Raw genomic sequence first — 115,343 nt, 5'->3', positions numbered from 1 at the left:
CCTCTGTTATAAATATGAAAATTAAGTCAATAAGACATATGGCTTATGCGTCGTGGGGCAGGTGGTCGAAGCGATATCCGTAAACTAAATTCACAATAACCCCCTCAGAGGAACCTTAAGCGGGGCTAACATCTTGAACGACAAAAATAAAATGTGGCATGGGAACGGAAACGTCTTCTGGAGGGTGGTAAATGAAAAGAAAACTTCTTTTGATCTGCGCAGGCACCTTACTGACTGTGACAACGGCCCATCAGGCGCTGGCCGTTACCAGCAGCGGCACCATCGGTGCGACGCTGACGCTGACAAACGGCTGTCTGATAAACGGCTCGCCCGCGCAAAGCGGTATTAACTTCGGTACGCTCGATTTCGGTACCCATCCGGCAACCTTTTCCACGCTTACGACGCAGCTGAGCGGCGCCAGCGGCGGAAACACCTTCACTATTCAATGTACGACCGCCAGCTATACGGTCGCGATCACCGGTAATACCCACTCCACCGCACCTGGAACCGTGGTCGGCTCGCCCGGTACGCCAGAGCGCTATCTGGTGAATACGGCAAACGCGGCTCAGGGTGTGGCTTATAGCCTGTACAGCGACAGCGGGTTTAATACCGTGATTGCGAATAATGCCGCGCTGCCGATCGCCTCAACCGCCGGAGGCGTGGATAGTTACACCCTCTACGGGCGTATTACCGGCGGTGGTAACAGCGTAACGGTCGTCCCGGGAACCTACACCGACACGATTAACGTCAGCGTCACCTATTAGTCCCGAACCGCCATGAAGGCCACTTTCACAGGTCTGCGCAAACGCGCAGAGGGACACGTGCAGCCTTTTTTCGCGCTGATCGTCGGCTTGCTCATGACGCCCGCGGCGGACGCGGTGACGTCCCAGTCGTTTAAGGTCAGCGCCACGATTGTACCGGGATGCGCGGTGGCCACCGGTAGCGGGGGGCTTCTCGGTACGCTGGATTTTGGCACCCATAACGGCGTCGAGAGCGCGCCGGTCAGCACCAGCTTTGTGCCAAACGAGGCGTTGTCTATCGCCTGTACGCCGGGCGTGGCGCTGAGCATGAGCATTAATGGCGGTCAAAATTATTCATCCGTCCGCCGGATGAAGCGGTCTGGTGGAACGGAACTGGTGCCATACCGGCTCTACAGCAGCAGCTCGCTGGCCGCGAACAGCGAAATTGGTGTTAACCAGGCAATACCGGTGACCTATACCAACAGCAACAACATCGCGCTGCCGCTTTTTGGCGTGGCGCTACTGACCGGTTTTAGTCCGGCGGGAACCTATTCCGATCAGCTCACCGTGACCTTGTCATGGTAATAAAGGGAGAGTGTTGATGAAGCCATTTATCAGACCGGTTTGTCTGGCGGGCGCGTTGGGCATGGCTGCGGCCTCCGGCCAGGCGCAGGCGGCGGCCACCATCCTGCTCTGGCCGATCGATCCGTGGCTTGCTGCGGACGCCAACGCCACGGAGCTGTGGATCCAGAACCAGGGAAACAGCGCCACGACGATGCAGGTCCGCATCGTGCGCTGGAAGCAGGAGGACGGCCACGAGCGCTACACTGCGCAGCAGGACGTGGTCGCCAGCCCGCCCATCGTCACGATTGGCACGGGCAGCAAGCAGCTTATTCGCCTTATCAAACAGGCTTCGGTTCCCGCAGGGGTCGAACAGGCCTATCGCATTATCGTCGATGAAATCCCCCAGCCAGATGCCAAAGCCGAGCCCGCCATCGGCCTCAAACTGCAGATGCGTTACTCCATCCCTCTGTTCGTGTATGGACAGGGGATCCCGACCCTCAAAGAGGGCGCGCATCACGCGCTGGCGGAGACCCAAAACCTGAGCTGGCGGGTGACGCAGGCGGGGGGACAGCCTGCGCTGGAGGTCCGAAATCGGGGTAATGTCCACGTCAGGCTGAGCCAGGTCGCGCTGGAGCAGGGGGGGCAGAAACGCACGGTCGCGGAGGGATTACTGGGTTACGTCCTTCCGGGCAGCACCCGCAGCTGGCCGGTACCCGCTGGCGTTCGTCAGCCGGAGCGGATGAGCGCGCAGATTAATGCCAGGGACGAACAATGGCAGTCGCCGCCCGTAAACTGAAGCCAGCGATGATGATCCTGCTATGCGTCAGCTCCGCGACCCTGGCCGAGCCCGGTGACGACAGTTTACCGCCGCCTCCTCAGGCGCAGGCGATAAATGATGAAGCGGTTTTCCAGCTTTCCCTCGTGGTCAACCACTACGATACCGGCCTGGTGGTGCCCGTGACGCAGCGTAAAGGCGCTTTCTTTATCTCGAGTGCCGATTTGCTGCGCGCGGGGCTACCCCCGGCGCATGTTCCCACCGGAGAGGTGAATCTCACTTCGCTTGCTCAGGTTCGGGTGGAATACGACAGCGCCGCGCAGCGCCTGCTGCTGACCGTTCCCCGCGACTGGGTGACGGCCCGCGTGACCCCATTCAGCGCGCAAACGGCGCAGGCCAAACCGCACTACGGGCGCGGGGCGCTGCTGAATTACGATCTCTACACCAACCACACGGAACATATCGGCGGTCAGGCGTCGCTCTGGCACGAGTTCCGCTACTTCAACGAGAACGGCTCGTTTTCGTCGACCGGCTACGCGCGGGAAAATTTCAGCGGTAACGGCGGCCAGCCGGAGGGGTACGTCCGCTATGACACGACCCTGCTGTTCACGAATGAAGATGACGCGATGAGCTGGAGCGTCGGGGATGTGATCAGCGATGCCCTGAGCTGGAGCTCCAGCGTGCGGATGGGGGGGATAAGCGTCGGGCGGGATTTCTCCCTGCGCCCTGACCTGGTGACATGGCCGCTGCCCGAGTTCGCGGGGGAAGCCGCGGTACCCACCTCGGTCGATCTCTTTATCAACGGCTATCGCTCCGGTTCAACCCAGCTTCAGCCGGGCCCCTTCACCCTGACGAATCTGCCCTATATCAACGGCGCCGGAGATGCGGTGCTGGTCACGACGGATGCGCTGGGGCGCCAGGTAAGCACCACGCTGCCGTTTTACGTCACTAGCGACTTGCTTAAGCAAGGGCTGAGCGACGGCGCAGTGACGCTCGGCAGCCTGCGGCGTAATTACGGTATCAAGAATTTTGACTACGGTTCGGCAGCAGGCAGCGGCTCGTACCGCTACGGGATGACGGACTGGCTTACGCTGGAGGGCCACGCGGAAGGGGCGCAGGAGCTGGCGCTGGGCGGAGCGGGAACGGTGATAAAACTCGGCCAGTTTGGCGTGGTAAATACCTCTTACTCGCAGAGCCGCATGCGCGGGGATACGGGCGGGCAAATCAACTGGGGTTACCAGTACAGCACCAGCGAGTTTAGCGTCGCCACCCAGCACACGCGTCGCGCCCGCGGCTTTGGCAACCTGGCCCTCTACGACCAGCCGACGGTGTATGACGAAAACGATAAGCCCATCGCCAGCTTCAGCCGTAATACGGACCAGTATTCGTTAACCTTCAATCTGGGACAGTACGGCAACATCGGTGCGGCCTGGATCGGCGTGGAGAGCTTTGACAGCCAAAAAACCGAGCTGCTGAATCTCTCATGGAGCCGTAATCTGTGGGGGGCGAGCAGTATTTACCTGGCCGGCAGCCGGGACCAGCAGCGGGGAGACTGGACGGTCGCGCTGTCGCTCCAGGTGCCGCTCGGGGCGCGCGACAGCGCTGCCGTCACCGTTGAAAACACCCCGGATGCCGGCAGTACCCAGCGCATCAACTATAACCACGCCATGCCGTCTGACGGCGGCTTTAGCTGGAACATGGCCTGGGCCAACCAGTCCAGATCCAGCGATTATCAGCAGGGCACGCTGGGCTGGCGCAACAACAACGTTGAGCTGCAGGGCGGCGCCTATGGCGAACGGAACATGATGACCTGGTGGGGCGAGGCGATGGGTTCCGTTGTGCTGATGGACGGCGAGCTGTTTGCGGCGAATAAGATTAACGATGCGTTTGTGGTTATCAGTACCGACGGCCATCCGGATGTGCCCGTCAGCTATGAGAACCAGCCCGTCGGGAAAACGAACCGCAACGGTTACCTGCTGGTCAGCGGGGTGTCGGCCTATTACCCGGCAAGCTACCGGATTGATACCCTGAATCTGCCGGCGGATACCCAGCTGAAAGAGACCGAACGGCGCATTGCGATCCGCCGCCATAGCGGTTACCTGGTTGATTTCCCGATGGAGCAGGAGCGGGTCGCCAGCGTCATCCTGCACGATGCGCGCGGGCAGGCGATTCCGGTGGGCAGCCAGGTGCGCAGGACCTCGCGCAGCAATGCGGTGGTGGGCTATGACGGCATCGCCTGGCTGGAAAATCTCAGCGATGTGAACCCGCTTGAGGTAATAACGCCTGACGGGAAACGCTGCACGACCACCCTGACCGTGGGGGCAAACCCGGAGCACAAGCTGGAAACCTACGGTCCGCTGGTTTGTCGGGGGAAACCATGAGACGCCTGCTATTCGTGCTTCTGCTGCTGGTGACCAGCGGCAGTTGGGCTGACTGTCGGGTCAGTACGGTCAATGCCGCATTTGGTAGTGTGACCTCATTCGCGCTGAGTGGGTCTGGCGAAGTGGCAACCACCGGTACGCTGGTCGTGGCCTGCGATGCGCTGCTGAACTTGCTGACCGGGGACACCATCACGCTGAATTTTCTTTCAGCAACCGTTTCGGCGAATGGTCGGGCGACCATGAAGCGTACCGACAACGCGACCATCACGGACGTGATCCCAACCCGTCTCTGCGGCCAGTCGGGCTGCGCTAACAACAGCGAAGTGCAAACCAGTAAAACCTATACCTGGGACAGCAGTACCTTGTTAAACCTGATTGGCGGCAAACAATACAATATCCCGCTCTATTTCCGGACGGTGCCGGGGCAAAATGTGTCCGCTGGCCCTTACCAGGTGACGCTTAACTTCGATATCACCTATAGCGTCTGCTCGGTGGGCGTGCTCAACGCGTGTTTGTCGGGTCTGCAAACCGGAACGAAAGGGACCAGCATCACGTTGGATATGACCGTCACCAACGACTGCAGCGCGATGACCACCCCAGATGTGAACTTCAGCAGCGCGCCGCTGGTACAAAGTTTCCCCACCGTCTCACAGGCGATTGCCGTGACCTGTACCAAAGGAAGTTCGTATACCATCGGCATTAATAACGGTGCCAACGCGCTGAACAACGTGCGGCGTATGGTGAGCGGCAGCAACGCCATGAGCTACGACATCTATAAGGAAGCCACCGGTAACCGCTGGGGCAGCAGCGGCAGCGAGCGCTGGTCCAGCGCGGCATCGTCGCAGGTCAGTACCGACGGCTTACTGCGCACCTACAACTACACCGCGAAAGTCCTTACCAATCAGACCACGCCACCCGCCGGAACCTACACCGACACGCTGATTGTCGACGTGGCGTTTTAACCCCCGCGCTTTTCCCTTTCTCAAATGTAAAGTTCCTGTGGGCAGTGCCGATAACACCGTTAATAAATCTATGAGAAGGTGTTGTATGTTGAACCGTATCCGCGTTGTCACAATGCTCATGATGGTGCTGGTCATTTTCGCACTTCTTCAGCTCATCTCCGGCGGGCTTTTTTTCTCGTCATTAAAACAGAACCAGGACAGCTTTGCGGCCTCGAACGATCTCCGCCTGCAGCAGAGTGAGCTCACGTCGACGTGGGATCTGATGCTGCAAACGCGTATCAACCTGAGCCGCTCGTCCGCGCGCATGATGATGGATCCCAACAATCAGCAGAGCAGCGCGAAAACCGATCTGTTGAAAAATGCCCGTGCCACCCTCGCTGACGCCGCGAAACACTACGACGCCTTCAAAAAGATTACGCCGCAGCCTGCCATGGAGCAGGTGAGCCAGAATATTGATGAAAAATACAACGCCTACCATGCCGGTCTGGCAGAGCTGATTCAGTTCCTGGAGAGCGGCAACATGGACGCCTATTTCGCGCAGCCGACGCAAGGGATGCAAAACGCCCTCGGCGCGGCGCTGGGGGAATACGCGAAGGTCAGCGGCGACCTGTATCACTCGGCCTTTACGGAAAGCCAGAATGACTACCGCTTTGCGAAATGGCAGATGGCGGCGTTGGCGCTGGCGCTGGTCATTGTGCTGGTCGCGGTCTGGTACGGCATTCGCCATATCCTGCTGAACCCTCTTGGGCGCGTCATTGCCCACATTCGTGACATTGCCGGCGGTGACCTGACCAAAACGCTGACCGTTTCCGGGCGCAATGAGATCACCGAACTGGCAAACAGCGTTGACCATATGCAGCGTTCGTTAATCGAAACCGTCGCCAACGTGCGTAACGGGTCGGAGGCTATCTATACCGGCACCAGCGAAATTGCGATGGGGAATAACGATCTCTCATCCCGCACCGAACAGCAGGCATCCGCCCTGGAGGAGACGGCCGCCAGCATGGAGCAGCTTACCGCGACCGTGAAGCAGAACGCCGATAACGCCCGCCAGGCGTCTCAGCTGGCAGAAAGCGCCTCCGAAACGGCGCAGCGCGGCGGTCGCGTGGTGGATGGCGTGGTGAAAACCATGCACGAAATCGCCGACAGCTCGAAGAAAATTGCCGACATCATCAGCGTCATCGACGGTATTGCCTTCCAGACCAACATTCTGGCGCTGAACGCCGCCGTGGAAGCGGCGCGTGCGGGCGAACAGGGACGCGGGTTTGCCGTGGTGGCCGGGGAAGTGCGCAACCTGGCCAGCCGCAGCGCCAACGCGGCAAAAGAGATCAAGTCGCTGATTGAAGATTCCGTCTCCCGCGTGGATACCGGCTCCGTGCTGGTGGAAAGCGCCGGGGAGACCATGAATGACATCGTGAATGCCGTCACCCGCGTGACGGACATCATGGGTGAAATCGCCTCTGCGTCTGATGAGCAGAGTCGTGGTATCGACCAGGTTGCCCTGGCGGTATCGGAAATGGATCGCGTGACACAGCAAAACGCCGCGCTGGTGCAGGAGTCCGCTGCGGCGGCCGCTGCCCTGGAAGACCAGGCAAGCCGTCTGAAGATGGCCGTCTCGGCGTTTCGTCTCGCTTCACTCGCTGTAAACACGGTCACCCCGCAGGCGACGTATCGCGCGCCAGCAGCTGAATCGGCTGTAAACCGTACGCGCACCGCGACGACCGGACAAGATGAAAACTGGGAAACATTTTGACTGACAATTAAACCGCGGCTGCTTGCCGCTTGATGGGAGCGTGGATGTTAAATCGTATTCGTATCTCGACCACACTGTTTTTGATTCTGATCCTTTGCGGTGTGTTGCAGGTTGGCAGTAACGGGTTGTCTTTTTGGGCGTTTCGCGATGGCTATCAGAATTTGCAGGAAGTTGAGGCGAGTAATCAGCAGCGCTCCGCACTGGCACAAACGCGTGCCGTGCTGTTGCAGGCAAGCACTGCGCTGAACAAGGCGGGAACCTTAACTGCGCTGAGTTATCCGCCGGATGACATTAAAGCGCTGATGGCGACCGCGCGCGACAGCCTGAAACAGGCTGACGCTCAGTTTAAAGCCTTTACCGCGCAGGCCGCCGACAGCGAGAAAGAGAAAGCGCTGAAGGCCGCCATGAAGACGAACTTTGAGCAGTGGTACAGCGATCTGGACCACCAGGCGACGTGGCTTGAGAACAACCAGCTTTCGGACTTTATGACCGCACCGGTTCAGGCGTCTCAGGCGGCGTTTGATGGCAGTTTTAACGCGTGGCAGCAGGATATTAACCAGTCTGTCCAGCGTGCCGGTGAACAGAGCCGTAGCAGCTATCACATGTCGGGCGTCATCTTTGCCGTGGTCGTGATTCTGGCAGGGTTGCTGACCGGCGGGGCACTGCTCTGGTCACGCAGGATGATCGTGCAGCCGCTGGCGATTATCCGCAGCCACTTCGACAGTATTGCGAAAGGGGACCTGGCGCGTCCGGTGGCGGTGTTCGGCAAAAACGAAATTTCGGCGATCTTTGCCAGCCTGAAGGCGATGCAGGGATCGCTGCGGGAAACGGTGAGCGACGTGCGGCAGGGCAGCTATGCCATGCACACGGGGATCTCAGAGATTGCGGCGGGTAACAACGATCTCTCGTCCCGCACTGAGCAGCAGGCGGCCTCGCTGGCGCAGACGGCGGCCAGCATGGAGCAGCTGACCGCGACGGTAGGCCAGAACGCCGATAACGCGCGCCAGGCGTCGGACCTGTCAAAACAGGCGGCAATGACGGCGAAGAAAGGCGGCGACCAGGCGTCCCATGTCGCCAGCACCATGCAGGAGATTGCCACCAGTTCGCAGAAAATTGGTGACATCATCAGCGTGATTGACGGTATCGCGTTCCAGACCAACATTTTGGCGCTGAATGCCGCTGTGGAAGCGGCGCGCGCCGGTGAGCAAGGGCGCGGGTTTGCGGTGGTGGCGGGGGAAGTACGTAACCTGGCGAGCCGCAGCGCCAACGCGGCGAAAGAGATTAAGGTGCTGATCGAAGAGTCGGTCTCGCGCGTTCAGCAGGGCTCAACGCTGGTGGATACGGCGGCGAAAACCATGCATGAGATCGTCACCTCCGTCACCCGGGTGAACGACATCATGGGCGAGATTGCCTCGGCGTCGGACGAACAGCGTCGCGGCATTGAGCAGGTTGCCCAGGCCGTCAGCCAGATGGATCAGGTGACGCAACAGAACGCCTCGTTAGTTGAGGAAGCAGCAGCGGCAACCGATCAGCTGGCCAGCCAGGCAGATCGTCTGACCGGACTGGTCGCGGTATTTAATGTCAAAGAGCACGTTGAAGCAGTAGCAGAAGTCGGGCGGTCGCAGGCCGTGCCAGTTGTATCCTGAATGTAATTAAGAAGGCGCTATGACATCACCAATGCCCCCTGGGCAAACGTCATTATTGTTGCAGATGACACAGCGCCTCGCGCTGTCCGACGCGCATTTTCGTCGGATATGTCAGTTAATCTACCAGCGTGCGGGGATCGTGCTTGCGGATCATAAGCGGGACATGGTCTACAACCGTCTGGTGCGGCGCTTGCGTACGCTGGGGCTGGATGATTTTGGCCGCTATCTGAGCATGCTCGAGGCGAACCAGAACAGCGCAGAGTGGCAGGCTTTTATTAACTCGTTAACCACTAACCTGACGGCGTTTTTCCGTGAAGCTCACCACTTCCCGGTCCTGGCCGAGCACGCCCGCCGTCGCACCGGGGAATATCGCGTATGGAGTGCGGCCGCCTCGACGGGTGAAGAGCCGTACTCGCTGGCGATCACCCTTGCTGACACCTTGGGCATGACGCCCGGGCGCTGGAAAGTCTACGCCAGCGATATCGATACCGAGGTGCTGGAGAAGGCGCGTAACGGCGTGTATCGCCAGGATGAACTGAAAACGCTGTCGCCGCAGCAGCTGCAGCGTTATTTCATGCGCGGCACGGGCCCGCATGAAGGCCTGGTACGCGTACGCCAGGAGCTGGCGAACTGCGTCGAATTCGCGCCCGTCAACCTGCTGGATAAGCAGTACAACGTGCCGGGGCCGTTCGACGCTATTTTTTGCCGTAACGTCATGATCTATTTTGATAAAACGACGCAACAGGACATTCTGCGTCGGTTTGTTCCGTTGCTCAAGCCTGACGGTTTACTGTTTGCCGGGCACTCGGAAAACTTCAGCAACCTCGCGCGTGAGTTTAGCCTGCGTGGGCAAACGGTATATGCGCTGAGTAAGGAAAAAGCATGAGTAAAATCAGGGTGTTGTCTGTCGATGATTCAGCGCTGATGCGTCAGATCATGACTGAAATTATCAATAGCCACAGCGACATGGAGATGGTGGCCACTGCGCCCGATCCTCTGGTAGCGCGGGATTTAATTAAAAAATATAACCCCGACGTGCTAACGCTGGATGTCGAGATGCCGCGCATGGATGGCATAGATTTCCTCGAAAAATTAATGCGTCTTCGGCCCATGCCGGTGGTAATGGTCTCCTCCCTGACCGGAAAAGGATCGGAAATCACCCTGCGCGCGCTGGAGCTGGGGGCGGTGGATTTTGTCACCAAACCGCAGCTCGGCATTCGCGAAGGGATGCTGGCCTACAGCGAAATGATCGCCGAGAAGATCCGCACCGCGTCGCGTGCGAAGCTAGCCGCCCACACGCCGATGGCCGCGCCTGCGACCCTGAAGGCCGGTCCCTTACTCAGCTCGGAAAAACTGCTGGTGATTGGGGCGTCAACCGGAGGAACAGAGGCAATTCGTCATGTACTCCAGCCATTGCCGCTTTCAAGTCCGGGTATTCTGATCACTCAGCATATGCCGCCAGGCTTTACCCGTTCGTTCGCCGAACGCCTGAACAAGCTGTGCCAGATCAGCGTGAAAGAGGCGGAAGACGGCGAGCGCGTGCTCCCGGGGCATGCCTATATCGCCCCTGGCGACAAGCATATGGAGCTGACGCGCAGCGGCGCTAACTATCAAATCAAAATTCATGACGGACCGCCGGTCAACCGGCACCGTCCGTCGGTGGATGTGCTGTTTCATTCGGTGGCGAAACATGCGGGGCGCAACGCCGTTGGGGTGATCCTGACGGGGATGGGCAACGACGGTGCCGCCGGAATGCTTGCAATGCACCAGGCTGGCGCCTGGACGATTGCGCAGAATGAAGCAAGTTGTGTGGTGTTCGGCATGCCGCGCGAGGCCATCAATATGGGTGGCGTGAGCGAAGTGGTCGATCTTAGCCAGGTAAGCCAGCAGATGCTGGCGAAAATCAGTGCCGGACAGGCAATACGTATTTGACTCAGGAGTATTATTTTATGGCGGATAAAGAGCTTAAGTTTTTGGTTGTGGATGACTTTTCCACCATGCGTCGCATCGTGCGCAACCTGCTGAAAGAGCTGGGCTTCAACAACGTTGAAGAAGCAGAGGACGGCGTTGATGCGCTGAACAAACTGCAGGCTGGCGGGTTTGGTTTTGTTATCTCCGACTGGAACATGCCTAACATGGACGGTCTGGAACTGCTGAAAACCATTCGTGCCGATGCGGGAATGGCGTCTATGCCGGTTCTGATGGTCACTGCAGAAGCGAAAAAAGAGAACATCATTGCCGCTGCGCAGGCGGGCGCAAGCGGCTATGTGGTGAAGCCATTCACCGCGGCAACCCTGGAAGAGAAGCTCGGTAAGATCTTCGAGAAACTCGGCATGTGAGGTGATGGAAATGTTGCAACCTGCTATGAAACCCGTTGAAGAACACTCGCCGAGCGATATCATCGTCCGCATCGGCAGCCTGACGCGCATGCTGCGCGACAGCCTGCGTGAGCTGGGTCTGGATCAGGCGATTGCCGAAGCAGCGGAAGCCATTCCTGATGCCCGCGATCGTCTGGACTACGTTGTGCAGATGACCGCTCAGGCCGCGGAACGTGCGCTGAACAGCGTTGAAGCGTCACAGCCGCACCAGGATGCGATGGAAAAGGGAGCGAAAGCGCTGAGCAAACGGTGGGACGAGTGGTTTGAGAACCCTATCGAGCTGGCGGATGCCCGCGAGCTGGTGACGGATACCCGTCAGTACCTGGGTGATGTGCCGGGCCACACCAGCTTCACCAACGCCCAGCTGCTGGACATCATGATGGCGCAGGATTTCCAGGACCTGACCGGTCAGGTGATCAAGCGCATGATGGATGTTATCCAGGAGATTGAGCGCCAGCTGCTGATGGTTCTGCTGGAAAACATTCCGGAACCGGCAGCCCGTCCAAAACGCGAGAATGAAAGCCTGCTCAATGGTCCTCAGCTCGACGCCAGCAAAGCGGGCGTTGTGGCAAGCCAGGATCAGGTAGACGACCTGCTGGACAGCCTCGGCTTCTGATTGCTTTGGTTACCCTCAGGTTGCAGCGCCAACCTGAGGGTATATCGCTTAGCGAAGATCCATCTTCACCGTCACGTTGCCTTCAAAACGCCCCGGCTTCGGGGGGGCGTCCGTGGTGCTGACCGGCACGGCCTGAATTTTGATGACGCCATTTCCCTGCTCATCCATCATCACCGGAAACGCGTAAGTACCATCCAGCGCAACGTTCTGACTGTTTTCGTCATATACGCGCACCCCAAGATCGTCTCTTTCCAGAAGCTTAGCGATGTACGGTGTACTGCTATCTACCACGCCCTGATCGGCTGTGAGCGTGAGCTTTATCCGGTCCATGTTTCCCACGGCGTTATCATCGCAGTGGTAGGCAATATCGACGTTTTTGAGGGTATAACCCTTTGGTGGCTGCCCCTTGCTGACGAATTGCTTGCTGACAATGCTGCCGAACTCAACCTCAATGGTGCTGCCCGCGTTGATGGTGCAGCTTAGCGGCGCTGATAGCGTACCGCTAAACCAGATATCAGAGACCTGTTCTGCCTGTGTGGGATCGCAGCTTGCTCCGCTACCTATGTAGAGGCAGGCATAGTTTTGGGCGATGATCGTCGGCGGGATCACCTCTTCACCCAGGATAGGTTTTTTAACATGCAGCAATACCGCAACGACGTTCCAGCGGAATTTTCGCTTTACTGTCGCTGAGCCAGCAGGGCGGGTCTCGCTGCTGCAGACGCTGGCTTCCCCCTCAGTCCTGGCGCCCGTATTGGCCATAATGCTGTGCATATTCCCCCTGGACGTCGGGTATTCATCGATATTCACTGGCGTCAAAAAATTGCCGTCCGGGGAGTTTATGGCATCGGTGTAGCCGGTGATATCAGCATCAATCTTATCGGTTAAATAGCCATAGCCATGTGTTCCTGGGTTAAGCGGACTGCCAGCGAATGTGGTTTCATAAACGGTACTCGACGAAAACAGATTTCCTGGGCAGGTACAATTGGCCACCAGGTCTGCGCCAGCACCGACCAGATGATCGGGAATGTCATAGTCATGATTGGCAACGTTATCACTGGACGTAAACTCGTGATCGAACGAGGTGGTGTAGGTTTGTGGCGCGTCAAAGCAGCTATGAAGCAGCGTCATAGACCCGCTGCACGGGCTGGTAAAGACCAGGCACAGCAACGTGACAAGTGAGGCCACAGAGGCCTCTTTACTGAGTGTATTTATCATGTCCTTATTCCTGCTGACAAAGCGCGCTAACCGAGCGAATACCGTTAGGGCTTTCATTTTGTTGGGTTGACGGTTGCGTAATGCTGGCGCTGCAGCGTTGCTCCGTGCTGTTGCCCCATTTCACGGTGAGCTTTGCGGTTTCTCCCGTTCCCGCCAGATAGACGGTGCCGGTATCATCGACAATGCCGCTCAGGACCGGGGTGTCGCTGGTCGCAATGGCACCGAACGGGACAAGCTGACCGTTCTGACGCTTCAGGGTGATCAACATCCGATAGCCAGTATGCGCATCAAACCTGGCCATTACCGCTGCGTTGCGTGAAGGGATAACCGTGACTGACGTATCGCTGCTGTCCACGTTTTCCGGCAGGCTCGCCGTATCAATACGAATGTTGTTTTCCTGGTACGGAGTGAGTGATGGAATGACGGCGTTACCCTGCCAGTCGGTCTGAATACCTCGCTGGTTCTGGAAACGAACGCCGGAAGCGTCGTTGGCGCTCACGATAGCAAACTGGCTGCCTAAAGGTTGCGACAGCGTGACGCCCTGAGGATGGGCAACAATACCGCCGCTAATCCCGTAGGTCAGCTGTTGAGAGTTATCAGTGGATGCGTAATACCCGGCAGTCAGGTTGGCGTATTGCGAACGGTAGCTGCCATAGACGCTGCTGGTATCTTCCCCACCGTGGTTGGAATGGCTCTGCTGCAGCGAGTAGCTCAGACGCTCGTCGTCAAGCAGCGTGCCGCTGAGACCCACGTTTTGCCGCGTATAGCCATTTTTAGTATTGCTGATGTTATAGCTACTCCAGGCACGAGGCAGCCATCTGGCGAGAGGAATGCTGAATCCGAAAGAGATCATCCTGTCGGACTCTTCACCGTTGGTTTTACTGTAGGTATAGGCCATGTGGTAACTCGTACCGGCAACAACGGTATTGAATCCGACCGACAGGCTGCGCTCCTTTTTTGAGGTGCCCCAGTAATCCTGCTGATAACCGTTAAGATACAGGCTCACCCCGGCAAGGGTTTGGCTGACGCTCGCCTGAATGCGGTTGCGTTTAGTGTAATGAAACAGCAGATCGTCTTCGTGTCCGTCACGCTTTTGGTTGGCGTCGGCAAAGCTGTAGTATCCCCGGCTGGAGTATCGATAGCTGCCGAGACTGAAGTTGGTATTGGTCGAATCCAGTTTACCGGTATAAAGCAAACGCCATGACTGGCCGGTATGCTGGCTGTCATCGTCCAGGCGGGTGTCGGCCATGGTCACGTCAGCCGACAGTGAGCCCAACGGACCCAGCGCCAGGCCGACGCCGGTATTGGCGGCGTTATAGTCTTTTGAGAGCGTCAGCCCGCCAAACCACGTGAGAAGGTTGTTTAAACCATAAATCATGCTTCCCTGGAGAAAATCGGGTTCCTTTTGGTCGCTCCCGCTGTCAGCACGATAACGGCCTGCCGTGAGTTCGTACTTCATGCGTCCAGGCCGCAGCATGACTGCGATGCTGGAGTAGGGTTGCGTAAAATGATGCTCGGAGCCGTCGGCCTCTTTCACCGTGACGTCCAGATCCCCACTGTTAGTCGTGGAGTAGAGGTCATTGATCTCAAATGCGCCGGGCGCGACATTTTGCTGGTAGATGAGATAGCCATTCTGGCGCACTGAGACTTCCGCATTTGAGCTGGCGATGCCGCGTATGACCGGGGCATAGCCGCGCTGACTATAGGGCAGCATCTCTTCATCCGATGCAAGGTTAACGCCACGGTACAGTAAGCTATCAAACACCTCGCCCCGGGTGCTGCTTTCTCCGGCAGTGAACTGAGCCTTGAGGGTGTCAATGTCATGTTGCAGGAAGGTATTAATGGCTTCCCACTGATTTTCATTGTCAGAATTGCTCCACGTCGAATAGTTGCGCACTCGCCAGCCACCCAGGTTGGCGCCGGTGCGCAAATTCAGATACTGGCTGGTGGTACTGCTGTCGCCGCTGTCCTTATTTTTTGATCCTGAAAACGCGTAGTCACTGAACAACACAGGGACCCCGTCGTCCCAACGCGAAGGATCGATGTAATCACGACCGGTGCCACTTAACGCGGCCTGAGGAATGCTCAACCTTAAGGTCATGGTAGAGAACTCAAGCTGCGCAGAGGCCTGCGGGATATAGCTGCCGAGCTCTTTTGGCAACGTCTCCCTGGCGGGTAATGCAAGCAGCGCGGGATTACGATCGATAGCGATCCCCCATGCGCGCAGCATATCCGGCGTGAGCTGTGGCAGCAATGTCCCGTCCGGGGCGCTGACATAGGTGATATTTAAGTCCTTCAGGTGTTGATTGTTCACCTGAACACGTGAGGAATAGGTGCCGGGTAGCTGGGCATTTGGCTTTGAAAAGAGTGAAAGGTCAATATCCTGCTGGGTCAGCATGTCTCCTTCAAGCGATGAAGGGGAGAACCGATATTCGCGAGCCTGCACCGAGGTGCTCGTCATGAGTAAAACGCCCCCAAGGCAGTGGAGAACCGAATTCGGTCTAAAGAGTCGCCCGTATGACAAATAATTACGTCCTGTAATCATTGCAATCTTTAATCCTGCGCCAGGGTGGAAGTGTATTTTTCGGAAGCGTTGCCGTAATCGGTGATGCATCGCCAGGTGACGCTTGTGCCCTGAGCGGTGTCAGGGAGGGGAATAGCAACGCTGGATTTAGGGCCAACCATGTCGGCCTTCTCCACTTTGGTCGCCCCCAGCGAAAGTGAATCAAAGATGCTGTAGAACGCCCCTGCGTTGGTGACGGTGAGCTGCTGACCATGGCGAGCGAAGCGCAGATTTTTGCAGGACTCAGATGGGGTACCGCTAAGCCCACGAGGGCGCCAGAACAGTTTCAGGCGTGTTTTATAAATTAACCGCAGGACGTTTTTGTCATCCTCATCCGTAGCCGTGGCGGGAACGGTTCGCACGTTCATATAAAATAGAGACTCTTTATCGCCCGCTAAGGTTGTCCCGTTCCAGGTAATGCGCAGGCTTTGCTCTTTTTGCGGATCGAGTCGGAAAAGGGGCGGTGTCACGATAAATGGCCCGCGCGTTTTGCCATCACCGGTATCCGTCCATGACTGTATTAACCATGGAAGTTCGTTATCCTTATTCTGTAAGGGCAGGGCAACTTCCTTTTTCGCGGCATCGTAGATTATGCGTGTGCGGCCTATCTGCACGCCTGTTGCGTGACAAAGGGTGCTCGCAATAACAGGAATACATAATAAGACTTTGTGTGAAATGCGCATGGTGAAACCTTTAATAAAGGAGGTTGATGAGAGTGATAATAGTCCGAGTCCGGACGCGGACTATTATCCGAGCATGACTCCTTAAACGTCATGACGCCTAAATATATATATTCTGAATATCAGAATGGCGTTTATTAACGGTAAAGAATGTTTACCGTCATATCTGCATCTGCCGGACCGGCTGTAACATCCGCTGCGTACGATTTATAGCGGGCGTTAAAATTAGCCAGAATCGTGTCTGAGGATTTTGTTGCCAGCTCGATATAAACCTGGCCTTCAGCGCCGTCCATGGTAATGAGTTGGTCATCTTTACCCGCCGGGCTAACAGCCACGCCGATGCCGGTGGCTGCGGCGTCGCCCGTGGTGGTGATTTTACTGACATCCAGCAGGTTATTCGTTTGGGTCAGGGTTGTTGGACCGTTAAAGGTCAGCTGTACAGCCGGAAGTCCATCGCTCTTTAAAGGACAGTTTGCCAGCGTAATGCTGAAGGGCATAAGGGTCGTTTCCGTCCCAACCTCAGTGAACAATGATTTGGGATAAGTGCCCAATGGGATAGTGCTGTCTGTGCCATTGTCGCCCTGAATTGTACAGCTAGGTTCAATAATTTCACCCGTGAAGTGAATTGTTCCGGCATTCATTTCAGCAGCGAAACCATTCATTGATAGGGTGGCGAGCGCTAAGCCCGCAATAATATTTTTTCTGAAGTCCATCTAAAATCTTCCTTAATGTGGTAATCATATTTGGCATGCTGGATTTTCCTCTCGGAAACAGAATTATGCCGCGAGGAAGTATAGCGCTTAATTTTTATCAGGTAAGATGTCCCTGGACTAATGTTATATTAGTGTACGACACGTAAAGTTGTTTTTGGAGCTATAAAAATAAGGTTTCAATTACTATGGTTTATAGAGTTCACATATTTATATCATTCTTGTAAAACAAGACGGTTAAAACTACGCTTGTTGTTAATTTTTCGCATCCATTATATTTATATTCACCTTTCAATATACTTTTGCTTAATTCAGTTTGTATTATAAAAAATGTCAAAAAGATCTGGACACGATCGTTTCGAGCGTTATTTGTACCATCAACGCCTTCTGGACGCGTAGACGACGCACTTAAACTGGTTAAAAAGACCCGGTTATAGGGCTTTTTCCATCCATTGACAGGAGTGGGGGCTGGCATGATACCCCTGACGTAATGGGCTGAGCATGCACTGTGGCAGAAGAGAACGACGACAAAACGGAAGCCCCCACACCCCACCGACTAGAAAAGGCGCGTGAGGAAGGGCAAATCCCCCGATCCCGAGAATTGACCTCCCTGCTGATCCTTATCGTGGGGGTGTGCATTATCTGGTGGGGCGGGGAGTCGCTCGCCCGCAAGCTGGCGGGGATGCTCTCAACCGGCTTACGTTTTGACCACAGCATGGTCAACGATCCGAATCTGATCCTCAGCCAGATTATTCAGCTTATTAAAGGGGCCATGGCCGCGCTGTTGCCCCTGATTACCGGGGTCGTGCTGGTCGCGCTGGTTTCCCCGGTGATGCTTGGCGGTCTGGTCTTTAGCGCCAAATCGCTGCAGCCGAAATTTTCCAAACTGAACCCGCTGCCGGGCATTGCGAAAATGTTCTCTGCGCAGACCGGGGCCGAGCTGCTCAAAGCCGTTCTCAAATCGGTGCTGATGGGCAGTTCCGCAGGGTTTTACCTCTGGTACCACTGGCCGGAAATGATGCGTCTTATCAGCGAGTCGCCGCTAACCGCGATGAGCAACGCCCTGAATCTGGTCGGGCTCTGTGCGCTGCTGGTGGTGCTCAGCATTATTCCGATGGTGGGTTTTGACGTGATCTTCCAGCTTTATACCCACTTCAAAAAACTGCGGATGTCGCGGCAGGATATTCGTGACGAATATAAGCAGATGGAAGGTGACCCGCACGTGAAAGGGCGCATCCGCCAGATGCAGCGTGCCGCCGCCCGTCGCCGCATGATGGACGATGTGCCGAAGGCCGACGTCATCGTCACCAACCCGACACACTATTCCGTTGCGCTGCGCTACGACGAAAACAAAATGAGCGCGCCGAAAGTCGTGGCGAAAGGGGCGGGACTGATCGCGCTGCGCATCCGCGAAATTGGCACCGAACACCGCGTGCCGATCCTCGAAGCCCCTCCGCTGGCGCGTGCTCTTTACCGCCATGCGGAAATTGGACAACAGATCCCGGGACAACTCTACGCCGCCGTGGCGGAAGTGCTGGCCTGGGTATGGCAGTTGAAGCGCTGGCGTCTCGCCGGCGGTCAACGGCCTGCGAAACCTGAGAACCTTCCGGTGCCTGCCGCGCTGGATTTTATGAACGAGAAGGACACTGATGGCTAATCTGGTGGCAATGTTGCGCCTGCCCGGCAACCTGAAATCGACCCAATGGCAGATCCTTGCCGGGCCGATTCTGATCCTGCTAATTCTGTCGATGATGGTACTGCCGCTCCCGGCGTTCATCCTCGATCTGCTTTTCACTTTCAATATCGCGCTGTCCATTATGGTGCTGCTGGTGGCGATGTTCACCCAGCGTACCCTGGAGTTCGCCGCGTTCCCGACCATTCTGCTGTTTACCACCTTGCTCAGACTGGCGCTGAACGTGGCGTCCACGCGTATCATCCTGATGGAAGGTCACACCGGTGCGGCAGCGGCGGGTAAAGTAGTGGAAGCGTTTGGCCACTTCCTGGTGGGCGGCAATTTCGCTATCGGTATCGTGGTGTTCGTTATCCTCGTTATCATCAACTTTATGGTTATCACCAAAGGTGCAGGGCGTATCGCGGAAGTCGGCGCGCGTTTTGTGCTGGACGGGATGCCGGGCAAGCAGATGGCGATCGACGCCGACCTGAACGCCGGGCTCATTGCCGAAGATGAAGCCAAAAAGCGTCGTTCGGAAGTGACGCAGGAGGCAGACTTCTACGGCTCCATGGACGGTGCGAGTAAGTTTGTGCGCGGTGACGCCATCGCGGGCATTCTGATCATGGTGATTAACGTGGTCGGCGGCCTGCTGGTGGGGGTATTGCAGCACGGGATGGACATGGGCCACGCGGCGGAAAGCTATACGCTGCTGACCATCGGTGACGGTCTGGTCGCGCAGATCCCGGCGCTGGTTATCTCCACGGCGGCGGGCGTGATTGTGACCCGCGTGAGTACCGATCAGGACGTTGGCGAGCAGATGGTGGGCCAGCTGTTCAGCAACCCGCGCGTGATGCTGCTGGCCGCTGCGGTTCTCGGCTTGCTTGGGCTGGTGCCGGGGATGCCAAACCTCGTCTTCCTGCTGTTTACGGCGGCTCTGCTGGGGCTTGCCTGGTGGATGCGCGGCCGTGAAATCAAACCGGCTGCTGAGCCTGTTCCGGTCAAAATGCCGGAGAACAACCAGGCCGTCGAAGCGACCTGGAACGACGTTCAGCTGGAAGATTCCCTGGGAATGGAGGTCGGGTATCGCCTGATCCCGATGGTCGATTTCCAGCAGGATGGCGAGCTGCTTGGCCGAATCCGCAGTATCCGTAAGAAATTCGCGCAGGACATGGGCTTTCTGCCGCCGGTTGTGCACATCCGGGACAACATGGACCTGCCGCCCGCGCGCTATCGCATCCTGATGAAAGGTGTCGAAATTGGCAGCGGTGATGCCTATCCGGGCCGCTGGCTGGCGATTAACCCGGGCACCGCCGCAGGCACGCTGCCGGGCGAGCAAACCATCGATCCGGCCTTTGGCCTGGCCGCTATCTGGATTGAAAGCGCGCTGAAAGAGCAGGCGCAAATCCAGGGGTACACGGTTGTTGAAGCCAGTACCGTGGTGGCGACCCATCTTAACCACCTGATTGGGCAATTCTCGGCGGAGCTGTTTGGCCGCCAGGAAGCGCAGCAGCTGCTGGACCGCGTCACGCAGGAGATGCCTAAGCTGACGGAAGATCTGGTTCCGGGCGTGGTGACGCTGACGACGCTGCACAAGGTGCTGCAAAACCTGCTCGAAGAAAAGGTGCCGATCCGCGATATGCGCACCATTCTGGAAACGCTGGCAGAGCATGCGCCAATCCAGAGCGATCCGCACGAGCTGACGGCGGTGGTGCGCGTGGCGCTGGGGCGTGCGATCACCCAGCAGTGGTTCCCGGGAACCGGAGAAGTGCAGGTTATTGGCCTCGATACGCCGCTTGAACGTCTTCTGCTTCAGGCCCTGCAGGGCGGGGGCGGCCTGGAGCCGGGGCTGGCGGATCGTCTGCTGGCACAAACGCAGGAGGCGCTGGCGCGTCAGGAGATGCTGGGCGCGCCGCCGGTGCTGCTGGTGAACCATGCGCTGCGTCCGCTGCTGTCGCGCTTCCTGCGTCGTAGCCTGAATCAGCTGGTCGTGCTGTCGAATCTGGAGCTGTCGGATAACCGCCATATCCGCATGACGGCGACGATTGGAGGAAAATAATGCGTAAATGGCTATGGATTTTGCTCTTCCCGCTGGCGGCGCAGGCTGCCGGGGAGGGGACCTGGCAGGCGAGCAGCATGGGTGTGACCCTCAGCAACCGGGGCGTGGCGATGTCCTCTAACCCGCTGGCGCCTTCTGACGCGGTATCCGGCCTGATGGGCCTTGTAGTCTGGAACTACCGGCTGATTGGCCCAACGCCTGCCGGGCTGCGGGTGCGCCTCTGTTCTCAGACGCGCTGCACGGAAATCGACGGAGAAAGCGGTACGACGCAGGCGTTCAACGGCGTACCGGCCATTGAACCTTTGCGTTTTATCTGGGAAGTGCCGGGCGGGGGACGTTTGATCCCGGCGCTGAAGGTGCAGAGTAATTCCGTCATCGTGAACTACCGCTGACGGTCGGATTATAAGAAATCCAAAAAACAAAACCCGGCGATTGCCGGGTTTTTGTATTACATACGTTCTACGGTTTCGATACCCAGGGTATCCAGACCCAGCTTCAGGGTCTTCGCCGTAAGCTGGGCCAGCTTCAGGCGGCTGTTGCGGACCGATTCATTTTCCGCAGACAGAATAGGGCAGTGCTCGTAGAAGCCAGAGAACAGACCCGCCAGATCGTACAGGTAAGCACACATCACGTGCGGCGTACCGTCACGCGCGACAACCGTCAGCGTCTCTTCAAACTGCAGCAGGCGCGCCGCCAGCTGCGCTTCGCGATCTTCCGTGATGGTCACTGTCGCATTCGCCAGTACGCTTTCATCAATGTTCGCCTTACGGAACACCGAGAGCACGCGGGTGTAGGCATACTGCATATATGGCGCGGTGTTGCCTTCAAACGCCAGCATGTTATCCCAGTCGAAGATATAGTCGGTGGTACGGTTCTTGGAGAGATCCGCGTATTTCACCGCACCGATACCCACGGCGTTGGCCAGTTTTTCCAGCTCGTCGGCCGGCATGTCCGGGTTCTTCTCGGCCACCAGGCGGCGGGCGCGTTCCAGCGCTTCGTCCAGCAGGTCGGACAGCTTCACGGTACCGCCAGCACGGGTTTTGAACGGCTTACCGTCTTTACCCAGCATCATGCCGAACATGTGGTGTTCCAGCGGAACGCAATCCGGCACGTAACCGGCTTTACGCACGATGGTCCACGCCTGCATCAGGTGCTGGTGCTGACGGGAGTCGATGTAGTACAGCACGCGGTCGGCGTGCAGCGTCTCGTAACGGTATTTCGCACAGGCGATATCGGTGGTGGTGTAGAGGTAGCCGCCATCCTTTTTCTGGATAATCACGCCCATCGGTTCACCTTCCTTGTTTTTGTACTCATCAAGGAACACAACCGTTGCGCCTTCGCTCTCAACCGCCAGGTTTTTGGCTTTCAGGTCGGCCACAATGCCCGGCAGCATTGGGTTATAGAGGCTTTCACCCATTACGTCGTCACGGGTCAGGGTGACGTTCAGGCGGTTATAGGTAAGCTGGTTCTGAGACATGGTGATGTCAACCAGCTTGCGCCACATCTCGAGGAAGTATTTGTCGCCGCCCTGCAGTTTTACCACATAGCTGCGCGCGCGCTCGGCAAAGGCTTCGTCTTCGTCGTAGTGCTTTTTGGCTTCGCGGTAGAACCCTTCCAGGTCCGCCAGCGCCATTTCACCCGCGTTTTCCTGCTGCTGTTTTTCCAGGTAGGCAATCAGCATGCCGAACTGCGTACCCCAGTCGCCCACGTGGTTCGCCCGAATCACCTTGTGACCGAGGAACTCGAGCGTGCGCACTGCGGCATCACCGATGATGGTGGAGCGCAGGTGGCCAACGTGCATCTCTTTCGCCACGTTCGGGGCAGAATAGTCGATCACGACGGTCTGCGCCTCCGGCTGGGAAACACCCAGACGGTCAGACTTCAGCGCCGCGTCAACGTGGCTTGCCAGGAATGCAGGCTCAAGGAAGATATTGATAAAGCCCGGACCGGCGATTTCGGTTTTGCTGGCAATGCCGGAAAGATCCAGATGCGTCAGTACCTGCTCAGCGAGCTGTCGCGGCGGCATGCCCAGTTTTTTAGCCACTGCCATCACGCCATTAGCCTGATAGTCGCCAAACTGTACTTTTGCTGACTGACGAACCTGCGGTTCGCAATCCGCAGGCGCGCCTGCGGCAATCAGTGCCTGACTGACTTTTTCGGAGAGAAGAGCCTGAATATTCACCTGGATACCTTACGTTTTTGATGCGGGCCTACAACCGCCCGCGCCAGTTAAAGAATTTAGGGCGGGAGTATACTGCAAATGCCTTCTGGCGTCAGCATCGCGGGGCCCGAAGATTGCTCAGAATCCAGGCGGTGAAAGTGTGCATAATCATGCAGTCACAAAAAGCCGGATTCTGCGGTTGGTCAAAACAGGGCAACAGAGTAAATTAGCGGCTTTGCGACATGAAAAGAGAGTGACTTATGGCGAACTGGCTATCCATTGACGAACTGCATGATATTTCCGCAGATTTACCGCGCTTCACCCAGGCGTTCACAGAACTTGCCACCCGTCTCGGTCTGGATATCGCACCGCTTGAGGCCGATCACATCTCTTTGCGCTGTCATCAGAATGCCACCGCCGAGCGCTGGCGTCGCGGGTTTGAACAGTGCGGTGAGTTGCTCTCCGAGAACATCATTAATGGTCGCCCCATTTGCCTGTTTAAACTGCATGAACCGGTGAACGTGGCGCACTGGCAATTCACCGTGGTTGAACTGCCGTGGCCGGGCGAGAAACGCTATCCGCACGAAGGCTGGGAACATATCGAAATTGTCCTGCCGGGTGATCCTGGAACACTCAACGCGCGCGCGCTGGCCCTGCTTTCTGACGAAGGCTTGAGCAAGCCGGGAATTTTTGTGAAGACAAGTTCACCCAAAGGCGAGCGCGAGCGGCTACCTAACCCGACGCTGGCCGTCACCGACGGACAGGTTACGGTGAAGTTTCATCCGTGGACCATTGAGCAAATCGTTGCCAGTGAAGCGTAAGAAGTTGTGAGTTCACGCCGGGACTGAAAAGGGACGGGATGTCATGATGGTTCGTTTAGTGGGATTTCAGGAGGATTAAATGGCGCTGCTGGAGATTTGTTGTTACAGCGTGGAGTGTGCCGTAACCGCGCAAAAGCACGGGGCTGACCGCATTGAACTGTGCGCGGCCCCCAAAGAGGGCGGGCTGACGCCGTCTTACGGCGTGTTGAGGTCTGCCCGCCAGGCCGTCGCCATTCCCGTTCACCCGATTATTCGTCCGCGCGGCGGTGATTTTTGTTACACGGCGGGCGAGTTCAGTGCCATGCTTGATGATATCGCACTCGTTCGGGACCTGGGGTTTCCAGGGCTGGTGACCGGCCTGCTGGATGAGGACGGCGATATTGATATACCGCGCATGCGTCAGATTATGAGCGCCGCGCAGGGGCTGGCCGTTACTTTTCATCGCGCATTTGATATGTGTAAAGATCCGCTTCAGGCCTTTGAAACGCTTGGAGAACTTGGCGTGGCGCGCATCCTGACATCGGGTCAGCAGGCGTCAGCGGAAAAAGGACTGCAATTAATTACGGAACTAAAAGCACATTCCGGTGTTCCAATAATAATGGCGGGTGCGGGAGTCCGCGCCGGCAATCTGGAACGGTTTTTAAACGCCGGGGTAGAAGAGCTGCACAGCTCCGCGGGTAAATGGATACCTTCGCCCATGCGTTATCGCAATACAGGGTTGTCAATGTCGACGGACGCTGAAGCGGATGAGTATTCACGCTACGGCGTAGAGGGAGAGTCGGTTGCGGAAATGAAGTCGCTGATTGAGCGCCATCACGTGTAGCAACGTACCGATTTTTACCGCGCATCATGTCGCCCAATATGATGCTTGCTTGTACCAGGCCCCTGCAATTTCAACAGGGGCCTTTTTTTCTCCTGCGCCCGGTGGCGCTTCGCTTACCGGGCCTACAAAATCGGGAGTAGGCCGGGTAAGGCGTAGCCGCCACCCGGCTAAAGGGCTACGGCTTGGTCGCAATCAACACCGCACGCATCGGGGCCGGATAGCCTTCGATGGTTTTGCTGTGGTCGGCCGGGTCGAGGAACTGCTCCAGTGATTCGGTGATCATCCAGTCGGTGCGGCGCTGTTCCTCGAGAGAGGTCACGCTGACATCGGCAATCCGCACATCCACAAACCCGCACTTCTCCAGCCAGTTCTTCAGCGCCAGCGCGGAAGGGATGAAGTATACGTTGCGCATCTGCGCGTAGCGATCGCCAGGCACCAGAACGGCATGTTCATCGCCTTCAATCACCAGCGTTTCCAGCACCAGCTCGCCGCCGCTGACCAGCTGATCCTTCAATTGCCACAGGTGTTCAAGTGGGGAACGGCGGTGATACAGCACGCCCATGGAGAAGACGGTATCAAACGCTTTCAGGGCAGGGAGTTGTTCGATGCCCAGCGGCAGCAGGTGCGCGCGCTGGTCGTTACCCAGCAGCTTGCGCACCGCTTCAAACTGGCACAGGAACAGCTGCATCGGGTCAATACCGACCGCCAGATGCGCGCCCGCGCCAATCATGCGCCACATGTGGTAACCGCTGCCGCAGCCCACGTCCAGAATGGTACGCCCGGTCAGATCGGAAAGGTGGGGCAGAACGCGATCCCATTTCCAGTCAGAGCGCCATTCGGTATTGATGTTCACGCCGTAAAGTGAAAACGGCCCTTTGCGCCACGGCATCAGGTTCCGCATTAGCGTTTCGATGCGGTTGATCTGCCCGGCCGGAAGCGGCTCTTCGCTCTCGGCGGTTACGCTGTGGAGCAGGTCGAGGCGATACGGGGTCAGTTCCGGTAAAAATTCCACCGCATTTGACCACTGCTTTAACAGGCCGTGCTGCTGGTCGCGCTGCCAGGCGGCAATCTGCGCGGGCAAGGTTTCCAGCCAGTGGGAAAGCTGGTTTTTGGCAATCAGCTGATAGAAGTTGCTGAATTCGATCATGCTGATTCTCCCGCTTTCAGCGCCACCAGAGAGCCAAAGTTAAAGCACTGGAACCACAGTTCGCTGTGTTCAAACCCGGCTTTGCTCAGACGCGCTTTGTGGGTTTCTACGGAATCCGTCAGCATCACGTTTTCAAGCATGCTGCGCTTCTGGCTGATCTCCAGTTCGCTGTAGCCGTTTGCCCGTTTGAAATCGTGGTGCATGTTGAACAGCAGTTCGCCAACCTCGGCATCTTCGAAGCTGAATTTCTCTGAGAGCACCAGCGCGCCGCCAGGGTTCAGCCCTTTATAAATTTTGTCCAGCAGCAGCTGGCGGTCTTCAGGCACCAGGAACTGAAGAGTGAAATTCAGCACCACCATCGAGGCGTTATTGATCTCAATATTGCGGATATCACCTTCCACCACGTCCACCGGGACAGGGGCTTTATACGCATCAATATGGCGACGGCAGCGCTCAACCATGGCCGGGGAGTTATCGACGGCAATGATCCGGCAGCCTTCGTGGTGAACGTTACGACGAACCGACAGCGTTGCCGCGCCGAGCGAGCAGCCCAGGTCATAGACCTGCGTGCCGGGTTGAACGAAGCGCTCAGCCAGCATGCCGATCATAGAGATAATATTGGAATAACCGGGAACAGAGCGCTGGATCATATCCGGGAAGACTTCGGCTACCCGTTCATCGAAGGTCCAGTCGCCCAGGCTGGCGATAGGCGCGGAAAAAAGCGTGTCGCGATCTGACATAACGTAAAAATCCGGGAAAAATAAAGTGGCGTATTGTGCGCTAATGGAGGGAGAAAACCAACTCCCACGGCATATACCACAGGTTAGCCAGCACCATCAGCAAAAGCGAACACCAGGTCGCACTCATGCCGGAACGACGCCAGCGGATTAAGCGGTGGTGAAAACCGTAATAGTGCATCAGGCGGCCAGCAATAAGAAGCAGGCCACAGATGTGCACCATCCAGGTTTCTGCGCCATTCATCTCCATAAAAAGCAGCAGGATTAAGGCTGCGGGGATGTATTCGACCGCGTTGCCATGAATGCGGATAGCGCTTTGTAGCTCTGAAAATCCGCCGTCACCGTAAGAGACACGGTACAGCGTTCTCAGGCGCACAACATCAAAAGAAAACTTAATCAGCAGTAATGCACCTAACACCGCATACAGCGCGCTGACCATACAAACTCCCTGTTTTTGGCAGATGGCACTTCACTATGATAGGGGGTGATATCAGAAAAGAGAAGATTGTTGTGGGATAGCAGGGGCGCTGCCCACGGACGGCACCGCAGCCTGCAAGGCCTGCCACAGAGCATCGACCAGTTCGGGCGCCTGAGCGATATCCGGCGTGTGCAAAAAGAGGTACGGCGTGGTGGTGTGTTCCCACTTCGCTAACGTTTGCAGCCAGACGGCGAACATCGCCTGATTTTGCTGCATGTTATCGCTGCCGATAAACCTGACCATTGGGTTATGTGCGGTAACAATGGCGTGAACCGGCACTTTCGGTTTTTTACGCTGCGCTTCAACGATGGCTTCGCTATGGGGGACAGCGCTGTGCACCGGGCGGCTGTCGAGAATCACCCGGTTTACGGAACGCTCAAGCAGGCCGCGGTTGAGCGCTTTTTCTGCTTCGCCTTTCGCAAAGAAGTCCTGGTGTCTTACTTCTACGCCGTAGGTGAATTCACGGGGCAGGGCATCCAGGAATTGCCAGAGCGCAGGTAAATCGCGCGGGCCAAACGTGGCGGGTAGCTGGATCCAGTACTGACCGATGCGGTTCGCCAGCGGCGACATGCGCGCGAAAAATTCTTCGGTCAAATCGCCGCAGTTGCGCAGCGCGGCCTGGTGCGAAATGGTGGCCGGAAACTTGAAGCAGAAGCGGAAGTCGTCGGTCGTTTGTTCCCGCCAGCGCGCAACAATCTCGGCTTTGGGGAGCGCATACAGGGTGGTGTTGCCCTCGACGCAGTTGAAGTGCCGGGCATACTCCTCAAGGCTGGTGATGCCAAGGCGCACCCATTTCGGGTGCGACCACTGGGGCAGGCCGACATACATCATAGCGCGCTGATAATCTCATCCGTGCTGCGCACGCGGCCGATGCGCGGGAAGATATGGGTCATGCTGCCCTGATGCTGTTCCGCGGAGGCTGCGCTGCAGGCATCTTCGGCGATCACCAGATTAAAGCCCAGCTCCCACGCGTTGCGGGCGGTAGACTCCACGCCGATATTGGTGGAAATGCCGCACAGAATAATGGTGTCGATGCCCCGACGGCGGAGCTGCAGCTCGAGATCGGTGCCGTAGAAAGCGCCCCACTGGCGTTTGGTCACTTCAATATCGCTGTCGCGTTTGCCGAGTGAGACCGGGTACGTCCACCAGTTTTCCGGCAGGGCGCGTGCAGGAGCCTGAGCGTCAACGGGCTGCTTTAACGCTTCGGCGTAATCTGCGGACCAGCCCACGCGCACCATGACAACAGGCGCACCGCTGGCACGACATGTTTCCGCCAGGCGAGCGGCGCGGCTGACCACATCATCTGCGGTATGCGGGCCACCGGCGAAGGGCAGAATGCCTTCCTGTAAATCAATCACGACAAGTGCGGTTTTACTGGCATCAAGTGTTAACATCGTTACTCCCGTTAAATGAATCACTTCCAGACACCATACGACGTGATGGCCTGTTCCTGGGCGGATAATTTTGTTAATTTTTGTGAGAATGCGCAATAAGAGCTCAGCAAACGACCGCCTGGCCGTGGTTCGCTCTTATCGTCCGGCGGAATTTCCAGTATAATAGCCGCCTTTTTTCATCCAGTTGTGACATACAGAAAGCTGCGACATAGTAGCCTGCATACCAGGCGACATTTAGCCTGCGGCTAATTAAGGGATATCTCATGCGTACAGAATATTGCGGGCAGCTGCGTCAGTCCCACGTCGGGCAGCAGGTAACCCTGTGTGGTTGGGTCAATCGTCGTCGTGATCTTGGTAGCCTTATCTTCATTGATATGCGCGACCGCGAAGGTATCGTTCAGGTGTTCTTCGACCCGGATCGCGCAGATGCGTTGAAGCTGGCCTCTGAGCTGCGTAATGAGTTCTGCATTCAGGTTACCGGCACCGTGCGTGCGCGTGACGAGAAAAACGTCAACGCCGACATGGCGACGGGTGCCATCGAAGTGCTGGCGTCCGATCTGGTGATTATCAACCGTGCAGAAGCGCTGCCGCTGGACTCCAACCACGTCAACACTGAAGAAGCGCGTCTGAAATACCGCTACCTGGATCTGCGTCGCCCGGAAATGGCTCAGCGCCTGAAAACCCGTGCGAAAATCACCAGCCTGGTGCGTCGCTTTATGGATGACCACGGTTTCCTCGATATCGAAACCCCGATGCTGACCAAAGCCACGCCGGAAGGTGCGCGCGATTACCTGGTCCCATCCCGCGTTCATAAAGGTAAATTCTACGCGCTGCCGCAGTCTCCACAGCTCTTCAAACAGCTGCTGATGATGTCCGGCTTCGATCGCTACTATCAAATTGTAAAATGCTTCCGCGACGAAGACCTGCGCGCTGACCGCCAGCCAGAATTTACCCAGATCGATGTGGAAACCTCCTTCATGACCGCCGAGCAGGTGCGTGAAGTGATGGAAGCCCTGGTGCGTAGCCTGTGGAACGACGTGAAGGGCGTTGAGCTGGGCGATTTCCCCATCATGACCTTCGCTGAAGCCGAGCGTCGCTACGGCTCCGACAAACCAGACCTGCGTAACCCGATGGAGCTGGTGGACGTGGCAGACCTGGTGAAAGCCGTTGAGTTTGCCGTATTCTCTGGCCCGGCTAACGATCCTAAAGGCCGCGTAGCAGCGCTGCGTGTACCGGGCGGTGCGGCACTGAGCCGCAAGCAGATTGACGACTACGGCAACTTCATCAAGATCTACGGCGCGAAAGGTCTGGCCTATATTAAAGTGACCGAGCGTGCGAAAGGTCTGGAAGGCATCACCAGTCCGGTAGCGAAATTCCTGAACGCAGACATTGTGGAAGCGATCCTTGAGCGCACCGGCGCGCAGGACGGCGACATGATCTTCTTCGGCGCAGACAACAAGAAAGTCGTGGCGGATGCGATGGGCGCGCTGCGTCTGAAGCTCGGCAAAGACCTGAACCTGACCGACGAGAACAAATGGGCGCCGCTGTGGGTTATCGACTTCCCAATGTTTGAAGACGACGGTGAAGGCGGTCTGACCGCAATGCACCACCCGTTCACCTCGCCGAAAGACATGACGGCAGCAGAGCTGAAAGCGGCGCCGGAAGACGCGGTCGCGAACGCTTACGATATGGTTATCAACGGCTACGAAGTGGGCGGCGGTTCCGTGCGTATTCACAGCGGTGAAATGCAGCAGACCGTGTTCGGTATCCTGGGTATCAACGAGCAGGAGCAGCGCGAGAAGTTCGGCTTCCTGCTGGACGCCCTGAAATACGGCACGCCGCCGCACGCGGGTCTGGCCTTCGGTCTTGACCGTCTGACCATGCTGCTGACCGGCACCGATAACATTCGTGATGTTATTGCCTTCCCGAAAACCACTGCCGCAGCGTGTCTGATGACCGAAGCGCCAAGCTTTGCCAACCCGGCCTCTCTGGCCGAGCTGGGCATTGAAGTGGTGAAGAAGGAAGAGAAAAACTGATATGGCATATAAGCTTCCCGTTTCTGTTCTGGTGGTCATTTATGCAGAAGACACGAAGCGGGTGCTGATGTTGCAGCGGCGCGATGATCCTGATTTCTGGCAGTCGGTAACAGGCAGTCTGGAAGAGGGGGAAACCGCGCCGCAGGCCGCCGCGCGCGAAGTAAAGGAAGAGGTCGCCATTGACGTTGCCCGCGAGCAACTGACCCTGAAGGACTGTCAGCGCACGGTGGAGTTTGAAATTTTTAGCCATTTACGTCATCGCTACGCGCCGGGTACCGAGCGCAATACGGAGTCGTGGTTCTGTCTCGCGCTCCCCCATGAACGGGAGATCGTGTTTACCGAACACCTGACCTACCGCTGGGTGAATGCGGCGGACGCCGCCGCACTGACCAAGTCGTGGAGCAACCGGCAGGCGATTGAAGAATTTGTAATTAACGCAGCCTGAGAAGGCGCGATTTTTGGAGAACTTTTTATGGCAGGTCATAGTAAGTGGGCCAACACCAAACACCGCAAAGCGGCACAGGATGCCAAGCGCGGTAAGATCTTTACCAAAATCATTCGCGAGCTGGTGACGGCAGCGCGTCTGGGCGGCGGCGACCCGGCTTCTAACCCGCGTCTGCGCGCGGCGGTGGATAAAGCGTTGTCTAACAACATGACGCGTGACACCCTGAACCGTGCAATCGCACGCGGCGTGGGCGGTGATGAAGACGCGAACATGGAAACCATCATTTATGAAGGTTACGGCCCTGGCGGTACTGCGGTGATGGTTGAGTGTCTGTCTGACAACCGTAACCGTACCGTTGCGGAAGTGCGCCACGCGTTCACCAAAACCGGTGGCAACCTGGGCACTGACGGTTCCGTTGCTTACCTGTTCAGCAAAAAAGGCGTCATCTCCTTCGAGAAAGGCGACGAAGATGCGATCATGGAAGCGGCGCTGGAAGCCGGTGCGGAAGACGTTGTGACCTTCGATGACGGTGCTATCGACGTTTACACCGCGTGGGAAGAGATGGGTGCCGTGCGCGACGCGCTGGAAGCGGCTGGCCTGAAAGCGGACAACGCTGAAGTGTCCATGATCCCGTCCACCAAAGCGGATATGGATGCGGAAACGGCACCGAAACTGCTGCGTCTGATCGATATGCTCGAAGACTGCGACGACGTGCAGGAAGTGTATCACAACGGTGAAATCTCTGATGAGGTTGCAGCGACTCTCTAATGAGAGCGTATAAATCCGTTACGGGAGACGCGTGATGTCGATTATTCTCGGGATTGACCCAGGCTCACGCGTCACCGGTTATGGCGTTATCCGTCAGGTGGGACGCCAGTTAACCTACCTGGGCAGCGGCTGTATTCGCACCAAAGTTGACGATCTGCCGTCGCGCCTGAAGCTCATTTATGCGGGCGTGTCGGAAATCATCACCCAGTTTCAGCCTGACTATTTCGCCATCGAGCAGGTCTTTATGGCGAAAAACGCCGATTCAGCGCTTAAGCTCGGGCAGGCGCGCGGCGTTGCCATCGTTGCTGCCGTGAACCAGGATTTGCCGGTATTCGAATACGCGGCGCGTCAGGTCAAGCAGACGGTGGTGGGCATTGGTAGCGCGGAGAAAAGCCAGGTGCAGCATATGGTGCGTACCCTGCTGAAGCTTCCTGCGAACCCGCAGGCCGACGCCGCCGATGCGCTGGCGATTGCGATTACCCACTGTCACGTCAGCCAGAACGCGATGCAAATGAGCGAGTCGCGGCTTAATCTGGCGCGAGGCAGGTTACGATAATGAGAAATCAGGCTGGATAAACATCCAGCCTTTTTTTATTATGTCGGCAGTTAATTTCTCCCAGAACGCAGGAGCGTCACGTGATAGGCAGACTCAGAGGCATCATCATTGAAAAACAACCCCCGTTAGTGCTGCTGGAAGTGGGTGGCGTGGGCTATGAAGTCCATATGCCGATGACCTGCTTCTACGAGCTGCCGGACGCGGGCAAAGAGGCGATTGTCTTTACTCAGTTTGTGGTGCGTGAAGATGCCCAGCTGCTGTACGGCTTCAATAACAAACAGGAACGCACCCTGTTCCGCGAGCTGATTAAAACCAACGGCGTCGGTCCGAAGCTGGCGCTGGCGATTTTATCCGGCATGTCAGCGCCACAGTTTGTGAATGCCGTTGAGCGCGAAGATCCTGCGGCGCTGATTAAGCTTCCGGGCATCGGCAAGAAAACCGCCGAGCGCCTGATTGTGGAGATGAAAGACCGCTTTAAAGGCCTGCATGGCGATCTGTTCACGCCGGCTGCCGATTTGGTACTGACCTCTCCTGGCGGCCCTGCGACGGATGATGACGCCGAGCAGGAAGCGGTTGCCGCGCTGGTGGCGCTGGGCTATAAACCTCAGGAGGCCAGCCGTATGGTGAGCAAAATTGCCAAACCGGACGCCAGCAGTGAAACCCTGATTCGTGAAGCGCTGCGCGCTGCATTGTGAGGTAAAGGATGATTGAAGCAGACCGCCTGGTGTCGGCAGGCACTATTCAGGCAGAAGACGTGGTGGATCGTGCGATCCGCCCTAAGCTGCTTGATGAGTATATCGGCCAGCCGCAGGTTCGTTCCCAGATGGAGATTTTCATCCAGGCGGCAAAGCTGCGCGGCGATGCGCTCGATCACCTGCTGATTTTTGGCCCTCCGGGTTTAGGGAAAACTACGCTGGCGAATATCGTTGCCAATGAAATGGGCGTCAACCTGCGCACCACCTCCGGCCCTGTGCTGGAGAAGGCGGGCGATCTCGCTGCGATGCTGACCAACCTCGAACCGCATGACGTGCTGTTTATCGATGAGATCCACCGCCTGTCACCGGTGGTGGAGGAAGTGCTCTATCCAGCGATGGAAGATTACCAGCTGGATATCATGATCGGTGAAGGCCCGGCCGCGCGCTCCATCAAAATCGATCTGCCGCCGTTTACCCTGATTGGCGCCACCACCCGCGCCGGGTCGTTGACCTCTCCGCTGCGCGACCGTTTTGGCATCGTGCAGCGTCTGGAGTTTTACCAGGTGGCGGACCTCCAGCACATCGTTGGCCGTAGCGCCCGCTATATGGGGCTGGAAATGAGCGAAGAGGGCGCGTTTGAAGTGGCGAAGCGTTCCCGCGGTACGCCGCGTATCGCCAACCGTCTGCTGCGTCGCGTGCGTGACTTTGCCGAAGTGAAGCACGATGGCTCGATTTCCGCCGAGATTGCCGCTCAGGCGCTGGATATGCTGAACGTCGATGCCGAAGGCTTTGACTATATGGACCGTAAACTGCTGCTGGCGGTGCTGGATAAGTTCTTTGGCGGCCCGGTCGGGCTGGATAACCTGGCGGCGGCAATCGGAGAAGAGCGGGAGACGATAGAAGATGTGCTGGAGCCGTATCTGATCCAGCAGGGCTTCCTGCAGCGCACCCCACGTGGACGTATGGCAACGGTACGGGCGTGGAATCATTTCGGCATTACGCCACCGGCAATGCCGTAAATAATGCAGGGGTGGCGGCTACGCCTTACCCGGCCTACAATTTGACCTTTGTAGCCCCGGTAAGCGAAGCGCCACCGGGGACATACCCGCTACTGTGCGGTCTTCTTCATCATACTGAAGATAAACATCACCGCTGCGCTCAGCACCACGGACGGCCCCGCAGGCGTATCGTAGAACGCCGAGAAGGTTAACCCCCCCGTTACCGCAACCATCCCGACGATAACCGCCACACCGGCCATCTGCTCAGGCGTACGGGCGAAACGACGCGCGGTTGCCGCAGGGATAATCAGCAGTGACGTGATAATCAGCGCACCGACGAACTTCATCGCCACGCCGATGGTTAACGCCGTCACCAGCATCAGCAGCAGTTTTACGCGCTGCAGCTTCACGCCGTCGACAAACGCCAGATCGGGACTGACGGTCATGGCCAGTAAATTACGCCACTGCCAGAGCAGAATGGCGAGCACCACCACCACCCCAATGGCGATAGCGATGAGATCCTCCGGCGTCACGGCCAGCAGGTCACCGAAGAGGTAGGCCATCAGATCCACGCGGATGTTCGACATCAGGCTGACCACCACCAGGCCCAGAGAAAGGGCACTGTGCGCCATAATGCCAAGCAGCGTATCAATCGCGAGGTGAGGGCGCTTTTCCAGCCAGACCAGACCGGCGGCCAGCAGCAGCGTGACCACAATCACCGCGTAGAAGGGGTTTACATCCAGCAGCAGACCAAAGGCAACGCCCAGCAAAGACGCATGCGCCAGGGTATCACCAAAATAGGACATTCTGCGCCAGACGACAAACGAGCCGAGCGGGCCCGCGGCGCAGGCAAGCATAATCCCGGCCAGCCAGCCGGGCAGTAACAGTTCAATCATGAGTGTCCATTTCCCCGACGCAGTACGATTCGTCCCTGTAAATCATGGCGATGATTATGATGATGGCGGTAAATGCCCAGCTGTTCAGCGCCGCGAGGGCCGAACATGGAGATAAATTCCGGGTGCATTGACACTACTTCAGGCGTACCGGAGCAGCAGATGTGATGGTTGAGGCACAGCACTTCGTCGGTTTTTGCCATCACCAGATGGAGATCGTGAGACACCATCAGCACGGCGCAATCAAGCTCCCGACGGAGCTGGTCGATCAAATCATAAAGCGCAACCTGACCATTCACGTCCACACCCTGAGTTGGCTCATCCAGAACCAGCAGCTGTGGGCTGCTCAGCAGCGCGCGGGCAAGTAACACTCGCTGCGTTTCACCGCCGGACAGTTTTTGCAGCGGCGCATCGACAAGATGGCCCGCCTGCACGCGTTTCAGTGCCGGGAGAATATCGGCCTTCCGCGTGCCGGGACGCAGACGCAGAAAACGGCTGACCGTCAGCGGCAGCGTGGCGTCGAGGTGAAGTTTTTGCGGCACATAGCCAATACGCAATTTTTCCTCGCGCTTGATCACGCCTTCATCGGGTGCGACCAGACCCAGCACCACGCGCACCAGGGTGGATTTGCCTGCGCCATTGGGGCCGAGCAGCGTCAGAATTTTGCCGGGCTTCAGATCGAGCGACACGTCAGAGAGGACGCGGCGCTGGCCGAATGAGACCGAAATATTTTCAAGAGAAACCAATGTCGTCATGTCATTTTAAGCTTGAAGAAGTCAACGAATGTTATAATATCACATTCCACGCATTCACTACGATGATTAGTCGCATTATGTTACATAAAAATACGCTTCTTTTCGCAGCATTATCCGCTGCCCTTTGGGGGACAACCGCACAAGATGTTAACGCTGCGGTTGTCGCTTCGCTTAAACCACTCGGATTCATCGCGTCGGCCATTGCCGACGGGGTAACGGAAACTCAGGTTCTGCTCCCTGATGGTGCATCCGAGCATGACTATTCCCTGCGCCCTTCAGATGTAAAACGCTTACAAAACGCGGACTTAGTCGTCTGGATTGGCCCGGAAATGGAAGCGTTCATGCAGAAGTCAGCAAAACAGGTTGCTGGCGAAAAACAGGTCGCGATTGCCGAACTCTCCGGCGTGAAACCGTTGCTCATGAAAGGGGCGGATGACGATGACGACGAACACGATCATCATGCCGCAGACGGTGAAAAAGGTGATGGAGATCACCATCACGGCGAGTACAACATGCATCTTTGGTTATCCCCAGAGATAGCGCGGCTTTCAGCGGTTGCAATCCATGACAAATTAGTGGAACTTATGCCGCAAAGTCGAGCCAAACTAGACGCCAACCTGAAGGATTTTGAGGCACAATTAGCCGCAACCGATAAGCAGGTAGGTAATGAGCTCGCACCGTTGAAAGGTAAAGGGTATTTCGTTTTTCATGACGCCTACGGCTATTACGAAAAACATTACGGTTTGACCCCGCTGGGTCACTTCACCGTCAACCCTGAAATTCAGCCTGGTGCGCAGCGTTTACATGAAATCAGAACACAGTTGGTTGAGCAAAAAGCGACATGCGTTTTTGCTGAGCCACAGTTCAGGCCAGCGGTCGTAGAAGCCGTGGCCAGGGGAACGTCCGTGCGCATGGGAACCCTTGACCCGCTAGGTACGAATATCCAGTTGAGCAAAGTGAGCTATTCACAGTTCCTCAGCCAACTGGCGAATCAGTATGCGAGCTGCCTGAAAGGAGATTAACGAGGAAGTGAATACGTGCAACAGATAGCCCGCTCTGTCGCCCTGGCATTTAACAATCTGCCTCGACCCCACCGCGTTATGCTGGGGTCGCTTACAGTACTCACCTTAGCGGTCGCCGTCTGGCGGCCCTATGTTTACCACCCGAGTTCTGCCCCTATCATCAAAACCATTGAGCTCGAAAAGAGCGAAATCCGTTCTTTGCTGCCTGAAGCCAGTGAGCCTATCGACCAGGCGGCTCAGGAAGATGAAGCCATCCCGCAGGATGAACTGGACGATAAAACCGAGAACGAAGCAGGTATTCACGAATATGTTGTGTCTACCGGGGACACGCTGAGCAGCGTGCTGAACCAGTACGGCATCGACATGGGCAATATCACCCAGCTGGCGGCTGCGGATAAAGATCTTCGTAACCTGAAAATCGGACAACAGCTCTCCTGGACATTAACGGCGGATGGCGATCTCCAGCGTCTGACCTGGGAAATGTCCCGCCGCGAAACCCGTACCTACGATCGCACTGCAAACGGTTTCAAAATGACCAGCGAAATGCAGAAGGGCGACTGGGTTAACAGCGTTCTGAAAGGCACCGTGGGCGCGAGCTTTGTCTCCAGCGCGCGCGATGCAGGCTTGACCAGCGCTGAAATCAGCTCGGTGATCAAAGCCATGCAGTGGCAGATGGATTTTCGCAAGCTGAAGAAGGGCGATGAGTTCTCCGTCCTGATGTCCCGCGAAATGCTGGACGGCAAGCGCGAGCAAAGCCAGCTGCTGGGCGTACGTCTGCGCTCCGAGGGCAAAGATTACTACGCGATTCGTGCCGAAGACGGTAAGTTCTATGACCGCAGCGGTACGGGCCTTGCGAAAGGTTTCCTGCGCTTCCCGACGGCAAAACAGTTCCGCGTCTCCTCCAACTTTAACCCGCGTCGTCTGAACCCGGTAACCGGGCGCGTCGCGCCGCACCGTGGCGTTGACTTCGCCATGCCGCAGGGCACGCCGGTACTGGCGGTAGGGGATGGCGAAGTGGTGGTAGCCAAGCGTAGCGGTGCCGCCGGATATTATGTCGCGGTACGTCATGGTCGTACTTATACGACCCGCTACATGCACCTGCGTAAGCTGCTGGTCAAACCGGGCCAGAAGGTGAAGCGTGGTGACCGTATCGCGATCTCCGGCAATACCGGACGATCTACCGGCCCGCACCTGCACTATGAAGTGTGGATCAACCAGCAAGCAGTGAACCCGCTAACGGCGAAACTGCCGCGCACCGAAGGCCTGACAGGTAAAGATCGTACTGATTATCTGGCGCAGGTTAAAGAGGTGGTGCCGCAGCTGAGCCTAAACTAAGCTCTCTGTTTTTGTTAAAAAAGCCGGCGCACACTGAAGCCGGCTTTTTCTTTTGTGCGTGGACGACTGCCTCGCTACACTATCTGCATAAAATTTTGCGTCATCAGACCCTGGATCCAGCATGGAAACCCAAAAAAACAATATTGAATACATTCCTGAGTTTGAAAAATCCTTCCGCCATCCGCGCAACTGGGGCGCCTGGCTTGGTGTTTACGCCTTTGCGGGGATGGCGATGCTGCCAGCTTCCGTCCGCGACCCTGTTCTGGGTAAGATTGGCCGCCTGGCCGGGCGTTTAGGCAAGAGCGCCCGCCGTCGCGCGCAGATCAACCTCTACTACTGTTTTCCTGAGAAAAGCGACGCCGAGCGCGAGGCAATCATTGATGATATGTATACCACCGCGCCGCAGGCAATGGCGATGATGGCGGAGCTGGCGCTGAAAGGGCCGGATAAAATCGTCGATCGCGTTGACTGGAAAGGGCTGGACATCATCGAGGAGATGCGCCGCAATGACGAGAAGGTCATTTTCCTCGTCCCCCACGGCTGGGGCGTTGATATTCCGGCGATGCTGATGGCGTCTCAGGGGCAGAAAATGGCGGCGATGTTCCATAACCAGGGAAATAAAATCTACGATTTTGTCTGGAACACGGTGCGTCGTCGTTTTGGCGGACGTTTGCATGCGCGTAACGATGGCATTAAGCCCTTCATTCAGTCGGTACGTCAGGGGTACTGGGGCTACTATCTGCCGGATCAGGACCACGGCCCGGAGCACAGCGAGTTTGTTGATTTCTTTGCGACCTATAAAGCGACGCTCCCCGCGATTGGTCGCCTGATGAAAGTCTGTCGTGCCCGCGTGATCCCGTTGTTCCCGGTCTATGACGGCAAAACGCATCGTCTGAGTATTGAGGTCCGTCCGCCGATGGACGATCTGCTCACCGCGGACGACCACACCATCGCGCGTCGAATGAACGAAGAGGTGGAGATACTGGTGGGCCCGCATGCCGAACAGTACACGTGGATTCTGAAGCTGCTAAAAACGCGCAAACCGGGTGAAACAGAGCCCTATAAACGCAAAGAGCTTTATCCGCGGAAATAAAAAAAGCCCTCTCCAGATGGAGAGGGCTTTTTAACACAGGCGTTATTACTCGACGGTCATAACGCGCGTGGTGTTGGTTGAGCCGATGGTGCTCATCACGTCACCCTGGGTCACAATGACGATATCACCGGACACCAGATAGCCTTTGTCGCGCAGCAGGTTAACGGCATCGTGTGCCGCAGCTACGCCGTCATTGGTGCTGTCGAAGTGAACCGGCGTCACGCCGCGGTACAGCGCCGTCAGGTTCAGGGTACGCTCGTGACGGGACATGGCGAAGATCGGCAGACCAGAGCTGATACGAGAGGTCATCAGCGCGGTGCGGCCAGATTCGGTCATGGTGATGATCGCGGTAACGCCCTTAAGATGGTTTGCCGCGTACATCGCAGACATCGCAATCGCTTCTTCCACGTTGTCAAACTGCACGTCCAGACGGTGTTTAGAGACGTTGATGCTTGGGATCTTTTCAGCGCCCAGGCAGACGCGCGCCATGGCGGCCACCGTTTCTGCCGGATACTGGCCTGCAGCGGTTTCCGCAGAGAGCATCACCGCATCGGTACCGTCCAGCACGGCGTTAGCCACGTCCATGACTTCCGCACGGGTTGGCATTGGGTTGGTGATCATGGATTCCATCATCTGAGTGGCGGTGATCACCGCGCGGTTCAGCTGACGTGCGCGACGAATCAGCGCTTTCTGGATACCTACCAGCTCAGGGTCGCCGATTTCCACGCCCAGGTCGCCACGCGCAACCATCACCACGTCTGACGCGAGGATCACATCGTCCATGGCATCCTGATCGCAAACGGCTTCCGCGCGTTCAACTTTAGCGACGATTTTAGCATCACAGCCTGCATCACGCGCCAGGCGACGCGCATAGTTCAGATCTTCGCCGCAGCGTGGGAAGGAGACGGCCAGGTAGTCAACGCCGATCAGCGCGGCAGTCACAATGTCCGCTTTGTCTTTGTCGGTAAGCGCTTCTGCAGAGAGACCGCCACCCAGTTTGTTAATGCCTTTATTGTTGGAGAGTGGGCCGCCGACGGTGACTTCGGTGAACACTTTCATGCCCTGAACTTCCAGCACCTTCAGCTGTACGCGACCGTCGTCGAGCAGGAGGATATCGCCAGGTACCACGTCAGCCGGCAGGCCTTTATAGTCGATACCGACTTTCTCTTTATCGCCTTCGCCTTTGCCCAGGTTGGCATCCAGCAGGAATTTGTCGCCGATGTTGAGGAAAACTTTACCCTCTTTAAAGGTCGATACGCGGATTTTTGGACCCTGCAAATCGCCGAGAATAGCCACGTGGCGGCCCAGTTTTGCTGCGATTTCACGCACTTTATCGGCACGTAATTTATGGTCTTCTGGCGTACCGTGAGAGAAGTTCATGCGCACCACGTTGGCACCAGCGGCGATAATTTTCTCAAGATTATTATCGCGATCGGTGGCCGGGCCTAAGGTGGTTACGATCTTGGTTCTGCGAAGCCTTCTGGACATGTAATACTCCGTTGACTGAAACAACTTTGGTGTTGCGTGAACATTGAATCGGTCTTCATCTGCTGCAAGGCAGCGGAGAGTGGACCGAATGCCGTAAATCGTTACATCGTAATTATTGGTTACGTCTTCGTTATCAACTATCAGGGAACATCGCTCTTTATAAGCAATTCTTTATCAAAACGCGATTCCTTCAGCGCTTCCTTGACCCGCTTCAAGTTATCCCGGAATTTTGCGCCCCGACGCAAGGTAAAACCGGTCGCCAGCACGTCAATCACGGTAAGCTGCGCCAGTCGGGAAACCATCGGCATATAAATGTCGGTGTCTTCCGGCACGTCGAGGGTGATCGCCAGCGTCGCCTCACGCGCCAGCGGCGTACCTGCCGTGGTGAGGGCAATCACCATGGCATCGTTTTCACGGGCCAGCTGTGCCAGCTCGACCTGACTCTTGGTGCGGCCGGTGTGCGAAATCAGTACCACGACGTCATCTTCACTGCAATTCATACAGCTCATGCGTTGCAGCACAATGTCATCGGAATAAATAACCGGGACGTTAAAGCGGAAAAATTTGTTCATGGCGTCATGCGCCACGGCCGCCGACGACCCGAGACCAAAGAACGCAATCCGCTTGGCCTGGGTGAGTAAATCCACCGCGCGATTCACGGAACTCATGTCCAGAGACTGGCGGACGTGGTCGAGCGAAGCCATAGCCGATTCAAAAATTTTCGCGGTATAGGCATCAACGCTGTCGTCTTCATCCACATTACGATTAACATAAGGGGTGCCGTTAGCCAGACTTTGTGCCAGATGCAGTTTAAAATCAGGAAAGCCGCGCGTTTCCAGGCTGCGACAAAAGCGATTGACCGTCGGTTCGCTAACACCCGCTTCCTGCGCCAGAGCGGCGATGCTTGAATGAATCGCCTGAGCGGGGGAGGCGAGAATGACCTCGGCCACTTTTCGCTCGGATTTGCTAAGGTGTTCCAGTTGAAACTGGATTTTTTCCAGCATGTTCATGTTAACAGGACGCTCATGGGTGTAAACGATTTCATAAATTGATGAAATCGTGATTCGATTTAGCCGATATTACCCTTGTGGCTTCCATATAGGGTAATAATCGACAAGATAATGTTGTTGTTTTTTTTCATTACTTGATCGATGTCGGGTTTTGCCGTGACCCTGTTGCGCAAAGAAACAACGGTTGTTGCGTCATTAGGCCACCGTAATCCTCCAGAGGGGGAAAAATCGCGGTATCGCACGCGACGATAAGCGCTAATGGTTTCGGGAATGACGTAAAAGCAGTACAGTGCATTGTAATAAAATTACAACGATACCTGGCAGAAGTACCAGGTGATCCAACTGAGGAGAATGACATGGCGGTAACGCAAACAGCCCAGGCATGTGACCTGGTCATTTTCGGCGCGAAAGGCGATCTTGCACGCCGAAAATTGCTGCCTTCCCTGTATCAACTGGAGAAAGCGGGCCAAATTCATCCGGATACCCGTATCCTGGGTGTAGGGCGCGCCGACTGGGACAAGGACGCTTATACCAAAGTCGTCCGCGAGGCGCTCGAAACTTTCATGAAAGAAAAAATTGATGAAAGTTTGTGGGATACCCTGAGTGGACGTCTCGATTTCTGCAACCTGGACGTTAATGACGTCAGCGCGTTTACCCGCTTAGGCGCGATGCTGGATCAGAAAAACCGTGTCACCATTAACTATTTCGCCATGCCGCCAAGCACCTTCGGCGCCATCTGTAAAGGTCTGGGCGAAGCCAAACTGAACGCCAAACCGGCGCGCGTCGTGATGGAGAAGCCGCTGGGGACGTCGCTGGCAACCTCGCGTGAAATCAACGACCAGGTGGGTGAGTTCTTTGAAGAGTGCCAGGTCTACCGTATCGACCACTATCTCGGTAAAGAGACGGTACTGAACCTGCTGGCGCTGCGTTTTGCTAACTCCCTGTTCGTGAATAACTGGGACAACCGCACTATCGACCACGTGGAAATCACCGTGGCGGAAGAGGTGGGGATTGAAGGGCGCTGGGGTTACTTTGACCAGGCCGGCCAGATGCGCGACATGATCCAGAACCACCTGCTGCAGATTCTGTGCATGATTGCCATGTCTCCACCGTCTGACCTGACGGCTGACAGCATCCGCGATGCAAAAGTGAAAGTGCTGAAGTCACTGCGCCGCATTGACCGCTCCAACGTGCGTGAGAAGACCGTTCGCGGCCAGTACACCGCCGGGTTTGCGCAAGGCAAAAAAGTGCCTGGCTACCTGGAAGAAGAGGGCGCGAACAAGTCCAGCAACACCGAGACGTTCGTGGCCATCCGCGTGGATATCGACGACTGGCGCTGGGCGGGTGTTCCGTTCTACCTGCGCACCGGTAAACGTCTGCCGGCCAAATGTTCCGAAGTGGTTGTTTACTTCAAAAACCCGGAACTGAACCTGTTCAAAGAGTCCTGGCAGGAACTGCCGCAGAACAAACTCACCATTCGTCTGCAGCCGGACGAGGGCGTGGATATCCAGATCCTGAACAAAGTGCCGGGCCTGGATCATAAACACAACCTGCAGACCACCAAGCTGGATCTGAGCTACTCCGAAACCTTCAACCAGACGCACCTGGCCGATGCTTACGAGCGTCTGCTGCTGGAAACCATGCGCGGTATCCAGGCGCTGTTCGTGCGCCGCGATGAGGTGGAAGAAGCGTGGAAATGGGTCGACTCCATCACCGAGGCCTGGGCTGCCGATCAGGATGCGCCAAAACCGTATCAGGCAGGGACCTGGGGACCGGTTGCGTCGGTGGCGATGATCACCCGCGATGGCCGCTCCTGGAACGAGTTTGAGTAAGATAATCCTCTAGCCCGAAAGTGTTATTTTACCGGTAACATGATCTAACACAGCTAGTGGCACAATTTTCAACTTTTAAGCTCCGTGTGGATTCACCCGCGGAGCTTTTTTTATTACACTGCCGGAAGTGATTTTGCCCCTGAGCTCCGGACAGCAAGCGTTTCAGCGTTGTTAACAACTGCCAGCGACTTTGTAAACTCCCGAGCCCGGACAGATAAATTAGAGGAGCTTTTATGAATCCGACATTGTTACGCGTAACACAGCGCATTATTGAGCGCTCGAAAGAGACCCGCTCGGCCTACCTCGCCCGGATTGAACAGGCAAAGAGCAACACCGTACATCGCTCGCAGCTGGCCTGCGGGAACCTGGCGCACGGCTTCGCCGCCTGCCAGCCCGATGATAAAGCGTCGCTGAAAAGCATGTTGCGTAACAATATCGCCATCATTACCTCCTACAACGATATGCTTTCCGCGCACCAGCCTTATGAGGTTTATCCCGATATCATCCGTAAAGCGCTGCACAGCGTGAATGCCGTGGGCCAGGTGGCGGGAGGCGTACCTGCCATGTGCGACGGCGTGACGCAGGGGCAGGACGGCATGGAGCTGTCCCTGCTGAGCCGCGAAGTGATTGCCATGTCCGCAGCGGTTGGCCTGTCACACAACATGTTTGATGGCGCGCTGTATCTCGGCGTGTGCGACAAGATTGTCCCGGGCCTGGTAATGGCGGCGCTGTCGTTTGGCCATCTGCCTGCGATCTTCGTGCCGTCAGGTCCAATGGCGAGCGGTCTGCCGAACAAAGAAAAAGTGCGTATCCGCCAGCTGTACGCGGAAGGGAAAGCAGACCGTCAGGCGCTGCTGGAGGCGGAAGCCGCGTCCTACCATGCGCCGGGGACCTGTACGTTTTACGGTACGGCTAACACCAACCAGATGGTGGTGGAATTTATGGGTATGCAGCTTCCGGGTTCGTCTTTCATCCAGCCGGATGCGCCGCTGCGCAAGGCGCTGACCGAGGCCGCAGCCCGTCAGGTTACGCGTTTGACCGGCAACGGCAACGAATGGATGCCGATGGGCAAAATGGTCGACGAAAAGGTCATCGTCAACGGAATCGTCGCGCTGCTGGCAACGGGGGGGTCAACCAACCACACCATGCACCTGGTGGCCATGGCGCGTGCGGCGGGCATTCTGATCAACTGGGATGACTTCTCCGAGATCTCTTTAGTGGTGCCGCTGATGGCACGCCTGTACCCGAACGGTCCGGCGGATATTAACCACTTCCAGGCCGCAGGCGGCGTACCGCTGCTGATGCGCGAGCTGCTGAAAGGCGGACTGCTGCATGAAGATGTCAACACCGTGGCGGGCTTTGGCCTTCAGCGCTACACCCAGGAGCCGTGGCTGAACAACGGCGAGCTGGACTGGCGCGAAGGGGCGAGCGCCTCTCTTGATGCGCAGGTGATTGCCACCATCGACAAACCGTTCTCACCTCACGGCGGCACCAAAGTCCTGAGCGGCAACCTCGGTCGCGCGGTAATGAAAACCTCTGCCGTACCGGAAGAGAACCAGATTATCGAAGCGCCAGCGGTGGTGTTTGAAAGCCAGCACGACGTGTTACCCGCCTTTGACGCCGGTCTGCTCGACAAAGACTGCGTGGTGGTGGTGCGTCACCAGGGGCCTAAAGCTAACGGGATGCCAGAATTACATAAACTTATGCCACCACTTGGTGTATTATTGGACCGCCGTTTCAAAATTGCGTTAGTCACCGATGGACGCCTCTCCGGGGCATCCGGTAAAGTGCCTTCAGCCATCCACGTAACGCCGGAAGCCTACGACGGCGGTTTACTGGCGAAAGTGCGCGACGGTGACATGATCCGCGTGAATGGTCAGACAGGCGAGTTAACCCTGCTGGTCGATGACGCCGAGCTGGCGGCACGTCAGCCCCATATTCCAGACCTGAGCGCATCGCGCGTGGGGACCGGACGCGAAATGTTCAGCGCGCTGCGTGAGAAACTCTCCGGTGCGGAGCAGGGCGCAACCTGTATTACGTTTTAAGACGACTTGATTTTAACGATCTGGCGAGAGAAAACTCTGATGAAAAACTGGAAAACAAGTGCAGAAGCAATCCTGACCACTGGCCCTGTCGTGCCGGTTATCGTGGTAAACAAGCTGGAGCACGCTGTACCGATGGCGAAAGCGCTGGTTGCGGGCGGCGTTCGCGTTCTGGAAGTCACCCTGCGTACCGCCTGCGCGATGGACGCTATTCGCGCTATCGCCAAAGAAGTGCCGGACGCCATCATCGGTGCGGGTACCGTGACGAACGCAAAACAGCTGGCGGAAGTGACCGACGCGGGCGCGCAGTTCGCCATCAGCCCTGGCCTGACCGAGTCGCTGCTGAAAGCCGCCACTGAAGGTACCATTCCGCTGATCCCGGGCATCAGCACCGTTTCTGAACTGATGCTGGGCATGGACTACGGTCTGAAAGAGTTTAAATTCTTCCCGGCTGAAGCGAACGGCGGCACCAAAGCGCTGCAGGCGATTGCGGGTCCATTCTCTCAGGTACGTTTCTGCCCGACGGGCGGTATCTCGCCTGCCAACTACCGTGACTACCTGGCGCTGAAAAGCGTGTTGTGCATCGGTGGTTCATGGCTGGTTCCGGCGGATGCGCTGGAAGCGGGCGACTGGGATCGCATCACCAAACTGGCTCGTGAAGCGGTTGAAGGCGCGAAGCAGTAAGCTATTCGCCGCATGAAAAACGGGCCTTACGGCCCGTTTTTTTATCCTGTAACCTTAACGCTCGTAGCGGCTGCTTTCGCTCTTGCCACGGCATCGTCAACATTATCCCCGGTGGCTAATGCCACGCCAAGACGGCGGGTTCCGTCGATCTCCGGCTTGCCGAACAAACGTACCTGCAATCCTGCACCCACCGCCCCGTCGACGTTATCAAACGTAACGTTCTGGCTGGTTAACTGCGGCAGGATCACCGCCGAGGCGGCCGGGCCATACTGACGAACACCGCCGACGGGCAGGCCGAGGAACGCGCGCACGTGCAGGGCGAACTCGGAGAGATCCTGCGAAATCAGCGTCACCATGCCGGTGTCATGCGGGCGAGGGGAGACTTCGCTGAAAATCACCTCATCACCGCACACAAACAGCTCCACGCCGAACAGGCCATAGCCGCCCAGCGCCAGGACGGTTTCACGGGCGATCTCCTGAGCACGCTCCAGCGCCAGGGCGCTCATCTGCTGCGGCTGCCAGGATTCGCGGTAATCGCCATCTTCCTGACGGTGGCCAATCGGGTCGCAGAAATGGACGCCGTCAACGGCGCTGACGGTCAGCAGGGTGATTTCGAAATCAAACTTCACGACGCCTTCGACGATGACGCGACCGGCGCCGGCGCGGCCACCCTGCTGGGCATAATCCCACGCGTTATCCAGGGTGCTGCTGTCGCGAATAAAGCTCTGTCCTTTTCCGGAGGAGCTCATCACCGGCTTAACGATGCACGGGTAGCCAATCTCCTCAACGGCCTGCAGGAACGCGGCCTTATCGCCAGCAAAACGGTAGCTCGAGGTGGGCAATCCCAGCTCTTCCGCCGCCAGGCGACGAATGCCTTCGCGGTTCATGGTGAGCTTTGCGGCTTTCGCGCAGGGCACCACGCGCTGGCCTTCCTGTTCCAGAGCGATAAGCGTATCGGTGGCAATGGCTTCAATTTCCGGTACGACAAAATCGGGTTTCTCGCGCGTGATCAGTTCGCGAAGGGCATCGCCATCCAGCATGTTAATCACATAAGAACGATGGGCGACGTGCATGGCGGGTGCGTCAGCGTAACGGTCTACGGCAATGACTTCCACACCTAAACGCTGGCACTCAATGGCGACCTCTTTCCCCAGCTCGCCCGATCCCAGCAGCATCACTCGCGTCGCCGCAGGTCGCAGCGCAGTTCCTAAACGAATCATAACAATCCCCCTAAAAAAGTTGCGCGCAGTATAAACGAAAACGTTTGCGTCTGTCTTGTGCAGGGCTAAACGAGGGGGCAGAAATTTGCGCTTCTTTAGCCCGACCAGACGTTTCCTGACGCCCGCTCGCTTACGCTGTGGTACATGTTCACCGTTAAGTGAGGGAAACCATGTCTGGCTGGTTAAATCAACTGCAATCCCTGTTAGGACAGAAAACATCGTCTGGCGAACGGGACCTCAGCAAACTGCTGGTACCCGGGGCGCTCGGCGGGCTGGCAGGCCTGCTGGTGGCGAATAAATCCTCACGCAAGCTGCTGGCAAAGTATGGTACAGGCGCGCTGCTGGCCGGCGGCGGCGCCATCGCGGGCACCGTGCTGTGGAATAAATACAAGGACAGAGTGCGGACCGCGCACAGCGATGAACCGCATTATGGCGAGCACACCTCGCCGCTGGATCTGCGTACCGAACGGCTCATTCTTGCGCTGGTTTTTGCCGCGAAAAGTGACGGGCATATTGACGATAAAGAACGAACGGCGATCGAGCAGCAGCTGCGCGAAGCCGGTGTCGAAGAGAGGGGAAGAGCGCTGGTGGCGCAGGCGATAGAACAGCCGCTCGAGCCGCAGCGTCTTGCGCAAAGTGTGAAAAATGAAGAAGAGGCGCTGGAGCTCTATTTCCTCAGCTGTGCCGCCATCGATATCGATCATTTTATGGAGCGTAGCTACCTTAACGCCCTGGGCGATGCGTTAAAGATCCCTCAGGACGTGCGCGCCGGCATTGAGCGGGATATCCGGGAGCAAAAACAGGCGTTACAGGGATAACCGTCGCCGTCGCGACGCTGTTTCGCTTGCATCATGCGTGGGTTTTGCCAACCTTATAGGGTGTAAAACTTAAAAGAATGATGACATGCCACCGAAAGCCCGACGTATACCTTATGCGATCACCACGCATGGCGATACGCGTATAGACAACTATTACTGGCTACGGGACGATTCGCGCTCCCGGCCAGAGGTGCTCGACTACCTGCACGAGGAAAATGACTATGGCCGCAAGGTCATGTCCAGCCAGCAGACGCTTCAGGACCAGCTGCTGAATGAAATGGTGCAGCGTATTCCTCAACGCGATATCTCCGCGCCCTGGACCAAAAACGGCTATCGCTATCGCCATATCTACGAGCCCGGCAATGAGTATCCCATCTACCAGCGTCAGTCGGTGTTAAGCGCCGAATGGGATGAGTGGGATATTCTGCTGGATGCCAACCAGCGCGCCGCCCACAGCGAGTTTTATACCCTGGGCGGCATGTCCATTTCGCCGGATAACGCGGTAATGGCGCTGGCGGAGGATTATCTCTCCCGTCGCCAGTACGGCCTGCGGTTTCGCAATCTGGACACCGGCAACTGGTATCCGGAAATGCTGGAAAACGTCTCCCCGGATTTTGTCTGGGCGAATGATTCCGAGACGGTTTACTACGTCAAAAAGCACGCGTCGACGCTGCTGCCTTACCAGGTGTGGCGACACACAGTGGGAACGGACTCCGCTGACGACGAGCTGGTTTATGAAGAGAAAGACGAAACGTTTTATGTCAGCCTGCATAAAACCTCCTCACGCCACTATGTGATTATCTTCCTTGCCAGCGCGACGACGTCGGAAGTTCTGCTGCTGGATGCCGAACTGCCGGACGCCCAGCCGCTCTGTTTCCTGCCGCGCCGCAAGGATCACGAGTACAGCCTGGATCACTTCCAGCACAGTTTTTATTTGCGCTCCAATCGCGAGGGCAAAAACTTTGGTCTCTATAAAACCAAAGTGCGCGATGAGCGCAAATGGGAGGTGCTTATCCCCGCGCGGGATCAGGTGATGCTCGAAGGATTCACCCTGTTTACCGACTGGCTGGTGGTGGAAGAGCGTCAGCGCGGGCTGACCAGTATCCGGCAAATCAACCGTAAAACCCGGGAAGTGGTGGGGATTGCGTTCGACGACCCGGCCTATGTGACGTGGATTGGTTTCAACCCTGAACCCGAATCGTCGCGGTTGCGCTACGGCTATTCATCTATGACCACACCGGACACCCTGTTTGAGCTGGATATGGATACCGGGCAGCGTCAGGTGATTAAACAGACCGAGGTAAAAGGGTTTGAGTCCGAAAACTACCGCAGCGAGCACCTGTGGGTTACCGCGCGTGATGGCGTCGAGGTGCCGGTCTCTCTCGTTTACCATCGGGCGCATTTCCAGAAAGGCAAAAATCCGATCCTGGTGTACGGCTACGGCTCGTATGGCTCAAGCATGGACGCCGATTTCAGCAGCAGCCGATTAAGCCTGCTCGATCGCGGTTTTGTTTTCGCCATCGCCCATATTCGCGGCGGTGGTGAACTAGGACAGCACTGGTATGAGGACGGTAAATTCCTGAAAAAGAAAAACACCTTTAATGACTACCTCGACGTCTGCGATGCGCTGATTGAGCAGGGCTACGGGGATCCGCAGCTTTGCTTTGGGATGGGCGGCAGCGCGGGCGGAATGCTGATGGGGGCGGTGATTAACCAGCGTCCCGACCGCTTTAAGGGGATTGTCGCGCAGGTTCCGTTTGTCGATGTGGTCACGACCATGCTCGACGAATCCATTCCGCTTACCACCGGAGAGTTTGAGGAGTGGGGGAATCCGCAGGACGAGACATACTACCGCTATATGAAAGCGTACAGCCCGTACGATAACGTGGAGGCGAAAGCCTACCCGCACATGCTGGTCACCACCGGTTTGCATGACTCTCAGGTGCAGTACTGGGAGCCGGCAAAATGGGTGGCAAAGCTGCGGGAGCTGAAAACCGACGACAATCTGCTGCTGCTGTGTACCGATATGGATTCCGGACACGGGGGGAAATCGGGTCGATTTAAATCGTACGAAGGTGTTGCCCTGGAATATGCCTTCCTGATAGGCCTGGCGCAGGACACGCTGCCAGGCCGTGCGGAGCGTTAAGCGTCGCCCAGATAATGTTTTAGGGTTAAGCGCAATTCCGGGCTCATTCTGTCGAGGTTGTTGTATAGCCAGCGCAAATAGCCCGGGTCTTTATCCGCCACCTCGGACACCGGTTTACCGCGATATTTTCCAAAGGTAAATGTGGTCAGCAGCGCGGGACGGCCGGTGATTGTCGCCATATCATCCGGCGTCCAGCCAGAGATATTCATAATATCAATCAGTAACGCGGCGGTGATATAGCAGTCATACAGGGCGCGGTGATGGTGAAGCCCCTCGGGGGTACGGACGTTGAGCTTACGGGATTTATACAGCGCCATATTACTGTATTTAATCCCCGGCCACAGCCGACGCGCCAGCTTCATGGTACAAATCCACTCGCCCGGCATCTCAGGCAACACCCGGCGGTCAAAACTGGCGTTATGCGCGACGTACCATGGGCTACCGTAGTAATGCGGAATGATCTCTTCGATCCACGGCTTATCTGCCACCATCGATTCGGTAATGCGATGGATAGCCATCGCCTGAGGGCTGATGGGGCGATCGGGACGCACCAGATGGCTCATTGGGTTGACGATCTTTCCGTCAACGACATCGACAGAGGCCACTTCTACAATTCCGCCCTGAAGATCGCAAGTTTCGGTATCGATGACGCGCAGCATTGAAAACTCCTGAGCTTAAAACGCCTAGCCTAAAGGAATGATATCGCCTTGCCAACCCTCACGGCCGAGCGTACCGGTCACCAGAAGCTCGCCCGTATCCGCGCGTACGATCAGCTGGCCTTTTTCATCCCACAGCGCGCTACCGCCGCAGGCGTTTGCCATCAGCACCGCAATCGCATATTTATGCGCGAAGCGCTGCAGGGTACTGATGGACTGCCGCCAGCGGTTATCCCTTACTGACTGGCAGCTGGTAACAAGCGTTGCTCGGGGATCGAGATTGGGGGAATCGGCATGCGCATCAATGATGGTAAGGTGTTTATCCCCCGGCATCAGGCTGGCTCCGTGGCCTTGCGGGTAGCGTAAGATGCGGTGGCGAGCGGGCGTAAACAGCGCGAGGCCCTTTTGGCGCTGTCCATTCCGCTCCAGGGGGATCCCGGCAATAACGGTAATCCGGTAAAAATGTGCCGCGTTAAGCAGCGGTTCCAGCTGCGCGTCATCGGGTGGGGGAGGTAGCGTCGGTGCGGCTGAGCCCGTTAATGAGAGTTCAGGGAAGACCAGTAAATCACACCGTTGCCGTGCTGCTTCGGCGATGAAGCGCAGGTGGTGCGTAACATGGTCATCTACAGTCTGATGCAGCCCGCCATACTGGGCTGCCGCTATATTCCAATGTGACATCGTGACTTCCTTATACACTGAGTCGCAGAGATTTAAGAATACACCTAAATTAATCAGGGTTTTCTTATCCTGCCAGATTCCGCGTAAGGAAGTGTAACGACTCGTTAAGCTTATTTAACTTTTGGCTCGTACGGTAAACGGGAAAGGTTAACCGAGGCGAGACGGTGGGCAATTAATCTTTCGCGAAACCAGTCGCGCAGATGGGCGGGTTGTTCCCGTTCAACAACTTCAGCCACGATGGGCATGTTGTAACGCTCTTTAAACGCGACGCCAGCGGCAGCGAGATCGACATTCACTTTATCCATTTCGTCCTGCGGAAGGGCGGCCAGATTGATCTTCATTACCATCTCCTTTTTATGCGGCGGCAACGTTACCGCGAATGCACGATGATGACAAGCGGAGGCAGGATGATCCTCGACTCGTTTATTATACAGCGTTATTCTTTAGCATACAGACATAACAAAAAGGAATGATTGTGATGGGTTTCTCCGCCTCCCGCGCGGTATGCGCACTGGTTTTTGTGGCCTCGACAATGATGACGCCCTCCGTGATGGCACATGCACATCTTAAACAGCAGACCCCGCCAGCAGACAGCGTGGTGACCGCACCGCAGGCGCTAACGCTGAATTTTTCGGAAGGTATCGAACCTGGTTTTAGCGGCGTGGTGGTAACGGATGCGCAAAAGCAGGTCATCAAAACGGGAACCGCTACGCGAGACGAAAAGAATAAGGCTCAGCTCACCGTTCCGCTGGAACAAACGCTGGCGTCCGGAACTTACCAGGTGGACTGGCATGTGGTCTCCGTAGACGGCCATAAAACCAAAGGCAGCTATCATTTTAGCGTGAAATAGCATGCTGGCGCTGTGTTATATCGGGGTACGCTTTATCCATTTTGGGGCGCTGATGCTGGTTTTTGGCAATGCGCTTTACAGCGTCTGGTTTGCGCCTTCTTCTCTCCACCGTCTGATGTCCCGGCGATTCCAGTCGCAGCAGAAAGTGGCGGCCTTAGTGGGCCTGGCGGCAGCACTTCTGATGTATATGCTGCAGGGCGGATTAATGGGTGACGGCTGGGGAGATGTGTTTGCTCCGCAGATCTGGTTCAGCGTGATGGGGACCCGGTTTGGTGGCGTCTGGCTGTGGCAAATGATCCTCGCGGCGATGATGGTCGGTGCGGCATGGCTTGCGCCGCTGAAAGGTTCGCGGCTGCTGCTGCTCGCAATGGGCCAGCTTATCCTGCTGGCTGGGGTAGGGCACGCGGCGATGAACGACGATCCGATGGGGGCGTTGCAGCGTCTTAATTATGCTTTTCACCTGATCTGTGCCGCAACCTGGCTTGGTGGATTATTGCCTCTGCTGTTCTGCATGCGTCTGGCGAAAGGGCGGTGGCAGAATGCCGCTATCTTTACCATGATGCGCTTCTCGCGCGTGGGGCATTACGCCGTCGCGGGAGTCCTGCTCACCGGCGTGATAAATACGCTCATGATACTGGGCGTCCATATTCCCTGGCAGGCTGGCTACGTGCGGTTTTTGTTGTTCAAATGTGCGCTGGTGGCGTTGATGGTGGTAATTGCGCTGGCAAATCGGTATTTTCTGGTGCCACGGTTTCGTCCGGAGACTGGGCGAGCACAACAGATTTTTATCAGGATGACACAGGCAGAAGTGGTGCTGGGAGCGCTGGTACTGGCAACGGTCAGTCTGTTCGCCACCTGGGAACCCTTCTGACAAGGTTAAATATCATATGAAAAAGACAGTACTTTCTCTCCTGTTACTGGCCTGCACGGGGAGTGCGCTTGCCGCGCCGCAGGTTATCACCGTCAGCCGTTTTGAAGTGGGTAAGGACAAATGGGCGTTCAATCGCGAAGAGGTGATGCTGACCTGCCGACCGGGTCATGCGCTTTACGCGATCAACCCGAGCACGCTGGTGCAATACCCGTTAAATGATACCGCCGAGCAGCAGGTGGCCAGCGGCAAGAGCAGCGGCCAGCCGATTAGCGTGATTCAGATCGATGACCCTGCCCATCCGGGGCAGAAAATGAGCCTGGCACCGTTTATCGAGCGTGCCGACAAGCTCTGCTAACGTTCAGGTTTCCAATAAAAAACCGCAGATGCTTGCGAAAGCACTGCGGTTTTTCAGTTTTAATGATGCTCAGACGCTTTTTTTCAGGCCACTTTTGCTGTGGACTGGAAAACCTGGCGTCGTCATCTATTCTTAAAAGGCAAGGCGACTTAGCCTGCATTAATGCCAACTTTTAGCGCACGGCTCTCTCCCAAGAGCCATTTCCCTGGACCGAATACAGGAATCGTATTCGGTCTCTTTTTATCTGTATGTTTTTCAAAGCATTGTTCGGTGATGACTCGAAATCACCCGAAACTTTCTCGAACTTTCCATATCCTGTCTAAACCATAACATACTCAGGACCGCGTGCGTCCAGGGTTTTTTGGGATCTTTGTTAAAATTTTGTGGCCGAGGGTACGCCTTCTATGAGCAAGAGGGCAACCCGTAAGTTAAATAATGAACGCGCTGAATTTATCTTTGTGGCGGACAATGTACTCCGGGAAGTTTTCAACCGTCAGCTCTTGCTTGATTAACGTCCTGTCGCGTCCCCAGATATCTTCCGCATTTTTAATTACCTTCATGATGTGTTCCGGGTTGTTAAACTCAGGAAGATCGTATTCAGTATGGGAAATGGTAGACATTTTTTCGGAGATGCGCTCAGGTGTCATCACCCATGAGAAATGCCAGCCACCGTTTTCGATGATGCTGTTGTTAACCTTGAACCAGTTCCATTTTAGCCACGACCAGTTTTTGACGCTTCGGGTGCGTTTAAGATTCCTGAATGATTCAGGTTCACCGCCAAAGAAATTAACGAGATTTTTATATTGGGTCGCTCTCGGTAATTTACATTTTCTTGGCGTGTTGTCAGTATTAAAAACCTGCAGGTTAAACTGATAATTGTAGAAATTCTGATAAATAGTGGTGCAGAGTTTTTTGGGATTTATTGATGCGACCACCTGAGGTGAAAATATCTCGTCCACATCGGAAATTAAAATTAAATCATCATCGTTGGCCTGCGTTAAACCCTGCATGATGGCATTCCTCTGCGCGGCTTCATTTGCCCACGCATCTACCACCATTCCCTCTGGCAGTCCCGGAATCACCTCCCGAGCAGGATGTGATCCTTCCGCAGCTTTCGTAATCGGTTCTTTGTCATGAACAACGTAGATAATTTTATCTTTAAATTGACTATATTTATTTACGTCAAAGTGCAGCTGTCTCTTTTTACCGGTAAAGGTATGCGTTGACTCAACGATAACGAAGCGATCGACTACGTCCGCTAGCGTGTTAAGCCTGATTTCGAGAAGCATATCTTCATCGTAATATAAGAAGCAGTCATAAATCATTACCGAAGTCCCTCATTTTTGCGCCTACATTGCGCTTTTCCCAACGCATTCGTCAGTTTCATTTTGCACAATGCTAACTGAGCGCCCTCGCCCTGTGCAATAGTGTACTGCTTTATCATTCCTCTTTTAAACAGAATGGATCCACTATGCAGTGAGCGAAAACGCCAGCAAGGCTTAAAAGTGGGACTTAACGGACGCCTCTATTTCATCGAGCAGCGCAAAGCGACGGCGGTATTCGGCTCGTTTTTTACTGGCAATCTCTTCCAGGGATTTACGCTCCATCTGAAGCGGCAGCTGCCAGCAGTAGGCCGAGAGCTTTTTGCCGTCCAGCGATCCCCAAAACTCATCGTAGCTGGCATGGAAATGGCGGCCTTTGCTCAGGCGATATCGCAACGCGCGGAAAACATGTCCCTCATCGCTGACGGCAAAAATAGCACGGACAGATGATTGCGCGGCAAGCTGGAAGAGGACTTCCATCAACACCCGTTTAGGGAACAGGCCGTGGCAGGCGCGGGTGGCTTGTTTAATGACGTCTCGCGATACGCAGCGACGGGGTCCCTGAAGCCCGCCGATGACCATGACCTGCTGGCCATTGCTGCGTGCGACGCTGAAGGTCAGGCTGGCCAGCAGCGTATCCTCGTTGTCGTGTAGCCACAAGGTGCTTTCGCCTTCGCGTTCGGCTTTCCCCGCAGAGGAAGCATTGACCGTATAGGTTACACCGTCTTTAGCATGGAACTGCGCAACGGTTTGCTCCTGCGGGCTGGTCAGAGCCTGAGCGAGACCGCTCTCTTTCAGGCTATCAATCCAGTAATAATGGCTAACGATTGCGTCGGCGCGATCGTTAGCCGTCAGGCCACGCATCAGATACTGCCGGTGGGTCTTGCTGGGTAACGTGATCTGTGAGGCAAGGAGCCTGTCGAAATCGTCGCGCCCGGAAAGGGCTTCCAGCATGCGATGGGTAGAGGACCAGAACAGAAGCGATCGGAAAAGGAACTTCAGGCGATATTCGCGCTTGCGCCAGATTGGCCCCGGCACGCGTTTGCCGTTCACCAGCTCGGAAATAATATTTGTGCGATGCGGATAAAAAACATCGTTATGCAGGTGCGTATTAGACACGTGAAGACCCCTCTTTTTTTCTACCCTTATTGTAAGGAGCCATGAAAAAGGGATTAATAGCGCGAGGATCTTTATTTCTGTTTGGTTTACCGTTTGTTTGACTTCGTGATGTCCGCGCCTGTCAGTTGGCTTTTCCACGGCGGCTATACTGTTAAAAGGAGGTCCTATGTATCAGCGAATTGAAGGTGGAATGTGGCGTCACGTCTGGGTTGTCAGCGATATACATGGGTGTTACCAGAGGCTTATGGATGAGCTTAAACGCCGTCACTTTAACCCGTATGAGGATTTGCTTATATCCGTTGGGGATATGATCGATCGTGGTCCTGACAGCGTGAAATGCCTGCAGCTCATTCATGAAAAATGGTTTCGTGCCGTGCGGGGTAACCATGAGCAAATGGCTCTCGACAGTCTGGATAATAACGATTTTTCTCTCTGGACGATAAATGGCGGAATGTGGTTTGCGCATCTTGAACGCGACCAGCAGCAGCTTGCGCGGGAGTTGCTTAACGACTGTCGCCATTTACCGCACATTATTGAAATTCCCTGTGCTAACGGTCTGAATGTAATAGCCCATGCCGATTATCCAGCAGCCGAATACCTTTGGCAAAAACCGGTTAGCGCTCATCGCGTTTTATGGGACCGCGATCGGTTGATGGGATTCATGGTAGGCAAAGGGCAGGGCATCAGCGGCGCGGATCATTTCTGGTTTGGACATACGCCCGTCGACAGAAGGTATGATTTTGATAATCTGCACTACATAGATACGGGGGCGGTTTTTGACGGTTACTTTACGCTGGCGCAGCTGCAGTAATAAATAACCCGCCTTCGGGCGGGTTCTCTTTAGGTCAGGCAAGACGCATGACCCAGGCATCGGTTTTACTATCGTAATGCTCACGGTAAAGGACAGAATGTTCGCCATCAAGTATTGCCGGGACGCTGGTGTCTGCGTCCCATGCATCAAGCTGCATGCACAAATCCGGGTCGGATTTGCAGGGAATACTTAACGTTCGATCGCCTTGCGCTTCGCCGCGCAGCTCTGCGTCGTCGATCTCAAAAGCGCCAATACGCACGCTGGTTTTCGTCATAGTGCTCTCCGGGTCGGTTGTCAAAATCTGGTATGACCAGTGCGATCACCCATTTTTGATCGTAGACAAGGAGAGCAAAATCGCCAGTAAAAAAATGCGCTTTTTTCAGTCCGTGCGATCGTTACCGGTAAAGAGTCGGCCGTCCCGAACCAGCTCGCGCGGATAGCTGTTTTTCAGCCTTGAGCCGACCTTTTTTGCCAGTCCCAGCGGGTATCCCTGATACGTCACTATCATTTCATCACCTGATGGCGTGCTGTCCGGATAGACATCGCGACCACGGTACCACTCTTCGGCTTCCTGATGCGTCAGAGCAAAGGTATTCTCCCGTCCGGCAAGGGCGATAACGGCCTCATGCTGCCAGCGATAGCCTTTATTATGGGCTTCCGCCAGGCGGATCCCGATTCGCGAAAAACGGACCTTTCCGATGAGCGGCTCGATCTCAGCCGGGAAGAGCCATATCTCTTTATCACGCATCCAGAGACGCAGGCTCTCATCCCAGACCAGCCCAACCTTTTTGGCCGCGGCTTCAAGCTGTGCTGCATCGCGACCTTTAAGGGGAGCAAATGGGAAGTTGCCGACCTTGAATTTAGGTGCGGGCAGGGGAGCAACCGCCTGCGTTTTTCGCAGACGGGCCACAAAGAACCCTTCGCAGTCGTAAATTTGCGGGAATACGTGGAGGAAACCCTCGGGGGTTACCGCGTCTTGCGCCGAGGCAAATAGATCGTTAAGCGGCAGGAATTCGACTGCGTCCGGGTAGTTCGCTTTCAGCCACAGACAGACGTCTTCGTTTTCATCGCGGTTTAGGGTGCACGTTGAATAGACCAGCGTGCCGCCGGGGCGCAAAGCGTGAAATGCGCTCTCGATCAGCTCTCGCTGCGTGGCGGCGATCTCAAGGTTGCTTTCCACGGACCAGTTTTTTAACGCATCGGGATCTTTACGCACCACCCCTTCACCGGAGCAGGGGGCATCCAGCAGAATGGCATCAAAGGCTTCCGGTAGGGCGGCGCCAAACACGCGTCCGTCGAAGTGCGTCAGTGCGACGTTATGAATGCCGCAGCGGCTGATGTTGGCATGTAACACCTTCACGCGGCTGGCGGAAAACTCGTTGGCAAGGATTGCTCCCTGGTTACCCATCCGGGCGGCAATTTGCGTGGTTTTCGAGCCGGGCGCCGCGGCAACATCCATCACGCGCTCAGGCGTATTGCCATCGGCAAACAGGGCGGCAACCGGGAGCATTGAGCTCGCTTCCTGAATATAGAACAGGCCGCTCAGATGTTCAGCGGTACTGCCCAGCGGCACGGCGTCTTCATCATCGCGTTCGATCCAGAACCCCTCAGCACACCACGGGACTGGCGTAAGCTGCCAGCCGTACGGCGCGACCAGCGTCAGAAAATCTTCGACGCTGATTTTCAGCGTATTGACGCGAATACTCCGGCGCAGCGGGCGCTGGCAGGCGGCAATAAAATCGTCTAAAGACAGGTGAGAAGGAAGCGCCTCGCGCATCTGCGCCAGGAATTGTTCAGGAAGAAATACGGAGTTTTGAGCCACGGGCACACCACAGGGAAAAGTTCAGGTGCGCAGTGTAACATAAAGGCTCCGGTGCGTTGACACCGGAGCCTCTCGGATTAACGCGGCAGGGCGGTTCCCCATTCGCGCCACTCTTTCGGTTCGCTTTCGAGCAGCAGGAAGTGTTTACCCGGCTGCGCTTTTGGCGCCAGCGGCGTGCCCGGCGGCGTGGCAAACGCGATACCGCCGCGAATGAACTGGTTGAAGGTGCCGGTTTTCACCACGCCACCCGTCAGGCCGAAGTCCAGCGAATAGCCGGATGCCAGCCAGAATACCGAGTTATTACGAACCAGATGCTGGTAGCGTTCGCTGATGCGTAACGCCACCATCACGCGGTCGGAGAGCGTACCGAGCGTCAGGCCCGTGACCGTACCCACCTCAATGCCGCGGAACAGGACCGGCGTGCCGATGTTCAGCGAGCCCGCTTCCGGCACTTCCACCACGATACTCAGGCCGCCAAGGTAGCGCGAGTCGGTGATCGTGGCCTCCTGCAGCTCGAAATCACGACGGGCATTGCCCTGGCCTGGCTCAACGTTGATGTACGGCTGCAAAATGGTGTCGAGATGCTCAACGCCCGCGGCCGAGATCTGCGGTGTAACCACCGAGAAGCGCGAACCCATGCGGGCGAAGGTCTGCATATATTCCGGGTAAAGCACGGCGGTAGCCTGCACCTCGTTACGCGAGGTAATCAGCGTCAGCTTCTGGATCTGCCCGATATCAATGCCCAGGTAGCGGATTGGCATACCTTCCGCCAGCTTACCGGCATCAAACGCGTGCAGGGTAATCTGTCCTCCCACGGCACGTGCGGCGGTTTCGGACGGGAAGAGAATACGCTTATCGCCTTTACGCAGATTCGCCCCCGCGCCGCTGAGGTTATCGAAGCTAATCGCCCCGCGCAGCGCGCGTGAGAGCGGGGAGGCCTGTACGGTCAGCCCGTTACCGTTAAGCTGAACTTTCGCGCCGCCTTCGGCCCAGAAGACGCTGTTTGGCGTAAGCAGCTTGCGATACTCCGGCTTGATATGCAGTTCGATATCGAACGCGTCCGCACGCGGGCGAACGGTGATCACTTCCCCAACTTCAAACTTGCGATAAAGCACGACGGATCCCGCCTGTACGTCCGGCAGCGTCTCGGCGCTCAGCGTCAGCGTGGTGGTAGGCAGATCGCTCAGGCTGTTTTCAATCGCTTTCTCCAGGTTGGCATATAGCGGATAGCTGTCGCGCACGGGGCCTTTATCACCGGGCAAAATACGGATACCGCCGTTAACCCATTCGCTGGCGCTGGCGCCGAGAAACTCCACGCCGTCCAGACCCACCTTCACGTCGACGCGACTGTTCACCACGAATTTACTGTCGCCATGCACCAGGTCGCTGTACTGCGGATCGATGGCGACCGAGAACGTCACGCCATCCGCGGAGAGCGTACGCTCCAGCACCTGTCCGACCTGCACACCGTGTAAAATTAACGGCTGTCCGGCTTCGATACCGTAGCTTTCTGGCGCCTTCAGCCTGACGGTTACCACGCCCGGTTTTTGCAGCAGGGCTTTATCCGCCGGAGCAATCACAAAGCTATTGCTGGGTTGTCCTTCACCGGGGATCAGCTCAAACGTATTGCCGGTCAACAGCGTGCTGAGGCTGGCATCGTTCAGAGAAAGCTTTGGACTGCGCATTTCGATGCGCGTTTTCTCGCGCAGGAGATCGACCACGCTCGGATCGACCGTCATTTCGCCGGTGACCGATCCGCCCGGGTTGAGCGTCATTTTGGTGAGCTGGCCGACCTGCAGACCCTGATACATCAGCGGCGTTGAACCCGCTTTTAGTCCTTTAGCATCGGGCAGGGCGAGTTTGACGATCACGCCGCGCTGGCTGTGCGCCAGATCGGCGTACAATCCGAACGTGTCATCAGCGGTGGCAGGGCTTGAGTTTTCAGGGGAATCAAAGGCAATGGCGCCATTCACCAGCGCGGCCAGACTCTCCAGCTTCACTTTTGCACCGCTCAGGCTGAGGTCTGCATCCACGCCGGACACGTTCCAGAAGCGGCTGCCTTTTTTCACCAGATTGGTAAAACGACGCTCGATCAGCACGTCTATGGTGACGCCCTGTTTATTCGGGTTGATCGCGTAATCGTACACGCGGCCAACCGGGATTTTACGGAAATAGACCAACGAACCGCTGTTCAGAGAGCCGAGATCCGGGGCCTGGAGATGGATCATCAAATCGCCGTTATTAAGACGATACTTTGGCTGGGTATCCAGGGCGACAAAATGATCCTGCGGCTCGCCTTTGCCCGGCATCATGCCAATATAGTTACCGCCCACGAGCGCATCCAGCCCGGACACGCCGGCCAGAGAGGCTTTCGGCGTCACCAGCCAGAACTGCGTTTCGCTGCGCAGGGCATCCTGCATGTCAGATTTAATACTGACCCGCACCTGAATCTTGTTCAGCCCTTTTCCCAGGGAGATGTCCTGAACCGTACCCACTTCAACCCCCTGGAAGCGAACGGGCGTTCGCCCGGCGACGATGCCGTCGGCGGTCTGGAAATCAATGGTGACGGTACTCCCGCGATCTTCATAGCTCGTCCAGATAAGCCAGCCTGCAATCATCAGGGCGATGACGGGCAGCAACCAGAATGGCGAAATGCGGCGTTTTGTTTTAATTCTCGCTTCAGTCGGCGAAGCGGGGGTTTCCTGACTCATGTGCATCCCAAAGTAAGCGGCTATCCAGCCATTCCACAGCAAGAATAGTCAATATCACCGCAGAGCCGAAATAAAAAGCCGCGGGTCCCATTGTAAAAGCAAGTAGCTGATCGCGATTGATGAGCGACATCATCAGCGAAATCACAAACAGATCTAACATTGACCAGCGGCCAATCCAGGTAACGAATCGCAGAAGCAGAATACGGGTACGTAAGCCTTGTTCACACTTCAAATGAATGCTGATAAGCAGGGTAATCATCACCACCACTTTGGTAAAGGGAACCAGAATACTGGCGATAAAGACGATGGCCGCCACCCCGACGTTGCTGTGCGCAAGGGAGATAATTCCCGAAAGAATAGTATCCTCCTGACGCCCGCCGTTCACGTAAATAATGGAAATAGGCAGCATGTTGGCCGGAATCAGAAACACCAGAGAGGCGATGAGCGCGGCCCAGCATTTTTGCAGGCTATTGTTGCGCCGCAGCCTTAATGGAATATGGCATCTTGGGCAGCGGCCACGCGCGTCGGGCAACCCGGTATAGTGGCATCCCAGACAGACGCGAAGATTGTCATCAGGACGCGTGGCGGGACGCTGAGGGTAAAATCGCTCCCAGAGCTGTTCAACGTTCAGGTGGATCAGCGTCAGGATGCTCAGCAATACCAGGCAAATGAAAGCAAAGAGTCCGATGCCGGGCTGCAAAAAGGCATAGTCTTGTACCTTTATTGACGCAACGCCTACGCCCACCAGATAAATATCCAGCATCACCCACTCTTTGAGCTTATCAAGCATCAGCAGCACCGGGCGAAGGTTCATGCCAAGAATATTGCCAAACCAAAGATAGGCAATAGCGGCGACCAGCACCAGCGGCGCGCCAACGGTGCAGAACAGCACCATGGCAGCGGTGATGGGATCGCCCTGACGGGTCATCTGCCAGATCCCCTGCAGCACGTTGGCGTCAATACGCACGCCAAGCAGGTAGAGTTTCAGCAGCGGTTCGCTCCAGGCGAAGGGCATCAGCAGCAGCATGGTGACGGCCATGGCGGCGAGGCGGGTTAACGACCAGTCGCGACCGTCACGAATTTTGGCATCGCAGCGGGGACAAAAGGCACTTTGGTGCGATTTTATCTTCGGCAACATAAAAAGCGTATCGCACTGGGGGCAACGCTGATAATGTGCACGTGGCAAAGCTTCGCTTACCGTATGGACAGTTATCTTTCTTGTCGGCGTAATTTTGGTTGTTTTTAAGGCCATCAGCTGCGCACAAATAAGTATTGTTGAAAGTTATAATAACTCATGAACGGATTCATCTTGAGCATGAGCGCATTTAATGCTTATTTTAATAGGCTATGCGGTAAATTTGTAAGACAACTAAGTGATTGAATAATGAACAAAACAGAATTCTACGCGGATCTGAACCGCGATTTTAAGGCATTGATGGCGGGTGAGACCAGCTTCTTAGCCACTCTGGCAAATACTAGCGCATTGCTGTTTGAACGTCTCTCTGACGTGAACTGGGCCGGCTTTTACCTTCTGGAAGGTGAAACGCTGGTGCTCGGCCCGTTCCAGGGCAAACTGGCCTGCGTGCGTATTCCGGTAGGGCGCGGCGTATGCGGTACGGCGGTGGCCGAGAATCAGGTCCAGCGCGTTGAAGATGTTCATGCGTTTGACGGGCACATTGCCTGTGATGCCGCCAGTAACTCTGAAATCGTTCTGCCGCTGGTGGTCAAAAATCAGATTATTGGCGTTCTGGATATCGACAGTACGGTCTTCAGTCGCTTTACAACCGAGGACGAACAGGGGCTGCGCGAGCTGGTGGCGAATCTGGAAAACGTACTCGCTGCAACCGATTATCAAAAATTCTTTGCGAGCGTCGCAGGATAATCAACGGATAACGTAGCATTTACTGATAGCGTCATTATAATGACGCCTGTTCATGCCTGCGCTTGTTGGCAACGTCCGTTGTAATCAGGAAATTTCATGGAAAATCAACCTAAGTTGAATAGCAGTAAAGAAGTTATCGCATTTCTGGCCGAGCGTTTCCCGCAGTGCTTCAGCGCGGAAGGTGAAGCTCGTCCCCTGAAAGTCGGTATTTTTCAGGATCTGGTGGCACGCGTTGAGGGGGAAATGAACCTCAGCAAAACTCAGCTGCGTTCCGCCTTACGTCTTTATACTTCGAGCTGGCGTTACCTGTACGGTATCAAAGCTGGCGCGACCCGCGTGGATCTCGACGGCAACCCGTGTGGTGAGCTGGACGAGCAGCATGTTGAGCACGCGCGCAAGCAGCTTGAAGAAGCCAAAGCACGCGTTCAGGCACAACGTGCAGAACAGCAGGCGAAAAAACGCGAAGCCGCAGCGGCAAACGGCCAGGAAGAAGCGCCTCGTCGTGAGCGTAAACCACGCCCTGCGCCGCGCCGTCACGATAATAACGATCGCAAACCGCGTGCAGACAAACCAGCAGCAAAAGCCCCGCGAGCCCCTCGTGAAGAGCCGCGCCATACCCCAGTTTCTGACATCAACGCCCTGAGCGTAGGTCAGGCGCTGAAGGTAAAAGCGGGTAACAATGCTATGGACGCCACCGTACTGGAAATCACCAAAGATGGCGTTCGTGTACAGCTGACTTCTGGTATGTCAATGATTGTACGCGCAGAACACTTGTTGTTCTGAAACGGAGGCCAAGCCTGGCATGAACACTTTTTTTAAGCTCACCGCGCTGGCGGGCCTGTTTGCCATAACAGGTCACGCTTTTGCAGTGGACGATATCACGCGTGTTGATCAAATTCCGGTACTCAAGGAAGAGACGCAGCATGCGACGGTGAGCGAGCGCGTGACCTCACGTTTTACCCGCTCGCACTATCGTCAGTTCGATCTCGATCAGGCCTTTTCGGCCAAAATCTTTGACCGCTATCTGAACTTGCTGGATTACAGCCATAACGTTTTGCTCGCCAGCGATGTCGAGCAGTTCGCTAAGCGCAAATCCGAGGTGGGTGATGAGTTGCGTTCAGGCAAGCTGGATCTGTTTTACGATCTCTACAACCTGTCGCAAAAGCGCCGTTTTGAACGCTATCAGTACGCGCTGAAAGTGCTGGAACGTCCGATGGACTTCACCGGCACTGACACCTTTAACCTGGATCGCAGTAAAGCACCCTGGCCGAAAGATGAAGCCGAGTTGAATGCGCTGTGGGACGGTAAAGTTAAATACGACGAACTGAGCCTCAAGCTGACCGGCAAAGACGAAAAAGAGATCCGTGACACGCTGACGCGTCGTTACAAATTCGCCATTCGTCGTCTGGCGCAGACCAACAGTGAGGATGTCTTCTCGCTGGCCATGACGGCCTTTGCTCACGAAATCGATCCGCACACCAACTACCTCTCTCCACGCAACACCGAACAGTTCAATACCGAGATGAGCCTGTCTCTGGAAGGTATCGGCGCGGTGCTGCAGATGGACGATGATTACACGGTGATCAATTCGATGGTCGCGGGTGGCCCTGCATCCAAAAGCAAAGCGATTAGCGTTGGCGATCGTATTGTGGGTGTAGGACAAACTGGCCAGAACATGGTCGACGTGATCGGCTGGCGTCTCGATGACGTGGTTGCGCTGATCAAAGGTCCGAAAGGCAGCAAGGTTCGTCTGGAAATTCTACCTGCCGGTAAAGGCACTAAAACCCGTATCGTTACCCTGACCCGCGAGCGTATCCGTCTGGAAGACCGCGCGGTGAAAATGTCGGTGAAAACCGTGGGTAAAGAGAAGGTCGGTGTCCTGGATATTCCTGGCTTCTACGTAGGGCTGACTGACGATGTGAAAGTTCAGCTGCAGAAGCTTGAGAAGCAGAACGTCAGCAGCATTATCATCGACCTGCGCAGTAACGGCGGCGGGGCGCTGACGGAAGCGGTTTCACTCTCTGGTTTGTTCATTCCATCGGGTCCTGTGGTTCAGGTGCGGGATAACAACGGCAAAGTGCGTGAAGATGCCGACAACGACGGGGTGGTCTACTATAAAGGCCCGCTGGTGGTCCTGGTTGACCGCTTCAGTGCTTCCGCGTCTGAAATCTTTGCCGCTGCAATGCAGGACTATGGCCGCGCGCTGATCGTCGGTGAGCCAACCTTCGGGAAAGGCACCGTACAGCAGTATCGCTCTCTGAATCGCATTTACGATCAAATGCTGCGCCCGGAATGGCCTGCACTGGGCTCGGTTCAGTACACCATTCAGAAATTCTACCGCGTGAACGGCGGCAGTACGCAGCGTAAGGGCGTAACGCCGGACATCATCATGCCGACAGGCACGGAAGAGACGGAAACCGGCGAGAAGTTTGAAGATAACGCGTTGCCGTGGGACAGCATCAATGCCGCGACCTACGTGAAAGCGGGTGATATGACGCAATTTGGTCCTGAACTGCTGAAAGCGCATAACGACCGCATCGCGAAAGATCCGGAGTTCCAGTACATCATGAAGGACATTGCCCGGTTCAATGCTCTGAAGGATAAGCGGAATATTGTTTCTCTGAACTACGCTCAGCGTGAGAAAGAGAACAACGAAGACGATGCAACCCGCCTGGCGCGTATCAACGATCGCTTCAAGCGTGAAGGTAAGCCTCTGCTCAAGAAACTGGACGATCTGCCAAAAGATTACCAGGAGCCGGATCCGTATCTGGACGAGACGGTGCATATCGCTCTCGACCTGGCGAATCAGGAAAAAGAGAAACCTGCCGTACAGCCCGCTCCGGCAAAATAATCTCCCAACAGGCACAAGAAATTGTGCCTGTTTCTTTTTGTTCTTCATCCTTCCGTCAGCCAGATTTCCAATTGTGTAAAGTTGTGTCTTTCTGGTGACTTACGCCCGCCGGATGCTTGAAAATAGCCGCAATACCCATACGATGTGGGTAATCGCATAGTGCGTTTTGTTAAACTGAGGTAAAAAGAAAATTATGATGCGAATCGCGCTCTTCCTGCTCACCAACCTGGCGGTCATGGTGGTTTTCGGGCTCGTGCTAAGCCTGACAGGAATTCAGTCGAGCAGCGTTCAGGGTCTGTTGATTATGGCGCTGCTGTTTGGTTTTGGTGGCTCGTTCATCTCCCTGCTGATGTCGAAGTGGATGGCACTGAAATCGGTGGGGGGTGAGGTTATTGAACAGCCTCGTAACGATATGGAACAGTGGCTGATGAATACGGTGGCTCAGCAATCCCGCCAGGCCGGGATCGCCATGCCGCAGGTGGCGATTTATCATGCCCCGGACATCAACGCTTTCGCCACGGGCGCCCGTCGCGATGCGTCACTGGTTGCCGTCAGCACCGGGTTGCTGCAGAACATGAGCCGTGACGAAGCCGAAGCGGTTATTGCCCATGAAATCAGCCATATCGCCAACGGTGACATGGTGACCATGACCCTGATTCAGGGTGTGGTGAACACCTTCGTGATCTTCATCTCCCGTATTCTGGCGCAGATTGCGGCAGGCTTTATGGGCGGCAACCGCGACGAAGGTGAAGAGAGCAACGGCAACCCGCTGATCTACTTTGCCGTTTCGATGGTTCTGGAACTGGTATTCGGTATTCTGGCCAGCATCATCACCATGTGGTTCTCCCGCCACCGTGAATTCCACGCGGATGCTGGCTCGGCGAAACTGGTTGGTCGTGAGAAGATGATTGCCGCGCTGCAGCGTCTGAAAACCAGCTACGAGCCGCAGGAAGCGAACAGCATGATGGCCTTCTGCATTAACGGTAAATCCAAATCGCTGAGCGAGCTGTTTATGTCTCACCCGCCGCTGGATAAACGTATCGAAGCGCTGCGCAGTGGGGAATACCTGAAGTAACGCAAAGAACCTTAGTAAGCCGGGCAGGAGAACACTCCGCCCGGCTTTTTTTATGCCTGAGCTTTGGGCTGGGTCACCCGCAGGCCGCTGACGACCGCCGCGAGGGAGGCAAGGGCTCCCGCGGTGAGAAGCGCAACATGGTTGCCGTTTTGTCCGGCGAGGTTAAACATCAGGGCAACCAGTGCAGCACCGGTGCTTTGACCCAGAAGGCGCGCGGTCCCCAGCATGCCGCTGGCACCTCCGCTGCGATGACGCGGCGCGGAGGTGATGATGGTGTGGTTGTTAGGGGACTGGAACAGGCCAAAACCTGCGCCGCACAGAATCATGCGCCAGATGATGTCCAGATCGGTTGGCGATGACGGTAGCAGAGCCAACGCAAATAGGCCTGTCGCCATCACCGCCAGCCCCAACGCTCCCAATAAACCGGCATGGACGCGTTCAATCAGATAGCCTGCCAACGGCGCCATTACCATTGTTGCCAGCGGCCAGGGGGTTAACAGCAGGCCAGTCTCCACTTCTGAACGGCCTATCACGCTCTGCAGAAAGAAGGGCAGAGAAACCAGGGCCAGCATCTGTGCGCAAAATGAGCAGACTGACGTGCACATGGAGAGGGAAAAGAGGGGAATACGCAGCAGATCGACCGGCAGTAAAGGCACCGGGAGAGTGAGCTGGCGGCGAACAAAGAAAAAGCCGATCGCCAGCAGGGCGATAATCTCCGCGCCGGTAAGCATCAGAGACTGCCCCTGTGCAAAGCCACTCAGCGCCGTAATCAGCAGGCCAAAAGTCAGGGCATTCATCACCGCACTCGCAACGTCGAAGCGCGGCATAGTGCTTTTGGGTCCGTTAGCGGGGAGAAAGCGCAGGGCGAAGAATATAGCGACGATACCGAGCGGCACGTTAATGGCGAACAGCCATTGCCATGACGCAACGGAAAGGATCGCTGCTGCAATGGTGGGTCCCGCGGCGGAAGAGACGGCGACAATAAACGAGTTTATCCCCATGCCGCGCCCCAGATGACGCTGCGGATAAATTAAGCGGATCAACGCCGTATTTACGCTCATCAGTGCCGCGCCGCCAAAACCCTGCGCAATGCGGGCGAGCGTCAGGGTATGCAGTGAATCTGAAAGGGCGCATAACAATGACGTGAAGGTGAAAACCACCAGACCGCACTGATACACGCGACGGTAACCGAACATATCGCCCAGGAAAGAGAACGAGAGCAGGGAAACCACAATCGCTATCTGATAGGCGTTAACAATCCATATTGAACTGGCGGGAGAGGCGTGCAGATCGCTGGCGATGGTTGGCAGAGCAACGTTCGCGATTGCGCCGTCAAGGACGGCCATTGAGATGCCGATAATGATGGTCGCTATAGCGCCATACCGCTGGGGTAACGGCAGGCCATCGGAAAGGGTCTTTTCCATTAGGATTTAAAAAGCTCAGCGTGAAATTATTCTCAGGGTAACTATTTTAGCATTGTTACAGCCGCGATATGTCGCAGATTTGTAACGAAGTAAACGCGGATTGATTGCAGGTGACATGACGGGAACTTATAATAAAAACCGGTTCTGATTTTTATAAAACACTCTCTATGAGGTGGTAAATGGCTATTGCGGATTTGGATAAACAGCCAGATTCTGTTTCTTCCGTGCTGAAGGTGTTTGGCATCTTACAGGCGCTGGGAGAAGAGCGTGAAATAGGTATTACAGAGTTGTCGCAGCGCGTGATGATGTCAAAAAGCACCGTTTATCGCTTTTTACAAACCATGAAGTCGCTGGGCTACGTTGCCCAGGAAGGCGAATCTGAAAAATACTCTCTGACGCTGAAGTTGTTTGAGCTGGGTGCCCGCGCGCTACAAAATGTTGACCTGATCCGCAGCGCCGATATTCAGATGCGTGAAATCTCCCGACTGACCAAAGAGACCATCCATCTCGGTGCACTGGATGAGGACAGCATTGTTTACATCCATAAAATCGACTCCATGTACAATCTGCGCATGTATTCGCGCATTGGTCGTCGCAACCCCCTCTACAGTACCGCTATTGGTAAGGTCTTGCTGGCGTGGCGCGATCGTGAGGAAGTGAAGCAGATCCTCGAAGGCGTGGAATACAAGCAAAGTACTGCACGAACCATTATCAGCACTGACGCGCTGCTAACGGTGCTCGACCACGTTCGCGAGCAAGGGTATGGCGAAGATAACGAAGAGCAGGAAGAGGGGCTGCGCTGTATCGGCGTTCCGGTGTTTGACCGCTTTGGCGTCGTGATTGCGGGTTTAAGTATCTCCTTCCCAACCTTGCGCTTCTCCGAAGAGCGTCTGCATGAGTATGTGGCTATTCTGCACACTGCCGCACGCAAGATTTCTGAACAGATGGGCTATCACGACTACCCGTTCTAATCTCTGCTTGCATAAAAAACGCCGCAACAGATGCGGCGTTTTTGTCAGTGTCATTTACCCGGCTGATTAGCCATTATCAATCACGACGGATGTTTTACGCAGTACGGGGCAGTTCGTTAAACCAACAAATCCGCTGTCAGAATGCAGGTATTGCGCACTGCTCAATCCTTGTGCGGTTACATATTTACACTTAATGCCTAACCCAGCTGCGTTCTCGGTGCTTCCCACAAGCACACCATAACCCGTCAGCAGAAGGCCAATCCAGAGGATAGCCAGTGCAATAATTGTTCGAATGATTAAGCGCATCATTACCTCTTTTATCGTTGTTATCATAATGCTAGCGTAAACGGTTTACGCGATGAGACAAGTGCAGGATTCTGAAAAAGCGCGATGGAGGCACAGTTAGTCCTTGTTTAAGATAAGCGTGATAACCTCATTGCATCAGGTCTTTAGACGGAGTGTGGAGTGAAAAAAATACGCTGGGTAATTCTGATTATCGTGCTGATAGCGTGCGTGGTGTTATGGACGCAGACGATCAATGTGATGTGCGATCAGGATGTACAGTTTTTTAGCGGCGTTTGCGCAATCAATAAGTTTATTCCGTGGTAACACGCATTTTTTCTCAAGGTGATTTCCTTCCTTCGCGCCAGTGGTAAAATAGACGTTTTTATTGAGGTGGTGAAATGGGTGAGTTACTGAATTCAGGGCTGCTGAATATAGCATCCCTGATGATTTCTTTGGTTATTTTGCTTGTGGGACTGGTCATCTGGTTTTTCGTGAACCGCGCCAGTTCCCGTACTAACGAGCAGATCGAACTGCTGGAAGCGCTGCTCGATCAGCAAAAACGTCAGAATGCATTGCTACGCCGTTTGTGTGAGGCTAACGAACCGGAAGAGAAAGACGCGCCGAAAAACGCGGTCGCTGAAGATAACAAAGACGAAGAAGACTTTATCCGCCTGGTGGCTGAGCGTTAATCTTTTTGTCCTGGGAGGTGGCTGTGGTCTGGAAAAATCCCTGGTATGACCCCTCCCTGAAACATCACACCCCGAACGGTTTTCGTAATACCGCTCCTGTCGGACATCAACCGGGCGACCTTGACCGTTGGCGTAAAGCGCGTAAAGAGGCCGGTTTACCGAAGCCGCCCGCGCTGGGTTATGAAGACTTTATGCACCGGTGGTGGCAACCGGTTGAGCTTACGCAACCTCATGAAGATGGGGTGTGGTGGCTCGGACACGCGAGCGTGTTGCTGCAGCTGGACGGTAATATTCTCCTTACCGATCCGGTGTTTTCACGGCGCGCTTCTCCGCTCCCTTTCCTGGGTCCACAGCGTAGAACGCCTCCCGCGCTGTCAGTCGAACAACTTCATCAGCTTGATGCGGTCGTCATCTCCCATAATCATTACGATCATCTTGATGATGCGACCATTCGCCGTATCCTCAAACGCTTTCCCGACGTCAGTTTTTTTGTTCCGCTGGGGCTTGCCGACTGGTTTCGCCGTCGGGGAGCAAAACGCGTGGTTGAGCTCGACTGGTGGCAGAGCTTCACCTGGCAGGGGATGACGCTGACCGCCGTACCGGCACAGCACTGGAGTATGCGCACGCCATGGAACCGCAATCGCTCATTGTGGTGCGGCTGGGTTATGGAGGGGCGACATCATCGTTTCTGGTTCAGCGGCGATACGGGGTATTCGCCCGAGCTGCTGTTGATACCTGAACGTCTGGGCCATATTGATGCTGCTGCGTTACCGATTGGTGCCTACGCCCCGCGATGGTTCATGGCTGTCCATCATATGGATCCGCAATCTGCGGTGGCATTGTGGCAGCAGTTGGGCTGTCCTCTGGCGTTTCCCATTCACTGGGGCGTGTTTGAACTGGCAGATGAAGCCCTGGATGAACCTGTGCGGGAGTTAACTGATGCGCTAGATAATTTAGCACCAGTTAATCATTCTTTCAGGATACTGAAAATTGGTGAATATTTATCCTTATAAACGAAGCGATAAAATCGTGCATATATTCTGTATGTAAACCCGTGCAGGAATGTTTTATTTTAATCGAAACGTTTTGCTTGCCTTCTTTTGATGCAGAGTCATAAAAATTTCATTATTTTGGTGCATAACACTGTTTATTAACTGGTGCATTTTAATACAGTTGGAGGTGGGTTATTAACGGTGTTTTTTCTCTGAAACATTTTGCTCGCGTTACAATGATTTAAGCATAAGTTTTCACAAATTGTTCTAACTCAATCAAGACGTAAGATTTCTTTAGCCGGTTGCTGGACGCTTCGTAATGAATGAGCTATGTTAAAAAAGTCTTAGATTACAGCGGTTGTGAAGGTAACGCTGGGTCTTTGTTACGCAGCAGAGCTGTCTGTACGTGATGCGCATAATTGTGCAAAACCTGACAGGCACTGTTCGAATTTGTGCGGCGGATCGAGACATGTTTAAAAATGGCTTGCCATATTAAACATAGTGTGTGATAACACGTTTTGGGTCAAACGAGGTACAGTTCTGTTTATGTGTGGCATTTTCAGTAAAGAAGTCCTGAGTAAACACGTTGTCGTTGAATACCGCTTCTCTGCCGAACCTTATATTAGTGCCTCATGCAGTAATGTCTCAGTTTTATCTCAGTTAATGCCTGCGGGCTAAGAAAACACTCTAAGGAATTTTGCAAAATGGCAAAGATTAAAGGTCAAGTTAAGTGGTTCAACGAGTCTAAAGGTTTTGGTTTCATTACTCCTGCTGACGGCAGCAAAGATGTGTTCGTACACTTCTCTGCAATCCAGGGTAACGGCTTCAAAACTCTGGCTGAAGGCCAGAACGTTGAGTTCGAAATTCAGGACGGCCAGAAAGGCCCAGCTGCAGTTAACGTAACTGCTATCTGATCGAACCGCTGCTGACTGAAGCGCTTAGCACTTCAATCTCAGACATAAAGCCTCGCATAACGCGGGGCTTTTTTATGCCCCTTATCTTTCAAAATATTACGATCTGCGGCCTTGTTAGTAACTTGTTGCAAAGCTGCGAGGTTAGTAGCACTGTTTTGCCTCCCTAAACCCCTCTTTTCCCGTTAAATCAGGGCGTTGTTTAACAGCCCTGGGGTTCAGGTGAAGAAGAAATTGATAGCAGCAACTGGAAATTTCACGCCGGCGCGTTTTGTGCTGCTCTGTTTAGCTATTTTTTGTAGTCTGGCTTTTTTGCTGGGCCGCGTTGCCTGGCTACAAATCATCAAGCCTGACAATCTGGTAAAGCAGGAAGATATGCGCTCCCTCCGCCAGCTGGCGATTGATGCGCCGCGCGGCATGATAATGGATCGCGAAGGTCGACCCCTGGCCGTGAGCGTGCCTGTCCGGGCCGTATGGGCCGATCCTAAAACGGTGCTGGCAAAAGGGGGCGTTGGCGTTGACGAACGCTGGCAGGCGCTGGCAAATGCGCTGCATCTCTCCCTGGGTACTCTCTCGGCGCGAATCAACGCTAACCCGCAGGGCCGTTTTATTTATCTTGCCCGTCAGGTCGATCCTGCACAGGCAAAGTGGATCGATAAACTGAATCTGCCCGGCATCAACTTACGTGATGAGTCCCGCCGCTTTTATCCTGCAGGCCATGTGGCAGCGAATCTTATTGGCTTCACCAATATTGACGGGCAGGGCATTGAAGGCGTGGAAAAGAGCTTCAACGCGCAGCTGACCGGCAAAGCGGGAGTGCGGCAGGTAAGGGAAGACCGCTACGGACGCGTGGTTGAAAACCTGACGGAAGTGGCGCCCGCACCGGCGCATAACATTCAGTTAAGTATCGACGAGCGTCTGCAAACCATCACCGAAGATGCGCTCGATAATGCCGTGGCCTGGAACAAGGCCGAGTCAGGGGCATCGGTCTTAATTAATATCCCAACCGGGGAAATCCTCGCCATGGCGAGCTATCCGGATTTCAACCCCAATAACCGGGAAGGTGCGACGATAAACGATTTTCGCAACCGGGCGATCAGCGATACGTTCGAGCCCGGTTCGACCGTCAAGCCGCTGGTGCTGATGACGGCCCTGCAGCAGGGGCTGGTACAGCCGGACAGCGTCATTGACACCCACCCGTATACCCTTGACGGGCATCGTATCCGGGATGTGGGCTACTATCCTGAACTGACGATGACCGGGATCCTCCAGAAATCGAGCGACACCGGCGTGTCCCGACTGTCCCTGGCAATGCCTGTGCAGCATCTTATTGATACCTATCGAAACTTTGGATTTGGCACCAATACGGGGCTTGGCTTAACGGGCGAGAGCGCGGGGCTGTTGCCAAATCGTAAATACTGGAGCCAGCTCGATCGCGCGACCTTTGCCTTCGGCTACGGGCTGATGGTGACGCCGCTTCAGCTGGCGCACGTCTACGCCACGATTGGCGGCTTCGGTCTTGAACGCCCCCTTTCCATCACTCGTATCGATCCCCCGGTCATCGGGCACCGCGTCATGCCGGAAGAGATTGCGCACGAGGTGGAGCACATGATGGAGAGCGTTGCGCTGCCCGGCGGTGGGGGCGTTAAGGCCGCCGTTCGTGACTACCGGGTGGCGGTGAAAACCGGTACGGCGAAGAAAATTGACGATAGCGGGAAGTACGTCGATAAATACGTCGCCTATACTGCCGGCGTTGCGCCTGCCAGCGATCCGCGCTTTGCCCTGGTGGTGGTCATTAACGATCCGAAGAATGGCGCCTACTACGGCGGTGCCGTTTCCGCGCCTGTCTTCAGCGAGATTATGGGCAACGTGCTGCGTCTGGAGAATGTGAAACCTGACGGCTTACCGGCGGGCTCCGATCACCTTATCGTTATGCGTTAACCGGGCGTTTATAACCAGGGCGAATAGCGGTACACTTCGCCCTTTGAATATGCTCCGGAGTCACCATGTCCTTCACCTGTCCCCTTTGCCACGCCCCCCTGACGCACTCAGATAAAAGTTATACCTGTCCGCAGGGGCACCAGTTTGATATGGCAAAAGAAGGCTACGTGAATCTTCTGCCGGTGCAGCATAAGCGCTCCCGCGATCCCGGCGACAGTGCAGAGATGATGCAGGCGCGTCGCGCGTTTCTGGATGCCGGGCACTATCTGCGGCTGCGGGAGACCGTCGCGCAGCGGCTGAATGACATTCTGCCGGTTTCTGCCACCGCCATGCTTGATATCGGCTGCGGGGAAGGGTACTACACCGCACGGTTTGCCGGGATTGCCGGTGAGAAGGGCGCGCAGACATTCGGTCTGGACGTGTCGAAAGTGGCCATTCGCGCGGCTGCAAAGCGTTACGCGGACGTGACGTTCTGCGTGGCATCCAGCCACCGTCTGCCGTTTGACGATGCCAGCATGGACGCCGTTATCCGCATTTACGCGCCCTGCAAGGCGGAAGAGCTGGCTCGCGTGGTGAAGCCGGGTGGATGGGTCGTCACCGTGACGCCGGGCCCGCGTCATCTGATGGAGCTGAAAGGGCTGATCTACGACGAAGTGCGTCTCCATGCCCCTCATTCTGAACAGCTGGCCGGTTTTAGCCTGAAGCAGGAGCAAAGCGTGGCGTATGAAATGACGCTGAAAGGGGAAGAGGCCACCGCGCTGCTGCAGATGACGCCGTTCGCGTGGCGGGCAAAACCGGAAGTATGGGAAGCGCTAGCTGCACGCTCAACATTTCGCTGCCAGACGGATTTCAGCATCCACGTCTGGCAGCGCGAAGATTAACCGGCGAAGTGTGCCCAGAGGATCTGGGCGCCAATGCCAATCAGCACAATTCCCCCCAGGATCTCGGCGCGTTTACCCAGCAGCGGGCCGATAAACCGTCCGACCATCATGCCCAGCGTGGACATAATCAGCGTTGCACAGCCAATGGCCAGCGCGGTGGCGATAATATTAACCTGCAGGAAAGCCAGACCGACACCGACGGCCATCGCATCAAGGCTGGTGGCAATGGCCGTGGTGACCAGCAGCCAGAACCCGTGGCGATGCTGAGGCTCCTCGTCTTCTTCATCGCCGCCGCGAAAACCTTCAATCACCATTCGACCACCGAGAAAGACCAGCAATACGAAGGCAATCCAGTGGTTCCACTCCAGCACGAACTGGCTGGCGAGCATGCCAAGACCCCAGCCGATAAGCGGCGTCAGCGTTTCGATAGCACCGAAAATCAGGCCGGTACGCAAGGCTTCTGAGAACTTAGGTTTGTGTAGCGTGGCGCCTTTTCCGATGGAAGCCGCAAATGCGTCCATGGACATGCCAAAAGCGAGGAGGATCGTAGCAGAGATATTCATAACAGCGTCCAGACCGGGGATATCCATATGACACATCACTGCCCCCAGTAAACAGCAGTTGATGTATCTATGGTCTCGCCTGATCGCGCCGCACATAAGATGTGCTGTCAGCGATCCGTACGTGCCACGTTTTTCAACGAGTATGTTGACACGTACATTTCCTGCGAACAGGAAATCGGCTACTCCCCAACGACGGGCGCAACCTTAACATATTTTTAGAATATAAAACAACAATGAAAAGGCATTATTTAAAATGCTTGTTGATAACGATTTTCATTTGTCTTTAAGCGTAAAGATATCGTTAACAAATAGAGAAAAAATTAACGAAGGGGATATAGCTTTGGCTATATTTCTTGCGCAAGATAAACGCAGTATATAGCCATTGCTATATATGTAACTTATTGAGTTTTAACAAGTAACTTGTATATCCTTTCCAGGTCGTCAATATTCTTCACCCGAATAAGCAGGCGACGTTGTTCTAATTGCATTACCAGCACACCGTCTTCGGATAAATTCATCTCTTTAATACGGTTATATTCTATCCACACATTGGCAAAGAAAAACCCGCGGGATTTAAAAATGATTTTCGGCGTGCGGATCCAGAACAGATAAACAGCCATTAATGCCAGCGCACATAATAACCATGTGGTTAATATTGCACCATGGCCGGTGACGTTATTGTAAATAAGAATGGCGATGAGACCCGCGAAGATAAACGCATCCACGCGCCCGCGCCGCAGTAGGGGAAGGGAGAGCAGCGTCTCGCCGTGGCGGCGGGGCATGATGAACTCGTCATAGATAGCGTAAGCCAGAAGGGCTGCAATAAATAAAACCAGTACGATGTCCGTGACAGTCATTCATCCTCCAGATAAAAAAAACCGGGGGCAAGCCCCCGGCCTATAGCATTGAAACTTACAGACCCAGCAGGCCGACAGCATAGCCCGCGATACCGATGACGAAGAAGCCAACGATAATCCACAGCGGGTTAACTTTCTTACGCAGCAGCCACATGCAGGCGAAGGTCAACAGCAGCGGTACCAGGCCAGGCATCAGCTGGTCCAGAATCGTCTGCACGGTGGTGACGCGAGTCTGACCATCCTGCCCGGTGATGGTCGATACCACCAGCGGGATGTTCACGTGCGTCCACTTGTTAACCAGCGCTCCCATGACAAACAGGCCGAGGATTGACGCCCCCTCAGTCAGTTTCTGCAGGAAGCCGCCGCCCATGTCTTTAACGATATCCACCCCTTTACGGTAGCCGTAGGCCACACCGTAATAACGGGTCAGCAGACGCACGGCGTTGAACAGGATGAAGAACAGCAGCGGGCCAAGCAGGCTGCCGCTCATCGCGATACCGGCACCCAGCGCCGCGAAGACCGGACGCACGGTACCCCAGAAGATAGGGTCACCGACACCGGCCAGCGGCCCCATCAGGCCGACTTTGATACCGTTGATGGCACCATCGTCAATCTCTGCGCCGTTCGCACGCTGTTCTTCCATCGCCAGCGTTACGCCCAGAACCGGAGCCGCTACGTAAGGATGGGTGTTAAAGAATTCCAGGTGACGCTTGATCGCCTGACGGCGCGCTTCGTTGTTTTCCGGGTACAGGCGTTTGATAGCCGGTACCATGGAGAAGCAGAAGCCTAGCGCCTGCATACGTTCGAAGTTCCATGAACCCTGAAACAGGTTAGAACGGATGAACACGCCACGAATATCACCCGGAGTGAGTTTTTTCTCGGTGGTAGTTTTTGTCATATCAACCATTTCGCTCACCTGTTAGTCCAGTTCGTTATCGAGATCGTTGTTACCAGCAGCCTGCGCTGGGGCACCCGCGACGCGGTTATATTTCGGGCTGAGCTGGATGTAGAGAATCGCCATTACCGCACCAATCACACCCAGTGCAACCAGGTTAAAGTTGGTGAAGGCAGCGGTCACGAAGCCGAGGTAGAAGAATGGCATCAGGTAGCCTGCGCGCATCATGTTGATGACCATCGCATAACCGACAACCACGATCATACCGCCCGCGATGTTCAGACCGCCGGTGACCACTTCTGGAATGGCGTTCAGCATGCTCTGCACTTCACTGGTACCGACAGAGATCGCAACGATTACGGCCGGGATCGCGATACGCATCGCCTGCAGGAACAGGGATGAAACGTGGATCCACGACAGTGCCGTGAGGTTGCCGTTTTCGGCTGCCTTATCCGCCGCGTGCTGGAAGGCCACGGTGATAGTACGAACGATGATGGTCAGAACCTGGCCTGCTGCTGCCAGCGGGATCGCCAGGGCGATACCGGCACCGATACTCTGGTGACCGGCTATAACCAGAACGGTCGAGATGATAGAGGCCAGCGCGGCATCGGGCGCAACCGCCGCGCCGATGTTCATCCAGCCCAGGGCGATCATTTCCAGGGTACCACCGATGATGATACCGGTTTTCATGTCACCCAGGACGGCCCCAATCAGCGTACAGGCCACCAGAGGGCGGTGGAACTGAAATTCATCAAGTACGGATTCCATACCCGCAATACATGCGACGACGAACACCAGCACAATCTGAAGAGTGGTAATCTCCATTGCACTTCTCCTATTACTTAAACTTTATATGAGAACCGGCGCGGGCTTATTTCCCAACTTTGCCGATCAAATCCATCATTTTCAGTTTCTGATCCGTGGAAACCTTACGGGCTTCCAGCTCAATACCGCGCGCATTCAGCTTGTTGAATGCCTCGATATCTTTCGCATCGACTGAAATGGCGTTGTTGACCTGCGTTTTGCCCTGACGGAATGCCATACCACCAATGTTCACGGAGGTGATTTTCACGCCGCCTTCAACAATGCGCTCAACGTCTGTCGGGTTAGTGAACAGGAGCATCACGCGTTCGCCCGCGTATTTCGGGTTGTTGTAAACGCGGATCATCTTAGCGACATCCACGACGTGCGCGGTAACGCCAGGAGGAGCAACCTGAGTCAGAAGGGTTTTACGAACGGTATCGGCGGCCACTTCGTCGCTGACCACGATAATGCGTCGAACGTTGGTCTCTTTGGTCCAGCGCGTTGCAACCTGACCGTGGATTAAGCGGTCATCAATACGCGCAAGGCCGATAACCATGTAATCGTTCGGGCCCATTGGTTTTGCCGGTGTTGCCGCTTTTGGTGCCGCTGCAGGCGCAGGGGCAGGTTTTTCAACCGGCTGCGCTTTCAGGGCTTTTACCCCTTCGCGACCGGTTTCAACGGCCAGTGCCACCAGCTCATCGAACGACGGATTGTCGTCGCGCGCCATGAAGGTTTCCACCAGCATGGGAATATTCACCCCGGCGACAACTTCATAGTGCTCTTTATCGACGACAATGCGGCTGGCGGCATTGAACGGGCTGCCGCCCCATGTATCAACGAGAAACAGCACGCCTTTGCTGGTATCCAGCTTCGCGAGTTGAGCGTTGTACTTCTCTATCAGCGTCTCGGCATTTTCACCGGGAACGAAATCGATCCAGCCGACGTTTTCCTGCTCGCCCAACAGCATCTCTGCCGTTTTGAGTAGCTGCTCAGCAGCCCAACCATGTGTGCCTATGACAATAGCAATGGTCACTTGCTACCTCCTTTTATTATCATTAATACGCCTGCCAGGCAGTCGTACTGAGAATCGTATTGGCGAACCGAATCGATTCAGATAAGGGTTAGAGTTCAAAAAAACTAAGACTTCCGCGAATTATTTTAGATAGTGAAAAAATAATTTATGTGATGAAGATCCGTAATTTAGCCATGCGCTACAGATTTATCTGTAGAGTAAAGCCGCTGTGTTACAGAACTTTGCAAAGGAACGTAAATCTTTGCTAAAAACACAGTGTCTCTGATATGTTTAGCCTCCGTTTAATTGTTCAGGAGTATAGGGCTACAGCCCACTATATGGACCGTCACCGACGTCAGTCATCTGCCAGGCCATTTCGCGCCTTATTCACCGGCGATCCTCGCCACATACAGACTCTGTTTACCTCTGTTTTGCCCACGTTGAGTGGGGCACCGTTTCGTCATTCCTTTAGCAGGAGCTTGTCATGGAATTCTTAATGGACCCGTCAATCTGGGTGGGATTGCTCACGCTGGTGGTGCTGGAGATTGTTCTCGGCATTGATAACCTGGTGTTTATCGCCATCCTTGCGGACAAACTGCCGCCAAAACAGCGTGATAAAGCGCGTCTGATTGGTCTCTCGCTGGCGCTGGTTATGCGACTGGCGCTGCTCTCCGTCATCTCCTGGATGGTCACGCTGACCAAACCGCTGTTCTCCGTCATGGATTACACCTTCTCCGGGCGTGATTTAATCATGCTGATCGGGGGGATATTCCTGCTTTTCAAAGCGACGACAGAGCTACATGAGCGGCTGGAAAACCGTCAGCACGATGATGGGCACGGTAAAGGCTATGCCAGCTTCTGGGTGGTAGTGCTGCAGATCGTGGTGCTTGATGCGGTCTTCTCGCTGGATGCTGTGATCACGGCGGTCGGCATGGTGAATCATCTGCCGGTAATGATGGCGGCTGTGGTTATTGCGATGGCGGTCATGCTGCTGGCCTCGAAGCCGCTGACGCGCTTCGTCAACCAGCATCCGACGGTGGTCGTGCTGTGTCTGAGCTTCCTGCTGATGATTGGTCTGAGCCTGGTGGCGGAAGGGTTTGGCTTCCATATTCCGAAAGGCTATCTGTACGCCGCGATTGGCTTCTCGATCCTGATCGAGCTGTTCAACCAGATTGCGCGCCGTAACTTTATTAAGCAGCAGTCAAATCAGCCGCTGCGCGCCCGTACCGCTGATGCCATTCTGCGCCTGATGGGCGGTCGTCGCCAGGTGAACGTCCAGTCTGATTCCGACAACCATAACCCGGTTCCGGTCCCGGAAGGGGCATTTGTGGAACAAGAGCGCTACATGATCAACGGCGTGCTCTCCCTGGCCTCCCGTTCGCTGCGCGGCATCATGACGCCGCGCGGGGAAATTAGCTGGGTCGATGCTAACCTGAGCGTGGATGAAATTCGCCAGCAGCTGCTCTCTTCACCGCACAGCCTGTTCCCGGTGTGTCGCGGTGAGCTGGATGAAATCATCGGCGTCGTGCGGGCGAAAGAGATGCTGGTGGCCCTGGAAGAGGGCGTCAACGTGGAAGCCGTTGCCGCCGCGTCCCCTGCGATTGTGGTGCCGGAAACGCTGGATCCTATCAACCTGCTCGGGGTGCTGCGCCGCGCTCGCGGTAGCTTTGTTATCGTCACTAACGAGTTTGGCGTGGTGCAGGGGCTGGTCACGCCGCTGGACGTGCTGGAAGCGATTGCCGGTGAATTCCCGGATGCTGACGAAACGCCAGAGATTGTTGCCGACGGTGATGGCTGGCTGGTTAAAGGTACCACCGACCTGCACGCGCTCTCGCACACGCTGGGGCTGGAAAATGTGATCAACGATGAAGAAGACATCGCGACCGTTGCCGGTCTGGTGATCGCCGTTAACGGACAAATCCCGCGCGTCGGAGATGTGATCGAGCTGGCGCCGCTGCACATTACGATCGTTGAAGCCAACGACTATCGCGTTGATATGGTTCGCATTGTTAAAGAACAATCTGCCCACGACGAAGATGAGTAATCCGGCTTAGCGCAGCGGCATTAAGGGCACGATGTGCCCGTTATGATGCGCTGGCGGGGATGCGCTTCCCGCCAGCCACTTCGGAAAATCCCGTAGCGGCATGGGCCGCGCATAGAAAAAACCCTGCAGGACATGCACGCCATGGCGGCGCAAGTAGCGCGCCTGCTCCTCTGTCTCGACCCCCTCAGCAACCAGTTCAATATTCAGCCGCTGACCCAGCGCAATAATCATATCCGTCACCGTGGAGTTCACGGCGTCAGTACCAATGGCGGTGGTAAACGACTGGTCGATTTTCAGCACGTCCGGGTGCAGCTTTTCAAGCCAGGAGAGGGAGCTGTTCCCGGTACCGAAATCGTCGATGGCCAGCTTCACCCCTTTGCGATGCAGTTCGCGCACGATGCGATAATCCGCATCCAGCAGCGCATCCCGTTCCGTGAGTTCAATCACCAGCTGCTGGCGCGGACATGCGCTGAACCAGAGGCGGTTCAGGTCCTGTATCAACACCGCGTGACGGAAATGGCTGGCAGCGACGTTAATACCGATGTGAAAACTGGCGCTGGCGGGGAAGTAGCCTATCTGGCGCACCGTTTCGGCGATGACGTAGCGGGTCAGGGGGACAATCTGGTTATGCTCTTCTGCCAGCGGGATAAACACCTCCGGGGTGATCCACCCCTGACGCGGATTGTTCCAGCGCAGCAGGATCTCCACGCCGGTGCACGCCTGGGTGCGGGCATTCACCAGCGGCTGGCAGAAAAGCTCAAATTCCCGCGCCGCAATGCCCATATCGATCTCCCACGTAAAGCTCATCCGGTTTGCCGTTGCCAGCCAGGCGAGATAGCCCAGCAGCAGGCTGAGCATCAGACCCAGGGGCAACTGGGCTGGCAGGCTTTTTAAGGCTAACTCTCCAGGGCCTGGCCCGCTGACCGTAATGGTGAAAGGATTTCGGGTTGATGACTGCTGGAAAAGAGAGCCCTCCTCATCAAACGTCAGGCTGTCGCTGACGCGTTGTCCATAGCGCAGAAAGCGATCCCCCACGGTCAGCGCTACGTCATTAATAAGCGGGCGCTGGGGCTCGAGGATCATTTTGGCGATCAGATCGATATTGATGATCTCAATAACGCCAGCTTCCCCGTCCTGAGAGACGGGATACCACTGGATCAATATCGGGCTACCTTTAAGCAGCCACTGGTCGGTCGATAAAATCAGCTTCGCCGTGCTGGCGGGTAATTCTTTCAGGAAGTCACGTACGGGCACGTTGCGGCTCCCGAAAATACTCGAGCAGTACAGGATTCCCTCGTTAATCAGGGCGATGGAGCGCACCGTCTGCAAAATAGCGGCCTGCTTTCGCAGCGCCAGGTGCGCCTGCGGGCAGGGCTGCCCTACCAGGGGCTGCAGCACGCTGCGGCGGTTTTCTAAAGACAGCAGGACGTTATCAAGGGCGCGAACGGTGTGGCTGGTAAAATCGAGGATCCGCTGTTGGTTAACATTGCGCTGTGAAATAAAGCGAATGCCTAACGTCAGGATGAGCGTGAGGAGCGCAACCGTGACACAGACGATAACGCGTTTTCGGCGATAGTTTTTAATGATCGTTTGTGCAGTTTGCATGAACGGTCGCCTGATAAGCCACCAGCCACAAAAGCCGGACGCAACAGTGAAAGTGTAGTGGGGAAAGCAGCAGGAGACGAGGAAGAAGAGGGAAATTCGCCCATCCGTTGCAGATGGGCGAAAGGCAGTATTAGTCGCACTGCACCTTAATGGCCAGGCCACCGCGGGACGTCTCGCGGTATTTCGCGTTCATGTCCTTGCCGGTTTCGTACATGGTTTCAATCACCTTATCCAGCGATACGCGAGGTTCGCTGGTACGGCGCATCGCCATACGTGAGGCGTTGATGGCTTTCACCGAGGCAATCGCGTTACGCTCGATGCACGGCACCTGCACCTGGCCCGCAACCGGGTCACAGGTCAGACCGAGGTTATGTTCCATTCCGATTTCGGCCGCCACACAGACCTGCTCAGGGCTTGCGCCCAGCAGCTCTGCCAGACCCGCCGCCGCCATGGAACAGGCAACGCCGACTTCACCCTGACAGCCCACTTCAGCACCGGAGATGGAGGCGTTCATTTTGTACAGCGCACCGATGGCACCTGCCGCCAGGAAATAGCGGATATAGATGTCCGGCGTCACGGGCTCAATAAAGTGATCGTAGTAGGCCAGCACTGCCGGAACGATACCGCAGGCACCGTTGGTTGGCGCCGTCACGACGCGGCCACCGGCGGCGTTCTCTTCGTTAACCGCCAGGGCAAACATGTTTACCCAGTCAACCACGTTCATCGGGTCGTTGGAGAACTTGTCCGTGGTCACCAGCATACGGCGCAGGGCAGAGGCACGGCGCGGTACGCGCAGTGGACCCGGCAGAACCCCTTCGGTATTCATCCCGCGATCGATACAGGCGCGCATGGTTTGCCAGACGTTCGCAAAATAGTCTTCAATCTCTTTTTTGCTGTGCAGGGCCAGTTCGTTCTGCATCACCATACCGGACAGGGAAAGACCGGTCTCTTTGCAGTAGCCCAGCATCTCGGTAGCCGATTTGAACGGGTACGGTACGTTGACGTCGCCGACGCTGTCTTTGCCGAAATGCTCCTCATCCACGATGAAGCCACCGCCGATGGAGTAGTACGTTTTGCTGTAAATCTCTTTTTCACCGCTATAAGCGTGAATGGTCATGCCGTTTTCATGCAGCGGCAGGTTGTCGCTACGGAAACGCATGCCGTCATCCTGCGGGAAATCGACTTCCTGCTGGCCGTTTGCCAGCAGCAGGCGGCCGCGTGTTTCCACGTCGCGGATGAATGCCGGGATGGCATCAATATCTACGGTATCCGGCATATTGCCTGCCAGACCCATAATAATGGCGATATCGGTGTGGTGGCCTTTACCCGTTAATGACAGCGAGCCGTAAACATCCACGGCGACACGGGTAACGCTTTCCAGTAATCCTTTTTCGACCAGATCATCGACGAACTGTTTACCGGCCTTCATCGGGCCAACAGTATGGGAAGACGAAGGGCCAATTCCCACTTTGAACATGTCGAATATACTAATCACTTTCACACTCCTGACAGGGTTACCGGGGTTCCAGTAACGATGTTATAACTGCGCATAGTGTAAGAGGGAACACCGACCTCGGCTTAACTATTCACATGAATTAAACTAATGGTTAACGATGGGTTTTGCTAATAGCGCGAAGCAGATCGCAAACCTGGCAGAAGAGGGCGAAATGTAAAGTATAGTCAAGGCTTCAGGCCGATTTGCAACGCCAGCTCACGAATAATGCCCGCCGTCATGCCCCAGACAAAATAATGCTGATACCAGGACAACCAGACCCGATGGTCATGCCCGCGACGCTGAATATCCAGCGGGTGATAACGACTCAACCGAAGGGCCTCTTCCAGCGGCATTTCAAACACCGCAGAGACCTCATCGACGCTGGCGTGATACTGCAGGCCCGGCGGGATAATGCCCACCACCGGCGTGACCTGAAACCCGGTGACGCTGTCGACGGGCGGCAGCACGCCGATGACCTCCACAACCTCCGGCGGAATGGCAACCTCTTCCTGCGCTTCCCGCAGCGCGGCTGCAATCAGCGAGGCGTCGGAGCTGTCTACGGCACCCCCCGGAAAGGCGACCTGACCCGCGTGCTTGCGTAAATGGGGAGAACGCTGGGTGAGCAGCAGGCCCGGCTGCGCGCGACGCACGACCGGGATCAGCACGGCCGCCTGCCGCTGATTCAGCGCCTCGCGGTTGACCTGCGGTCGTAATAGCTGAAAGCGAGATAAAAAATCGTCCAGCGTCAGGTTCTCTTTTTCCACCCGTGATTACTCCAGTTGTTTCAGGATACGGTTAACTTTATCAAAGGTTTCCTGATATTCCGCATCGACCTGGCTATCGGCAACAATGCCGCCCCCGGCCGAACAGTAAAGATTTCCGTCGCAGGCGGTCAGCGTGCGAATGGTAATGCTGGTATCCAGCGTGCCGCACAGGCTGATATAGCCGATGCTGCCGCACCAGGCGTTGCGGCGGTGCGGCTCCAGCTCATCAATGATCTCCATTGCCCGCACCTTTGGCGCGCCGGTGATGGAGCCGCCCGGAAACGCCGCGCGCAGAAGATCGCAGGCCGTGCGTGATGCCGGCAGCGTCGCGGTGATGGTACTGACCAGATGATGCACCGCCGGGAAAGGCTCGACGACAAACAGTTCCGGCACGCGCACGCTGCCCGGAACGGCCACCCGGCCGATGTCGTTACGCATCAGATCGACAATCATCAGGTTCTCGGCACGGTCTTTCGGCGAGGTGGCCAGCTTTTCCGCCTGCTGGCGATCGGCGTCCGGATCGGCAAGACGCGGCAGGGTGCCTTTGATCGGACGGGTTTGAATCGTGCCCTCGGCCAGATGGATAAAGCGCTCGGGTGACAGGCTGAGTATGGCCCCCCGTTCCAGACGGACAAACGCGCTGAACGGCGCCTTGTTGCTGGCATTAAGACGGGTAAACGCCTGCCACTCATCTCCCCGGTATGTCGCCTGGAAGCGCTGGGCGAGGTTAACCTGGTAGCAGTCACCGCTTTGCAGATACGCCTGAACGCGCGCGAATTTTTCGGCATACTCCGCCGCGCTCATATTTGAGCGCCAGCCGGAGGTCAGCGTGAACGTCTGTGCCGGTGCAGTCTGCTGCGCCTCAAGCCATGCCAGGCGCGCCTGCACGTTATGATGGCTCAGCAGGGAAACCGTTTTTTTCTGGTGATCAACGATTAACGCCCAGTCATACAGGCCCACGGCCATGTCTGGCAGGGAAATATCAGCCTGCGCATGCTCCGGCAGCGTTTCGAAACGGCGACCCAGATCGTAACCAAACAGGCCCAGCGCGCCCCCCTGAAAGGGGAGGTCCGGGTTCGGCGCGGCAGATAAGCCCAGCGCGTTAATGGCGTGCTGAAGCTGCACCAGCGGATCGTCCGTTAACGACAGGTCATCGGTTGTCAGCGTCTTTAGCGGATCGGCCACCAGAATATCGAAGCGGCTATAGGGATGGTCCGCATGGCCGGAATGCAGCAGCATCGCAAACGGAAGATGGCTCAGGCGGGCAAACCAGAATTCAGCGGCGTCTGCACGCCAGGGCAAGGTAATAACAGTAGGGAAGCGCTTGTTCATGTGTGGCATACTACCGGGCAGCGTGAAATAATTAGCGCGAATAATTTAGCAGGAGTTGACGATGTTTGCAGGTTTACCTTCTCTGAGCCATGAACAGCAGCAGAAAGCGGTTGAGCGAATTCAGGAACTGATGTCCCAGGGGATGAGCAGCGGACAGGCGATTACCGTAGTCGCTCAGGAGATTCGCGCCAGTCATTCCGGCGAGCGGATTGTGGCGCGATTCGAAGATGAAGATGAAGATCCAGAAGAGTAATCGGGCTTACACCGCCGCGATAATTTTGATCTCAACCTTATACTCCGGTTTCATCAGCGTGGCCTGTACGGTGCAGCGTACAGGCGCGTGACCCGCCACTACCCACGCATCCCAGGCTTTGTTCATCGCCGCGAAATCGTCTTTGTTTGCCAGGAAAATCGTCGCATCCAGAATGCGGGATTTGTCGCTGCCCTGTTTCTCCAGCACCGCATCAATCTGCGCCAGAGTATTAGCCGTCTGCTCGAACGCATCCGCGTCCAGGTTAGCGGGTACGCCGGTGTAGTACAGCGTCTGGTTATGGATCACCACATCAGACCAGCGGGCTTCGGCATCAATGCGCACAATTGTCATAAACGTTTCCTCGTTATTTTTCATCGTCAGGCGGCAAGACTGCCATATTGTTCTCCTGTCGTCACTATTTGGGGTGGCACAGGAGAGGATGGGCTGACATAATCCCTGTGCAAAAATACAGTGAGAGAGCACCGTGGCAGACGATTTTTCCCCTGAAGGTCAATTAGCGCAGGCTATCCCCGGCTTTAAACCCCGTGAGCCGCAGCGACAGATGGCGCACGCCGTGGCACGCGCCATCGATAAGGCTCAGCCGCTGGTGGTCGAAGCCGGAACCGGCACGGGTAAAACGTATGCTTACCTTGCTCCGGCGCTGCGTGCGAAAAAGAAGGTGATTATTTCCACCGGCTCGAAGGCGCTGCAGGATCAGCTCTACAGCCGCGATTTGCCCACGGTGGCGAAAGCGCTGAAATACAAGGGGCGTCTGGCCCTGCTGAAAGGGCGCTCTAACTATCTCTGTCTGGAACGTCTTGAGCAGCAGGCGCTGGCGGGCGGCGATCTGCCGGTACAAACCCTGAGCGACGTCATTATCCTTCGGGCCTGGGCGAACCAGACCGAAGAGGGGGATATCAGCACCTGCGCGAGCGTGCCGGAAGATTCCCCGGCCTGGCCGCTGGTGACCAGCACCAACGACAACTGCCTCGGCAGCGACTGTCCGCTGTATAAAGACTGCTTTGTGGTGAAAGCGCGCAAAACGGCGATGGACGCGGATGTGGTGGTGGTGAACCACCATCTGTTCCTCGCGGATATGGTCGTCAAGGACAGCGGTTTCGGCGAGCTGATCCCGGAGGCGGACGTGATGATCTTCGACGAAGCCCACCAGCTTCCGGACATTGCCAGCCAGTACTTCGGCCAGTCGCTATCCAGCCGCCAGCTGCAGGATTTGGCGAAAGATTTCACCATCGCTTACCGGACCGAACTCAAAGATACCCAGCAGCTGCAGAAATGCGCTGACCGTCTGGCCCAAAGCGCGCAGGATTTCCGCTTACAGCTCGGCGAACCGGGCTATCGCGGTAACCTGCGCGAGCTGCTGGCGGACAAAAACATCCAGCGCGCGCTGCTGCTGCTCGATGACGCCCTCGAACTCTGCTACGACGTGGCGAAACTGTCCCTCGGCCGTTCCGCGCTGCTGGATGCGGCCTTCGAACGCGCCACGCTCTATCGCGGGCGGCTCAAACGGCTGAAAGAGATTAACCAGCCGGGGTTCAGCTACTGGTACGAGTGCACCTCGCGGCACTTCACGCTGGCGCTCACGCCGCTGACGGTGGCGGATAAGTTTAAAGAGGTAATGGCGGAAAAACCGGGAAGCTGGATCTTCACCTCGGCAACCCTGTCGGTAAATGACGATCTGCATCACTTCACGGAACGTCTCGGCATCGAGGAGGCGGAATCGCTGCTCCTGCCCAGCCCGTTCGATTACGAAAAACAGGCGCTGCTCTGCGTGCCGCGCAATCTTCCGCTGCCGAACCAGCCGGGCGCGGCGCGCCATCTGGCCGCGATGTTAAAACCGATGATCGAGGCCAACAACGGCCGCTGCTTTATGCTCTGCACCTCTCACGCCATGATGCGTGACCTCGCTGAGCAGTTCCGCGCCACCATGACCTTACCGGTGCTGCTGCAGGGTGAAACCAGCAAAGGCCAGCTATTACAGCAGTTTGTCAGCGCCGGTAATGCCCTGCTGGTGGCGACCAGCAGCTTCTGGGAAGGGGTCGACGTGCGGGGCGATACGCTCTCGCTGGTGATCATTGATAAGCTGCCGTTTACCTCTCCGGACGATCCGCTGCTGAAGGCGCGCATGGAGGACTGCCGCCTGCGCGGAGGGGATCCGTTTGACGAGGTACAGCTGCCGGACGCGGTGATTACCCTCAAGCAGGGGGTAGGGCGATTGATCCGCGACGTTACCGATCGCGGGGTGCTGGTCATTTGCGATAACCGGCTGGTGATGCGTCCCTACGGGGCAACCTTCCTCGCCAGCCTGCCGCCCGCGCCGCGGACGCGGGACATAAAACGCGCGGTGCGTTTCCTGGCAAACCCAACGGCGGAGTAATTTACCCCGGAGTGTGCTAAGATGCGCGCCATTTTGTGACTGACCCTTGCGAGAGCGCGACGACCCATGCGAATTCTGGCTATAGATACCGCAACAGAGGCATGCTCTGTTGCTCTGTTGAACAACGATGCTGTTACTGCTCATTTCGAAGAGTGCCCACGGGAACACACCCAGCGCATTCTGCCCCTGGTAAAAGAGATCTTAACCCGTAGCAACACCTCCTTAACCGACCTCGACACGCTGGCCTTTGGCCGCGGCCCCGGCAGCTTTACGGGCGTACGCATTGGAATTGGCATTGCGCAGGGGCTGGCCCTGGGCGCCGAACTGCCGATGATCGGCGTCTCTACCCTCGCCACCATGGCGCAGGGCGCATGGCGCATGACCGGGGCAACGCGCGTCCTGGCCGCGATTGACGCCCGCATGGGCGAAGTCTACTGGGCCGAATATACCCGCGACGAGCAGGGCGTGTGGCACGGTGAAGAGACGGAAGCCGTGCTTAAGCCTGAAGCGGTGACGGAACGACTGCAACAGCTCTCCGGCGAATGGGCGACCGTGGGCACCGGCTGGCCGGCGTGGCCTGATATGGCGAGCGGTACCGGGGTGACGCTGGTGGACGGCAACATGCTGCTGCCGGCTGCGGAAGATATGCTTCCGATTGCCTGCCAGCTGTTCGCAGCAGGAAAAACCGTTGCCGTTGAACACGCGGAGCCGGTTTATTTGCGAAACACCGTCGCGTGGAAGAAACTTCCGGGCCGCGAGTGAATCTCAGTAACAGGAACTGAGAAAAAGGAGTCGCATCATGGCGGTTCAGACTAAAGTAGTACGCCTTATTATGGCAGGCGCCGTTGCCATAGCATTGAGCGGATGCGTTTCCGTTCCTGATGCGATTAAGGGCACCAGCCCGACGCCACAGCAGGATCTGGTTCGGGTGATGAATGCGCCTGAGCTATACGTCGGCCAGGAAGCGCGTTTTGGCGGTAAGGTGGTCGACGTGCAAAACCAGCAGGGGAAAACCCGCCTGGAGATCGCAACCGTTCCGCTGGACAGCGGCGCGCGGCCGGTACTGGGTGAGGCCTCCCGGGGACGTATCTATGCGGACGTCAGTGGTTTCCTCGATCCGGTCGATTTTCGCGGACAGCTGGTGACCGTCGTCGGGCCGATTACCGGCGCCGTGCAGGGAAAAATCGGCAGCACGCCGTATAAATTTATGACCATGCAGGTCAACGGGTATAAACGCTGGCGGCTGGCACAGCAGGTGATCATGCCGCCTCAGCCGATGGATCCGTGGATGTGGGGTCCACATCCTTATCGTTACGGCTACCCGGGCTGGGGTTGGTATAACCCGGGTCCTGCACAGGTTCAGACGATCGTTACTGAGTAACTTGTTGTTATTGTTATAAAAGAGACAGCGGCTCAGCCGCTGTCTCTGTTTTTTTACGGATAAAACGAAAAAAAAGAGTGACGCGCTTCGCAACCTTAAATCTGAACAATTAATAAACTGGTACGCTGAGTTAATATAATGTTAACAAACTGTTTATTATCGGGGTTGTGATGACGACGAACACTCATTTCAGAGGTGATGCATTGAAGAAGGTTTGGCTTAACCGTTATCCCGCAGATGTTCCTGCTGAGATCAATCCTGACCGTTATCAATCCCTGGTGGAATTATTTGAACACTCGGTAAGGCGCTACGCCGACCAGCCTGCGTTTGTGAACATGGGCGAGGTCATGACGTTCCGTAAGCTTGAGGAGCGTAGCCGGGCATTTGCGGCGTACCTTCAGGAAGGGCTGGGGCTGCAAAAAGGGGACCGCGTCGCGCTGATGATGCCAAACCTGCTGCAATACCCGGTGGCGTTGTTCGGTATCCTGCGAGCCGGGATGATTGTCGTCAACGTCAACCCGCTGTATACCCCGCGCGAGCTGGAGCACCAGCTGAACGACAGCGGCGCGGCCGCGATTGTCATTGTGTCCAACTTTGCCCATACGCTGGAAAAAGTGGTCGACAAAACCCAGGTGAAACACGTCATCCTGACGCGCATGGGGGATCAACTCTCCACTGCTAAAGGCACGCTGGTTAACTTTGTCGTCAAATATGTTAAACGCCTGGTGCCAAAATACCACCTGGCGGACGCCATCTCCTTCCGCCGCGCGCTGCACGCGGGCTACCGTATGCAGTATGTGAAACCCGACGTGGTGGCGGAAGATCTTGCGTTTCTGCAATACACAGGCGGGACCACCGGCGTCGCCAAAGGGGCCATGCTTACCCATCGTAATATGCTGGCAAACCTTGAACAGGTGAACGCCACTTACGGGCCGCTGCTGCATCCGGGCAAAGAGGTGGTGATCACCGCGCTTCCGCTGTATCACATCTTTGCCCTGACCATGAACTGCCTGCTGTTTATTGAGCTGGGTGGTCAGAACATCCTCATCACCAACCCGCGCGATATCCCGGGCCTGGTGAAAGAGCTGGCGAAATATCCGTTCACCGCCATGACCGGGGTAAACACCCTGTTTAACGCGCTGCTTAATAACAAAGAGTTCCAGCAGCTGGATTTTTCCACGCTGCATCTCTCTGCGGGCGGCGGTATGCCGGTTCAGCAGGCGGTCGCCGAGCGCTGGGTGAAGCTCACCGGTCAGTATTTGCTGGAGGGCTACGGCCTGACGGAATGTGCTCCGCTGGTCAGCGTTAACCCGCATGATATCGACTATCACAGTGGAAGCATTGGTTTGCCGGTTCCTTCCACCGAGGCCAAACTGGTCGATGATAACGATAACGAAGTCGCGCCGGGCGAGCCGGGTGAGCTGTGCGTTAAAGGCCCTCAGGTAATGCTGGGCTACTGGCAGCGTCCCGATGCGACCGACGAAATCATCAAAGACGGCTGGCTGCACACCGGTGATATTGCGGTAATGGATGACGAGGGCTTCCTGCGCATCGTCGATCGTAAGAAAGACATGATCCTGGTCTCCGGCTTCAACGTCTATCCGAACGAAATCGAAGACGTGGTCATGCAGCACAGCGGCGTACTCGAAGTGGCAGCAGTCGGTGTGCCTTCCGGCAGCAGCGGTGAAGCGGTGAAGATATTTGTGGTCAAGAAAGATCCTTCCCTGACCGAGGACGCGCTGGTAACGTTTTGTCGTCGCCAACTGACGGGCTATAAAGTGCCGAAGCTGGTGGAATTCCGCGACGAGCTGCCGAAATCCAACGTAGGGAAGATATTACGACGAGAATTACGTGACGAAGCCCGTGGCAAAGTAGACAATAAGGCCTGAGCTTCACGCTAATCGCCCAGACGCCGGTTAAGCCGGCGTTTTTTATGGGCGCAAACAAAAGAGAACCCGTTTTGAATTACCAGATGATCACGACCAATGACGAGCTGGCTTCGCTGTGCGAAGTGACGCGCGACTTTCCTGCCATTGCCCTGGATACCGAGTTTGTCCGGACCCGGACCTATTATCCGCAGCTGGGTTTGATTCAGATGTACGACGGTAAACACGTGTCGCTGATTGATCCTCTCGGCATTACCGACTGGACGCCGATGCGTGACCTGCTGCTCGATACCGCCGTGACGAAATACCTGCACGCAGGCAGTGAAGATCTGGAAGTCTTTCTGAACACCTTTGGCATCATGCCTCAGCCGCTGATTGACACGCAGATCCTCGCGGCATTCAGCAATCGTCCGCTCTCGTGGGGCTTTGCCGCCATGGTGGAGGAGTATACGGGCCTGGCGCTGGATAAAAGCGAATCCCGTACCGACTGGCTGGCGCGTCCGCTTACCGAGCGTCAGCTGGAGTATGCGGCAGCTGACGTGTTTTATCTGCTGCCAATTGCCGGACAGCTGATGAAAGAGGCAGAAGCCTCCGGCTGGCTCTCTGCGGCGCTGGACGAGTGTCGTATGACCCAGCAGCGCCGCCAGGAAGTGGTTGACCCGAAAGAGGCCTGGCGCGATATCAGCAACGCCTGGCAGCTGCGTACGCGTCAGCTGGCGTGCCTGCAGCTGTTGGCGGACTGGCGTCTGCGTAAAGCGCGCGAACGCGATCTGGCCGTTAACTTCGTGGTTCGCGAAGAGCATCTCTGGGCGGTCGCGCGCTATATGCCGGGCAGCCTGGGCGAGCTGGACAGCCTTGGGCTTTCGGGCAGCGAGATCCGTTTCCACGGCAAAACCCTGCTGGCGCTGGTCGCAAAAGCGCAGGAGCTGCCGGAAGATGCGCTGCCGGAACCGCTGCTGAACCTGATGGATATGCCGGGCTATCGCAAAGCGTTTAAGGATATCAAAGCGCTGGTGCAGGACGTTGCAGCGGAAAGCAAGCTGAGCGCGGAGCTGCTCGCTTCACGTCGTCAGATAAACCAGCTGCTGAACTGGCACTGGAAGCTGAAGCCGCAGAATGGCGTGCCGGAAATGATGGCGGGATGGCGCGGGAAATTGATGGCCGATCGCCTGAATACGCTGCTGGAAGGTTATCCGCGATAAAAAAATATGCCGGGCGATTTACCCGGCATATTCCCCCGGTGGCGCTGCGCTTACCGGGGCTACGAAATCACAAACCTACGGACGCGACTCTTCCGCTTCCGGGAGCGTCACGTTCAGCTCCAGAATCGAAATATCCCCGTCTTTTTGTTCCAGCTGCACCGTGACCATCTCCGGGTCAATCTGCACATACTTACAGATCACTTCCAGGATGTCCTTACGCAGCTGCGGCAGGTAGTGAGGCTCGGCGTCGCTACGACGACGCTCCGCAACGATAATTTGCAGACGTTCTTTTGCGATGTTGGCGGTGTTCTTTTTCCGCGAGAGAAAAAAGTCCAGTAATGCCATAACTTATCCTCCGAACAGGCGTTTGAGGAAACCTTTCTTCTCTTCTTCAATGAAGCGGAAAGGACGTTCTTCTCCCAGCAGACGGTCAACGGTATCGGCGTAAGCTTTACCTGCATCTGCCATTGTATCAAGAATCACTGGCTCACCCTGGTTAGAGGCGCGTAACACGGACTGATCTTCCGGGATAACGCCCACCAGCTTAATGCGCAGGATCTCCAGCACGTCTTCCATGCTCAGCATGTCACCTTTGTTCACGCGGCCCGGATTGTAGCGGGTGAGCAGCAGGTGTTCTTTAATCGGGTCTTCGCCATTTTCCGCACGACGGGATTTAGAGGCGAGGATCCCCAGAATGCGGTCTGAGTCACGCACGGATGAAACTTCAGGGTTGGTGGTGATGATCGCTTCATCAGCGAAGTAGAGCGCCATCAGGGCACCGGTTTCGATGCCGGCAGGGGAGTCGCAGACAATGAAGTCGAAATCCATTTTTTTCAGATCGTCGAGCACCTTTTCCACCCCTTCACGGGTCAGGGCGTCTTTGTCACGCGTCTGAGAGGCCGGAAGAATGTAGAGGTTCTCGGTGCGCTTGTCTTTAATCATCGCCTGGTTCAGCGTGGCATCGCCCTGAATGACGTTCACGAAGTCATACACGACGCGACGCTCACATCCCATGATGAGGTCGAGGTTACGCAGACCGATATCGAAGTCGATAACGATGGTTTTCTTTCCCTTCTGGGCCAAACCAGTAGCGATGGCCGCGCTGGAGGTGGTCTTGCCAACGCCTCCTTTACCCGAAGTAACAACAATAATGCGTGCCATAGAAATTCCTTGTTAAAAAGGGATCAATTCAACGGTTGAACGGTCAACGCGTCGTCTGCCAGAAGCAGGCGAGCCGCTTTGCCATAAAATTCGGCTGGGATCTTATCGCTCAGCCAATATTCACCTGCGATGGACACCAGTTCCGCCGTCAGGTGAGTACAAAATATTTGCGCATCTCGATCGCCACTTGCACCTGCGAGCGCACGTCCACGCATCATACCGTATACGTGAATATTGCCATCTGCAATCAGCTCAGCGCCAGCACTGACGTGGCTTGTAACAATCAGATCACAGTTTGGTGCATAAATGCGCTGACCGGAACGAACCGGCACATCAATCATTCGCGTTTTTGTGACGGTAGTAACGTTTTGCACCGCAGGAGGGGGCGTTTGCACGGCTACGGGTGCCGCACGCGAGGCTTTTTCTTTGCCCTCACTCAGAAGAGGCAGCCCCGCTCGCTCAATTTCCGCTTTCAGCTCAGTATCTTTGCAGCCGCTGATGCCCACAATACGCAGTCCGGTCGAGGAGACGGCCTGCTGGAGACGTTTCCAGTTAACCGGAGCCTCAAGGCCGCTGACGTTGATAACAACAGGGGCGTGCTTTAGAAAGGCGGGAGCCTGGGCGATTTTGTCTTCTAACGCCTGACGAATAACCTCGGGTTTTGCATCATGCAAATGTACCACTGATAAGGTGAAGCTACTGCCTTTAAGCTCGATGGGCGTGTTTGACATCCTGGCCTTACTCAATTTGCTATTAACCGCAACCACTCGCTGCGATATTCCGAAGAGTATCAGGCATGTTATAGTCAGGAGTATATTGAGGCAAGCAACCACCCATTAATTCAGAGTAAAAACATGTTTTGTGTGATCTACAGAAGTACAAGCCGTGACCAGACCTATCTTTATGTCGAAAAGAAAGACGATTTTTCACGCGTGCCTGAAGAATTAATGAAGAACTTTGGCCGACCACAGCTGGCGATGCTGCTGCCGCTTGATGGTCGTAAGAAACTGGTTAATGCCGATCTGGAAAAAGTGAAAACGGCGTTAGCCGAGCAGGGCTATTATTTACAGCTTCCACCGCCGCCCGAGAATTTATTAAAACAGCATCTTGAGGCGACCGGAAAAAAATAGTCTCAGCTGTTTTCGGGCATAACACATCAACCGTTTAGGGGTCGACCATGTATCAACATCATAACTGGCAAGGTGCATTACTGGATTATCCCGTCAGCAAAGTGGTTTGCGTGGGCAGCAACTATGCAAAACATATTCAGGAGATGGGCAGCGCGACGCCAGAAGAGCCGGTCCTGTTTATTAAGCCTGAAACGGCGCTTTGCGATATCCGCCAGCCGCTGGCGCTGCCGCAGGGGCTGGGCTCGGTGCATCACGAAGTTGAACTCGCCGTGCTGATCGGCGCGACACTGCGCCAGGCCTCAGAAGCACATGTTCAGAAAGCGATTGCCGGGTACGGCGTGGCGCTGGATCTCACGCTGCGTGACGTACAGGGCAAAATGAAGAAAGCAGGGCAGCCGTGGGAAAAAGCCAAAGGCTTTGATAATTCCTGCCCCATCTCGGCGTTTGTACCGGTGAGCGAATTTACCGGCGATCCGCAGGACACCCCGCTTAGCCTGAAGGTTAACGGCGAGATCCGCCAGCAGGGCACCACCGCGGACATGATCCACAAGATTGTTCCCCTGATCGCCTACATGAGCCGCTTCTTTACCCTGAAACCGGGTGATGTGATCCTGACCGGAACCCCAGAGGGTGTTGGCCCGCTACTCAGCGGTGACGAGCTTGAGGTCGGTTTTAACGGCCTGTCGCTGAAAACCCGCGTGCTGTAACCCCATCTTGCCGCCTGATGAGGGCGGCAAAACTTGCAACAACGTGCCAGACTCGTTATAAGGTGCGCTTTCTTTTGACGTGTGGACATCCTGATGAACGACATCCCTTTCTGGCAAAGCAAAACTCTCGACGACATGACTGACGCGGAATGGGAATCATTGTGCGACGGCTGCGGGCAGTGCTGCCTGCACAAGCTGATGGATGAGGACTCCGACGAGATCTATTTCACCAACGTCGCCTGCAAGCAGCTGAACATCAAAACCTGCCAGTGCCGCAACTACGAACGCCGCTTCGAGTACGAGCCGGACTGCATCAAATTAACCCGTGAAAATTTGCCGACGTTTGAATGGCTGCCGCACACCTGCGCGTATCGCCTGCTGGCGGAAGGAAAAGATCTGCCGAAATGGCATCCGCTGCTGACCGGCTCTAAAGCGGCTATGCACGGCGAACGCATTTCCGTGCGCCATATTGCGGTGAAAGAGTCTGAAGTGCGGGACTGGGAAGACCACATCATGAATCACCCTAATCGGTGATAATAAAAAAACCGCCTTGGCGGGTTTTTTATTATGCGCTGTTGTGTCGGGTGGCGCTGCGCTTACCCGACCTACAAAACCGTAGGCCCGCGCAAGCGAAGCGCCGCCGGGCAACTTAGCGCCCAAACAGATCGCGTTTCTTCGGTTTGAACGGCTGGGCAATCAGCACCAGCAGCGCCACGATGAAGTAGGCGGCAAAAATACCCACCAGCCACTGCGGCATCTCCAGCGTCAGGAATTCCCACTGACGTACGGAGCAGTCACCGGATGCGACAAACACCTGCGGCAGCCATTTGTCCAGCGGCAGCCAGCTCGGGAAGCGGGCGGCGAAATCACAGGTCATAAACGGTGACGGATGCAATTGCATCATGGTGTGCTGCCAGGAGAGTTCAAGCCCTTTCCAGGCGCTGTAGATCCAGATGGCAATACCGGCATAGCGAAGCGGCGATTTTGGGGCAATCGCGCCGACCAGGCCCGCCCCCATAATGCCGAACAGCGCGCAGCGTTCATAAATACAAAGCACGCAAGGCTTGAGTCCCATTACGTGCTGGAACCACAGCGCGACCATTTCCAGCGCAAAGGCGGTCAGGGCCATTAACAACCACGCTCCGCGACCGCGGGAGCACTGGTTTAAAAATCTCAACATAATCATTTCCCTGGAACATGCTTAGAAAGCGCAGTGTAAACGAATTCGTTTTTCGCGCCACCTGTACCTGACGAATTAAAACGTAATTGGATGTTTATCGTGCGAAAAGGCAAACGGGCAGCGAACTGCCCGAGATGCATAGTTTACTGCGCCGCAAGTATACCCGCTTGTATCAACCATTGCGTACAGGGAATGAGGGTAATTTTGACGCAAAGCAATCCCACGATCGTGAGCACCAGCGTGTAGGGCAGCGCCATCCACACCATCCTGCCATAAGAAAGACGTATGAGCGGCGCGAGGGCGGAGGTCAGCAGAAACAGGAAGGCGGCCTGGCCATTTGGCGTCGCCACCGACGGCAGGTTGGTGCCGGTATTGATCGCCACGGCGAGCAGCTCAAACTGTCCGGCGCTGATAACGCCTTGCTCCATGGCGGCTTTGGCCTCGTTGATGTAGACCGTCCCGACGAAGACGTTATCTGAGATCGACGAGAGCAGGCCGTTAAACAGGTAAAACAGCGAGAGCTGAGCATCCGGTGACGCCTGTAATACAAAGGCAATAATCGGCGCGAACAGATGCTGGTCGATAATCACCGCCACGACGGCAAAGAACACCGCCAGCAGGGCGGTAAACGGCAGGGCTTCGGTAAACGCTTTGCCGATGGCATGTTCGTCCGTCACGCCGGTAAAGGTGGTGGCGAGAATAATGACCGACAGGCCAATCAGCCCCACTTCGGCAAGATGGAGCGCCAGCGCCGCGATAAGCCAGATGCCGATGATCCCCTGAGCAAACAGTCGTAGCGTCTCCTGGCGTGTGCGCTGGCTTCGGCTCTGCAGATCGAATTTATGCAGTTCCTGACGTACCGGCTCCGGGAGCTGCGCCCCATAGCCAAAGAGGCGAAACTTCTCCACCAGCAGACAGGTCGCCAGACCGCAGATCAGCACCGGTACGCTCACCGGCGCCATTCTCAGGAAGAACTCACCGAAGTGCCAGCCCGCCGCTTTGGCAATGATCAGGTTTTGCGGCTCGCCCACCATGGTCATCACGCCGCCCAGGGCGGTACCGACGCCGGCATGCATCATCAGGCTGCGCAGAAACGCGCGGAACTGTTCCAGCACGTCACGGTTATGCGCCTCAACGTGGCTGTCATCCTGCAGGTCCTCATTTGGGCGAGAGGAGGCCACGCGGTGATAAATACCGTAAAACCCAACCGCTACGCTTATCACCACCGCGACGACCGTCAGCGCATCCAGGAAGGCCGACAGGAAGGCGGCGGCAAGGCAAAACGCCAGCGAGAGGAACATTTTCGACGGAATGCTGAGCAGCAGGCGCGTGAAGATAAACAGCAGCAGCTGTTTCATGAAGTAAATGCCCGCCACCATAAAGATCAGCAGAAGAAGCACTTCGAGATTAGACGCCAGCTCGGCTTTGACATGCTCGGCGCTGGTCATACCGATGACGACGGCTTCAAACGCCAGTAAACCGCCCGGCAGCAGGGGATAACATTTCAGCGCCATGGCCAGGGTGAAGATAAATTCCGCCACCAGCAGCCAGCCGGCGATAAAGGGATTCACGCTAAAAATGATGGGATTAACGACCAGGAAAACCAGCAGTACCAGTTTGTACCAGTCCGGAGACTGGCCTAAAAAATTGCGCCACAGTGCGCGCCCAAAAGAAATTTCCACAACAGACGTCCTTCCCGTCAAGTAAGACAAAACATCAGTATACGCAAAAATCGCGGCCTGGAGGCGGATAAGGCTGCATTGTAAATTTCACAAAAATGAAACGGCGATCCCTCTTTTCTCTCTTTGCCGCGCTACCTGCCACTGCGTGCCTCTGGTATGATGAGTCCAATTTGCTAAAGCTGTGTAATGGAAATCTCACTATGGTCATTAAGGCGCAGAGCCCGGCGGGTTTCGCGGAAGAGTACATCATTGAAAGCATCTGGAATAATCGTTTCCCTGCGGGGTCCATTCTTCCGGCTGAACGCGAACTCTCTGAACTGATTGGCGTCACTCGCACCACGCTGCGTGAAGTGCTCCAGCGGCTGGCGCGCGATGGCTGGCTGACGATCCAGCACGGTAAGCCGACGAAAGTGAACAACTTCTGGGAAACGTCCGGGCTGAACATTCTTGAAACGCTGGCGCGTCTCGACCATGAAAGCGTGCCGCAGCTCATTGATAACCTGCTCTCCGTTCGCACCAACATCGCGACGATCTTTATTCGTACCGCTTTCCGTCAGCATCCGGAGGACGCCCTTGCGGTGCTGGCCAGCGCGAACGAGGTGGAAGATCATGCCGATGCTTTTGCCACCCTCGATTACAACGTGTTTCGCGGCCTGGCGTTTGCCTCCGGCAACCCGGTGTACGGCCTGATCCTCAACGGTATGAAAGGGCTTTACACCCGCATCGGCCGCCACTACTTTGCCAATCCGGAAGCGCGTAGTCTGGCGCTGGGCTTCTACCATAAGCTGAGCAAGCTCTGTACCGAGGGCCTGCACGATCAGGTTTATGAGACGGTGCGCCGCTACGGTCACGATTCCGGTGAAATCTGGCACCGTATGCAGAAAACGCTGCCGGGTGATTTAGCGATTCAGACCCGCTAAAAGAAAAAACCTCTCATATGAGAGGTTTTTTTTCGTCGGGTGGCGGCTGCGCCTTACCCGACCTACGGGTTTTGTAGGCCCGGTAAGCGTAGCGCCACCGGGCAAAAAAAGCTGCACTACAGCGTATTCAACCGCGCCGGGCAGCGTTCCAGCAGCTCGACGCTCCCATCTTCATTCTGCTGCTCCAGCTGCACGTCGAAACCCCACAGGCGATGCACATGCTTCAGCACCTCTTTACGCCCTTTATCCAGCGGCGCGCGGTTGTGCGGGATATAGCGCAGCGTCAGGGAGCGGTCACCGCGCAAATCGACGTTCCACACCTGGATATTCGGCTCAAGATTGCTCAGGTTGTACTGGGAAGAGAGGCGAGAGCGGATCTCACGGTACCCCTCTTCGTTATGGATCGCGGAAATCTCCAGATAGTTGTTACGGTCGTCGTCCAGCACGGTGAAGAAGCGGAAGTCACGCATGATCTTCGGCGACATAAACTGGCTGATGAAGCTCTCATCCTTAAAGTCGCGCATCGCAAAGTGCAGCGTTTCCAGCCAGTCAGAACCGGCGATATCCGGGAACCAGTACTTGTCTTCTTCCGTCGGCGACTGGCAGATACGCTTAATGTCCTGGAACATGGCAAAACCAAGCGCATACGGGTTAATCCCGCTGTACCACGGGCTGTTGTAGGGCGGCTGGAACACCACGTTGGTATGGCTGTGGAGAAATTCCATCATGAACCGCTCGGTCACTTTCCCCTCGTCGTACAGATGGTTGAGGATGGTGTAGTGCCAGAAGGTCGCCCAGCCTTCGTTCATCACCTGCGTCTGCTTTTGCGGGTAAAAATACTGGCTCACCTTGCGCACGATGCGCAGGATCTCACGCTGCCACGGCTCCAGCAGCGGGGCGTTCTTCTCCATAAAATAGAGCAGGTTTTCCTGCGGCTCGGACGGATAGCGACGCGCTTCGGCGATCGTTTTTTCCTCCTCACGCTTCGGCAGGGTACGCCACAGCATGTTCACCTGGCTTTGCAGGTACTCTTCGCGGCTCTTCTGCCGGGCCTTCTCCTCCTGCAGGGAGATTTTCTGCGGGCGTTTATAGCGGTCCACGCCGTAGTTCATCAGCGCATGGCAGGAGTCGAGCAGTTTTTCCACTTCGTCCACGCCGTAGCGCTCTTCGCAGTCGGTAATGTATTTACGGGCGAAGATCAGGTAATCGACGATGGAGCTGGCATCCGTCCAGCTGCGGAACAGGTAGTTATTCTTGAAAAAGGAGTTGTGCCCGTAACAGGCATGCGCCATCACCAGCGCCTGCATGGTAATGGTGTTCTCTTCCATTAAATAGGCAATGCACGGATTGGAGTTAATGACAATCTCATACGCCAGCCCCTGCTGGCCGTGCTTATACAGCCGCTCGGTTTCAATAAATTTTTTACCAAACGACCAGTGCGGATAGTTGATCGGCATCCCGACGCTGGAGTAGGCATCCATCATCTGTTCGGACGTAATGACTTCAATCTGATGGGGATAGGTATCCAGACGATACAGCTTTGCGACCCGGTCGATTTCGGCGAGGTAAACATCCAGCAGCTCGAAGGTCCAGTCGGGTCCATCGCTCAGACGTGTGTTGTCCTTGTTCAGGGAATCAATAGTAGCCATTAGCGCGCCCTCGTTGTGGGTGCTCTCTCTGTCTGGAGAGCCTCCTTTCAAGCATAGATCAACGTGTTAAAAAGCGTGCTGGGGCAGAAATTTTTTCTTTGCGATTTCGCGTTTTTGATACGGCAAAAAAACGGTATGTCTCAGCATATTATGCTGGTTAAAAATAACGCGCAGCAGGAGATCCCAAATTAGCACTATCCCCTGATGCTGGGGGATGTGTGAGGTAAGTCACCATAAAAAAGTCGTATGTTGAATAATATTTTCAACTAGGTTATCAATCTGTAATTAGAAGATTGTTCTTTTGCACATAATGGAGTGGCTATGCGTGTTGTCATACTGGGAAGTGGTGTCGTTGGGGTAACCAGCGCCTGGTATTTAAGTCAGGCGGGACATGACGTAACCGTTATCGATCGTGAATCCGGTCCCGCGCTTGAAACCAGCGCGGCGAACGCCGGGCAAATCTCTCCGGGGTATGCGGCGCCGTGGGCTGCGCCGGGCGTTCCGCTGAAAGCGATTAAATGGATGTTCCAGCGTCATGCGCCGCTGGCTATCAGCCTTGACGGCACGCAGTTCCAGCTGAAGTGGATGTGGCAGATGCTGCGCAACTGCGACACCCGCCACTACATGGAGAACAAAGGGCGCATGGTGCGCCTGGCGGAATACAGCCGCGACTGTCTGAAAGCGCTGCGCGCGTCGACGGGTATTGAGTATGAAGGTCGTCAGGGCGGGACGCTGCAGCTGTTCCGCACCGCGCAACAGTACGAAAATGCCACCCGCGATATCGCCGTACTGGAAGATGCTGGCGTACCGTACCAGCTGCTAGAAGCCAGCCAGTTAGGCCAGGTTGAACCGGCGCTGGCGGAAGTGGCGCATAAGCTGACGGGCGGCCTGCGCCTGCCGAATGACGAAACCGGCGACTGCCAGCTCTTTACGCAACGTCTGGCGCAAATGTGCGAGCAGGCGGGGGTGAAGTTCCGCTTCAACACCGCTGTCGACAAGCTGCTGTCGGAAGGGGAAAAAATTTACGGCGTGAAGTGCGGCGACGAGGTGATCAAAGCTGATGCCTACGTGATGGCGTTTGGTTCGTACTCCACCGCCATGCTGAAAGGCATTCTCGACATTCCGGTCTACCCGCTGAAGGGCTACTCGCTGACCATTCCGGTGAAAGAAGAGAGCGGCGCGCCGGTGTCGACCATTCTGGATGAGACCTACAAAATTGCCATTACCCGCTTCGATAACCGTATTCGCGTGGGCGGCATGGCGGAGATTGTCGGCTTCAACACCGAACTGCTGCAGCCGCGTCGTGAAACGCTGGAGATGGTGGTGGGCGATCTCTTCCCGCGCGGCGGCTTTGTTGAGCAGGCGACGTTCTGGACCGGCCTGCGCCCAATGACGCCAGACGGCACGCCGATTGTCGGACGCACGCCGTATAAAAACCTGTGGACCAATACCGGACACGGTACGCTCGGCTGGACGATGGCCTGCGGATCGGGCCAGCTGCTGAGCGACCTGATTTCCGGGCGCACGCCGGCAATTCCGTTTGACGATTTAAGCGCCGCGCGCTATCAATCGGGGTTTACGCCTTCGCGTCCACAGCATCTGCACGGCGCGCATAACTAAGGAGCTGTCATGTCCCGTCCTGTTCTGGCCCAGCTGAACCTGCAGGCCCTGAAGGATAATCTGCAAATTGTTCGTCGGGCGGCACCGGGTTCGCGCGTCTGGTCGGTGGTAAAAGCGAATGCCTACGGCCACGGTATCGATCGTATCTGGAGCGCGCTGAGCGCGACCGACGGCTTTGCGCTCCTGAATCTGGAAGAGGCCATTCTGCTGCGCGAGCGCGGCTGGAAAGGGCCCATCCTGCTGCTGGAGGGCTTCTTCCACGCGGACGATCTGCCGCTGCTGGACAAGTACCGTCTGACCACCAGCGTTCACAGCAACTGGCAGATTAAGGCGATTCAGGATGCGAAGCTCCATGCTCCGCTGGATATCTACCTCAAGGTGAACAGCGGCATGAACCGCCTGGGCTTCCAGCCTGAGCGGGTGCATACGGTCTGGCAGCAGCTGCGCGCCCTGAAGAACGTGGGTGAAATGACGCTGATGGCGCATTTTGCCGATGCGGAAAAACCGGACGGTATTGCCGATGCAATGGTCCGGATCGAGCAGGCGGCAGAAGGGCTGGATTGCCCGCGCTCGCTGTCGAACTCGGCGGCCACGCTGTGGCATCCCGAGGCGCACTACAACTGGGTGCGTCCGGGGATCGTTCTGTACGGTGCGTCTCCCTCGGGCCAGTGGCAGGACATCGCCAACAGCGGCCTGAAGCCGGTCATGACCCTGCGCAGTGAAATCATTGGCGTGCAGACGCTGAAGGCCGGTGACGCGGTGGGCTACGGCAGCCGCTACCGGGCAAAGGGCGAGCAGCGGATTGGCATCGTGGCGGGCGGTTATGCCGACGGCTACCCGCGCATCGCACCGACCGGCACGCCGGTGTGGGTGGATGGGGTGCGCACGGGAACGGTGGGCACCGTATCAATGGATATGCTGGCTGTTGACCTGACGCCATGCCCGCAAGCAGGGATCGGTTCACCGGTCGAGCTGTGGGGTAACGAAATTAAGATTGATGACGTTGCTGCCGCGGCGGGCACGGTGGGGTACGAATTGATGTGCGCGCTGGCACCGAGAGTACCGGTTGTGACGGTGTAACGAATGGTTGTGTCGGGTGGCGCTAACGCTTACCCGACCTACGTCCGAGGGTTTTGTAGGCCGGGTAAGGCGAAGCCGCCACCCGGCAAAAAAAAACTACTCGGTTTCCTCTTCCATCGGCCTGACGCCGACTTTTCTGACCGCGTTATCTTCTTTCTCCGCAACCGTCCAGATCATCCCGGCGAACTCCACCTGGTCGCCGACGACGGGGGCAGCCCCCAGCAGTTGCTGAATGATTTCCCCTAACGTTTGCTGCTTGTCGCGGTACTCCAGCCCTTCATCCAGGCCGTAAATCAGCGCCACATCGGCAAACTTGGCGCTGGCTTCCAGAATAAAATCGCCGAAGAAACGCTGGTCCAGCGCCACCGGAGGCGACTGGCTGAACAGTTTGCCCAGCGCGGGCAGGTCGCGCTCGCGGCCAATGACGCAGAGAATATCCCCTTCGCGCAGGCGGGTGCTGCCGGTAGGGTGCAGCAGGACATTATCGCGGAAAAGGGCGGCAATGCGCGTTTCGGCCGGCATGTGCAAATCGCGCAGCGAGGCCCCCACGCACCATTTGTCGGCGCTCAGCTGATAGACGAACTGTTCCCACGGGTTCTCCGGATGAATGTCCAGCCCCACGCGGGAGACCGGCCAGCCCACGGGAGGCACCACCACTTTGGCTTTTTTCGCCGCCCACCCGAGCGAGGTGCCCTGGAACAGCAGCGAAATCAGCACCACGAAGAACGCCACGTTAAAGAACAGCCGCGCGTTATCCAGACCGGCCATCATCGGGAAAACCGCAAGGATAATCGGCACCGCGCCGCGCAGGCCAACCCAACTGATAAACACCCGCTCGCGCAGGTTGAAGCCGCGAAACGGCAGCAAACCTGCAAATACCGACAGCGGACGGGCGAAAAAGATCATCCACGCGGACAGCAGCAGCGCCGGAACGGCGATCGGCAGCAGGTCCGATGGCGTGACCAGCAGGCCCAGCACCAGAAACATGCCGATCTGCGCCAGCCAGGCCAGACCGTCGAAGTTCTGCAAGATGGCATGGCGGTTGCGAATAGGCCGGTTGCCCATCAGGAACCCGCAGAGGTAGACGGCGAGAATGCCGCTTCCGTCCAGCGCGGTGGTGACGGCAAAAATCAGAATGCCGCCGCTCAGCGCCAGCAGGGGGTAAAGCCCCGCGGGCAGCGAGATGCGGTTGATCATCTGCTGTAACAGGTATCCCCCCGCCAGGCCGATAACAATCCCCAGCCCGAACTGCTGCAGGATATGCCAGACGAACATCCAGCTCAGGCCCGTCTCGTGTTGCTGGATCATCTCAATCAGGGTGATGGTGAGGAACACCGCCATCGGATCGTTACTGCCGGATTCAATCTCAAGCGTCGAGCCGACGCGTTCGTTAAGCCCTTTTCCGCCGAGCAGGGAAAACACCGCTGCCGCATCGGTTGAACCCACGATGGCGCCAATCAGCAAACCTTCCATGATATTGAGATGGAAAAGCCACGCGGCCATCATTCCGGTGAGGCCAGAGGTAATCAACACGCCGACCGTGGCGAGCGACAGCGCAGGCCCTAAGGCCACGCGGAAGGAGCTCGCCTGGGTGCGCATCCCGCCGTCCAGCAGGATCACCGCCAGCGCGAGGTTACTCACCATGTAGGCGAAGGGGTAGTTATCGAATGGGATACCGCCAATGCCATCAATGCCGGCCAGCATGCCGATGGCGAGGAAAATGACAAGAATAGGTATGCCGAGACGCGATGAAAATGAACTTAATAAAATACTGCTGGTTACAAGGACGGAACCCAAAATGAAAAGGCTGATTATCGCTGCGGCATCCAATGTTCTCTTACTCCCACCTCAATGTTAACGCTGTTACTAAAACCCTAACATATTAACCACGGCAACAGCGTTTTATTAAGGGGGTATAACGGCTTTTTTATGCCTTTATGACAGGATGACCGCTGATGGTCAGCCGACTGCCGGAATCATTGTGGAGCAGGGAAGCATGCGCCCCCAGCGCCAGGGTCACGGTCTGCTGCTCATGGCCGAAATCGAGACCGGTGATGACCGGAATATCCAGCCGCGAACGAACGAAGTCGACCATGGTCTCCAGGGAGTAACCCGCGTCATAGTCATTCGGGGCAGAGCCGCTGAAGCTGCCCAGCACAATCGCGGACTGGCGTTCAAGAATGCCGGCATGATAAAGCTGCAAGAGCATGCGCTCGACGCGGAACGGATGTTCGTTGATATCTTCCAGCACCAGAATGCCGTCCTCGATTTGCGGCATCCACGGCGTGCCGATGAGCGAGACCAGCATCGCCAGATTGCCGCCCCAGAGCTGGCCTTCACACTCCCAGTGCGGTCCATTGCCTTGCCACTCCACGCTGTAGGTGGAATTGCGCAGCGCGCGCCAGAAATGCTCTACGGTAAACGCATCCAGCTCCGGCGCGCCGAAGTTACCGGCCAGCATCGGACCGCTGAAGGTGATGACGTTATGCAGGGCCAGCAGCCCGAGCTGGATGACGGTGAAATCGCTGTGGCCGCAGATCAGCAGCGGATCCTGCTGCTGGCGCAGCGCCAGCCCCTGCCAGTCAATGCTCTCCAGCAGCCGGCTCGCACCGTATCCGCCGCGCACCGCAAGCACAATCCGGTTTTCGCCCGTCAGGTTCACCAGGCTATTGATATCATTCAGCCTCTGCGCTTCGGTACCGGCAAAACGCTGCTGGCGACGGGGGATAATTGTCTGATTTTCTACCCGATGACCCGATTCCAGCAAACGCTGTACGCCCCGCTGCGCCGCGTCCTGGTTAATGCAGTAGCCCGACGGCGCGATGAGATGAAACTGAGACATGGCAATTCCTTGCTGAATGAGAAACTAATTGTCTATATCATGCCGCTTAAACGCCGCCTGCTTCAAGAGGCGGCGCACCGCGATGACCGGCTATAAGGATAGATGACGTGAAATTGAGATGGTTTGCTTTTTTGATTGTGTTGCTCGCTGGCTGTAGTTCAAAACATGATTATCAAAACCCACCCTGGAACCCGGAAGTACCGGTGAAACGGGCCATGCAGTGGATGCCGATCAGTGAACAAGCCGGGAAGGCCTGGGGCGTCAGTCCGCGCCTTATTACGGCGATTATTGCGGTGGAGTCCGGCGGTAATCCTGCGCTTGTCAGTAAGTCCAACGCGGTGGGCCTGATGCAGCTTAAAGCGTCAACGGCGGGGAGAGAGGTTTACCGCTATATGGGCTGGAGCGGTCAGCCGTCGACCAGCGAGCTGAAGAATCCGGAACGCAACATTTCAATGGGCACGGCCTATCTGAGCATAATGGAGCACGGCGTGCTGAAGGGCATTAAGGATCCGGAGGTGATGCAGTACGCGCTGGTGGTGTCTTACGTTAACGGTGCCGGCGCGTTGCTCAGAACCTTCTCCTCTGACCGCAAAGAGGCGATAGAAGAGATCAACGACCTGGACAAAGATGAATTCTTTGAGCATGTGGCGAAAAATCACCCGGCACCACAGGCACCTCGTTATATCTGGAAAGTACAGAAAGCGATGGATGCCATGTAATGCCGCAGACGGGCGGCGGTCACGCTGCCCGATTTTCCTTACAGAACTTTATTTGCGCGTTCGCGCGCTTCCCGCTCCAGCGAATAGATGATGCGCTGCAGCTCACGCTCTGCACCGGGCCCGACGTTCAGGAAACGGAAGCTCAGGCGCGGCGTGGTGATGGTTTCATTTTTGCTGTCCACAACGGTACGGTCGCTGATGGCAATCAGCTGTGCATCGAAATAAAAGCGACCCCAGCCACCCATATCCAGCTCAATTTGCGAAAACCGCATGCCCTCGACCAGTCCGTCGGGTTTCGGCGTATCCATCAGTGCGCCCATGCCGCCCAGCGACAGGTCGAAGAGGCGGAAGCGGATCTCTTTTTTGTCCGGCATTTTGGCCTTACAAAAATAGGCAGGATGGAGCGGGGCGCTGATGCGGAAATATTCACGACGCTGGACAAACCAGAGATTGGTGGGAAGCGGGGTAGCAAAAGCAGGGAGTCCCTGGAATTCTCTCATTTCCAGCCGCGACAGGACAAACTCCACTTTGGCACCCTGCGTTTCGGCCATCACCGCGACATTTTCCGCTTTCAGCGCCGCGCGGTTTTCATACTCCTGACTGCCTAAATCAATCACCAGCCGCTCCTGCGAGGCGTCAAGGATCTTGCTGATGAACTGATTATTCGACCAGCTGATGCGCAGCGGCACTTCACCTTTTTGCAGGTCGCGTAATACCCCTAATACAGCCAGCGGATTTTGCTTGAGGAACTGCTCACTGTAATGACTCACGCCGGATGGCTCCTTGATTGATGACAGACTGTCTTAGCGTTATCGGCAATCTGCAATGAAACTTAATACAAACCGGTGAGTTTTTTTTGCCTCTTTACGCAAAGATAAGTCGGTGAGATGAAAATGGTTTTTCGGCGATGACCTATACTTACGTTAGCTGTGCAGAAGGTTTTCTGCGCACGCGTTAAACCTGCAAGAGGGCATCGCTATGGGTATCATCGCCTGGATTATCTTTGGTCTTATTGCCGGGGCTATCGCTAAACTGATCATGCCGGGAAACGATGGTGGCGGCTTTATTTTGACCTGTGTACTCGGGGTCGTTGGTGCGGTTGTGGGCGGCTGGCTGGCGACGATGTTTGGTTTTGGAGGCAACATAAGTGGTTTCGACCTGCACAGTTTTCTGGTCGCTGTCGTGGGTGCCATTGTGGTGCTGGGCATATTCAGGTTGCTGCGACGAGCATAAATTGACGTAAACGGCTCTCTGCGGAGGGCCGTTTTTTTTCCTGAGTATTGATTTGTTAATCTAAATGATAATAATTGTCGTTCCGTATTGCATCTCACAACAAGACGACATTATGAATAGCTCACGCTTTACGCTTTGCGCCCTGGCAGGCGCCGTCACGCTGGCATTGCAGGGCCCGGTATTCGCCGAAGAATCCACCATCGTCGTCACGGGCTCAGAGCAGGGCAACGCGCTGCCGGCCTGGACGAACAGCGCCACGAAATCGGCCGTTGCTGAAAGTAAAACGCCGCAGGTCATCACGACCCTCTCTGCGCCGGAAATTGAAAAGCGCCATGCGAATTCCGTGAATGAAATCCTGCGCTATGCACCGGGCGTCTCAACCGAGGTGAGGGGGAATACCTCCTACATGAGCGAATATAAAATTCGTGGCTTTACCGTCGACCAGGAGTTCTACAACGGGCTGCAGCTGCCCTATAACGTCACCGGCAATACCAAAGCGCGTATCGATCCGCTGTTGATTGACAGCGTGGATATCCTGAAAGGCCCGTCATCGGTTCTTTACGGCGGCGGTTCGCCGGGTGGGCTGGTGAATATTCAAAGTAAAAAACCGCAGCGGGAAGCCCGAACCGAGGTCGGCGTTAACACCGGAAACCGTAATCTGAAAGAGGGCTATCTTGATTCAACCGGGCAGATTGCCGACAGCGACTGGAACTACCGACTGCTGGGCAAAGCCACGGAAAACGACGATCAGCCCCACACCACCCGGTATGAAAACTACCTGGTTGCGCCGTCCGTCACCTGGCAACCGGACAGCAAAACCCGCCTCACCCTGGACGCGCTGGCGCAAAACACCCCGAGTCTGACGCCGTCTAACCCGCTGCCGCTCGCCTATCTGCGTTCAAAATACGCGGGCAAGCGCGATTACGCAGGAGACGAATGGAGCGGGTTTAAGCAGCGTCAGTGGATGCTGGGCTACAGCTTTGAACATGAGTTTGACAGCGGCTGGGGCTTTAATCAGAAAGCGCGCTATTTCGACGTCGATACCCACCAGCGCAGCGTCTACGCGACAGGGACGGGAAGCGAGGTGTATCAGCTCAACCGCTTTGCTTACACCACCGATGAAGACCTTAAGAGCTTCAACATCGACAACCAGGTGACCAAAACCGTTGCGCTGGGCGACTGGAAACACCATCTGCTGGCCGGGTTTGACTACCAGAAGCTGAACTCCCACTTCCACTATCGCTACGCGTCAGCCACGCCGGGCATTGATATGCGCCATCCTGACTATTCGCAGATCCAGGAAAGCGCGCTGGGGCTCTATACCGCCCAGAAAAACCGTCTCAGCTACCAGCAAAACGGCTATTACCTTCAGGACCAAGTGGAATTTGGCGGCCTCAACCTGCTGGGCAGCCTGCGCTACGATGATTACCGCTCCGTCACCACCAACTACCTGCAAAACGGCGATAAAGCCTGGGTATCGCAGGATCGCGTCACCAAACGCCTGGGTGCGCTTTACGCCTTCGATAACGGAATTTCGCCATTTATCAGCTATTCAGAAGGTTTTGCGCCGGTGTCACCGCAGGGTACGCTCGTGGCGAAAGACGTCAAACCGACCACCAGCAAGCAGGTGGAAGGCGGGGTGAAATATCTGCTGGCCGACTACGCCACCACCTTTACCGCCTCGGTGTTTAACATCCGTCAGAAAAATGTCGTCACCTCCGATCCGGGCTTCCTGAACTATCGTCAGACCGGGGAAGTGGAATCAAAAGGGGCAGAACTGTCCGCCATCAGCCGCCCGACGGACAGCCTGACGCTAATTGCCAACTATGCGTACACCCACGCGATCAACAGGGAAGATGACAAATACAAAGGTAAACGTCCTACGCAGGTCCCGGAGAATGCCTTCAACCTCTGGGGGGATTACACCTTTGAGAACACGCCGCTGAAAGGACTGATGCTGGGTGCGGGCGCACGCTACACCGGGCCGATGGAAATCTCTCCGGCAAACGATGCGGGTAAACTGGGCGGCGCTACGCAGTACGATCTGGCGGCCTCGTACCGGATGGGCGAAATCCTGCCTTCGCTGGCAGGGTTAACGCTTAAGGCCAGCGCGCAGAACATCACCAACAAAGAGACGCTGACCTGCTACGACGCGACCAACTGCTGGATTGGGCGTGACAGGACGTATCAGCTAGGGGCGAGTTACAGTTTCTAAGTAACTCCCTGTGGGTTCAAAATGTAGGCCGGGTAAGGCGAAGCCGCCACCCGGCAATACTCCCTTACTGCGCCGCCGCTTTCACCGGCGCAGCCTCATCATTCGCCGCAGGCTGATTCTCCGGCACGCTGTCGCACGGTTTCGCTTTCGGGCAGACCCGATCCAGCATCTTGAGCGTCACGCCGTTACTCCAGCCGAAGCCGTCCTGCAGCGGATACTCGCCGCCGCCGCCGCCCGTACCGGTGGTCGACACGTCGTACTTCTCGACCAGTTTCTTTTCCCGGTCATAAGTATGCTGAACGTTCTTCAGGAAGCGCCAGGTCACATCCATCGAGACCTTCTCCTGGCCGTAATTCTGCAGCCCTTCCGCAGCCACCCATTGCAGCGGGGCCCAGCCGTTTGGCGCATCCCACTGCTGGCCGCTATTGACGGTGGTGGTCGAAATACCGCCCGGTTTCAACAGGCGCGACGAGGTTGCCGCGGCGACTTTATCGGCACGATCCTGCGCCGCCGCCTTCACGTAAAGCGGGAACAGGGCTGCCGCCGTGAGCTGATTGCGTACCTTCTTGCTCTTCAGATCGTAATCCGCGTACCAGCCTTCTTTATCATTCCACAGGTGGCTCTCGATGGCTTTCTGACGCGCCGTTGCCAGCGCCTCATATTTGGTTGCGCTGGCGGTGTCGCCACTCTCCTGGCTTGCTCGCGCCAGCAGTTTTTCCATCCTGAACATCAGGGCGTTCAGGTCCACGGGGACAATGCTGGTGGTCCGGATGGTGCCGAGCTTTTGCGGGTCGTCCATCCAGCGGGAGCTAAAGTCCCAGCCTGAGGCGGCAGCGGAACGCAAATCGCGGTAGATCTCGGTCGCAGGTCGGTTAGGGTTACTTTTGGCGGTATTCACATCGTCAAGCCAGGACTCCGGGCGCGGGGTATCGCGGTCGTCCCAGTAGCGGTTGAGGATAGCGCCGTCATCCAGCTTCACCACGCGCTTGTTAGCCTGCCCCGGCTGAAGGGCGTCGACGCCGTCCATCCAGTAGGCATACTCTTTCTCCATCTGCGGACGATACTTCTTCAGCGCATCGCTGTCGTGCGTGGCCAGCAGTTCCACCATCAGCGAGAAGAACGGCGGCTGGGATCGGCTCAGGTAATAGCTGCGGTTGCCGTTGGGAATGTGGCCGAAGGTGTCAATCTCATAGGCAAAGTTATCCACCATGTCGCTGATTTTGTCCCAGTGATTGCTCTCTGCCAGGCCCAGCATGGTGAAATAGCTGTCCCAGTAGTAGACCTCGCGGAAACGTCCGCCGGGCACAACGTAAGGTTTGGGTAACGGCAGCAGGGAATCCCATTTGTTGCTGGCTTTATCCGTGGTGCGCGTCAGTACGGGCCAGAGATCGTCAATGTGCTCACGTAAACTTTGTCCAGCAGGCGGAACATATTTTTCCCCTTCCGCAGGAAGCGTAAAGTTCATCTCGACAAAGTGGCGTAAGTCAAAGCTGGACTGCGTGTGCTGCATCCGATAGTCCGCCAGAATCATCAGCGGGTCGCTTTTGGGGACGGCATCTGCGAAGGTTTTCTGATCGGGGAACAGTTTGGCGCTTTGCACATCATTAAACAGAGGGCCCAGCAAAATATCGGGTGAGGTGGTTTGGGCCGTGGGGCTATCGTCGGCATAACCGAATGTCGTTACGCCGAGCAGCGCGCCTCCTAATGCAAGGGGCAAGAACGCGGGGCGTAGTGTACGAGGTCTTATCATTCGTTCGTCTCCTGTCTTCACTAAACAGCGTGACCGCTGTTGTCAATCACCTGAAAACCTTAGACGAATATTGCCCGCTTCGCGTTAAATATTGCTGGCCAGTCAGACCTCTTCCGGCGTCTGGCTGGCTTCCCGCAGCGTGCCCGGCGCATGTCCAATAATGCGCTTAAATGCCCGGCTAAATGCCGCCAGAGAGCCGTACCCCAGCCGCAGCGCGACGGTTTCAATCGGCTGATTTTCGTGGCGAATGTACTGAATGGCCAGCCGCATTCTCAGCTCGCTGAGATATTTTGCCGGGGTGGTTCCCGTCGCGGCCAGAAACCGTTCGGCAAACACGGAACGTGAGGTGCCCGCTTCTTTTGCCAGGTCCGCCACGCTCCAGTTCAGGCCGGGCTGCTGGTGCATAGCGTAGATGGCCCGGCTCAGGCGCGGGTCGCGCAGAACCTGCACCCAGCCGGTGGCTTTACCACAGCCGCCTTCAACCCAGCCGCGCACGATTAACGCCGCCACCACGTCGGCCAGGCGCGCAAGGATCCCGGCGTACCCGGCCTGACGTGCCACCGATTCCCGCTCCATCGCCGCCAGCAGCGGGTGGATCTCCGGCCAGGTGGACATCAACCGGCTGACCATCATCACTTCCGGCATCGCCTTGATCAGCGGCTGCATCCCGCCCAGCTCAAAATCCATGCACCCGCTAAAGATGATGGTGTTCTCGCTTTCCGGGCAGGGCTCGCAGGTGATGGCACACACCGAGCTGCAGATGGGCTCGCTGGGAAAGGCATTGATGGGCGTAATGGTTGCCTGCTCGTCGGAGAGCAGGGCATGGGAATTACCGCCTGGAATAAACAGGGCGTCCCCGCTGCTCAGTTCGAACGTCGCGCCGCTTTCCATTCGCAACAGGGCGCTGCCGTGGCTCACAAAATGAAACTGCGCTTTACCGGGCGCCTGATGAAACGCAACGCCAAACGGCGAGCTGGCTTCAATCCGTCGGTATTTCACCCCTGAAAGGCGCATGCCGCGTAAAAGTTCGCTGATCAAATCGGGTGACTGTACGGTCATGGCGCAACTCCGGACGAATAATCAATAAGTGGAGATTATATGTCATAGATCGTCCAGGGTGAACCTTCTATGCTTTTGCGACAGTTGTCACATTTTTATAACGGGAGAAAAACAGATGAATTCATGTGTCGCGGCGAGCGAGGCGGTAGCGCCTGCAAAACCCGCCTGGCGGGCCGTCTATTCACTGGGGCTGGGGGTGTTTGGTTTGATTACGGCAGAGTTTCTGCCCGCCAGTTTGTTAACGCCGATGGCCGCGAGCCTGGGCGTGAGTGAGGGAATGGCGGGACAGGCCGTCACCGCCACCGCGCTGGTGGCGCTGGTGACCGGACTGCTGATTACCCCAGCAACCAAAAGTATCGACCGCCGCTGGGTGCTGATGTTTTTCTCGGTGCTGCAAATTATCTCCAGCCTGCTGGTGGCCTTTGCGCCGACGCTGCACGTGTTGCTGATGGGGCGTCTGCTGCTGGGGGTAGCCATCGGGGGATTCTGGGCGATGTCGACGGCGACCACGATGCGTCTGGTTCCTGCGGATAAAGTGCCGAAGGCGCTGGCGGTGATCTTCTCCAGCGTATCGATAGCCACGGTGGTCGCGGCACCGCTCGGCAGCTATCTGGGCAGCCTGATCGGCTGGCGCAACGTCTTTGTTCTCTGCATTCTGCCGAGCATGCTGGCGCTGCTGTGGCAGCTCTGGGTACTGCCGTCC

General features: G+C 56.1%; 110 protein-coding genes, 2 pseudogenes and 1 riboswitch (1 of these 113 cut by a window edge). Of the genes and pseudogenes, 65 read left to right on the top strand and 47 right to left on the bottom strand.

The window, feature by feature from the left end; translation table 11 throughout:
• The first annotated feature begins 191 nt into the window (after positions 1-191).
• From N037_RS17230 to cheZ, 11 genes are all read left to right on the top strand, one after another.
• Entirely contained in the window at positions 192-764 is a 573-nt protein-coding gene (locus N037_RS17230; RefSeq protein WP_023336133.1) for a Csu type fimbrial protein, read from the top strand.
• 93 nt (positions 765-857) lie between these two features.
• On the top strand, positions 858-1,325 hold the full coding sequence (locus N037_RS17225; protein WP_442855935.1) for a Csu type fimbrial protein: 468 nt from the start codon (positions 858-860) through the stop codon (positions 1,323-1,325).
• 16 nt (positions 1,326-1,341) lie between these two features.
• A complete protein-coding gene (locus N037_RS17220; protein ID WP_023336131.1) occupies positions 1,342-2,100 on the top strand; it encodes a fimbrial biogenesis chaperone in 759 nt (252 codons plus the stop codon).
• Entirely contained in the window at positions 2,076-4,460 is a 2,385-nt protein-coding gene (locus tag N037_RS17215; RefSeq protein WP_032642403.1) for a fimbria/pilus outer membrane usher protein, read from the top strand. Before N037_RS17220 ends, N037_RS17215 begins: the two co-directional genes overlap by 25 nt.
• A complete protein-coding gene (locus N037_RS17210) occupies positions 4,457-5,422 on the top strand; it encodes a Csu type fimbrial protein (RefSeq protein WP_032642401.1) in 966 nt (321 codons plus the stop codon). Before N037_RS17215 ends, N037_RS17210 begins: the two co-directional genes overlap by 4 nt.
• Before the next feature lie 85 nt (positions 5,423-5,507).
• Positions 5,508-7,175, top strand: coding sequence for a methyl-accepting chemotaxis protein II (tar, locus tag N037_RS17205; RefSeq protein ID WP_032642399.1), 1,668 nt, complete (start codon positions 5,508-5,510; stop codon positions 7,173-7,175).
• Positions 7,176-7,219: 44 nt separating this feature from the next.
• Positions 7,220-8,821: a methyl-accepting chemotaxis protein IV gene (tap, locus tag N037_RS17200; protein WP_032642398.1), complete on the top strand. Its 1,602-nt coding sequence runs from the start codon at positions 7,220-7,222 to the stop codon at positions 8,819-8,821.
• A gap of 19 nt (positions 8,822-8,840) precedes the next feature.
• A complete protein-coding gene (cheR, locus tag N037_RS17195; protein WP_023312253.1) occupies positions 8,841-9,707 on the top strand; it encodes a protein-glutamate O-methyltransferase CheR in 867 nt (288 codons plus the stop codon).
• Positions 9,704-10,753 carry a protein-glutamate methylesterase/protein-glutamine glutaminase gene (locus N037_RS17190; RefSeq protein WP_032642396.1) on the top strand — a complete coding sequence of 350 codons (1,050 nt, stop codon included), beginning with the start codon at positions 9,704-9,706 and terminating at the stop codon, positions 10,751-10,753. Before cheR ends, N037_RS17190 begins: the two co-directional genes overlap by 4 nt.
• Positions 10,754-10,770: 17 nt before the next feature.
• Complete coding sequence (gene cheY / locus N037_RS17185; RefSeq protein WP_008500431.1) at positions 10,771-11,160, top strand: chemotaxis response regulator CheY; 390 nt, start codon at positions 10,771-10,773, stop codon at positions 11,158-11,160.
• Positions 11,161-11,170: 10 nt separating this feature from the next.
• Entirely contained in the window at positions 11,171-11,815 is a 645-nt protein-coding gene (gene cheZ, locus N037_RS17180; RefSeq protein WP_023312251.1) for a protein phosphatase CheZ, read from the top strand.
• A 48-nt stretch (positions 11,816-11,863) separates the two neighbouring features.
• On the opposite strand, the gene N037_RS17175 is transcribed toward cheZ, so the two are convergent.
• The 4 genes from N037_RS17175 to N037_RS17160 form a co-directional block, all read right to left on the bottom strand.
• Positions 11,864-13,030, bottom strand: coding sequence for a fimbrial protein (locus N037_RS17175; protein WP_023336125.1), 1,167 nt, complete (start codon positions 13,028-13,030; stop codon positions 11,864-11,866).
• 4 nt (positions 13,031-13,034) lie between these two features.
• A complete protein-coding gene (locus N037_RS17170; protein ID WP_231686696.1) occupies positions 13,035-15,491 on the bottom strand; it encodes a fimbria/pilus outer membrane usher protein in 2,457 nt (818 codons plus the stop codon).
• 92 nt (positions 15,492-15,583) lie between these two features.
• Positions 15,584-16,276: a fimbrial biogenesis chaperone gene (locus N037_RS17165; RefSeq protein ID WP_023336123.1), complete on the bottom strand. Its 693-nt coding sequence runs from the start codon at positions 16,274-16,276 to the stop codon at positions 15,584-15,586.
• Between the two features lie 134 nt (positions 16,277-16,410).
• Positions 16,411-16,986 (bottom strand): fimbrial protein, encoded by a 576-nt coding sequence (locus tag N037_RS17160; RefSeq protein WP_032642391.1) that lies wholly within the window; start codon positions 16,984-16,986, stop codon positions 16,411-16,413.
• Positions 16,987-17,491: 505 nt separating this feature from the next.
• Between N037_RS17160 and flhB the strand changes: the two genes are divergently transcribed.
• Genes flhB through flhE form a run of 3 tightly spaced genes read left to right on the top strand, consistent with a single transcriptional unit; the run spans position 17,492 to position 21,103 of the window.
• Positions 17,492-18,640, top strand: a complete 1,149-nt coding sequence (gene flhB / locus N037_RS17155; protein WP_032642389.1) for a flagellar biosynthesis protein FlhB — start codon at positions 17,492-17,494, stop codon at positions 18,638-18,640.
• Positions 18,633-20,711, top strand: coding sequence for a flagellar biosynthesis protein FlhA (gene flhA / locus N037_RS17150; protein WP_023336120.1), 2,079 nt, complete (start codon positions 18,633-18,635; stop codon positions 20,709-20,711). The genes flhB and flhA overlap by 8 nt, the downstream gene beginning before the upstream one ends.
• Complete coding sequence (gene flhE / locus N037_RS17145; protein WP_023336119.1) at positions 20,711-21,103, top strand: flagellar protein FlhE; 393 nt, start codon at positions 20,711-20,713, stop codon at positions 21,101-21,103. Before flhA ends, flhE begins: the two co-directional genes overlap by 1 nt.
• A 56-nt stretch (positions 21,104-21,159) precedes the next feature.
• On the opposite strand, the gene argS is transcribed toward flhE, so the two are convergent.
• The gene (argS, locus tag N037_RS17140; protein WP_032642386.1) at positions 21,160-22,893 is read right to left on the bottom strand and encodes an arginine--tRNA ligase; all 1,734 of its coding nucleotides are present in this window, start codon (positions 22,891-22,893) and stop codon (positions 21,160-21,162) included.
• Between the two features lie 239 nt (positions 22,894-23,132).
• Here argS and N037_RS17135 point away from each other — a divergent pair, with 239 nt between their 5' ends.
• Both N037_RS17135 and cutC read left to right on the top strand, forming a co-directional pair.
• Positions 23,133-23,693, top strand: coding sequence for a VOC family protein (locus N037_RS17135; protein WP_032642384.1), 561 nt, complete (start codon positions 23,133-23,135; stop codon positions 23,691-23,693).
• Between the two features lie 79 nt (positions 23,694-23,772).
• Positions 23,773-24,516, top strand: a complete 744-nt coding sequence (gene cutC / locus N037_RS17130) for a copper homeostasis protein CutC (RefSeq protein WP_032642382.1) — start codon at positions 23,773-23,775, stop codon at positions 24,514-24,516.
• Positions 24,517-24,691: 175 nt separating this feature from the next.
• Here the strand turns inward: cutC and cmoB are convergent, their stop codons facing one another.
• Genes cmoB through N037_RS17105 form a run of 5 tightly spaced genes read right to left on the bottom strand, consistent with a single transcriptional unit; the run spans position 24,692 to position 28,272 of the window.
• On the bottom strand, positions 24,692-25,663 hold the full coding sequence (gene cmoB, locus N037_RS17125; RefSeq protein WP_032642381.1) for a tRNA 5-methoxyuridine(34)/uridine 5-oxyacetic acid(34) synthase CmoB: 972 nt from the start codon (positions 25,661-25,663) through the stop codon (positions 24,692-24,694).
• The gene (cmoA, locus tag N037_RS17120) at positions 25,660-26,403 is read right to left on the bottom strand and encodes a carboxy-S-adenosyl-L-methionine synthase CmoA (RefSeq protein WP_023336114.1); all 744 of its coding nucleotides are present in this window, start codon (positions 26,401-26,403) and stop codon (positions 25,660-25,662) included. Before cmoA ends, cmoB begins: the two co-directional genes overlap by 4 nt.
• Before the next feature lie 40 nt (positions 26,404-26,443).
• Entirely contained in the window at positions 26,444-26,839 is a 396-nt protein-coding gene (locus N037_RS17115; protein WP_021240443.1) for an MAPEG family protein, read from the bottom strand.
• Positions 26,840-26,890: 51 nt separating this feature from the next.
• Complete coding sequence (locus N037_RS17110) at positions 26,891-27,709, bottom strand: DUF72 domain-containing protein (protein ID WP_032642379.1); 819 nt, start codon at positions 27,707-27,709, stop codon at positions 26,891-26,893.
• On the bottom strand, positions 27,706-28,272 hold the full coding sequence (locus tag N037_RS17105; protein WP_023336112.1) for a hydrolase: 567 nt from the start codon (positions 28,270-28,272) through the stop codon (positions 27,706-27,708). The genes N037_RS17110 and N037_RS17105 overlap by 4 nt, the downstream gene beginning before the upstream one ends.
• 263 nt (positions 28,273-28,535) lie before the next feature.
• Between N037_RS17105 and aspS the strand changes: the two genes are divergently transcribed.
• From aspS to ruvB, 6 genes are all read left to right on the top strand, one after another.
• Complete coding sequence (aspS, locus tag N037_RS17100) at positions 28,536-30,308, top strand: aspartate--tRNA ligase (RefSeq protein ID WP_032642377.1); 1,773 nt, start codon at positions 28,536-28,538, stop codon at positions 30,306-30,308.
• Between the two features lies 1 nt (position 30,309).
• Entirely contained in the window at positions 30,310-30,753 is a 444-nt protein-coding gene (nudB, locus tag N037_RS17095; RefSeq protein ID WP_023336110.1) for a dihydroneopterin triphosphate diphosphatase, read from the top strand.
• A gap of 27 nt (positions 30,754-30,780) precedes the next feature.
• The gene (locus tag N037_RS17090) at positions 30,781-31,521 is read left to right on the top strand and encodes a YebC/PmpR family DNA-binding transcriptional regulator (protein WP_008500447.1); all 741 of its coding nucleotides are present in this window, start codon (positions 30,781-30,783) and stop codon (positions 31,519-31,521) included.
• Positions 31,522-31,555: 34 nt separating this feature from the next.
• Positions 31,556-32,077, top strand: coding sequence for a crossover junction endodeoxyribonuclease RuvC (ruvC, locus tag N037_RS17085; RefSeq protein WP_003859749.1), 522 nt, complete (start codon positions 31,556-31,558; stop codon positions 32,075-32,077).
• Positions 32,078-32,157: 80 nt separating this feature from the next.
• Positions 32,158-32,772, top strand: a complete 615-nt coding sequence (gene ruvA, locus N037_RS17080) for a Holliday junction branch migration protein RuvA (protein ID WP_023312236.1) — start codon at positions 32,158-32,160, stop codon at positions 32,770-32,772.
• A gap of 8 nt (positions 32,773-32,780) precedes the next feature.
• Complete coding sequence (gene ruvB / locus N037_RS17075) at positions 32,781-33,791, top strand: Holliday junction branch migration DNA helicase RuvB (RefSeq protein WP_023336108.1); 1,011 nt, start codon at positions 32,781-32,783, stop codon at positions 33,789-33,791.
• A gap of 89 nt (positions 33,792-33,880) precedes the next feature.
• Here the strand turns inward: ruvB and znuB are convergent, their stop codons facing one another.
• Both znuB and znuC read right to left on the bottom strand, forming a co-directional pair.
• A complete protein-coding gene (gene znuB, locus N037_RS17070; protein WP_023336107.1) occupies positions 33,881-34,666 on the bottom strand; it encodes a zinc ABC transporter permease subunit ZnuB in 786 nt (261 codons plus the stop codon).
• Positions 34,663-35,418, bottom strand: coding sequence for a zinc ABC transporter ATP-binding protein ZnuC (gene znuC / locus N037_RS17065; RefSeq protein WP_023312233.1), 756 nt, complete (start codon positions 35,416-35,418; stop codon positions 34,663-34,665). Before znuC ends, znuB begins: the two co-directional genes overlap by 4 nt.
• 77 nt (positions 35,419-35,495) lie before the next feature.
• Between znuC and znuA the strand changes: the two genes are divergently transcribed.
• From znuA to lpxM, 3 genes are all read left to right on the top strand, one after another.
• Positions 35,496-36,440: a zinc ABC transporter substrate-binding protein ZnuA gene (znuA, locus tag N037_RS17060; RefSeq protein ID WP_032642449.1), complete on the top strand. Its 945-nt coding sequence runs from the start codon at positions 35,496-35,498 to the stop codon at positions 36,438-36,440.
• A 15-nt stretch (positions 36,441-36,455) separates the two neighbouring features.
• Entirely contained in the window at positions 36,456-37,775 is a 1,320-nt protein-coding gene (gene mepM, locus N037_RS17055; protein ID WP_023336104.1) for a murein DD-endopeptidase MepM, read from the top strand.
• A gap of 121 nt (positions 37,776-37,896) precedes the next feature.
• Positions 37,897-38,868 carry a lauroyl-Kdo(2)-lipid IV(A) myristoyltransferase gene (gene lpxM, locus N037_RS17050; RefSeq protein ID WP_023336103.1) on the top strand — a complete coding sequence of 324 codons (972 nt, stop codon included), beginning with the start codon at positions 37,897-37,899 and terminating at the stop codon, positions 38,866-38,868.
• A gap of 45 nt (positions 38,869-38,913) precedes the next feature.
• Here lpxM and pyk read toward each other — a convergent pair whose 3' ends face one another.
• Positions 38,914-40,356, bottom strand: coding sequence for a pyruvate kinase (gene pyk, locus N037_RS17045; protein ID WP_008500455.1), 1,443 nt, complete (start codon positions 40,354-40,356; stop codon positions 38,914-38,916).
• A 140-nt stretch (positions 40,357-40,496) separates the two neighbouring features.
• The gene (locus tag N037_RS17040; RefSeq protein ID WP_023312229.1) at positions 40,497-41,366 is read right to left on the bottom strand and encodes a MurR/RpiR family transcriptional regulator; all 870 of its coding nucleotides are present in this window, start codon (positions 41,364-41,366) and stop codon (positions 40,497-40,499) included.
• Between the two features lie 356 nt (positions 41,367-41,722).
• On the opposite strand from N037_RS17040, the gene zwf reads away from it, so the two are divergent.
• The 3 genes from zwf to N037_RS17025 all read left to right on the top strand — a co-directional run bounded on the left by zwf (position 41,723) and on the right by N037_RS17025 (position 45,924).
• Positions 41,723-43,198: a glucose-6-phosphate dehydrogenase gene (zwf, locus tag N037_RS17035; RefSeq protein WP_023312228.1), complete on the top strand. Its 1,476-nt coding sequence runs from the start codon at positions 41,723-41,725 to the stop codon at positions 43,196-43,198.
• Positions 43,199-43,431: 233 nt separating this feature from the next.
• Complete coding sequence (gene edd / locus N037_RS17030) at positions 43,432-45,243, top strand: phosphogluconate dehydratase (protein WP_032642375.1); 1,812 nt, start codon at positions 43,432-43,434, stop codon at positions 45,241-45,243.
• A 39-nt stretch (positions 45,244-45,282) separates the two neighbouring features.
• A complete protein-coding gene (locus N037_RS17025) occupies positions 45,283-45,924 on the top strand; it encodes a bifunctional 4-hydroxy-2-oxoglutarate aldolase/2-dehydro-3-deoxy-phosphogluconate aldolase (RefSeq protein WP_023336100.1) in 642 nt (213 codons plus the stop codon).
• Between the two features lie 41 nt (positions 45,925-45,965).
• On the opposite strand, the gene purT is transcribed toward N037_RS17025, so the two are convergent.
• Entirely contained in the window at positions 45,966-47,144 is a 1,179-nt protein-coding gene (gene purT, locus N037_RS17020) for a formate-dependent phosphoribosylglycinamide formyltransferase (RefSeq protein WP_032642373.1), read from the bottom strand.
• A gap of 170 nt (positions 47,145-47,314) precedes the next feature.
• Between purT and N037_RS17015 the strand changes: the two genes are divergently transcribed.
• On the top strand, positions 47,315-47,962 hold the full coding sequence (locus N037_RS17015; RefSeq protein ID WP_032642371.1) for a tellurite resistance TerB family protein: 648 nt from the start codon (positions 47,315-47,317) through the stop codon (positions 47,960-47,962).
• Positions 47,963-48,047: 85 nt separating this feature from the next.
• Positions 48,048-50,108: an oligopeptidase B gene (gene ptrB, locus N037_RS17010; protein ID WP_032642368.1), complete on the top strand. Its 2,061-nt coding sequence runs from the start codon at positions 48,048-48,050 to the stop codon at positions 50,106-50,108.
• Here the strand turns inward: ptrB and exoX are convergent.
• From exoX to N037_RS16995, 3 genes are all read right to left on the bottom strand, one after another.
• On the bottom strand, positions 50,105-50,767 hold the full coding sequence (gene exoX, locus N037_RS17005; protein WP_023336096.1) for an exodeoxyribonuclease X: 663 nt from the start codon (positions 50,765-50,767) through the stop codon (positions 50,105-50,107). The two genes, ptrB and exoX, sit on opposite strands and share 4 nt — an antisense overlap.
• A 24-nt stretch (positions 50,768-50,791) precedes the next feature.
• Positions 50,792-51,442: a carbon-nitrogen hydrolase family protein gene (locus tag N037_RS17000; protein WP_032642366.1), complete on the bottom strand. Its 651-nt coding sequence runs from the start codon at positions 51,440-51,442 to the stop codon at positions 50,792-50,794.
• Between the two features lie 110 nt (positions 51,443-51,552).
• Positions 51,553-51,783, bottom strand: a complete 231-nt coding sequence (locus tag N037_RS16995; RefSeq protein ID WP_013096102.1) for a DNA polymerase III subunit theta — start codon at positions 51,781-51,783, stop codon at positions 51,553-51,555.
• Between the two features lie 137 nt (positions 51,784-51,920).
• Between N037_RS16995 and yobA the strand changes: the two genes are divergently transcribed.
• From yobA to N037_RS16980, 3 genes are read left to right on the top strand one after another with little or no spacing between them, the layout of a single operon-like run.
• Positions 51,921-52,292: a CopC domain-containing protein YobA gene (yobA, locus tag N037_RS16990; RefSeq protein ID WP_032642365.1), complete on the top strand. Its 372-nt coding sequence runs from the start codon at positions 51,921-51,923 to the stop codon at positions 52,290-52,292.
• A 1-nt stretch (position 52,293) separates the two neighbouring features.
• On the top strand, positions 52,294-53,163 hold the full coding sequence (gene copD / locus N037_RS16985) for a copper homeostasis membrane protein CopD (protein WP_023336093.1): 870 nt from the start codon (positions 52,294-52,296) through the stop codon (positions 53,161-53,163).
• A gap of 16 nt (positions 53,164-53,179) precedes the next feature.
• Positions 53,180-53,518 carry a YebY family protein gene (locus tag N037_RS16980; protein ID WP_032642363.1) on the top strand — a complete coding sequence of 113 codons (339 nt, stop codon included), beginning with the start codon at positions 53,180-53,182 and terminating at the stop codon, positions 53,516-53,518.
• Positions 53,519-53,946: 428 nt separating this feature from the next.
• Here the strand turns inward: N037_RS16980 and N037_RS16975 are convergent, their stop codons facing one another.
• Together N037_RS16975 and N037_RS16970 are read right to left on the bottom strand one after the other, a co-directional pair.
• Positions 53,947-54,843 (bottom strand): beta-1,4-mannosyl-glycoprotein beta-1,4-N-acetylglucosaminyltransferase, encoded by an 897-nt coding sequence (locus N037_RS16975; RefSeq protein ID WP_023336091.1) that lies wholly within the window; start codon positions 54,841-54,843, stop codon positions 53,947-53,949.
• 174 nt (positions 54,844-55,017) lie between these two features.
• Positions 55,018-55,959 (bottom strand): VirK/YbjX family protein, encoded by a 942-nt coding sequence (locus tag N037_RS16970; RefSeq protein WP_032642361.1) that lies wholly within the window; start codon positions 55,957-55,959, stop codon positions 55,018-55,020.
• Between the two features lie 166 nt (positions 55,960-56,125).
• Here N037_RS16970 and pphA point away from each other — a divergent pair, with 166 nt between their 5' ends.
• Positions 56,126-56,770, top strand: coding sequence for a protein-serine/threonine phosphatase (gene pphA, locus N037_RS16965; protein WP_032642359.1), 645 nt, complete (start codon positions 56,126-56,128; stop codon positions 56,768-56,770).
• Positions 56,771-56,804: 34 nt separating this feature from the next.
• Here the strand turns inward: pphA and N037_RS16960 are convergent, their stop codons facing one another.
• The 4 genes from N037_RS16960 to yebS all read right to left on the bottom strand — a co-directional run bounded on the left by N037_RS16960 (position 56,805) and on the right by yebS (position 62,555).
• Positions 56,805-57,044, bottom strand: coding sequence for a YebV family protein (locus N037_RS16960; RefSeq protein WP_008500472.1), 240 nt, complete (start codon positions 57,042-57,044; stop codon positions 56,805-56,807).
• Positions 57,045-57,149: 105 nt separating this feature from the next.
• Positions 57,150-58,592: a 16S rRNA (cytosine(1407)-C(5))-methyltransferase RsmF gene (gene rsmF / locus N037_RS16955; RefSeq protein WP_032642357.1), complete on the bottom strand. Its 1,443-nt coding sequence runs from the start codon at positions 58,590-58,592 to the stop codon at positions 57,150-57,152.
• A 77-nt stretch (positions 58,593-58,669) separates the two neighbouring features.
• Positions 58,670-61,303 carry a PqiB family protein gene (locus N037_RS16950; protein ID WP_032642355.1) on the bottom strand — a complete coding sequence of 878 codons (2,634 nt, stop codon included), beginning with the start codon at positions 61,301-61,303 and terminating at the stop codon, positions 58,670-58,672.
• Entirely contained in the window at positions 61,272-62,555 is a 1,284-nt protein-coding gene (gene yebS / locus N037_RS16945; RefSeq protein WP_032642353.1) for a membrane integrity lipid transport subunit YebS, read from the bottom strand. The genes N037_RS16950 and yebS overlap by 32 nt, the downstream gene beginning before the upstream one ends.
• Positions 62,556-62,687: 132 nt before the next feature.
• On the opposite strand from yebS, the gene N037_RS16940 reads away from it, so the two are divergent.
• From N037_RS16940 to htpX, 4 genes are all read left to right on the top strand, one after another.
• The gene (locus N037_RS16940) at positions 62,688-63,185 is read left to right on the top strand and encodes a GAF domain-containing protein (RefSeq protein ID WP_008500476.1); all 498 of its coding nucleotides are present in this window, start codon (positions 62,688-62,690) and stop codon (positions 63,183-63,185) included.
• Between the two features lie 96 nt (positions 63,186-63,281).
• Positions 63,282-63,968: an RNA chaperone ProQ gene (gene proQ / locus N037_RS16935; RefSeq protein ID WP_023336085.1), complete on the top strand. Its 687-nt coding sequence runs from the start codon at positions 63,282-63,284 to the stop codon at positions 63,966-63,968.
• A gap of 19 nt (positions 63,969-63,987) precedes the next feature.
• Positions 63,988-66,036 (top strand): carboxy terminal-processing peptidase, encoded by a 2,049-nt coding sequence (prc, locus tag N037_RS16930; protein WP_023336084.1) that lies wholly within the window; start codon positions 63,988-63,990, stop codon positions 66,034-66,036.
• A gap of 193 nt (positions 66,037-66,229) precedes the next feature.
• Positions 66,230-67,111, top strand: a complete 882-nt coding sequence (htpX, locus tag N037_RS16925) for a protease HtpX (RefSeq protein WP_014884290.1) — start codon at positions 66,230-66,232, stop codon at positions 67,109-67,111.
• 50 nt (positions 67,112-67,161) lie between these two features.
• Here htpX and N037_RS16920 read toward each other — a convergent pair whose 3' ends face one another.
• Positions 67,162-68,535 (bottom strand): MFS transporter, encoded by a 1,374-nt coding sequence (locus N037_RS16920; protein WP_023336083.1) that lies wholly within the window; start codon positions 68,533-68,535, stop codon positions 67,162-67,164.
• A 179-nt stretch (positions 68,536-68,714) separates the two neighbouring features.
• Here N037_RS16920 and kdgR point away from each other — a divergent pair, with 179 nt between their 5' ends.
• Positions 68,715-69,506, top strand: coding sequence for a DNA-binding transcriptional regulator KdgR (kdgR, locus tag N037_RS16915; RefSeq protein WP_032642351.1), 792 nt, complete (start codon positions 68,715-68,717; stop codon positions 69,504-69,506).
• A 66-nt stretch (positions 69,507-69,572) separates the two neighbouring features.
• On the opposite strand, the gene N037_RS24255 is transcribed toward kdgR, so the two are convergent.
• Positions 69,573-69,812 (bottom strand): YobH family protein, encoded by a 240-nt coding sequence (locus tag N037_RS24255; RefSeq protein ID WP_032642350.1) that lies wholly within the window; start codon positions 69,810-69,812, stop codon positions 69,573-69,575.
• A gap of 159 nt (positions 69,813-69,971) precedes the next feature.
• On the opposite strand from N037_RS24255, the gene mgrB reads away from it, so the two are divergent.
• The 7 genes and pseudogenes from mgrB to rlmA all read left to right on the top strand — a co-directional run bounded on the left by mgrB (position 69,972) and on the right by rlmA (position 75,205).
• On the top strand, positions 69,972-70,115 hold the full coding sequence (gene mgrB / locus N037_RS16910; protein WP_006175995.1) for a PhoP/PhoQ regulator MgrB: 144 nt from the start codon (positions 69,972-69,974) through the stop codon (positions 70,113-70,115).
• Between the two features lie 74 nt (positions 70,116-70,189).
• Entirely contained in the window at positions 70,190-70,480 is a 291-nt protein-coding gene (locus tag N037_RS16905) for a YebO family protein (RefSeq protein WP_023336080.1), read from the top strand.
• 23 nt (positions 70,481-70,503) lie between these two features.
• Entirely contained in the window at positions 70,504-71,493 is a 990-nt protein-coding gene (locus N037_RS16900) for an MBL fold metallo-hydrolase (RefSeq protein WP_023336079.1), read from the top strand.
• A 525-nt stretch (positions 71,494-72,018) separates the two neighbouring features.
• Positions 72,019-72,163, top strand: a pseudogene (locus N037_RS24245) (DUF2627 domain-containing protein).
• 13 nt (positions 72,164-72,176) lie between these two features.
• Positions 72,177-72,386, top strand: a complete 210-nt coding sequence (gene cspE, locus N037_RS16895; RefSeq protein ID WP_001062678.1) for a transcription antiterminator/RNA stability regulator CspE — start codon at positions 72,177-72,179, stop codon at positions 72,384-72,386.
• A 219-nt stretch (positions 72,387-72,605) separates the two neighbouring features.
• The gene (gene ftsI, locus N037_RS16890) at positions 72,606-74,324 is read left to right on the top strand and encodes a peptidoglycan glycosyltransferase FtsI (protein WP_032642347.1); all 1,719 of its coding nucleotides are present in this window, start codon (positions 72,606-72,608) and stop codon (positions 74,322-74,324) included.
• Between the two features lie 65 nt (positions 74,325-74,389).
• Positions 74,390-75,205: a 23S rRNA (guanine(745)-N(1))-methyltransferase gene (rlmA, locus tag N037_RS16885; protein ID WP_032642345.1), complete on the top strand. Its 816-nt coding sequence runs from the start codon at positions 74,390-74,392 to the stop codon at positions 75,203-75,205.
• Here rlmA and mntP read toward each other — a convergent pair.
• The 5 genes from mntP to manX all read right to left on the bottom strand — a co-directional run bounded on the left by mntP (position 75,202) and on the right by manX (position 79,357).
• Positions 75,202-75,768 carry a manganese efflux pump MntP gene (gene mntP, locus N037_RS16880; RefSeq protein WP_032642447.1) on the bottom strand — a complete coding sequence of 189 codons (567 nt, stop codon included), beginning with the start codon at positions 75,766-75,768 and terminating at the stop codon, positions 75,202-75,204. The two genes, rlmA and mntP, sit on opposite strands and share 4 nt — an antisense overlap.
• 10 nt (positions 75,769-75,778) lie before the next feature.
• A riboswitch (yybP-ykoY riboswitch) is annotated at positions 75,779-75,968 on the bottom strand.
• A 198-nt stretch (positions 75,969-76,166) separates the two neighbouring features.
• Entirely contained in the window at positions 76,167-76,625 is a 459-nt protein-coding gene (locus N037_RS16875; protein ID WP_032642343.1) for a DUF986 family protein, read from the bottom strand.
• 55 nt (positions 76,626-76,680) lie between these two features.
• Positions 76,681-77,532 (bottom strand): PTS mannose transporter subunit IID, encoded by an 852-nt coding sequence (locus N037_RS16870; protein ID WP_006810994.1) that lies wholly within the window; start codon positions 77,530-77,532, stop codon positions 76,681-76,683.
• A 12-nt stretch (positions 77,533-77,544) separates the two neighbouring features.
• Positions 77,545-78,345: a PTS mannose transporter subunit IIC gene (gene manY / locus N037_RS16865; RefSeq protein ID WP_008500490.1), complete on the bottom strand. Its 801-nt coding sequence runs from the start codon at positions 78,343-78,345 to the stop codon at positions 77,545-77,547.
• Between the two features lie 46 nt (positions 78,346-78,391).
• A complete protein-coding gene (manX, locus tag N037_RS16860; protein WP_032642341.1) occupies positions 78,392-79,357 on the bottom strand; it encodes a PTS mannose transporter subunit IIAB in 966 nt (321 codons plus the stop codon).
• Between the two features lie 266 nt (positions 79,358-79,623).
• On the opposite strand from manX, the gene N037_RS25435 reads away from it, so the two are divergent.
• Together N037_RS25435 and yoaE are read left to right on the top strand one after the other, a co-directional pair.
• On the top strand, positions 79,624-79,833 hold the full coding sequence (locus N037_RS25435; protein ID WP_072164004.1) for a protein YoaL: 210 nt from the start codon (positions 79,624-79,626) through the stop codon (positions 79,831-79,833).
• Positions 79,821-81,380 carry a CNNM family cation transport protein YoaE gene (yoaE, locus tag N037_RS16855; RefSeq protein ID WP_023336073.1) on the top strand — a complete coding sequence of 520 codons (1,560 nt, stop codon included), beginning with the start codon at positions 79,821-79,823 and terminating at the stop codon, positions 81,378-81,380. Before N037_RS25435 ends, yoaE begins: the two co-directional genes overlap by 13 nt.
• A gap of 6 nt (positions 81,381-81,386) precedes the next feature.
• Here yoaE and N037_RS16850 read toward each other — a convergent pair whose 3' ends face one another.
• The 4 genes from N037_RS16850 to pabB form a co-directional block, all read right to left on the bottom strand.
• Positions 81,387-82,985 (bottom strand): EAL domain-containing protein, encoded by a 1,599-nt coding sequence (locus N037_RS16850; RefSeq protein WP_032642339.1) that lies wholly within the window; start codon positions 82,983-82,985, stop codon positions 81,387-81,389.
• A gap of 130 nt (positions 82,986-83,115) precedes the next feature.
• Positions 83,116-84,480, bottom strand: a complete 1,365-nt coding sequence (sdaA, locus tag N037_RS16845) for an L-serine ammonia-lyase (protein WP_023336071.1) — start codon at positions 84,478-84,480, stop codon at positions 83,116-83,118.
• 185 nt (positions 84,481-84,665) lie between these two features.
• Positions 84,666-85,244, bottom strand: a complete 579-nt coding sequence (locus tag N037_RS16840; RefSeq protein WP_032642336.1) for a CoA pyrophosphatase — start codon at positions 85,242-85,244, stop codon at positions 84,666-84,668.
• Positions 85,245-85,250: 6 nt separating this feature from the next.
• Positions 85,251-86,576, bottom strand: coding sequence for an aminodeoxychorismate synthase component 1 (pabB, locus tag N037_RS16835; RefSeq protein ID WP_032642334.1), 1,326 nt, complete (start codon positions 86,574-86,576; stop codon positions 85,251-85,253).
• A 61-nt stretch (positions 86,577-86,637) separates the two neighbouring features.
• Between pabB and N037_RS16830 the strand changes: the two genes are divergently transcribed.
• Positions 86,638-86,829: a YoaH family protein gene (locus N037_RS16830; RefSeq protein WP_023336068.1), complete on the top strand. Its 192-nt coding sequence runs from the start codon at positions 86,638-86,640 to the stop codon at positions 86,827-86,829.
• Between the two features lie 6 nt (positions 86,830-86,835).
• On the opposite strand, the gene N037_RS16825 is transcribed toward N037_RS16830, so the two are convergent.
• Positions 86,836-87,180, bottom strand: coding sequence for a RidA family protein (locus tag N037_RS16825; RefSeq protein WP_008500498.1), 345 nt, complete (start codon positions 87,178-87,180; stop codon positions 86,836-86,838).
• Between the two features lie 133 nt (positions 87,181-87,313).
• On the opposite strand from N037_RS16825, the gene N037_RS16820 reads away from it, so the two are divergent.
• From N037_RS16820 to rnd, 5 genes are all read left to right on the top strand, one after another.
• Entirely contained in the window at positions 87,314-89,224 is a 1,911-nt protein-coding gene (locus N037_RS16820) for an ATP-dependent DNA helicase (protein ID WP_023336067.1), read from the top strand.
• A 66-nt stretch (positions 89,225-89,290) separates the two neighbouring features.
• A complete protein-coding gene (gene tsaB, locus N037_RS16815) occupies positions 89,291-89,986 on the top strand; it encodes a tRNA (adenosine(37)-N6)-threonylcarbamoyltransferase complex dimerization subunit type 1 TsaB (RefSeq protein ID WP_032642332.1) in 696 nt (231 codons plus the stop codon).
• Between the two features lie 37 nt (positions 89,987-90,023).
• Positions 90,024-90,605 carry a Slp family lipoprotein gene (locus N037_RS16810; RefSeq protein WP_023336065.1) on the top strand — a complete coding sequence of 194 codons (582 nt, stop codon included), beginning with the start codon at positions 90,024-90,026 and terminating at the stop codon, positions 90,603-90,605.
• Positions 90,606-90,808: 203 nt separating this feature from the next.
• A complete protein-coding gene (gene fadD / locus N037_RS16805) occupies positions 90,809-92,494 on the top strand; it encodes a long-chain-fatty-acid--CoA ligase FadD (RefSeq protein WP_072164003.1) in 1,686 nt (561 codons plus the stop codon).
• Positions 92,495-92,565: 71 nt separating this feature from the next.
• Entirely contained in the window at positions 92,566-93,693 is a 1,128-nt protein-coding gene (rnd, locus tag N037_RS16800) for a ribonuclease D (RefSeq protein ID WP_156369740.1), read from the top strand.
• 75 nt (positions 93,694-93,768) lie between these two features.
• Here rnd and minE read toward each other — a convergent pair whose 3' ends face one another.
• Genes minE through minC form a run of 3 tightly spaced genes read right to left on the bottom strand, consistent with a single transcriptional unit; the run spans position 93,769 to position 95,585 of the window.
• Positions 93,769-94,038, bottom strand: coding sequence for a cell division topological specificity factor MinE (gene minE / locus N037_RS16795; protein WP_008500504.1), 270 nt, complete (start codon positions 94,036-94,038; stop codon positions 93,769-93,771).
• A gap of 3 nt (positions 94,039-94,041) precedes the next feature.
• Positions 94,042-94,854 (bottom strand): septum site-determining protein MinD, encoded by an 813-nt coding sequence (minD, locus tag N037_RS16790; RefSeq protein ID WP_023312187.1) that lies wholly within the window; start codon positions 94,852-94,854, stop codon positions 94,042-94,044.
• A gap of 23 nt (positions 94,855-94,877) precedes the next feature.
• Positions 94,878-95,585, bottom strand: a complete 708-nt coding sequence (gene minC / locus N037_RS16785; RefSeq protein ID WP_032642324.1) for a septum site-determining protein MinC — start codon at positions 95,583-95,585, stop codon at positions 94,878-94,880.
• Between the two features lie 123 nt (positions 95,586-95,708).
• Between minC and N037_RS16780 the strand changes: the two genes are divergently transcribed.
• From N037_RS16780 to N037_RS16770, 3 genes are all read left to right on the top strand, one after another.
• On the top strand, positions 95,709-95,984 hold the full coding sequence (locus N037_RS16780) for a YcgL domain-containing protein (protein WP_023336061.1): 276 nt from the start codon (positions 95,709-95,711) through the stop codon (positions 95,982-95,984).
• A gap of 47 nt (positions 95,985-96,031) precedes the next feature.
• Positions 96,032-96,691, top strand: coding sequence for a fumarylacetoacetate hydrolase family protein (locus N037_RS16775; RefSeq protein ID WP_032642323.1), 660 nt, complete (start codon positions 96,032-96,034; stop codon positions 96,689-96,691).
• A 93-nt stretch (positions 96,692-96,784) separates the two neighbouring features.
• On the top strand, positions 96,785-97,225 hold the full coding sequence (locus N037_RS16770; protein WP_023336059.1) for a YcgN family cysteine cluster protein: 441 nt from the start codon (positions 96,785-96,787) through the stop codon (positions 97,223-97,225).
• Between the two features lie 115 nt (positions 97,226-97,340).
• Here the strand turns inward: N037_RS16770 and dsbB are convergent, their stop codons facing one another.
• Both dsbB and nhaB read right to left on the bottom strand, forming a co-directional pair.
• Entirely contained in the window at positions 97,341-97,871 is a 531-nt protein-coding gene (gene dsbB / locus N037_RS16765; protein ID WP_032642321.1) for a disulfide bond formation protein DsbB, read from the bottom strand.
• 143 nt (positions 97,872-98,014) lie between these two features.
• Positions 98,015-99,553, bottom strand: coding sequence for a Na(+)/H(+) antiporter NhaB (gene nhaB, locus N037_RS16760; protein WP_023336057.1), 1,539 nt, complete (start codon positions 99,551-99,553; stop codon positions 98,015-98,017).
• 200 nt (positions 99,554-99,753) lie between these two features.
• Here nhaB and fadR point away from each other — a divergent pair, with 200 nt between their 5' ends.
• A complete protein-coding gene (gene fadR, locus N037_RS16755; protein WP_023336056.1) occupies positions 99,754-100,473 on the top strand; it encodes a fatty acid metabolism transcriptional regulator FadR in 720 nt (239 codons plus the stop codon).
• Positions 100,474-100,589: 116 nt separating this feature from the next.
• On the opposite strand, the gene N037_RS16750 is transcribed toward fadR, so the two are convergent.
• Positions 100,590-102,122 carry a SpoVR family protein gene (locus N037_RS16750; RefSeq protein ID WP_023293929.1) on the bottom strand — a complete coding sequence of 511 codons (1,533 nt, stop codon included), beginning with the start codon at positions 102,120-102,122 and terminating at the stop codon, positions 100,590-100,592.
• A gap of 321 nt (positions 102,123-102,443) precedes the next feature.
• Here N037_RS16750 and N037_RS16745 point away from each other — a divergent pair, with 321 nt between their 5' ends.
• From N037_RS16745 to N037_RS25430, 3 genes and pseudogenes are all read left to right on the top strand, one after another.
• Positions 102,444-103,742 (top strand): D-amino acid dehydrogenase, encoded by a 1,299-nt coding sequence (locus N037_RS16745; protein WP_023336055.1) that lies wholly within the window; start codon positions 102,444-102,446, stop codon positions 103,740-103,742.
• Positions 103,743-103,751: 9 nt separating this feature from the next.
• Positions 103,752-104,822 (top strand): catabolic alanine racemase DadX, encoded by a 1,071-nt coding sequence (gene dadX / locus N037_RS16740; RefSeq protein WP_032642317.1) that lies wholly within the window; start codon positions 103,752-103,754, stop codon positions 104,820-104,822.
• Between the two features lie 3 nt (positions 104,823-104,825).
• Positions 104,826-104,981 (top strand): annotated as a pseudogene (locus N037_RS25430) (hypothetical protein); the annotation flags it as partial.
• On the opposite strand, the gene N037_RS16735 reads toward N037_RS25430, so the two are convergent.
• Together N037_RS16735 and ldcA are read right to left on the bottom strand one after the other, a co-directional pair.
• Positions 104,919-106,652, bottom strand: coding sequence for a potassium/proton antiporter (locus N037_RS16735; RefSeq protein ID WP_023336053.1), 1,734 nt, complete (start codon positions 106,650-106,652; stop codon positions 104,919-104,921). The pseudogene N037_RS25430 and the gene N037_RS16735 overlap by 63 nt on opposite strands.
• A 97-nt stretch (positions 106,653-106,749) precedes the next feature.
• Positions 106,750-107,664 (bottom strand): muramoyltetrapeptide carboxypeptidase, encoded by a 915-nt coding sequence (gene ldcA / locus N037_RS16730; RefSeq protein ID WP_023336052.1) that lies wholly within the window; start codon positions 107,662-107,664, stop codon positions 106,750-106,752.
• Positions 107,665-107,771: 107 nt separating this feature from the next.
• Here ldcA and emtA point away from each other — a divergent pair, with 107 nt between their 5' ends.
• Positions 107,772-108,383: a membrane-bound lytic murein transglycosylase EmtA gene (emtA, locus tag N037_RS16725; protein WP_032642315.1), complete on the top strand. Its 612-nt coding sequence runs from the start codon at positions 107,772-107,774 to the stop codon at positions 108,381-108,383.
• 38 nt (positions 108,384-108,421) lie between these two features.
• On the opposite strand, the gene ycgR is transcribed toward emtA, so the two are convergent.
• Positions 108,422-109,153, bottom strand: coding sequence for a flagellar brake protein YcgR (ycgR, locus tag N037_RS16720; protein ID WP_023336050.1), 732 nt, complete (start codon positions 109,151-109,153; stop codon positions 108,422-108,424).
• Positions 109,154-109,361: 208 nt separating this feature from the next.
• On the opposite strand from ycgR, the gene N037_RS16715 reads away from it, so the two are divergent.
• Entirely contained in the window at positions 109,362-109,616 is a 255-nt protein-coding gene (locus N037_RS16715) for a GlsB/YeaQ/YmgE family stress response membrane protein (RefSeq protein WP_008502662.1), read from the top strand.
• Between the two features lie 112 nt (positions 109,617-109,728).
• A complete protein-coding gene (locus N037_RS16710) occupies positions 109,729-111,831 on the top strand; it encodes a TonB-dependent siderophore receptor (protein WP_032642313.1) in 2,103 nt (700 codons plus the stop codon).
• 64 nt (positions 111,832-111,895) lie between these two features.
• Here the strand turns inward: N037_RS16710 and N037_RS16705 are convergent, their stop codons facing one another.
• Positions 111,896-113,581 (bottom strand): alpha,alpha-trehalase, encoded by a 1,686-nt coding sequence (locus N037_RS16705; protein WP_023336048.1) that lies wholly within the window; start codon positions 113,579-113,581, stop codon positions 111,896-111,898.
• 102 nt (positions 113,582-113,683) lie between these two features.
• Positions 113,684-114,640 carry an AraC family transcriptional regulator gene (locus N037_RS16700; protein ID WP_032642312.1) on the bottom strand — a complete coding sequence of 319 codons (957 nt, stop codon included), beginning with the start codon at positions 114,638-114,640 and terminating at the stop codon, positions 113,684-113,686.
• Positions 114,641-114,755: 115 nt separating this feature from the next.
• Here N037_RS16700 and N037_RS16695 point away from each other — a divergent pair, with 115 nt between their 5' ends.
• Positions 114,756-115,343: the beginning of an MFS transporter gene (locus N037_RS16695; RefSeq protein WP_023336046.1), read on the top strand. It continues 600 nt past the right edge of the window; the window shows 588 of its 1,188 coding nt (coding positions 1-588); it begins with the start codon at positions 114,756-114,758; the stop codon falls past the right edge of the window.

The organism is Enterobacter sp. EGD-HP1 (assembly GCF_000733275.2).
Lineage (GTDB): Bacteria > Pseudomonadota > Gammaproteobacteria > Enterobacterales > Enterobacteriaceae > Enterobacter.
This window is presented reverse-complemented; position numbering and strand designations above follow the sequence as displayed.

Coding starts and splice junctions, on each gene's coding strand:
- N037_RS16995 (WP_013096102.1), bottom strand. CDS start 51,783: ATGAAGATCAATCTGGCCGCCCTTCCGCAGGACGAAATGGATAAAGTG.
- yoaE (WP_023336073.1), top strand. CDS start 79,821: ATGGAATTCTTAATGGACCCGTCAATCTGGGTGGGATTGCTCACGCTG.
- N037_RS16750 (WP_023293929.1), bottom strand. CDS start 102,122: ATGGCTACTATTGATTCCCTGAACAAGGACAACACACGTCTGAGCGAT.
- N037_RS17210 (WP_032642401.1), top strand. CDS start 4,457: ATGAGACGCCTGCTATTCGTGCTTCTGCTGCTGGTGACCAGCGGCAGT.
- prc (WP_023336084.1), top strand. CDS start 63,988: ATGAACACTTTTTTTAAGCTCACCGCGCTGGCGGGCCTGTTTGCCATA.
- N037_RS17215 (WP_032642403.1), top strand. CDS start 2,076: ATGGCAGTCGCCGCCCGTAAACTGAAGCCAGCGATGATGATCCTGCTA.
- fadR (WP_023336056.1), top strand. CDS start 99,754: ATGGTCATTAAGGCGCAGAGCCCGGCGGGTTTCGCGGAAGAGTACATC.
- tsaB (WP_032642332.1), top strand. CDS start 89,291: ATGCGAATTCTGGCTATAGATACCGCAACAGAGGCATGCTCTGTTGCT.
- zwf (WP_023312228.1), top strand. CDS start 41,723: ATGGCGGTAACGCAAACAGCCCAGGCATGTGACCTGGTCATTTTCGGC.
- flhA (WP_023336120.1), top strand. CDS start 18,633: ATGGCTAATCTGGTGGCAATGTTGCGCCTGCCCGGCAACCTGAAATCG.
- minE (WP_008500504.1), bottom strand. CDS start 94,038: ATGGCATTACTGGACTTTTTTCTCTCGCGGAAAAAGAACACCGCCAAC.
- N037_RS17115 (WP_021240443.1), bottom strand. CDS start 26,839: ATGGTCAGCGCGCTGTATGCGGTGTTAGGTGCATTACTGCTGATTAAG.
- N037_RS16810 (WP_023336065.1), top strand. CDS start 90,024: ATGGCGGTTCAGACTAAAGTAGTACGCCTTATTATGGCAGGCGCCGTT.
- znuB (WP_023336107.1), bottom strand. CDS start 34,666: ATGATTGAACTGTTACTGCCCGGCTGGCTGGCCGGGATTATGCTTGCC.
- N037_RS17000 (WP_032642366.1), bottom strand. CDS start 51,442: ATGTCACATTGGAATATAGCGGCAGCCCAGTATGGCGGGCTGCATCAG.
- minC (WP_032642324.1), bottom strand. CDS start 95,585: ATGTCAAACACGCCCATCGAGCTTAAAGGCAGTAGCTTCACCTTATCA.
- cheY (WP_008500431.1), top strand. CDS start 10,771: ATGGCGGATAAAGAGCTTAAGTTTTTGGTTGTGGATGACTTTTCCACC.
- ruvB (WP_023336108.1), top strand. CDS start 32,781: ATGATTGAAGCAGACCGCCTGGTGTCGGCAGGCACTATTCAGGCAGAA.
- N037_RS16700 (WP_032642312.1), bottom strand. CDS start 114,640: ATGACCGTACAGTCACCCGATTTGATCAGCGAACTTTTACGCGGCATG.
- N037_RS16940 (WP_008500476.1), top strand. CDS start 62,688: ATGAACAAAACAGAATTCTACGCGGATCTGAACCGCGATTTTAAGGCA.
- tar (WP_032642399.1), top strand. CDS start 5,508: ATGTTGAACCGTATCCGCGTTGTCACAATGCTCATGATGGTGCTGGTC.
- minD (WP_023312187.1), bottom strand. CDS start 94,854: ATGGCACGCATTATTGTTGTTACTTCGGGTAAAGGAGGCGTTGGCAAG.
- yobA (WP_032642365.1), top strand. CDS start 51,921: ATGGGTTTCTCCGCCTCCCGCGCGGTATGCGCACTGGTTTTTGTGGCC.
- N037_RS16770 (WP_023336059.1), top strand. CDS start 96,785: ATGAACGACATCCCTTTCTGGCAAAGCAAAACTCTCGACGACATGACT.
- N037_RS17165 (WP_023336123.1), bottom strand. CDS start 16,276: ATGCGCATTTCACACAAAGTCTTATTATGTATTCCTGTTATTGCGAGC.
- N037_RS16975 (WP_023336091.1), bottom strand. CDS start 54,843: ATGATTTATGACTGCTTCTTATATTACGATGAAGATATGCTTCTCGAA.
- dsbB (WP_032642321.1), bottom strand. CDS start 97,871: ATGTTGAGATTTTTAAACCAGTGCTCCCGCGGTCGCGGAGCGTGGTTG.
- htpX (WP_014884290.1), top strand. CDS start 66,230: ATGATGCGAATCGCGCTCTTCCTGCTCACCAACCTGGCGGTCATGGTG.
- yebS (WP_032642353.1), bottom strand. CDS start 62,555: ATGGCCTTAAAAACAACCAAAATTACGCCGACAAGAAAGATAACTGTC.
- tap (WP_032642398.1), top strand. CDS start 7,220: ATGTTAAATCGTATTCGTATCTCGACCACACTGTTTTTGATTCTGATC.
- aspS (WP_032642377.1), top strand. CDS start 28,536: ATGCGTACAGAATATTGCGGGCAGCTGCGTCAGTCCCACGTCGGGCAG.
- N037_RS16905 (WP_023336080.1), top strand. CDS start 70,190: ATGGGTGAGTTACTGAATTCAGGGCTGCTGAATATAGCATCCCTGATG.
- N037_RS16850 (WP_032642339.1), bottom strand. CDS start 82,985: ATGCAAACTGCACAAACGATCATTAAAAACTATCGCCGAAAACGCGTT.
- N037_RS17230 (WP_023336133.1), top strand. CDS start 192: ATGAAAAGAAAACTTCTTTTGATCTGCGCAGGCACCTTACTGACTGTG.
- nudB (WP_023336110.1), top strand. CDS start 30,310: ATGGCATATAAGCTTCCCGTTTCTGTTCTGGTGGTCATTTATGCAGAA.
- mntP (WP_032642447.1), bottom strand. CDS start 75,768: ATGAATATCTCTGCTACGATCCTCCTCGCTTTTGGCATGTCCATGGAC.
- cspE (WP_001062678.1), top strand. CDS start 72,177: ATGGCAAAGATTAAAGGTCAAGTTAAGTGGTTCAACGAGTCTAAAGGT.
- N037_RS17090 (WP_008500447.1), top strand. CDS start 30,781: ATGGCAGGTCATAGTAAGTGGGCCAACACCAAACACCGCAAAGCGGCA.
- cmoB (WP_032642381.1), bottom strand. CDS start 25,663: ATGATCGAATTCAGCAACTTCTATCAGCTGATTGCCAAAAACCAGCTT.
- N037_RS17175 (WP_023336125.1), bottom strand. CDS start 13,030: ATGATAAATACACTCAGTAAAGAGGCCTCTGTGGCCTCACTTGTCACG.
- N037_RS17110 (WP_032642379.1), bottom strand. CDS start 27,709: ATGATGTATGTCGGCCTGCCCCAGTGGTCGCACCCGAAATGGGTGCGC.
- proQ (WP_023336085.1), top strand. CDS start 63,282: ATGGAAAATCAACCTAAGTTGAATAGCAGTAAAGAAGTTATCGCATTT.
- lpxM (WP_023336103.1), top strand. CDS start 37,897: ATGGAAACCCAAAAAAACAATATTGAATACATTCCTGAGTTTGAAAAA.
- cheZ (WP_023312251.1), top strand. CDS start 11,171: ATGTTGCAACCTGCTATGAAACCCGTTGAAGAACACTCGCCGAGCGAT.
- N037_RS16920 (WP_023336083.1), bottom strand. CDS start 68,535: ATGGAAAAGACCCTTTCCGATGGCCTGCCGTTACCCCAGCGGTATGGC.
- N037_RS16745 (WP_023336055.1), top strand. CDS start 102,444: ATGCGTGTTGTCATACTGGGAAGTGGTGTCGTTGGGGTAACCAGCGCC.
- N037_RS17040 (WP_023312229.1), bottom strand. CDS start 41,366: ATGAACATGCTGGAAAAAATCCAGTTTCAACTGGAACACCTTAGCAAA.
- znuA (WP_032642449.1), top strand. CDS start 35,496: ATGTTACATAAAAATACGCTTCTTTTCGCAGCATTATCCGCTGCCCTT.
- N037_RS17160 (WP_032642391.1), bottom strand. CDS start 16,986: ATGGACTTCAGAAAAAATATTATTGCGGGCTTAGCGCTCGCCACCCTA.
- exoX (WP_023336096.1), bottom strand. CDS start 50,767: ATGCTGCGCGTCATCGATACCGAAACTTGCGATCTTCAGGGCGGAATT.
- edd (WP_032642375.1), top strand. CDS start 43,432: ATGAATCCGACATTGTTACGCGTAACACAGCGCATTATTGAGCGCTCG.
- N037_RS17190 (WP_032642396.1), top strand. CDS start 9,704: ATGAGTAAAATCAGGGTGTTGTCTGTCGATGATTCAGCGCTGATGCGT.
- N037_RS16775 (WP_032642323.1), top strand. CDS start 96,032: ATGTATCAACATCATAACTGGCAAGGTGCATTACTGGATTATCCCGTC.
- znuC (WP_023312233.1), bottom strand. CDS start 35,418: ATGACGACATTGGTTTCTCTTGAAAATATTTCGGTCTCATTCGGCCAG.
- N037_RS17170 (WP_231686696.1), bottom strand. CDS start 15,491: ATGACGAGCACCTCGGTGCAGGCTCGCGAATATCGGTTCTCCCCTTCA.
- N037_RS17025 (WP_023336100.1), top strand. CDS start 45,283: ATGAAAAACTGGAAAACAAGTGCAGAAGCAATCCTGACCACTGGCCCT.
- rlmA (WP_032642345.1), top strand. CDS start 74,390: ATGTCCTTCACCTGTCCCCTTTGCCACGCCCCCCTGACGCACTCAGAT.
- ptrB (WP_032642368.1), top strand. CDS start 48,048: ATGCCACCGAAAGCCCGACGTATACCTTATGCGATCACCACGCATGGC.
- N037_RS16780 (WP_023336061.1), top strand. CDS start 95,709: ATGTTTTGTGTGATCTACAGAAGTACAAGCCGTGACCAGACCTATCTT.
- cmoA (WP_023336114.1), bottom strand. CDS start 26,403: ATGTCAGATCGCGACACGCTTTTTTCCGCGCCTATCGCCAGCCTGGGC.
- kdgR (WP_032642351.1), top strand. CDS start 68,715: ATGGCTATTGCGGATTTGGATAAACAGCCAGATTCTGTTTCTTCCGTG.
- N037_RS16705 (WP_023336048.1), bottom strand. CDS start 113,581: ATGATAAGACCTCGTACACTACGCCCCGCGTTCTTGCCCCTTGCATTA.
- cutC (WP_032642382.1), top strand. CDS start 23,773: ATGGCGCTGCTGGAGATTTGTTGTTACAGCGTGGAGTGTGCCGTAACC.
- N037_RS17220 (WP_023336131.1), top strand. CDS start 1,342: ATGAAGCCATTTATCAGACCGGTTTGTCTGGCGGGCGCGTTGGGCATG.
- N037_RS16980 (WP_032642363.1), top strand. CDS start 53,180: ATGAAAAAGACAGTACTTTCTCTCCTGTTACTGGCCTGCACGGGGAGT.
- N037_RS25435 (WP_072164004.1), top strand. CDS start 79,624: ATGTTTAGCCTCCGTTTAATTGTTCAGGAGTATAGGGCTACAGCCCAC.
- N037_RS16950 (WP_032642355.1), bottom strand. CDS start 61,303: ATGAGTCAGGAAACCCCCGCTTCGCCGACTGAAGCGAGAATTAAAACA.
- pyk (WP_008500455.1), bottom strand. CDS start 40,356: ATGTCCAGAAGGCTTCGCAGAACCAAGATCGTAACCACCTTAGGCCCG.
- flhE (WP_023336119.1), top strand. CDS start 20,711: ATGCGTAAATGGCTATGGATTTTGCTCTTCCCGCTGGCGGCGCAGGCT.
- pphA (WP_032642359.1), top strand. CDS start 56,126: ATGTATCAGCGAATTGAAGGTGGAATGTGGCGTCACGTCTGGGTTGTC.
- purT (WP_032642373.1), bottom strand. CDS start 47,144: ATGATTCGTTTAGGAACTGCGCTGCGACCTGCGGCGACGCGAGTGATG.
- N037_RS17135 (WP_032642384.1), top strand. CDS start 23,133: ATGGCGAACTGGCTATCCATTGACGAACTGCATGATATTTCCGCAGAT.
- N037_RS16830 (WP_023336068.1), top strand. CDS start 86,638: ATGTTTGCAGGTTTACCTTCTCTGAGCCATGAACAGCAGCAGAAAGCG.
- ruvC (WP_003859749.1), top strand. CDS start 31,556: ATGTCGATTATTCTCGGGATTGACCCAGGCTCACGCGTCACCGGTTAT.
- N037_RS16715 (WP_008502662.1), top strand. CDS start 109,362: ATGGGTATCATCGCCTGGATTATCTTTGGTCTTATTGCCGGGGCTATC.
- manY (WP_008500490.1), bottom strand. CDS start 78,345: ATGGAGATTACCACTCTTCAGATTGTGCTGGTGTTCGTCGTCGCATGT.
- pabB (WP_032642334.1), bottom strand. CDS start 86,576: ATGAACAAGCGCTTCCCTACTGTTATTACCTTGCCCTGGCGTGCAGAC.
- dadX (WP_032642317.1), top strand. CDS start 103,752: ATGTCCCGTCCTGTTCTGGCCCAGCTGAACCTGCAGGCCCTGAAGGAT.
- N037_RS16960 (WP_008500472.1), bottom strand. CDS start 57,044: ATGACGAAAACCAGCGTGCGTATTGGCGCTTTTGAGATCGACGACGCA.
- N037_RS17225 (WP_442855935.1), top strand. CDS start 858: ATGACGCCCGCGGCGGACGCGGTGACGTCCCAGTCGTTTAAGGTCAGC.
- cheR (WP_023312253.1), top strand. CDS start 8,841: ATGACATCACCAATGCCCCCTGGGCAAACGTCATTATTGTTGCAGATG.
- N037_RS16825 (WP_008500498.1), bottom strand. CDS start 87,180: ATGACAATTGTGCGCATTGATGCCGAAGCCCGCTGGTCTGATGTGGTG.
- N037_RS24255 (WP_032642350.1), bottom strand. CDS start 69,812: ATGCGCTTAATCATTCGAACAATTATTGCACTGGCTATCCTCTGGATT.
- N037_RS16870 (WP_006810994.1), bottom strand. CDS start 77,532: ATGGTTGATATGACAAAAACTACCACCGAGAAAAAACTCACTCCGGGT.
- ldcA (WP_023336052.1), bottom strand. CDS start 107,664: ATGTCTCAGTTTCATCTCATCGCGCCGTCGGGCTACTGCATTAACCAG.
- N037_RS17105 (WP_023336112.1), bottom strand. CDS start 28,272: ATGTTAACACTTGATGCCAGTAAAACCGCACTTGTCGTGATTGATTTA.
- N037_RS16710 (WP_032642313.1), top strand. CDS start 109,729: ATGAATAGCTCACGCTTTACGCTTTGCGCCCTGGCAGGCGCCGTCACG.
- copD (WP_023336093.1), top strand. CDS start 52,294: ATGCTGGCGCTGTGTTATATCGGGGTACGCTTTATCCATTTTGGGGCG.
- N037_RS17015 (WP_032642371.1), top strand. CDS start 47,315: ATGTCTGGCTGGTTAAATCAACTGCAATCCCTGTTAGGACAGAAAACA.
- N037_RS16875 (WP_032642343.1), bottom strand. CDS start 76,625: ATGACTGTCACGGACATCGTACTGGTTTTATTTATTGCAGCCCTTCTG.